The following is a 114,821-nucleotide window of genomic DNA, read 5'->3' on the forward strand; positions in this document are numbered from 1 at the left end:
CCCTTCGCCGTTTTCGGGGGGGCGACCCCCCGAGCCCCCCGGTGTGGGGGCTCCGCCCCCACGCCCCCGGCGCGCGCTGCGCGCGCTTTTTGGGGCTTCGCCCCTTGCCCCCCTCGGGCTTCGCCCTTGCATGCTGGCGCGGGTTTTTGCTCCGCGCCCTGTTCCTCGGTCCTCTGGCTTGTGCTGTTTTCGGGGTTCGGTAATTGCGGGGTTTTTGGTGTCCGTATTTTCGGGGGTTCGTCCGGTGATCAACCGTTACGGATACGTTGCGGTCGGTGCGGGGTGGCCTGCCTAGACTGGGCGGTGCGTGCGGGGGGATTTGCATTCTTGCTCATCCGATGGGAGTGGGATGTCGGAGGATCCCTCTGGTCGGCGGGACGCGAGGGTCCAGGAATTCACCGCCGTCTGCGGGCTTCTGCTGACCCTTCTCACGCTCTATGAGGGGCCGCTTCTGAGAATGCCGTGGTGGGGGCAGGCGCTCGTCATCCTCGGCATCGTGGTGCTCGGGATCGTGATCGTCGCCGTCGCCACCTCCTCCGGGGGCGCGCCGGGGATCTGGCCGAGAGTGAAGGCCGCCATCGGGCGCGCCGTCGAGGTCGCGCGGTGGGCGTGGGGGCTCGTGCGGCTCGGGGCGGCGGGGATCGCGGCGGCCGCCGTCGTCATCCTGGGGATCATGTTCGTGCCGCCGCTGTGGTCGGCGGCCACGTCCGGCGGGGCCTGCGGCGAACCCATCGACCTGCGGGTCGTCACGGACGCCGAGAACGTCGGGCCGCTCACCGCGGCGGCGCGCCGGTACATGGCGGACAGGTCCGGCGGCGGCTGCCGGGCGGTCACCGTCGACGTCACCGGGGACGCGCCGGCCGAGCAGGTCGAGAAGGGCTTCTCGCACGGCTGGACGAGCCCCGGCACCGGCCTGAACGACGACGACTGCTCGTCGCGGCCCGCGCGGGCGACGCTGCTCGGCGCGCAGCCGGACGTCTGGATACCCGCCGGCTCGATCGTCGCGCGGGGCGTGCGGGACTACCTCGAAGGGCTGAGCACGTGCTCGGGGAAGGTGAGCCCCGTGCTGGCGCGAGCCGACCTCGACCTGCAGGGATCCGTCGCCTCGTCGCCTCTGGTCGTCGGCGTCTTCTCCAGGTCGGACCAGCCGGGCCTGGTCGCCGACGGCGGGAAGCGGAAGCTGGCGCCGCTGCTGGACGCGTTCTACAAGGACGGGCTGGTCCGCTCCCTCGCTCGTCCCTCCCCGGACGCCTCCTCGTCCGGGCTGCTGGCGACCCCGCTGCTGTACCAGGCCATGCCGGATTCCCGCGGCGATCCGGCGAAGGTGGAGGAGGCCCTCGCCCAGACCGAGGCGCCCGCCGGTGACGCGGTCTCGATGCTCTGCGAGCTGCGGAAGGGCGCTCCGGCCCCGCCCGACGGCATGGCCGTCATCGTGCCGGAGAGCGTCCTCGCCAGATACGACCACGGCGACGCGCTGGGAGGCACCGGATGCCCCAGCGGGGCGCCGCCCCAGCAGTGGCGGCTCTTCCCCTACTACGCCGATGACCTTCCGGTTCTCGACTACCCCTTCGTGCACGTCCGCTGGCAAGGCCAGGACACCGGCCGGCGCGACCGGGCGGTGGCGGACTTCCGCACGTGGCTCCAGCAGGACGCGCTGACGCGGGAAGGGCTCCGAACCCCGGCGGGCGCGCTGACCGGTGACGACCACGCGGTGCGGGATCTTCGGAACGGAGGCCATCCCGTTCCCGAGAGCGTGCCGCCCCGTCCACCGGCCGGCGGCCAAGACTGCACCGGGTCGCTGGAGGAGCTGCTGGGCTGCTACCACGGCGCCCGGCCGCCGCTTCCGCTGAGCGTGATGCTCGACGTCTCCGGCTCCATGGCGAACCCGTCGGGGCCCCAGAGCGACCCGCGCCTCGGGTTCGCGCAGGCGCTGGCGCTGCGCATCATGGACGGCGTCCGGCCGAGCGCCCCGACGTCGCTGTTCCTGTTCTCGCGCCCGCCGAGGGCACCTCTCGGGTACCGGATGCCGAACGGCGGGCTGGCCGCCGCCGCGGGCGGCGAGTCGGACCGTTCCGACGTGGAGACCGCCGTCCAGCGGGCCACCACGAACGGCTGGGACCTGCCGCTCACGTCGGCCGTCGACCAGGCCGCCGCGCACCTGCCGCTCGGCCGGCAGACGCTGGTGGTGGTGACCGACGGGCAGGCCGCGTCCACCAACCCCGGCGCCGGCGGCCAGGCCGCCGCGCTCGCCCGGCGGCTCAAGAAGGACTACCCCGACATGGACCTGCTGATCGCGCTCACCGCCTCGTCGGACTGCCGCGCCGAACCCGTCGCCTCGATCGCCGCCGCCTTCGGCCCGGACTCGTGCATGTCCGGGGACACCGTCGACGCGCTCACGAGTCTCGTGATGGCCCGGATCTACCGGAGCGACGGCTGATGGCCGCGCCGCGCAGGCGCATCGTCGCGTCCGTCGTGGCGTTCGCCGTGACGCTGGTGCTGCTGCAGGGGATCCGGTGGTCGCTGGCGTACCACCCGCTGTTCCACGGCTGCGGCGAGCACCGCGGCCTGACGATCGCCGCGGACGTCGACGTCAGCCCGGACTTCCAGCGCCGCGCCCTCGTCGAGAAGTGGAACGGCCTGCACCCGAACGAGCCGGCGACCCTGATCGAGGTGGCGCGGTCGACGGACACCACGCGCAGCCAGATCGCCGCGGCCCTGGAGTCGGGGAGCTGCGCCTACGACGTGCTGCTCGTCGACGTGGCGTGGCTGCCGGAGTACGCGCGGCGGGGCTTCCTGGCGCCGGTGCGGAACGCCTGGATGGACGGCCCGTCCGACTTCCTCCCGTCGACCATGAGGACGGGCCAGTGGAAGGGCGAGCAGTACGCGGTGCCGTGGTTCACCGACGCCGGCCTGCTGTACGTGCGGAAGGGCACGAAGCCCCCCGGCTCCTTCGACGAGCTGCTCAAGGACGGGTACGCGACGCAGCTGGCGGACTACGAGGGGCTCACCGCGAACGCGCTGGAGGCCATCTGGAACTCCACGGGGGAGCTGGTCCTCAGCGACGCCGTCGACAAGGTGGACGTGCGGACCGCCCAGGTCGTCCTGACCGGCCTCGACCACCTCGCGCAGGGCGGGCCCGCCCTGGCCGCGTCCCGGGACTCCATGGAGGACGGCTCCCTCAAGGCGTTCGCCTCGGGGCAGGCGACGCTCATGCGCAACTGGCCGTACGCCTTCAGGGCGCTCACCGCCGACCCGCGCGTCGGGAACGGCTTCGACGTCCGGCCCCTGCCGTCCCGGGGCTACACGGTGCTCGGCGGCTGGGACCTCGCGGTGTCCGCGCGCTCCAGGCACCAGGCCGAGGCGGGCGAGCTGATCCGTTTCCTGACCCGCAGGGACTCGCAGCACACCCTGTTCGTGTGCGGCGGGTTCACACCGACGCGGAGCTCGGTGTTCGACGACAGGAACCCGTGCGGCGACGAGAAGTACAGTTCGGGCGAGCTGCCACCGGCCGACCGTTTCGCGCAGTTCGCCGGCACGCTCAAGACGGCGCTGTTCCAGGCGCGGCCCCGCCCCGTCACGCCGTACTACGCGCAGTTCAGCGAGTCCTTCCGCGGCTGCGTGGAGCAGGTGCTCGACGCCCACGCCGTTCCCCCGCGGGCCCGGGAGCCGAGCGCCGCGACGCTCGCGAAGGTGCTCACCGCCGCGCTGAAGGGCGAGCACAGCAGCTGCTAGCGCGCGTTGTTGATGATCTCCGCCAGGCGGGCCGGGTGGGAGAGGAACGCGGAGTGGCTGGAGGGGAGTTCGCGTGCGTGGGCGGCGCGGGTGCTCAGCGTTCGCTGGACGCCCACGGCGGTCGCGCGGTCCTGCGTGCAGACGACGTAGGTGGAGGGGATCGCCTTCCAGGCGACGGCGTTCGGTGACTGCTGCGTGAAGGGCGGGGCCATGGGGCGGAGGTGGCGCGCGGCCTCTCGGGGGTCGGGGCAGTCGTGGAAGAGGACGTGCTCGGCGCGGTCGGGCTTGAAGGCGAGCAGGCCGTCCTCCGTGACGTCGCAGTCGATCTCCGGGTTGACGTTGGGCTCGTCGCCGGCCCGGGCGCCGAAGCCCATGAGGGTCTCGCCCTCGTCGGCGTTGTAGGCGGCGACGTAGACGAGGTGGCGCACGGCGGGGTGGCCGGCGGCGGCTTCGGTCGCGGGGATGCCGCCGTAGGAGTGGGCGACGAGGGTGACGCCGGTGTGGGCGTCCAGGACCTCCCTGATCGCGCGGGCGTCGTCGTGCATGTCGCCGTGGGCGGGGCCGCAGCTGGGCAGGTCGACCGCGACGGCCGGGGCGTCCAGGCGAGGCGTCACCTCCCCCCAGTACCAGGGGGCTGTGCCAGGCTCCGTGCACCAGGACGTACGTCATGGCCGGTCCTCTCCTCGGCTGCGATACATCGTAGGACGATCTGGCGGGGGCGTCTCAGGGCTGCGGGGAGGCGGACATAACCTGGGCGTATGCGGAAAGTGGTGGCGGGTGCGCTCGATGTCTGCTGCGTGCTCGTGTTCGTGGCGATCGGGCGCAGCTCGCATGACGAGGCGGCCAGTGTGACGGGGTTCCTGAACACCGCCTGGCCGTTCCTGGCGGGCCTCGCGGCCGGGTGGGCCGTGCTGCGGGCGTGGCGGCGGCGGCCCGACGCGGTGGTGCCGGTGGGGATCGGGGTCTGGCTGTCGACGGTCGCGGTGGGGATGGTGCTGCGGGTGGTCTCGGGGCAGGGGATCGCGTTCACGTTCGTGCTGGTCGCGCTCGTGTTCCTGGGGCTGGTGCTGCTCGGATGGCGGGGCGTCGCGCGGGGTGCGGTGGCGCTCCGGGGTGACAAACCCGAGCGTGTCTGAGTTGTTGGATCTCTCCAAATGACCGGGCGGTCTGTTTGCCGGTCGGGCCGGTTGACGCCGGGCGCGCGGTGCTGGTGAAGTTACCCGCGAGTCACGTGGGTGACCGAGCAAGCATGTCGAAGGGGACACGATGGCATCAGCGCTGCGGGACTGGCTGGACAAGCCGAACACCGGACGCGGCGTCCACCTGGCGGCCGACGACGGCGGCTGGGACTTCCGCGGCTACGGTGAGCTGGCCTCCGCCGCGCGCCGCACGGCCGGAGCGCTGATCGAGGAGGGCGTCCGCCCGGGCGACGTGGTCTGCCTGATCCTGCCCACGGACTTCACCTGCATCGAGACCTACTTCGGCGTGTGGGCCGCGGGCGCCACGGTCTGCCTGATCACCCCGCCCCTGTTCCAGGACGGCGACGACTACGTCGCGCACGTGGCCGCGATCCTGCGGCAGGCGAAGCCGGTGCTGGTGGCCGCGTCCACGGACCTGGCGGACTACGCGGGACGGGCGATGGCGCAGGCCGGCCTTCCCGGCGAGCCCTGGCTGCCGCGGCAGGCGGCGGCCGAGGCCGAGGTGCAGCCCGCCGGGGAGCTGGCGCTGCTGCAGTTCACCTCGGGGTCCAGCGGCGCGCCGCGCGGCGTCATGGTGACCTGGGACAACCTGGAGGCCAACAGCGAGCTGATCGCCCGGTCGGCGGGTTTCGAGGACGACGACGTCGTCGCGTCGTGGCTGCCGCTCTACCACGACATGGGGCTGATCGGCTGCTTCCTCACGCCGATCGCCCGGCAGGGGATGCTGCGGCTGATGCGCCCTGACCACTTCATCCGCGACCCCGCACGCTGGATCCGCTGCTTCGCCGAGGCCCAGCACACGGCGGCGCCGCCGTTCGCGTACGCCTACTGCGCGCGGCGGGTGAAGCCGGAGCAGCTGGAGGGCCTGGACCTGTCCGGCTGGAAGATGGCGCTGATCGGCGCGGAGCCCATCGACCCGCACTCGCTCGAGGTGTTCGCCCAGCTGCTGGAGCCGTTCGGCTTCTCGCGGACGGCGTTCCGCCCGGCGTACGGGATGGCGGAGACGACGCTGCTCGTCACGATGGACAAGGAGCTGCGCGACCCGCTGGCCGTCCGGCCCGACCGGGAGTCCCTGTCGTTCGGGAAGCCCGTGCGGATCCTGGAGCAGCACTCGCTCGGGCGGCGGTCGGTCGGCGCGAAGGCGGGCTGGATCGTCGGCTGCGGGACGCCCGAGGAGGACGTGCCCGTCCGGATCGTCGACGACGAGGGCCGGGCGATGCCGGAGGACGTGCTCGGCGAGATCGTCGTGGGCGGCGCCTCGGCGTGCCCGGGCTACTTCGCGGGCGCCGAGGCCAAGTCGACGCGGTTCATCGACGGCGAGGTCTACACGGGCGACGCGGGCTTCTTCCACGAGGGCCAGCTGTTCGTGCTGGGGCGGATGGGCGACAGCATCAAGGTGCGCGGCCGGTCCGTCTACGTGGAGGACCTCGAATCCAAGATCGCCGAGGTGTCCGGGCTCGGCAAGGGCCGCATCGTGGTCGTCGGGGTGCCGGGCGCCGGGCAGAAGGGCCTCGCGCTGTTCGCCGAGACGCTGGACGACGCGTGGGTGCCCGAGGTGCGCGAGACGCTGCGCCGCCGGGTCGGCGAGGACGTCGAGGTGACGATCGTGGTCGGCACCGGGCTGATCCAGCGCACCTCCAGCGGCAAGCCCCGCCGCCGGTACATGTGGGAGCGGCTCAAGGACGGCAGGATGGACGGCGCCCGCGTCGTGGACTGAGCCCGCGCGGCCGGCCGGGAAGGGCGGCGCCGCGAGGTCGTCCTCCGAACGGGGCGTCCAATTGCTAAAGCCGGTGATAACGGACAACATGGGTTGACGCTCTGAGAGGTCGACGATGCCGTCTGTTGCCACGACGCTTTTTCGTGCCGTTCGAGGGGGGACGACCCCCCGCGCCCCCCGGCTCGCTTCGCTCGTTGAATTGGGCTCCCGCCTGGGTTCCACCGCCCAGAACGCCCTCGAGGTCGCCCGTTTCGGCGGCCTCGACACCGAGGAGGACGCCTCCCCGTTCGAGGTGGTGACCGAGCAGCGGGTGTACCGGCTGCGGCACTACTTCCCGCGGGCGGCGGACGGGCCGGTGATGCTGCTCGTCCCGCCGCTGATGATCACCGCCGAGGTGTACGACATCTCCTCGCGGGTCAGCGCGGTGGGGGTGCTCCGGGATCTCGGCGTGGACCCGTGGGTGGTCGACTTCGGCGCGCCCGAGCGCGAGCCCGGCGGGCTGGAGCGGACCGTCACCGACCACGTGGTGGCGGTCAGCGACGCGATCGACCGGGTCCGCGCGATCACCGGCCGGGACGTCCACCTCGCCGGGTACTCGCAGGGCGGCATGTTCGTCTACCAGGCGGCGGCGTACCGGCGCAGCGAGGGCGTGGCGTCGATCGTGACGTTCGGCAGCCCGTCCGACACCAGCGTCGGGCTGCCGTTCGGGCTGCCGAGCTGGATCGCGACGGAGGGCGCCGAGCGGATCCCGGACTGGATGCTCGGCGGGTTCGCGGTGCCGGGCTGGGTGACGCGGCTGGGATTCCAGCTGCTCAGCCCGGTGAAGTCGGTGCGGTCGCGGGCCGAGTTCCTCATGCAGCTGCACGACCGGGAGCGGCTCGCGCCGCGCGAGCGGCAGCGCCGGTTCCTGGAGCGGGAGGGCTGGGTGTCGTGGCCCGGCCCGGCGCTCGCGGAGTTCATCCGGCAGTTCATCCAGCACAACCGGATGCTGACGGGCGGGTTCGTGATCGGCGACCGCCTCGTCACGCTGGCCGACATCACCTGCCCGGTGCTGACGTTCGTCGGCGAGGTCGACGAGATCGCGGCGCCGCCGATGGTGCGCGGGATCCGGCGGGCCGCGCCGCGCGCCCAGGTGTACGAGGCGTGCCTGCGGGCCGGGCACTTCGGGCTCGTGGTGGGCAGCCTCGCGATCTCCCGGACGTGGCCGTCGGTCGCGGCGTGGGTGCGGTGGCGCGAGGGCGACGGGGAGCCGCCGGAGATCGTCGCGCCGGTGACCGGGGACGAGGAGGCGCCGCCGGCGTCCCTTCCCGGCGGGGCCGCGGGCTACGGCCTCCAGCTGGCGATGGGCATCGGGACCAGCGCGGCGCGCTCGGCGTTCCGGACGGCGGCGCGGGCCGTCCAGGGGACGCGGCAGCTGGGCGGGGAGGCCGCGCAGAACCTGCCGCGGCTGGCCCGGCTGGAGCGGATCCACTCCGACACGCGGATGTCGATGGGCCTGCTCCTGGACGAGCAGGCCCGGCGCATGCCCGGCGAGGTGTTCTTCCTCTACCAGGGCCGCGCGCACACCCACGACGCCGCCAAGCGGCGCATCGACGCGATCGTGCGGGGGCTGATCCACATCGGCGTCCGGCACGGGGACGCGGTGGGCGTGCTGATGGGGACGCGGCCGACGGCGCTGGCGCTGGTCGCCGCGCTGAGCCGGCTCGGCGCCGTCGCGGTGCTGCTGCGCCCGGACGGCGACCCGGCGGCGGAGGCCCGGCTGAGCGGGGTCACCCGGGTGATCGCCGACCCCGAGCACGCGGCGCGGGCCGCCCGCCTCGACGGGGTCGAGGGCCACGTGCTCGGCGGCGCCGGACGCGGCGACCGGCCGGGCGGGCGCGGCCCGCTGCCCGACATGGAGCTGATCGACCCGGACGCGGTGGAGCCGCCGCGCTGGTACCGGCCGAACCCGGGACGGGCCGGCGACCTCGCGTTCGTGATCTTCAGCGGGGACGGCGAGCACCTGCGCGCGAACCGGATCACCAACCGGCGGTGGGCGCTGTCGGCGTTCGGCACGGCCTCGTCCGCCGCGCTGTCCCCGGCCGACACCGTCTACAGCATCACGCCGCTGCAGCACCCGTCCGCGCTGCTGATGAGCCTCGGCGGCGCCGTCGCGGGCGGTGCGCGGCTCGCGCTCGCCGGCGGCTACGACCCGGAGACGTTCTGGGACGAGGCGCGCCGCTACGGCGTGACCGTCGCGTCCTACACCTGGACGCTGCTGCGCGACCTGGTGAACGCGCCGCCCGACCCGGCCGAGCGGTACCACGCGGTGCGGCTGTTCATCGGGTCGGGGATGCCGCGCAACCTGTGGCGGCGGGTCGAGGACCGGTTCGCGCCCGCGCGGGTGCTGGAGTTCTACGCCTCGACGGAGGGCGAGGCGGTCCTGGTCAACCTGAGCGGCAAGAAGCCCGGCTCGCTCGGCCGCCCGCTGCCCGGCAGCGCCGAGGTGCGGCCGGCCCGCTACGACCTGGAGAGCGGGCGCCTCGTCCAGGGGCCGGACGGCCTCGGGATCGAGTGCGAGCCCGGCGAGATCGGCATGCTGCTCGCGCGGGTCCGGCCGTCGGCGCTGGGGTCGGCGGCGCGGCCGGTGCGCGGGGTGTTCCGTCCCGAGGACGCGTGGACGATCACCGGGGACCTGTTCCGGCGCGACGCCGACGGCGACTTCTGGCTGGTCGGGCGGGACGCTGAGCTGATTCGCACGGCGGAGGGGATCGTCCCGCCGGGGCCGATCCGCGACGCGCTCGGCGACCTGCCGTACATCGACGTCGTCGCGGTCTACGGCATCCCGGTCGGCGACACCGAGCTCGCCGCCGCGGCGGTGAGCCTGCGCGAGCCCAAGCGGAGCGAGAAGGGCGCGGGGGGCGGTTCCGCCGCGGACGGCGCCGAGCTGAAGCCGGTGGACCTGTCGGAGGCGCTGCTGCGGGTCGAGCCGGGGATGCGGCCGTCGATCGTCCGGGTGGTGGACGAGGTGCCCGTCACGGCGGGGCGGCGGCTGCGGACGGCGCCGCTGCGCGCGGAGGGCGTCCCGGCCGCGGACGGGCGGACGTACTACCGGGACCGGGCGGGCGCGTACCGGCCGCTCACGGAGGCGGCGCGGCGTCGGCTGCTGCGCGCGCCCGCGTCCGGCGGCGTAACTCACGTTCCGTAAGTCTGGACTTACGGGCGTCCGTTGCGTTACAACAAAGCGACAGAAATCGCACTTTTGTTGCACGCCGCCCCGGTCCCCGGCCGGGCGGCGCGTCCGGAGGGTTCATGACGAGCGTGCTCGCGCCGCCGCCCGAGGGCAGCGGACTCAAGGCGGTCCCCGGCGTCCCCGGAATCCCGTACGTCGGCAACACCCTCAGCGTGATGCGCGACCCCATCGGGATGGCCCGGCGCCGCTACGAGGAGTACGGCCCGATCGCGTGGGGCTGGCTGCTCGGCATGCGGACCTGCACCGTCCAGGGGCCGGAGGCCGCCGAGGCCGTCCTGGTCAACCGGGACAAGGCGTTCGCGAACGGCCCCGCCTGGAGCTATTTCATCGGGCCGTTCTTCCACCGCGGCATCATGCTCCTGGACTTCGAGGAGCACCTGCACCACCGCCGGATCATGCAGCAGGCGTTCACCCGGCCCCGGCTGCAGGCGTACATGGAGGCGATGGCGCCCGGCATCGTCCGGGGCGTCGAGGCGTGGGACGCCCGGTCCGGCTTCAAGGTCTACGACCACGTCAAGCAGCTCACCCTCGACCTCGCCACGGACGTCTTCATGGGCGTCGAGCTGGACCGCGCCGAGGCCGACCGGGTCAACGGCGCGTTCATCGACGCCGTCCGCGCCGGCACGGCCTACGTCCGGTTCAACGTCCCCGGCCTGCGCTGGAGCAAGGGCCTGCGGGCCCGCAGGGAGCTGGAGGCGTTCTTCTACCAGCACCTGCCCGCCAAGCGCCGGGACGGCGGCGACGACCTGTTCGCGGCGCTGTGCGAGGCGGAGACCGACGACGGGCAGCGCTTCACCGACGAGGACGTCGTCAACCACATGATCTTCGCGCTGATGGCGGCGCACGACACGACCACCATCACGCTCACCACGATGGCGTACTACCTCGCCAAGTACCCCGAATGGCAGGAGCGGCTGCGCGACGAGACGTTCGCGCTCGCCGGGCGGCTCGGCCGGCCGTCGCTGGAGTACGCGGACCTCGACGAGCTGACCGGCATCGACATGGTGATGAAGGAGTCGCTGCGGATGGTCCCGCCCGTCCCCGCGCTGCCGCGCCGGGTCGTCAAGGACACCTCGATCCTCGGCTACCACATCCCCGCCGGTACGACCGTCGTCGTCCCGATGCTGAGCAACCACCACATGGCCCAGTGGTGGAAGGACCCCGACACGTTCGACCCCGAGCGGTTCTCGCCCGAGCGCCGCGAGGACAAGGCGCACAAGTACGCGTGGTCCCCGTTCGGCGGCGGCGCCCACAAGTGCATCGGCATGTACTTCGCGGGGATGCAGGTGAAGACGATCCTTCACCAGCTGCTCCAGCGGTACCGGTGGAGCGTGCCCGCGCGGTACGAATGGCCGCTGGACACCACGTCGCTGCCGTCCCCGAAGGACGGCCTGCCCGTCCGGCTCGACCGCCTCTGAACGAATGAGCGAAGCGAACCGGGGGGCGTGGGGGGTCGTCCCCCCTCGAAAGGAGCGTCCGCAATGAGCAAGGTCATCGCGATCACCGGCGCGGCGCGCGGCATCGGGCTGGCGACCGCCCGCGCGCTCAGGGCCCGGGGCGCCGCCGTCGTGATCGGCGACGTCGACGAGGCCGCCGTGAAGGAGGCGGGCGAGTCGCTGGGCGTCGCCGCGTTCCCGCTGGACGTGACGGCGCGCGAGTCGTTCGAGGCGTTCCTGGCGAACGCGGAGGACGCGGCCGGGCCGCTGGACGTGCTGGTGAACAACGCCGGGATCATGCCGATCGGGCCCGTCACCGGCGAGAGCGACGCCGACGCCCGCCGCTGCCTGGACGTCAACGTGCACGGCGTCATGCTCGGCACGAAGCTGGCGCTGGGCCGGATGCTGCCGCGCGGGCGCGGCCACGTGATCAACGTGGCGTCCGTCGCCGGGGTGCTGCCGACGCCGGGCCTCGCGCTCTACAACGCCAGCAAGTCCGCGGTCGTGGCGTTCACCGAGGCGGCGCGGCTGGAGGTCCAGGGCAGGGGCGTGCACGTCAGCGCGGTGCTGCCGACGTTCACCAACACCGACCTGATCGCGGGGACGCGCAGCCCGAAGGGGATGCGCAACTGCGAGCCGGAGGAGATCGCCGCCGCCGTCGCCGGGCTGGTCGCCCGCCCGTGCCCGCAGGTCGTCGTCCCGAAGGCGCTGGGCCGCCGGATCAGGTTCGGCGCCCTCCTGCCGGACCGCCTGAGGCAGGCCGTCTCCCGCCGCTACGGGCTCGACACGCTCTTCCTCGACTACGACCCGGAAGCGAGAAAGGGCTACGACGCGAGGATCCGCTCCGCCTCCTGACGGCGGCGGGCGCGGCGGAACGCCCGGCGGGCCTGGGGGAGGTACCGGACGGCCTCGGGGAGCAGCGGCCAGAGCCGGTTGCCGGCGCGGACGGCCGCGGCGAACCGGCGGTACCGGCGCTCGTCGGCCGCGCTCCAGGGCAGCTCCAGCAGCTCGCGCATCCGGGGATGCAGGCCGCCGACCGTGATGAACCGGGCGACCGCGTTCAGCGGCGGCGACACCGCCCGCCACACCGGCTTCGGCACCTTCGGCGGGGCGGGCAGGCCCTTGGTGGCGTAGCCGACGCCGTACCGGGCGGTCTTGTGGGCGACGATCTCCTCGTCGAGCATCCGCTTCCAGTACGCCTGGAACGCCTCCCAGTCGTCCGGCATGGCCCGGTCGCTGACCCCGTACATCCGGAACCAGGTCTTGGACTCGTCGTAGATGCGGCGCTTCTCGTCCTCGCCGAGGGGCCGGACGAACGTCTCGATGCCGTAGAGCATGTTGTCGAGGAAGGTGGCGTGCGCCCAGTAGTAGGTCTCGGGGTCGAGCGCGTGGTAGCGGGATCCGTCGGGCATCGTCCCCTTGATGCCGACGTGGTAGTCGCGGACCCGGCGTCCCGTCTCGGAGGACCGGTCGCCGCCGTAGACGGTGTCGAGGATCGGCCCGGCGGAGCGCTTCAGCCGCGCGAACGTCTCGGAGAAGAACACCGAGTGGTCCAGGACGCCCTGGCCGAGCGCCGGAAGCATGTTCTGCAGCACCGCGGCGCGCGGGCCGACCAGCAGCATCCGGGTGTCGCCGAAGTACCGCCAGGTCAGCGAGCCGGGGCCGAGAGGGGTGGGCGCTGGGTCGGGCATGGACACCGCCGAGGGGGAACGAGGATGGAACAGAACGACAGTAATTGTAGCTGTGTCGCGCAGAATGTCACGGAAGGGGCCCCGAGGGCGGTTAAGGTGCGTCCATGACCACGGACGCGACCTCGCTGACCGGTGCCCGGCCGTCTGAGCGCGGCGACGGCGGGCTGCTCGCCCGGCTGTCCGATCCCGCCGCCGACGGCGACGACCTGGACGCCCGGATCCTGGACGCCGCGCTCGGCGAGTTCGAGACCTACGGGCTGCGCAGGGTCAGCGTCGAGGACGTCGCGAAGCGGGCCGGCGTCGCGCGCACCACCATCTACCGGCGGTTCACCAACAAGGAGCAGCTGCTCCAGGCGGTGATCCTGCGCGAGTGCCGCCGCTTCCTGACCGGCATCGCTCGCGCCACCGAGGGCCTGGCGTCCCCCGAGGACGCGGTGGTCGAGGGCTTCGTGGCCGGGTTGCGGAGTGCCCGCACGCACCCGCTGATGACGCGGGTCCTGCAGAGCGAGCCGGAGGCGTTCCTCCCGCAGCTCAGCATGAACGGCGGCGCGGTCATGATCGCCGCCCGCGACGTCCTCGCCGACCGGCTGCGGCGCGCCCGCCCGGACCGCGCCGACGAGCACAACGCCGTCGCCGAGGTGCTGCTGCGGGTCGCGGTGTCGCTGCTGCTGGTGCCCGGCGGCGGGCTCGCGCTGGACGACGAGGACGACATCCGCGCGTTCGCCCGCGGCTACCTGACCCGCATGCTGCGGCCGGGGGAGAGCGCCGGCTGAATCGCCCATTCCGCCCGGGGCGGCCGTCCCGTACCCTCTGATTTGTCGAATTTCGTTCTAGAATCGGAGGCGGGCCATGGCGGCGGTCGTTCGGACGGCGTACGGCGAGGTTCGCGGCACCACCCGGGACGGCGTCACCGCCTTCCTCGGCATCCCCTACGCGGCGCCGCCGTTCGGCGAGAACCGGTTCAAGGCGCCGCGGCCGCACGAGCCCTGGGACGGCGTCCGCGACGCCACCGAGTTCGGGCCCACCGTGCCCAAGCCCGGCTACCCGCGCCCCTACGACCGGCTGCTGCCCGACCCGGTCATCCCGGGCGACGACTGCCTCAACCTGAACGTCTGGACGCCTGAGCCCGGCGGTTCCGGGCTGCCGGTCATGGTGTGGATCCACGGCGGGGCGTTCCGCAACGGGTCCGGCGCCGTCGACGTCTACGACGGCCGCAACTTCGCCCGCGACGGCGTCGTCTGCGTCAGCATCAACTACCGGCTCGGCGTCGAGGGCTTCGCGCACCTTCCCGGCGCCCCGGCCAACCGCGGGCTGCTCGACCAGATCTTCGCGCTGGAATGGGTCCGCGACAACATCGCCGGGTTCGGCGGCGATCCGGCCCGCGTCACGGTGTTCGGCGAGTCCGCGGGCGCGATGAGCGTCAGCACCCTGCTCTCCCTCGACCTCGGCCTGTTCCACCGCGCGATCGCGCAGAGCGGCGCCGGCTCCATCGCGCAGGACCCGGCGGACGCCCTGCTCGTCACCAAGGAGATGGCCGCGCGGCTCGGCGTCGAACCGACCGCCGAGGGGTTCGCCGCGCTCGACCCGGCCGCGATCCTGCCCGTCCAGTCCGCCGTCGCCGCCGAGGTCACCGCGGTGCCCGACCCCGGCCGCTGGGGCGCCACCACCGCCGCCGGCGGCATGTCCCTCACCCCCGTGCTGGACGGCGAGTTGCTGTCCCGGCGGCCCGAGGACGCGGTCGGCGCCGGCGCCGGGCGCGACGTGGACCTGCTCACCGGCTACACCTCCGAGGAGTTCCGGCTGTTCCTGATGCCGACCGGGATCGCCGCCGCCCTCACCGACGACCTGGTGTTCGCCGCGGCCGCCGGGATGGGCGTGCCGCCGGGGGTCGCGGCCGCCTACCGGGACCGGCACCCCGGCGTCCCGTCCGGCGAGCTGATGGCGACGATCATCACCGACAGCCTGTTCCGGATCCCCGCGAACCGGCTCGCCGAGCGGCACGCCGCGTCCGGCGGCACCGGCGGCACCTGGATGTACGAGTTCGGCTGGCGGTCCCCGAACCACGACCTCGGCGCCTGCCACGCCCTCGAACTCGGCTTCGTCTTCGACAACCTCACCGCCGAGCCCGACGGCCTCGCGGGCCCGAACCCGCCGCAGGAGCTGGCCGACCGGATGCACCGCGCCTGGGTCGCGTTCGCCTCCGGCGGCGACCCCGGCTGGGACCGGTTCGAGCCGTCCGGACGCGCGGTGAAGCTCTTCGGCCACCCGGCCGACGAGATCGTCCACGACCCCCGCGGCGACGACCGGAAACTCTGGGCCTAGAGGCGGGCGGTGATGTGCTCGGCGATCGCCAGGGACGACGTCGCGGCGGGGGAGGGGGCGTTGCGGACGGTCACCACCGGGCCGACGCGGCCGATGCGGAAGTCGTCCACCAGCGAGCCGTCCGGGTCCACCGCCTGGGCGCGGACGCCCGCGGGGGCGGCGACGACGTCGTCCGCGGTCAGCTCGGGGACGAACCCGCGCGCCTGCGCGACGAACGCCCGCTTGACCGCCGATCCGTACAGCTCCTTGGCCCCGGTCCGCCAGTGCCGCCGCGCGAGATGCCGGAAGCCGGGGAAGCGCAGCGTCTCCCACAGGTCGGCGGGCCGGACGTCGCGGCGCCGGTAGCCCTCCCGCGCCAGCGCCAGGACGGCGTTGGGGCCGACGTCGACGCCGCCGTCCACGCGGCGGGTGAAGTGGACGCCGAGGAACGGGTACCGGGGGTCCGGCACAGGGTAGATCAGCCCGCGCACCAGGCCCGTCCGGGACGGGACGAGCCGGTAGTACTCGCCCCGGAACGGGACGATCGCGGGCTCCGCGGAGTCGCCCGCCAGCCGGGCCACCCGGTCCGACTGGAGGCCGGCGCACACGATCAGCAGGTCGAACACCAGCTCCTCGCCGGCCGAGCCCACCCGGACGCGGTCGCCCGCCCGGCCAAGCCGGACCACCTCGAAGCCCAGCCGGACCTCGCCGCCGCCGGCGGTGACGTCGTCCGCGAACGCGCGCGCCACCGCCGGGAAGTCGACGATGGCGGTGGTGGGCGAGTGCAGTGCCGCGACGCCGGCGGCGTGCGGCTCGATCTCGCGCAGTTCGGCGCCCGTCAGGCGCCTCAGCCCGGGGACGCCGTTGGCGGTGGCGCGGCGCTCGATCTCCTCCAGCGGGCCCAGTTCCGCCGCGTCCCGCGCCACGACGACCTTGCCGCACTCCTCGTACGGCAGGCCCTTCTCCGCGCAGTACTCCTTCAGCAGCCCGATGCCGCGGCGGCACAGGGCCGCCTTGAGCGACCCCGGCGCGTAGTAGAGGCCCGCGTGGGCGACGCCGCTGTTGTGGCCCGTCTGATGGGCCGCGACGCGGGCCTCCTTGTCCAGGACCGTCACGTGCGCGCCGGGCCGCGTCGCGGTCAGCCGCCGCGCGACGGCCAGTCCCAGGATCCCGGCCCCGACGACACCGATCCGCATCTCCGCCACGGGGCGAATGCTACGGCGTGGCGGACGCCAGGGCGTGCGGGGCCGGGCGGGATCAGCTGCCCAGCCGCTTGCGGCCCTGCGCGCGGACGCGCTTGCGCTGCGACGGGTCGAGCATCAGGTAGCCGGCGAGCGGCGCCCCGAGGACGCCCAGGATGATCAGCGCGCTCAGCCACCACGGGAACACGAACAGGGTCAGGAAGCCGACGACGACTCCACCGATCACTACCTTGGTCTTGGTCGACATCTGGTACCTCCGTTTACGGGCCGCCATCTGTTACAACGGCCGTCCCGCGACCGCTGTTCCACGATATGTCGCGAGTCCGCCCGGAGGCCAGCCGCCGTTTCCGCCCGGCCCTCGGCCAGGCCCGGCCGTCAGCCGGCCGTGCGACCCGTCCGGACGTCAGACCCGGAGGGACAGCTGCCCGCCGCCCAGCGTGCGCAGCACCTCGGCGTGCAGCCGGCCGTTGGTGCACACCACGCTGCCGCCGTCCGGGCCCGGCACCCCCGACAGGTCGGTGAACATCCCGCCCGCCTCCTCCACGATCACCTGGAGGGCGGCGAGGTCCCACAGCGACACCTCCGGCTCGGTGGAGATGTCCACCGCGCCCTCCGCCACCATCATGTGCGACCAGAAGTCCCCGAACGCCCGCGTCCGCCACACCTGCCGCGTCAGGTCGAGGAACTGGGGGAGGCGGCCCTGCTCCTCCCAGCCGCTCAGGCTGGAGAACGACAGCGACGCGTCGGACAGCTCCGTCACGGCCGACACGTTCATCCGGGTCGCGCGGGTCAGGCTGCGGCCCGTCCAGGAGCCGCCGCCGCGCGCCGCCCACCAGCGCCGGTTCAGCGACGGCGCCGACACGACCCCGACCACGATCTCGTCGTTCTCCATCAGCGCGATGAGCGTCGCCCACACCGGGACGCCGCGCACGAAGTTCTTCGTGGCGTCGATCGGGTCGATGATCCAGCACCGGTTGCCGTACCCGGTCCGGCCGTACTCCTCGCCGAGCACCGCGTCCCTCGGCCGGGCCCGCTTCAGCGTGCCGCGGATCTGCTCCTCCACGCTGCGGTCGGCGTCGCTGACCGGCGTCAGGTCCGGCTTGGTCTCGACGCTCAGGTCGAGGGCGCGGAAACGCCTGGTCGTGATGTCGTCGGCCCCGTCCGCCAGCACGTGCGCGAGACGCAGGTCATCGGAATAGCCCGCCACGGCGTGCCACGCTACCGCGATCACGGCCCGCACCGACACACTCACCCCGGGCCGTGACGGCTTTTCGGCCCGCCCCCGAGGCGCGGCGGACCGGTGCCGCGCGCGGGCACCTGGCAGCATGGGCGCATGGCCCACGACCTACCCGGGTGGGTCGCCGAGCTGACCGATCCGCGCCGCGCGCGGACGCTCGACGAGCTCGCCGACCGCCTCGTCCCCCTGGCCGAGCACGCCATCGACGTCTCCCGCAGGCTGCAGGCGCAGCTGAACGAGCTGAACGACCCGTTCAAACGGGAGGCCCTGTACGGGCGGGTCGAGCGGCTGAAGGCCCGGGCCGGCGAGGCGCTGGAGGAGATCACCGCGGAGATCGCCGCGTCCGGCGACGAGCGCCTCGAACGGCTCTGGGCGGACTGGGCGGAGCGCGCCGCGGCCGACGGGCGCGACGCCCGCGAGGAGGAGTTGCGCCGCCGCCTCGACCGCGACGTCGTCCCCGTGCTGTCCCGCAGCCGGCGGGACGTGGCCGAACGGGTCGCCGCGCGGACGTCCGGCGCGCTGGAGGAGGCGACACAGACCCTGCTCACCCGGGTGGAGGAGCTGGCGAGGGCCGTCACCGACCTGATCACCGAGGTGCTGCCGCTGGCCCGCGAGGGCCTGGAACTCGCCAACCGCGTCTCCGGCCTGTCCGCGCGGGCCCGCAAGGCCGGGCGCGGCCCGATCCCCGAGGAGCTGAAGGACGCCGGCGCCGGGACGGCCCGCGCGTTCGACGAGGCCGTCGCGCGGCTGGAACTGGAGTGGGCCGCGCTCGGTGCCCGGTCCGCGAGCGTGCGGGCCGCGCTGCGCGCCGCCGAGGAGAGCGCGTTCAGCCACGTCACCGAGGAGATGACGCGGTGCGTGGAGGAGCTGGCGCCCGAGCACGTCCGGGCCCTGAACGAGGCGGAGGCGCGGGCCCGCGCCCTGTTCGGCGACCCCGCTGAGGACCGGCCGGCCACGTGACCCCCGGGCCCGCCGGCCGCGCCGCGCGGCCGGCCGGCCCGGCCCCGCATGCGCCGGTTCAGCCGGAGGAGCGGAAGGTCGCGAGGAACGTCTCGTACACCGGGACGGTCGCGTCCCAGTGGGCCTGGTCGGCGGCCAGGATCACCTGGTAGAGCGCGCCGTCGAACCGGAAGACGCGCACCCGCGCCCGGCCGGCCGTGCCGTTCTTGGTGAACGTGAACTCGGTCTCCGCCGCGTCCTGGCCCTGGTACGGCACCTTCCGGTGGAAGTACACCTGCTTGTAGTCGGTGTAACCGGAGTCCTTCATCGCCGCCGCGAGCGCGTCCCCGGGGTCGTCGGTGTCGAAGGGGCCGGGCTTCACCCGCGCCACGGCCACGCCGCGTGTCGCGCCCTTGTCCGGCGCGCTGAAGGTGACGTCGTCGCCGGACCCGTCGGCCGTCCAGCCGTCGGGCACGGCCGCTACGAACGCCGACCCCTCGTACCGGTGGTAGCCCGGCGGGATGCCGGAGCCCGCGCTCGGTGACGGACGGGCGCTCTGCGTGCCGTGCGGCCCGCCGTTCCCCCCGCCGCCGTCGACGAAGACCGCGAACACCACGGCCGCCGCGACCAGCGCGACCGCGAAGATCCCGGCCGGGACGATCAGCTCCCACCGCCGCCGCCCGGACCCGGGCGCCGGCGGCTCGGGAAGCGGCGGCGTGCCCGGGTGCGGACCGGGGGACGGCGGCACGGGGCCGGGCGGCGGTCCGGGCGGCCGCGTCCCTTCGCCGCCCTGGCCCAGGGTGGCGTTGAGCCCTCGCGGCTCCGGGTTCGGCAGCGGGCCGGGCGGATTCGGGCCTGGCGGAGCCGGGCCTGAGGGATGCGGGCCGGGAGCGGGCGCCGCCGCGGCCGCGCGCAGCAGCCGCTCGGCCTCGTCGTAGCCGAGGCGGTCGTGCGGGTCGCGGCGCAGCAGTCCGTGCAGGACCGGTTCCAGCGGCCCGGCGCGGCGCGGCGGGTCCGGGTCCTCCCGGAGCAGCGCCCCCATCAGGGCGTAGATGTCGGGGCGCTCGTACGGGCGGCGGCCCTCGACCGCCGCGTACAGCGTGGCGCCCAGCGACCACAGGTCGGACACCGCGGTGGCGTCCTCGCGGCGCGCCTGCTCGGGCGACAGGTAGGCGGGGGAGCCGACGATCGCGCCGGTCTGCGTGAGCGTGTCGTCGCCGGCGATGGTGGCGACGCCGAAGTCGGTGAGCACCGCCCGCTCGCCGGTGAGCAGGACGTTCGCCGGCTTGACGTCCCGGTGCACCACGCCCTCGGCGTGCGCCGCCCGGAGCGCGCTCAGCAGGTCCAGCCCGATCCGCGCCACCCGGTCCGGGGCGAGCGGGCCCTCCCGCCTGATCACCGCGTCCAGGGCGGGCGCCCGCACCAGCCGCATCACGATCCAGGGACGGCCGTCCTCCCTGACGACGTCGTGGACCGTGACGATGCCGGGATGGTCGAGCTGCGCCGCCGACCGCGCCTCCCGCATCGTCCGCGCGTACACGTGCTCGGCCTGCGTCCGGTCCAGGCCGCGCGGCGGGGACACCTCCTTGATCGCCACCTCGCGGCGCAGCACCGTGTCGCGGGCGCGCCAGACCACGCCCATCCCGCCCCGGCCGAGCTCCTCCAGGAGCTCGTAGCGGCCCTCGTCGATCGTGCGCGGCATGCAGGCGACGATACCGACGTACCACCCGGAGTGAGGCGCCGTTCCCGCCCGGTCCGCGGGCCCTCGGCTACTCCGGCTCGCCCTCCCGGCTGGCGAGCAGCCGGCGCAGCGAGTCCAGCCGGGCCCGGCTGGCGTGCCCGTCCTCGACCCATCCGTCCAGGCCGCAGGACTCCTGCAGGTGGTCGCAGAGCGGCGGGCAGCGCTCCGCCGCGCCCTCCGCCAGGTCCTCGAAGGCGTTGATCACGTTCTCCGGTTCGACGTGCGCCAGCCCGAAGCTGCGCACCCCCGGGGTGTCGATGATCCAGCCGTCGCCGCCGGGCAGCTCCAGCGCGATCGCCGACGAGGACGTGTGCCGTCCCCGCCCGGTCACCGCGTTCACCTGGCTGACGGCCCGCTCCGCGTCCGGGACCAGCGCGTTGACCAGCGTCGACTTGCCGACGCCCGAGTGCCCGACGAGCACGCTCGTGCGGCCGGACAGGTGCCCGCGCAGGTCGTCCAGGTCGCCGCCGCGCCGCGTCACCACGTACGGGACGCCGAGCGGCGCGTACTCGGCGACGAGGCCGTCGGGGTCGGCGAGGTCGGCCTTGGTGAGGCAGAGCAGCGGGTCCATCCCGGCGTCGTAGCCGGCGACGAGCTGCCGGTCGATCATCCGGGGCCGCGGCTCCGGGTCGGCCAGCGCCGTCACGATCACCAGCTGGTCGGCGTTCGCGACGATGATCCGCTCGAACGGGTCGCTGTCGTCGGCGGTGCGGCGCAGCGACGACGCCCGCGGCTCCACCCGGACGATCCGGGCGAGGGTGTCCGGCGCGCCGGACACGTCCCCGACCAGCGCGACCCGGTCGCCGACCACCACGCCCTTGCGGCCGAGCTCGCGGGCGCGCATCGCGGTGACGGGCCGCTCGCCGCTCGTCCCGGCGTCCACCAGGCAGCGGTACCGGCCGCGGTCCACCGCCGTCACGAACCCGGTGGAGGCGTCCTCGTGCGCCGGGCGGCGGCGGGTGCGCGGCCGCGACCCGCGGCGCCCGGGCCGCACCCGGACGTCGTCCTCGTCGTAGTCCTGTACTCGTCGTGCCAGTGGTCCGGTCTCCGTTCTTCGGCCGGCGCCGCTCTCACGCGGACGCCAGCATCGACCCCCACAGCTCCGTGAAGCCTGGAAGTGTCTTGCCCACCGTGGCGGGATTCTCCACCTCGACGCCCGGGACGGCCAGCCCCAGCACCGCCGCCGCCATCACCATCCGGTGGTCGTCGTAGGTGCTGAAGACGCCGCCGTGCAGCGGGCGCGGCCGGATCTCCAGGCCGTCCGGCAGCTCCCGGACGTCCCCGCCGAGCCCGTTGATCTCCGTCACGAGCGCCGCCAGCCGGTCGGTCTCGTGGCCGCGCAGGTGCGCGATCCCGGTCAGCCGGGACGGGCCGTCGGCCAGCGCGGCGAGCGCCGCCAGCACCGGGGTCAGCTCGCCGACGTCGTGGAGGTCGGCCTCCAGCCCGCCGAACCCGCCGGTCCCGCGGACGGTCAGGCCGCCGGGGCCGGGCGTCACCTCCGCGCCCATCCGGGCGAGGAGATCGCGCAGCGCGTCACCGGGCTGGGTGGTGTCCGACGGCCAGTCCGGCACGGTCACGCGCCCGCCGGTGACGAGCGCGGCGGCGAGGAACTGGGCGGCGTTCGACAGGTCGGGCTCGATCACCCACTCGCCGCCGCGGACGGGGCCCGGCGCGACCCGCCAGACGTCGGTGTCCGTCTCGACCGTCACGCCGCGGTCGCGGAGCATCCGGACGGTCATCGCCAGGTGCGGCGCGGACGGCACCGGCGGCCCCTCGTGCCGGACCTCCACGCCCTTGCCGAACCGCGGCGCGGCCAGCAGCAGCCCGGACACCAGCTGCGACGACCCGGACGCGTCGATCGTGACCGGCCCTCCGTCGACCGCGCCGGTCCCGTGCACGGTGAAGGGCAGCGCGCCGCGCCCGCCGTCGTCGATGGCGACGCCGAGCGCGCGCAGCGCGGTGATGATCGGGCCCATCGGCCGCTTGCGGGCGTAGGGGTCGCCGTCGATGGAGACGTCGCCCGCGGCGAGCGCCGCGACGGGCGGGACGAACCGCATCACCGTCCCGGCGAGCCCGGTATCCACCCGCGCCGGCCCGCGCAGCTCCTGCGGGACGGTCTGCCAGTCGGCGTCCGCCTGGGGGGACGATTCCCCAGACCCCTCGGCAACCGCCTTCGAATCCTCCCCGATGCTCGCGCCCAGCGCGCGCAGCGCGTCCGCCATGAGCTCGGTGTCGCGGCTGTGCAGCGGCCGGGTGATGCACACCGGGTCCTCGGCGAGCGCCGCGAGGATCAGCGCCCGGTTCGTCATCGACTTGGAGCCGGGCAGCCGGACCGTGGCGTCGACCGGGCCGCCGGCGACCGGGGCGTTCCAGTGCGGAGAGGGCATGACCCAAGGTTATCGGGCGGCCGAGGGGGCGGTGCGAACGGTTTCCCGGCGGGTCAGAGCGGGATGGTCAGCAGCGTCCCGCCGCCGTCCACCACGACCTGGAAGCGGCTGATCTCGGTGCGCGACAGCGCGGTCGCGCCCTGCATCGCGAGCGGCTTCGGCGACCCGGGGACGCCGTAGCCGGGCTCGGGAACGCGCCAGCCGCCGACGACCGACCGCGCCCCCGACGCCGACACCGCCTCGAGACGGCACCTCAGCGGGCCCTTCACGTGGGTCAGCTCGAACGTCACCTGCGTGCCCCACTTCTTGTCCACCAGGCCCACGGTGCCGGACGCGCCGGACCGCGCGTCCGTCGCCTGGTGCCGCTCGCCGACGATCGCCTGGGGTTGCGGCTGCGGCCGCGGCTTCGCTCCGTCATCGCCGCCCAGCGTCGTCCCGACGCCCACCCCGATCGCCACCAGCGCCGCTGCCGCCGCCGCGCCCGCCGCGTACGCGGCGCGCCGCGTCCGCCGGTCCCGCGCCTGCCGGCGCCGGACCATGTCGATCACCGGCGCGGGCGGCCTCGCGGGTTCTCCCGGGGGTTCGGCCTCCGCCGGATCGATCCCGGAGAGCGCCTCGGCCACCGCGCCCATCTCCCGCAACTCGGCCTGGCAGAGGCCGCAGCCCCGCAGATGCTCCTCGAAGGCCCGCCGATCGCCGGCTTCGAGGAGCCCGAGCGCGTAGGCGCCGACATCGGTGTGCTCGACCTGGGAACTCACGAGGTCACCCCCCTCTCCTCCAAGGCGACGCGCAGCGCGCGGAGCGCGTAGTACACCCGGGACTTCACCGTCCCCACCGGGATCCCGAGGTGCTCGGCCGCCTGGTTCACCGTCCGGTCGCGCAGGACCGTCTCGGTCAGCGCCTGCCGGTGCGCGGGCGACAGCGAGGCCAGCGCCTCGGTCACCACGACCTTGCGCAGCAGGGCGTCCATCTCGTCCGCCATCGGGAGGTTCTCCAGGGGGGCGTCGCCGACCTCGGGCGGCCGGACGTCGCGGTGCCGACGGTCGTCGATCACGATACGCCGCGCCACGGTGGCCAGCCAGGGCATCAGCGAGGCCGAGCGGACGTCCAGCCGGTCCGCGCTCCGCCACGCCCGGATCATCGTCTCCTGCGCGACGTCCTCCGCCCACTGCCGGTCGCCGCCGGTCAGCCGCAGCACGAACGACATCAGCGGCCTCTGGTACTCCCGGTACAGCTCCGCCACCAGCTCCTCGCCGGCCGGCGCGGGGGGCGGTCCGCCGCCCGGACCCGGCCTGCGGAGCAGGCTCCGCAGGCCGCCGGTCCGGCGGGTCGATCCGGGTGCTGCCATGGCCGGGCGTCTCCGTGTCGGTCGAAGGACCCAGGTAGCGGGCGGTCACCAGGCAGTACGCGGGCGACCCGGCGCGCGGTTCAACGGATTTGAGGCCGCGTTAAGGCTCGCTTCGGGAAACCGGCGCCCGGCCGGCTCCCCGCGCGGGCCCTGGCACGGCCGGGTCCGGTGCGTCCGGGCTCAGCGCGTCCGGGGGGCGCGGGCTCAGTGCTTGACGGCCTGCAGCACCCTGCCGGCCTGCACCGCCGTGCCGGTCCCGACCGTCCGGCCCGCCTTCGCGGCCTTGGCCGCCTGCGTCGCGGTGCTCGCCTTGACCGACTTGCCGGCCTTCGCGGCGCGCGCGGCCTGCGCGGCGGTCTGCGCCTTCACCGTCCTGCCGGCCTGGGACGCCATGCCCTGCGCCTTCCCGGCCCTGCCGACGGCCTTGCCGCCCAGCAGCCCGAGCCTGCCGCCCTTCTTGGACGCCTTGCCGAGCTTCAGCCCGCCCAGCAGCGCGCCGCCTCGGCCGGAGGCCCTCCCGGACGCCCTGCCGAGCCTCATCCCGAACGCGGCACCGCCGCCGCGGCCCGCCTTCGCCGCCTTCGCGGCCTGCGTCGCCGCGCCCGCCTTGAGGGACTTGCCGGCCTGCGCCATCATCCCGGACGCCTTGCCGGACGCCTTCCCGGCCTTGGCGGACGCCTTGCCGAGCTTGGCGCCGAGCACGGCACCACCACCGCCGCCGGTCTTCGCCGCCCGCCTGGCTGCCTTCCGGCCGCCCTCGGCGCGGGCCACCCGGACCTGCCGGGCCGCCTCGCGGCGGGCCTCCCGCAGCGTCACGGCGGCCTCCCGGCGCATCGCCTTGGCCTCGGCGCCCGTCCTGATCTGGGACTCGCGCGCGGCGCGGCGCAGCTCGGCGAGGTGCGGGGGACGGCGCGGCTCGGTCGCCGAGATCAGCAGCGCGCCGAACAGCGCGGCGTTCTTCAGCAGGTGGGAGCGCTCCTCGGCGCGGCGGTCCGGGTCGTCCTCGGTCCAGTAGCGGTGCTCGGTCGCCAGCGCGGGCACCATCTGCGCGGCGAGCAGCAGCGTCGTCAGCCGCCGGAACTTGCCCATGACCAGCAGCGCGCCGGTCCCGACGCTGATCGCGCCCTCGATCCGGACGAGGGTCTCGGGGTCCTTCGGCATCCAGTCGATCCGGTCGGCGATCGGTTTCACCGACGGCCCGACCTGCTCGGCGCGCGGGCGCGGATCGCGGACCGCCTCCAGACCGGTCATGATGAACGGGGCCGCCACCAGGGGGCGGGCCAGGGTCTCGATGGGTCGCATGACCCGCTACATGCCCGCCACGATGCGCCTCAAGCGCGGCAGGATGGGGACCATGTGCGGTCGATATGCCACCACCCGCGCGCGTCAGGAGCTGCTGGACGAGTTCCAGGTGCAGGTCGACGCGGCCGGCGGGGAGATCCAGCCCGACTACAACGTCGCCCCGACGAAGCAGGTCCCGGCGGTCCTCAGCCGGCGGCCGAAGGACGCCCCCGAGGACGAGGAGGCGGTGCGGCAGCTCCGGACGCTGCGCTGGGGCCTCGTCCCGTCCTGGGCGAAGGACCTGTCGATCGGCTCCCGCATGATCAACGCGCGGGTCGAGACCGTCCACGAGAAGCCGTCGTACCGCCGCGCGTTCGCCAGGAGGCGCTGCCTGCTGCCCGCCGACGGCTACTTCGAGTGGTACGCGCTCGAGGACTCCGACGACCCGGCGGACGGCGAGAAGAAGGCCAAGAGGAAGCCGCGGAAGCAGCCGTTCTTCATCCGCCCCAAGGACGGCGGGGTCATGGCGATGGCGGGGCTCTACGAACTGTGGAAGCCGCGCGACGAGGAGGACGCCGACTGGCTGTGGACGTGCACGGTGATCACCACCGACGCGCCCGACGACCTCGGCCGGATCCACGACCGGATGCCGATGATCGTCCGGCCCGACCAGTGGGACGCCTGGCTCGACCCCGAGCTGACCGATCCCGACGGGGTGCGCCGCCTGCTCGTTCCCGCGATGGCCGGCACGATGGACGCCTATCCCGTGTCGAAAGCGGTCAACAGCGTGAAAAACAACGGGCCGGAACTCATAGAACCGTCCAGCGATGGGGATAGTTCGGACAACCATTCCGGCGCGCTGTTCTGACCGCCGTCGCCCGGCCCCTCCCGGGTTCCGGCGGCCCGAACCGAGCCCCCCTGCGCCGGAGGGCTTTGCCCGGAGACCCCCACCGGGAGGAGTTCGGACCTCGTGGACGCAGCCGCAGCCCGTTCCCGACTGGAGGCGATGGTCGAGGATCTGGATCGTTCCATCGCCATTCTGCGAGGGGAGAGCCCGGAGCGAGAGCATTCCCCGGCGGACGCCGGCTCCGGCCTTTCCGACCGCGATCGGGTCGAGGCCGCGCTCGACTCCCTCCGCCGGCACCGCGCCGCCGTCCAGGCCGCCCTCGACCGCCTCGCCGCCGGTTCCTACGGCCGGTGCGTGGGCTGCGGCGACGCGGTCCCCGAAGGGCGCCTGGAGGCCCGCCCCGACGCCGCCAGGTGCGTGCGGTGCCAGACCCGGTACGACCGCCGCGGACGGTAGGGAACGGGCCTCAGGGGCCGTTCTAGAGGCGCCTGGCGCTCGCCAGGAGGTGGAAGCCCAGGGACTCGTCCCCCGGCGGGGCGTTCAGCTCGGTCCGGACGAGGCGCGGCAGCGCGTCCGGCGACGAGGACAGCACGTGCTCCACCGTCGACGGGGACAGCGCCGTGCGCGGCCTGATCCAGGAGACCTCCAGCCCGACCTCGGCGAGCAGCTCGCGGAGCTGGTCGGCGCCGAAGCAGCGGGTGATCGTCCCGTCCGGCCACGGCACCAGGACGACCTCCGCGCTCGGCACGTCCGACAGGTGCGCCCAGTGGCTCTGCTCGGCCAGCAGCGCCATCCCGAGCGTCAGCGAGTCGACGCACAGCAGCACGCGCCCGCCGGGCCGCAGCACCCGCGCGATCTCCGCGATGGTCTCCTCGGTGGCCAGGTGCCGCGACAGCACCCGGTTCTCGGCGAGGACCGCGTCCATGGACGCGCCGCCGAGGAAGGCGAGCGAGCCCGAGTCCCCGAGGACCTTGGTCGTCGCGGGGCCCGGTCCGGAGACCCCGTCCCCGGCCGCCCCCGCCGCGATGGCCCCCGCCGTGCGGCGCTCCAGCAGCGGGTCGCGGACCTCGACGACCGTGTGGCCGGCCTCCGCGGCGCGCTCGGCGCAGCGCCCGTGATCGCCGGAGATGTCGAGGACGCGCGACGGCCTGCGCGGCAGCCAGCGCGCCAGCTGCGCGTCGGCCACCGCCCAATAGAACCTCCAGTAGCGCGCCAAGGCGTCGCCCTCCGTGGGGGAGTCGCGCAGGCTGGCGATGGTGGGCTCGGGAGGTCGCGCCGGCACCGGTAGCAACGATTTGCTCCTGTTCTCGCCGTGTATGTCAGTTCTTTCCCCGTCAGGGCCCGGTCATCACCCTCCGTGCAGGCCGGGCGGGGTGACCCGGTCCGCTCGGGGACGTCCGGAACCTTTTCCGCGCGCGGCTCCCGGTCGGGGAATCGGCGGGCGCGTCCCGGCGTTGCACCGTCTCATAACCGTCCGCACGCGTGGTGCGGCACGACCGGACGGACCGCACCGCCCGCGCTCGCGGGCGAGGCGATGGATCAGCACACAGCGGAGGTGCAGGCCGATGACCACAGTCGTTGCCGATTACCCGCGCGGCGCGGGGGTAGTGTCCCCGCCCGGCGGCGCGCGCGCCCCCAAGGGCGTGATGAGGCAGCGCGGCCCGATATCGTCTGTGGGATACGACGCCACCGGGCCGGCCAAGGCCAAGGGCGCCACAGTCAAGGGGGTGGGTCAGGTACCGGGCACCACGGAGACCGTTGAGCAGCGCCAGGAGCGGTTCCAGCGCGACGTGCTCCCGTTCTTGGACCAGCTGTACTCGGCCGCGCTGCGCATGACGCGCAACCCGGCGGACGCCGAGGATCTCGTACAGGAGACCTTCGCCAAGGCGTTCGCGTCCTTCCACCAGTTCAAGGAAGGCACCAACCTCAAGGCGTGGCTGTACCGCATCCTGACCAACACGTTCATCAACTCCTACCGCAAGAGGCAGCGCCAGCCGCAGCAGTCCGCGACCGAGGAGATCGAGGACTGGCAGCTCGCGCGCGCCGAGTCGCACACCTCCAGCGGCCTCAAGTCCGCCGAGGCGGAGGCGCTGGAGCACCTGCCCGACTCGGACGTGAAGCGGGCGCTGCAGGAACTGCCCGAGGAGTTCCGCATCGCCGTCTACCTCGCCGACGTCGAGGGCTTCGCCTACAAGGAGATCGCCGACATCATGGGCACGCCCATCGGCACGGTGATGTCGCGGCTGCACCGGGGTCGCCGGCAGCTGCGCGGGATGCTGGAGGACTACGCTCAGGACCGCGGGCTGACGCGCGCCACCGGGGGGCCGGCATGAGCCGGGGACGCGCCGGAAGCGCGGAGCGGAGCGACATGCCGGACACCGCAGCCGGGCGCGGCGCGGTGAGCGAGAGGGGTGCGTGAGCCATGAGCTGTGGCGACCACCACGAGACGCCCTGCGAAGAGGTCCTCGCGCGCGTCTACACCTACCTTGACGGCGAGCTCGACCAGGGCGGCTGCGGCGAGGTGCGCGAGCACCTCGACGAGTGCGGGCCCTGCCTGCGCGAGTACGGCCTGGAAGAGGCCGTCAAGAAGATCGTGAACAAGTCCTGCGGGTGCGAGCAGGCCCCGGCCGAGCTGCGCTCGAAGGTGCTCGGCCGGATCGAGGAGATCTGCGGCGAGATCAAGGCGTCCGGCGGCGTCGCCTCCGGCGGCACCGGCGCCTCCGAGTCCGCCTGACCGGCGCGTCCGACCCCGGCTGACCGGCGCTTCCGGGCCCGCATGACCGGCGGCCGGAGGCGCGCCTGATCAGGAGCGCCGCGGCTGGGTATCGTGCTGGGGTGCTCGCTCTCGTCACCGGCGCGGCCGGATTCATCGGGTCCCATCTCGTCGACCGGCTCCTCGCCGACGGCCACGAGGTCGTCGGCGTGGACGACCTGTCGTCGGGGGCCAACCAGAACCCGGCGATCGAGCTGTGGCGGATGGACGTGGCAGACCCGGCGCTCGCCGAGCGGATCGCGGCGCGCCGCCCCGAGGTCGTCTGCCATCTGGCGGCGCAGGTGAGCGTCCGCGCGAGCGTGGCCGACCCGCTGCACGACGCGCGCGTCAACGCGCTCGGCACGGCCAACGTGCTGGAGGCGGCGCGCGCGGCGGGCAGCCGCAAGGTCGTGTTCACCTCCAGCTGCGCCGTCTACGGGGTGCCGGACGCGCTGCCCGTCCCGCCGGACGCGCCGCTGCGCCCCGCGTCGCCGTACGCGGCGTCGAAGGTGACCGGCGAGGTGTACGCCGGGATGTACAAGGCGCTGCACGGCCTCGACTACACGACGCTGACGCTGGCGAACGTGTACGGGCCGCGGCAGACGCCGGAGGGCGAGGCGGGCGTGATCTCGATCTTCACCGACGCGCTGCTGGCGGGCCGTCCCACGAAGGTGTTCGGGGACGGCGGGCAGACCCGCGACTACGTGTACGTCCTGGACGTGGTGGACGCGTTCGCCCGCGCGACGGGCGAGGCGGGCGGCGGCGGCCGCTTCAACGTCGGGACGGGCCTGCAGACGACCGACCGGGACCTCCACGCGCTCGTGGCGGCCGCGGTGGGCGCGCCGGACGAGCCGGAGTTCGCGCCGCCGCGCCTCGGGGACCTGCCCGCGATGGCGGTGGACCCGGGACCGACGCGGGAGGCGCTGGGCTGGGAGCCGCGGGTGAGCCTCGCGGACGGCCTCGCCGAGACGGCCGCCTGGGCGCGCGGCCGCACCGCCTGACCGGCCGCGCCGCCTGACCGGCCGGCCCCCGCGACCGGCGGCGGCCCGGTGCCGGAGAGCCGTGGAATGCGGCTTGGTGCCATTGATAGGTTGATTCTGACCGGTTTAAGAATGCCATTCGCAGATGCACGTGCATTGAGATTGTGCAGCGGCATTGTGCGGGCACGCTGAGTACATTAACCCCGGGAATTGATCACTTAAAGTGACAGTTGCTTCACGCTTTGCTCACGATTCCCGGCATGCCTGTGTGACCTGGGCAGTTCGCGTTAGGCTGGGGCCGAAATCAGCGACGGGAACGCGGTGCACGCCCCCGAATTCGGGGTATGTGCTGGGCCTGGGAGACCGGGGCCGGGCGGTTCCGGCGGGCCGGCGCGGCGCGCCGGCCGGACCCGGTCGACGGGGGGAGGCGGAAGCCATGCTCGAGTGCGGCAATCCGGCCGGACGAGGCCGGTGCCAGGACGCCACGGGATCGTCGCTGATGATGCCCGAGGGCGTTTCCTGGGTCTAGTGCCGGCAGGCACGGTCGATCCCGGCGGCGGCCCGCTCGTTCGTCACTCCCTAAGGGGCGGCAATGCGTGGACTACCTCTCGCTGCCTGGGCGTACGTGTGCGGGGTGGTCGCGCTCGCGGCCGCGGTGATCGCCACGTCGTCCTTCACGGGGGTCGACTGGACGAAACTGGCCGTGCTGGCCCTGCTCTTCCTCATCTGCGACTCGGCGCCCGCCCGGCTGAACGTCGAGCGGGCCCGCGTCTCGCTGAGCTTCGCCGCCAGCCTGGCCGGGGTCGTGCTCCTCGGCCCGGCCGGCGCGGCCCTGCTCGGCCTCAGCGCCCTGGTCACCGGGCAGCGGTTCTTCGCGCCCGAGAAGCGCGCCTTCAACGGCGCGCAGTTCGCGCTCAGCGGCTTCTGCGCCGGCACGGTCTTCGACCTGCTCGGCGGTGACCGCTTCCATCCCGAGCAGTCCCGCTGGGTGGAGAACGTGATCGGCCCGTTCCTCGGCGCGCTCGTCACCTTCGTCCTGGTCAACCTGCTGCTGATGGCCGGGGTGCTGCTGCTGTCCCGGCAGGCCGCGCCGCGCGAGCTGCTGCACGAGAGCGGCCAGCTCGCCGTCGGCTGCCTCGGCTACGGCATGGTCGGGCTGCTGATCGCCGGGCTGTGGCCGCGGATCGGCGCCTTCGCCGCCGTGCTGGTGCTGCTGCCGCTGTTCATCGCCCGGTGGGCGATGGACCAGGCGTACGCGCAGCAGCAGGCGCACGCCGCCACCCTCGCCGCGCTCTGCCAGGCCGTCGAGACCAAGGACTTCTACACCCGCGGCCACTCCGAGCGGGTCTCCCGCGGCTCGGTGATGATCGCGCAGGAGATCGGGATGCGCGCCGACCGGGTCGAGGCGATCCGGTACGCGGGGATGCTGCACGACGTCGGCAAGCTCGGCGTCCCGACGAAGGTGCTGCAGAAGTCCGGCTCGCTCACCGAGGAGGAGTTCGCCGCGATCCAGCTGCACCCGATGCGCGGGCTGGAGATCGTCCGCGAGATCGGGTTCCTGGACGAGGCGCTCGCCGGGATCATGCACCACCACGAGAAGGTGAACGGCCGCGGCTACCCGATGGGCCTGGCCGGCGACGAGATCCCCGAGTTCGCCCGGGTCATCTCCGTCGCGGACGCGTTCGACTCGATGACCTCCACCCGCTCCTACCGGGCGGCCCGCACCGTGGCGGAGGCCGTCGCGGAGCTGCGCCGCGGCATGGGCGACCACTTCGACCCGGCGATGGTCGAGGCGTTCCTGCGCGCGCTGGACCGGGAGGGCTGGGAGCCGCCGCGGCCCGTCGTGCTGCCGGACGACGACGTCGTCGAGACCACCCAGCAGGACCATGACGACCCGAGCGCCCCCCTGCGGGTCGCCGGAGACGAAGCACGGCGGTGACGGGACCTCCCATGAGCAGCACCCAGATCCGGGCCCGCCGCGAGCGGGCCGCGTGGCAGACCATCGACTCCGGCCAGCTGCTGCTGATCGCGACCGCCGGGCTGTTCGTCGTCGTCGCGATCGCCGAGGTCGCCGCGTCCGGGCTCCGGCAGCCCAACGTCGCGATCATCTTCGGCGTGCTGATCGCGCTCGGCGAGCTGTTCCGGATGGTGATGCCCGGCAACCGGGAGGTCGCGCCGATCGCCAGCGCCGGCGCGATGGGCTACGCGCTGCTGGTCGGCATCGGCCCCGAGGGCGCCCCGCCGGACGCGCCGCTCGGCGTCGTCCCCGCCGAGCACTCGCCGCTGCAGGTCGTCGCGGTGACATCCGTCGGGATGCTGGTCGGCTCGCTGCCGCACATCCTGGTCGGCCGGTCGCCGCGCCCGGACGCGATGGCGCGCCGGCTGTTCACCGTCGCGGTCGTGGCGCTGTGCTTCCGGCCGATGCTGTCGCTCGGGCTGCCCTGGCAGCTGCTGCTCGCGGTGATGGGCCTGGTCGTCGTGCTGTCCTGCTTCACCGACGTGCTGATCGCCGCGATGATCCGGGCGGAGGCGGTGCGGGCCCGGTTCGGGATCGCGCTGCGCGACGAGCTCGACGCGAAGATGGCGCTGTGCGCGGCGACGAGCGCCACCGCGATGCTGATCGCGGTGGCCACCACCGCGATGGGCGAGGCCGCGCTGCTGATCTTCACGGTGCCGATCCTCGTCACCCAGTTCGCGTTCCGCCGGTACGCGGGGATCCGCGCGACGTACCTGCAGACCGTCCGGGCCCTCTCGCGGGTCACCGAGGTCGGCGGGTACGTCGAGACCGGGCACTCGCGGCGGGTGTCGCGGCTGTCGGTCGCGATGGGCCGCGAGCTCGGCATGTCCGAGGAGGAGCTGCTGGAGCTGGAGTACGCGGCGCTGATGCACGACATCGGGCAGCTGTCGCTCGGCGACCCGATCCCCGGCGGCGCGACCGTGCTCGCCTCGCCCGCCGAGCAGCGCCGCATCGCCGAGCTCGGCGCCGAGGTCATCAAGCAGACCGGCGTGCTGGACCGCGTCGCGCACATCGTCCAGCTGTCGTCGCACCCGTACCGGACGGGACCGGAGACGCTCGCGGGCCCCGGGGAGGCCGAGCGGCCCGCCCCCGCGCCGCCGCTGGCCGGGCGCATCATCAAGGTCGCGAACGCCTATGACGACCTGGTGGGCGACTCCGCCGACCGGGACCGCGGCGCCGCCGTGCTGGAGCGGCTCCGGCTGGACTCGGCGGCCGAGTACGACCCGACCGTCGTGGAGGCGCTCAGCCGCGTCGTCGACCGCCGCCCCCGCCCCTGACCAGGGGTCTCCCGCCCGCTCGCGGGTGCGGGGCCGGTCGTTCATCGGACGTACGGGCGGACGCGGCCCGGTGCGGGCGCTAGGGTCGGCGGGGGCAGGACCGCCGGAGCCGCCGGCGGCAGGAGATCTCCGAGGAGGAGTCCGCGCGTGTTCGAGTCCGTGCTGGTGGCGAACCGGGGCGAGATCGCCGGCCGGGTCGTGCGCACCGCGCAGGCCATGGGCCTGAAGGCGATCGCGGTGTACTCCGAGGCCGACGCCGACCTGCCCTACGTCGCCGAGGCGGACGAGGCGGTGCTGATCGGCCCGGCCGACCCGGCGCGCGGCTACCTGAACGCGGCGGCCGTCCTGGAGGCCGCGCACCGCACGAACGCGCAGGCCGTCCACCCCGGCTACGGGTTCCTCGCCGAGAGCGCCGCGTTCGCGCGGGCGGTCGCCGAGCGGGACCTGGTCTGGGTCGGGCCGCCGCCGCTCGTGGTCGCCCGGATGGGCGACAAGATCAACGCCCGGAACCTGATGAAGGAGGCGGGCGTCCCGGTCTCGCCCGGCGCGTGGGAGCCCGTCCCGGACACGGCGACCGCGCTGGAGGAGGCCGAGCGGATCGGCTACCCGGTGCTGGTGAAGCCCGCCGCCGGCGGGGGCGGCGCCGGGCTCGGCGCCGCGTACGACGAGGCGTCGCTGCGCGCCGCGTTCGAGGCGGCCCATGCCGCCGCCCGGGGGCTGTTCGGGCACGGCGACGTCCTGCTGGAGCGGTACATCGAGGGCGCCCGGCACGTCGAGGTGCAGATCCTCGGCCTCGCGGACGGCACCGTCGTGGCGCTGGGGGAGCGGGAGAGCTCCGTCCAGCGCCGGTTCCAGAAGGTCGTCGAGGAGAGCCCGTCGCCCGGGGTCGCCCCGGCGCTGCGGGAGCGGATGCTCGCCGCGGCGGTCCGCGCGGGGGAGGCCGTCGGGTACCGGGGCGCCGGGACCGTCGAGTTCCTGGTCGACCCGGTCGCGCAGGAGTTCGCCTTCCTGGAGATGACGACCCGGCTCCAGGTGGAGCATCCGGTGACCGAGATGGTCACCGGCATCGACCTGGTCGAGCAGCAGTTCCGGATCGCGGCCGGCGAGCGGGTCGCGCCGGCCGGCGCCGCGCCCGGCGGCCACGCGATCGAGTTCCGCGTCCACGCCGAGGACCCGCGGGACTTCCGACCCGCCACCGGCGAGATCAAGGTGTGGGAGGAGCCGGTCGGCGACGGCATCCGCATCGACGCGGGCTACCACGAGGGCAACACCGTCACCCACCACTACGACTCGCTGCTGGCCAAGCTCTGCGTGCACGGCGAGGACCGCGCGCACGCGCTGGCCCGGGCCCGCGCCGCGCTGGGCGCGTTCCGCATCGAGGGCGTCGCGACGAACCTGCCGTTCCTGGCCGAGCTGCTCGACCACCGCGAGTTCATCGACGGCACGTACGACACCGGCGTGGTGGCGCGCATGCGCATCCGCTGAGGCGCACCGCAGCGAGGGCCCGGGACGGGGTCACTCCGCTGGACGCGGCGCGGCGGAGTCCGCCCTGGCCAGGAGAGTCCGGAAGCGCTGGGGCGTGTCCGCGCCGCCCGCCGCGAGGACGGTCCCGGCGGCGTCGGTGACGACCGCGTACGGCGGCCACGGGATGCGGTTCGCGTCGTACACGTCCGGGTCGGTCACCAGCGGCAGGCCGACGCCCTGCTCGTCGAGGTGGCGGCGGACGTCCGCCTCGTCGGCCGCGCTCACCAGCACCACGTGCCGCTCGGACGCGGCGGCGAAGACGGGCAGCATCGACCGGCACGTCCCGCACGCCGGGGACACCAGCGCGAAGACCGTGGGCTCGCCGATCGGCGTGTTCAGCGCGAAGGGCGTTCCCGGGCGCGGACCCGGGGGCGGCGGCGCGTCCGGCTCCGGCGTGCCGGAACGTACTCGCGGCACCGCCGCCAGCAGGCCCAGCCAGACCACCGCGAGGGCGGGCTGCACCGGCGAGAACGCGGCGGGCCCCGCGACGGCCGCCATGACGGCCAGCACCAGGAGCATCGCCGTCCGCGTCACCGACCGGGCGCCGACGGGCGCCGGGCGGCGCGCCGACCCGAAGCAGCCGCAGTCGATGTCCATGCCGCGGCGCAGCACCGACGCCATCGCGCCGAGGAACACCGCGAACAGCGCCGCCGCCAGCACCGCGCCCCACCGCCGGGCGGCGGGCACGGCCAGCAGCACGGCGGCACCGGCCTCGGCGGCCAGCACCGCGACGGCGGCCGCCGCGGTGAGCCGCCGCGGCAGGACCCGGTAGGCGGCGATCGCCGCCGCGAAGCCCGGCACGTCGCGGACCTTGCCGCCGGCCGCGACCAGCAGCACCGCGATCAGCGCCGGCCACGCCGACGCCAGGACCGTCACGCGACCTCCTGCGGATCGGTCCGCAGCGCCGGCGCCGGGCCGGCCCGGAACGCCGACGCCTGGAGCCGGTACAGGTCGGCGTACCCGCCGCCCGCCGCGAGCAGGTCGTCGTGCGTGCCGCTCTCGGCGACGCGGCCGTGGTCCAGCACGTAGATGCGGTCGGCGAAGCGGACGCTCGCCAGCCGGTGGGTGATCAGCACGACCGTCCGCCCGTCCGCGTGCCGCCGGATCCGCTCGAACAGGGCGTGCTCGGCGCGGGCGTCCAGCGCCGACGTCGGCTCGTCGAAGATCACCAGCGCCGCGTCCCGGTAGAAGCCGCGCGCGACGGCGATGCGCTGCCACTGCCCGCCGGACAGGTCGTGGCCGCCGCGGAACCGGCGGTCGAGCAGCGCGTCGTACCCGTCCGGCAGCTCCTCGACCACGCGGTCGGCGCCCGCCGCGGCGGTGGCGTCGGCGAGCCGCTCCTCGTCGAGCGGCCGGCCCATCATGATGTTCTCCCGGACGGTGAGCGGCCACCGCGTGTGGTCCTGCGCGATCACCGACACGCGGCGGCGGAGCGCGTCACCGTCCATCGCGGCGAGGTCCGCGCCGTCCCAGCGGATCGTCCCGGTGTCCGGCCGGTACAGGCCCGCGAGCAGCTTGGCGAGGGTCGTCTTGCCGGAGCCGTTCTCGCCGACCAGCGCGATCACCTCGCCGCGCGTCACGGTGACGCTGACGTCCGTGAGCGCCGGCGCGGCCGCGCCCGGGTAGCGGAACGACACCCGGTCGGCGGTGATGCGGCGGAAGTCCCCGGCGGGCGGCGCGGCGCCGTCCGGCGGCGGTGTCCGGTCGGCGGCCAGGACGAGGAAGTTCAGGTAGTCGCCGAAGTACAGGCCCGCCTCGTACAGCTTGTTGAGGCTCTGCATGGACGCCGCGAGCGACGTCTGGCCGGACCTGATCGCCAGCACGGCGGCGCCCGCCACCGACAGCGGGATGACGCCGCCGGCGAGCAGCCCGCCGAGCGCGCCGTACACGGCGACGGTGGCGGCGCCGGTGAGCAGGTCGCCGCCCGCCTTGGCGCCGGCCTGGCGGCGCGCGACGTCCAGCTGGACGTGCTGCTCGAGGTCCGCGACGCGGTCGTACTCGCCGAGCAGGAAGCCGCGCAGGGTGAACGCGCGGACCTCGGCGGCGGGCTGCCGCTCCGCCATCAGGTCCGACAGCATGAACTTGCGCCGCCGCGCCGCCGACAGCCGGTAGAACGCCGCGTACCGCAGCCGCGCGGTGCGCAGCGCCGCCCAGCCCGCGGGGACGGCGGTGACCAGCAGCAGCGGCATCAGCACGGGATGCAGCAGGCCGAGCGCGACGGCGGGCGCGGCCAGCCCGACCGCGCCGGTCAGCACGCTGACCGTCATCTCCACCACGGTGGCGGTGTCGGGCACGCCGTTGTCGCGGGCGCGCCGCATCGCGTTGTGGAACTCGTGGTCGTCGAACGCGGTCAGCTCCACCTGCGTGGACAGCTCGAACAGCCGCCGCTCCGCCTGCCGTTCGACCTGCGGTTTCAGCCGGGCCTGCGCCCATCCGGCGGCGGCGAGCAGCCCGCCGCGCAGCCCCGTCGCCGCGGCCACCAGCGCGAGCGCGGGCAGCGCGGCGCGGATCCGGCCGGGCGTCGGCCCGGCGGCGAAGAGCGAGGCGAGGACGCTGGAGGTGGCCAGCAGCCCGAACGCGGTGAACGCCCCGGCCGCGAGGTTGCCGCCGAGCGCGACCGCCGTGTCGGCCCGGCTCGCCCGCCAGGCCAGCCGCAGCGCCGCCGTGACCAGCGCGGGAAGCCGGCGCAGCATGGCCGGAAGACCGGCCTTCAGGAGTTCCTCGTCGTGGCTTTCCCAATAGTTTATTTCGAGCCCCGACCTGTCGTCGGCAAGGGCCGGGGAGCGGCGGAACACGGAACCAACGTAGATCATCGGGTCGTTCCTGTAAACGCCCGGCCGCCCGGCCGCGCTGGCGTTCCGGTGACAAATGACTTCCTGGACACGGCATTGATCGTCTGCTCATAATGCGTTCCGTTTGCTCGGGGAAACCGGCACCACCGTGCCGCTCCCCCGCCCACCCCGTACGGCCGCCCGAACGGCGGCCAAGGAAGGAGCCCCCCATGTCCGTCCTCGCTCTGGAGCCCCGCGACGCCGGCGTCCTCGACCCGGAAGACCTCGACGTGGACTTCGAGATGGAGCTGCTGGAACTGCTGCACGGCCCGCAGGCGTGCGTGAACACCTGCAAGCGCACGGTGTGCAGCAGCTACCCGTGCTGCCCGTCCATCGTCTGACCCTCCGCTAGCGCACACGGGAAAGGCCATTGGCTCCCACCGGTGGCCTCTTCCTTGTGCACGCCATTGCCGGGGCTGACCGCGATCGAAGGGCAACAATGGAGCCGTCTGTTTTTGAGCGTATTTCCACAATTGCCCACGAGAGTGGTAGGGAAATTCGGTCGGACGACACCTGGGTCAGCGTGCGCGATCCGGCGTTCCCGGCACCCCGGCAGGGATGGAAACTGCACGTCTCCGCGCGTCCCGGCACGCTTGCGGAGACGCTCGACCGCATCCTGCCGCTGCTGCTGGCCACCCCTTGCGACTTCAAGGCGGCCCGCTCGGCGGAGATGCTGCGCGAGCTGAACTCCGGCGACCTCGACGCGGCGTCCGTCGGCAAGGCGGTCACCGTCTACCCGCCGCAGGACGCGGTCGTCCCGCTGGGGCGGGCGCTCGCCCGAGCCCTCGCGGGCATGGCCGGGCCGCGGATCGTCAGCGACCGGCGCGTCCGGCCCGACGCGCCGGTCTACTACCGCTACGCCCCGTTCGCCCCGCAGTACAAGGTGGACGACAACGGCGACTTCGAGCTGGTCGTCGTCGGCCCGGACGGGGAGACCGAACCCGGTGCGGCGGGTGTCGAGTTCACCTGCCCGCCCTGGACCTCCGACCCGTTCCGCCCTTCCGCCCCGGCGGCCGAACAGGCCACGGCCACGGCGACGGGGACGACGGCGGACCCGGCAGCGGCTGCGGCTTCGAGCCCGTCGGCGCCGGACCCGGGCGGCGCGCCGCGCCGGCGGGTCCGCACGGTCGGCGGCCGGTATCGCGTGACGGCCGGCGTGATGCGCGGCCCGCGCGGGAGCGTGTACCGCGCCGTGGACGCCACCGGGCGGCCCGTGATCGTCAAGGAGGCCCGCGCCCACGTCGGCGAGCACCCCGAGGGCTACGACCTGCGGATGTACCTGCGCAACGAGCTGCGCGTCCTCACCGCCCTCACCGGGGTCCGCGGCGTCCCGGAGGCGCTCGACCACTTCCGCCATGGCGAGGACGAGTTCCTCGTCATGAGCGACGCCGGCGCCACCGACCTCAACCGGCACGTGGCCGAGCACGGCGCGCTCGGCGGCCCCGCCCTCGCGGACCTGGCGTCCCGGCTGCTCGAGGTCCTCGACGAGGTGCACGCGCGCGGCGTCGTCGTCCGGGACCTGTCGCCCAAGAACGTGGTGCTCGGCGAGGACGGCGGCTGCACGCTCATCGACTTCGGCACCAGCCGCTACGAGGACCTGCAGATGCCGGGCTGGAGCCGCGGCTTCAGCATCCCCGACCAGCGGACCGGCCGCCCTTCGGAGCCGTCCGACGACCTGTTCTCGCTCGGCGCGACGCTGTTCTTCGCGGCCACCGGGATGAACCCGGTGATCATCGACCCCGATCCGGAGCGCGGCGTCGAGCGGTCGCTGCAGTGCCTGGCCCGGATGTCCCCGGGCGGCGGTGCCGCGGCGCTCGTCCCCCCGCTGCTCAGCCTCGACCCCGCCGTCCGGGAGCGGGCCGCCGCCGAGATCCGCGCCGGGCGGCACGCGGACGTGCCGCCCGCGCCCCCCGCACCGACCCCGCGCCTGACCGGCGACCTGCTCTCGTCCGTCCTCACGCACACCGTCCGCGAGTGCGTCCGGTTCGCCGAGCGGCTCATGGACGAGCCGCCGGACCGCCGGACGAGCCCGCCCGTCACCAACGTCTACGCCGGGTCGGCGGGCGTGGGCATGGAGCTCCTCCAGCATCCCGAGGGCAAGGCGGCGGGCGCCGACCTCGCCCGCTGGACGGCCGGGAACCTGCCCGCCGCGAACCTGCCGGCGTCGCTGTACTTCGGGCTCACCGGGACGGCGGTCTTCCTCACCGCCGCCGGGGTCGCCCTGCCCCGGCCCGTCCGGACCACCGGCGGCGAGCGCGCCGACCAGGCGCACGGCGTCGCCGGCATCGGCGCGGGCCACCTCCTTCTCGACGCGCTCGCCCCCGATCCGGCGAACGCGGAGGTCGCCGCCGAATGCGCGCGGCGGCTGCTGGCGGGCGACGTCGCCGCGCCCGACGCGGCGGTGGCGGTGGAGCAGCCCGGCTCGGGCGTCGCCGTCGACACCGCGTTCGCGCACGGCGACGCGGGCGTGGCCGACTTCCTGCTCGCCTTCCACCGGGCCACCGGCGACCCCGCGGCCGGGGACGCCGCCCGCGAGGCGTTCGACGCCCTCGCCGCGCGGACGTCCGCGCTGCTCGACGAGCTGGAGGGGCCGGCGGCCCGGCCGATGGGGGCGTCCTGGTGCCAGGGGATGTCCGGCGTGGTCAGCGCGCTGCTGCGCGCCGCGGGCGCGTACGGCGAGGCGCGGTACCTCGACCTCGCCGAGCGCGGCGCCCGCGGCTGCCTGGCGATCGCGCCGCGCGCGTGGGTGTCGTCGCAGTGCTGCGGCCTGGCGGGCATGGGCGAGGCGCTCATCGACGTCGCGCTGGCGACCGGGGACGAGGCGTACTGGCGGGGCGCCGAGGAGATCGTCGAGCTGATGCTGGTGCGCAGCGGCGGCGAGCCCGGCCGGCCGGTCTTCCCCGGCAACGACCTCGACACGCAGGCGTTCACATGGGGCACCGGCACGGCGGGCATCCTGTCGTTCCTGCGCCGCCTGGACGCCCGCTCCGGCCCCCGCCTCTGGACGGCGCCCGCCTAGGCCGTGTCTCGAAGTGCGGCCGAGGCCACTTCGAGGCAGGCCCTGGCACCCCGCCGCCCTGGGGCGCCGAGTGTCCGGAGCGGCGACCGTCCGGGCATCCGGCCGTCCGGGGCGCCGGCGGCTGCGGGCGGCTAGAAGGTCAGGGCGTAGGTGAGCAGGCGGAGTCCCGGGATCGGGGACCAGTCCCGGTCGGGAGTGCGGACGAAGCCGAGCCGCTCGTACATGCGGTGCGCGGCCTCCATGTTCGCCTGCGTGGACAGCCGCAGCCCGGTCAGCCCCGCGGCGCGGGCGCGCGCCGCGCACTCGCCGACCAGGGCGCGTCCCGCGCCGGCCCGCCGGGCCTGCGCCAGGACGGCGAGCATGCGGAACTCGGCCTCGTCCGGGCCCGCCAGCTCGGCGTACGGGCTGCCGGGCGGGCAGTAGGCGACGGCGCCCGCGACGTCCCCGCCGACCTCCGCGACGAGCAGCTGCGACTTGGCGGCCCGGTCGGCGGCGTCGCGGAGCTTCCCCACGTAGGACGACTCGGGCGAGACCAGCCCGCCGTGCACGTACACCTCGACGGTCAGCTCGCCGATCAGGTCGTACTCGTGGGGGCGGGCGTCGCGGACGGTGACGTGCTGCATCGGGTGCTTCTCCAGGCGGGAGCCGTCGGGGCGGTCGGTCGCGACCGGGGGGCCGCGACATATCAGGCTAGCCGTATCCCGGAGGGACGCCCGCCCGCCCGGGACGGTCGCGGGCGGGCTAGTCGTTAGCTACTTGACTACTAGCCCGGGAGCCGTGTTGATTGGCGGGTGCCCGTCAGGTGGCGGCCCGCCGAACCCCCAGGAGGCGCCATGCCGGTCCCCCGCTCGATCCTCGGCACGCAGGACATCGGCGACCTGGACCTCGCGGTCGTCGCCGGCGCGTGGCCGGACGACGTCCGCGGCCACTTCGTCGTCAGCACCTCCGACCAGCGCACCCATCCCGTCCACGCGTTCTTCGGCGACGGGATCATCGCGCGGCTGCCGCTCCGCCCGGACGCGGACGGCCGGTTCCGCTGGCGCGCCCGGGTGATCGACACCCCGTCCGTCCGGCTGCGGCGCCGGCGCCCCGAGCTGTTCACCGCCGGGCCCGTCGGCACCAGCTCGCCGTGGGGGTTCGTCAACGCCGCCAACACCGCGCCGCTGCCGTGGGGCGACCGGCTGTTCGCCACCTGGGACGCGGGCCGGCCCGTCGAGGTCGACCCCGTCACGCTGGGGTTCGTCGCCGAGGTCGGCCACCGCGACGACTGGCGGCCCGCCATCGACCAGGCCGTGCTGCCGCTGATCTCCACGTCCGCGCATCCGGTGGTCGACCCCGAGCGCGGCTGCCTGTGGACGGTCAGCCGCGACGTCATGACCGGCGCGGTCGCGGTGATCCGGTACGCGGGGGAGGGCGGCCGGGTCGAGCGCTGGGACGTGGAGGGCGCCGCCCTGCCGCAGGCCACGCACACGATCACGCAGACCCGCGACTGGCTCGTGCTCGCCGACACCGCCTACAAGATCGACACCGACGAGGTGTTCGGCGCGGACCGCACCGTCGCCAACAACCCCGACGGGCCCGTCCTGCTGGTCCGCAAGGACGACCTGCGCCCCGGCGGCGGCACCGTGGCCTGCAAGGAGTTCCGGATCGCCCCCGAGGTCAACCACTTCTACGCGAAGTACGACGACTCCGGCGGCGTGCAGGTCGTCATGGAGCACACGCCCGGCGTCGACATCGGCATGTACCTGCGCGAGGACGACCTCGACGCGTTCTGCCGCCCCGTCGACCCGGCGCTGCGCGGCATGTACTGCCACGGCATGACGCCCGCGCTCACCACCGTCCTGCTGTTCGACCCGGAGACCGGGACGGTGAGCGAGCGCGCCCGCGCCCGCGACCCGGAGCGCTGGTGGCAGGCCGAGCTGTCCGCGATCGACTGGAGCATCGAGGGGCAGACCGCCCCGACCCGGCACCACCTCGTCTACCTGGGCTTCCACCCGGAGGCGATCAACCAGCGGGCGCTGCGCAACTACACCGGCCGCATCGACGCCGACCTGTTCCCGCCGGAGGAGACGCCGGCGGTCCTGGTCAGCCACGACCGCGACGACCTGAGGCCGCTCGCCGAATGGACGTTCGCGCTCGACGACTACCCGACGTCGCCGTCGTTCGTCCCGCGCGGGCGCGGCGGCAGCCGGTACGCGGGCGCGGACCCGGGCGGGCACGACGGCTACCTCGTCGTCGCCGTCCACAACGACGACCGCTTCCGCGTCGAGCTGTTCGACGCCGCCGACGTCGGGCGCGGCCCGCTCGCCGTGCTGGCGCCGCCGCCCGGCACCACCGTCCCGTTCCTCATCCACTCCGCGTGGATGCCGGAGGCCGTCCCGGCGCCCGACCTGGAGCGGCTCGCCTTCGCCGACGACCTGGACGCCCGCCTGGACCAACTACCTCCCGACCTGCAGGCCGTCACCCGCGAGGTGGCCGCCGAACTCTCCCGTTGACCTGTGGCGTGCCGCCCTCATGACGCGCCGCACGAGGGCGACACGGCACAGCTCACCGGGGTTGGAGGTCGGCGCAGGTGTGCTCGTCGGGGAGGAGGGGACGCAGGCGGACGGTGTAGGTCTTGCCGCCGCTGCGCCAGGCGGTGCCGAGATCCGTCGCCGGGACCTTCGCCGGAGCGGCGAGCGTGCAGACGGCGCCCGGGAGCCCCGTGCCCCGGCCCAGCGGCGCCAGCGGCCAGGTGCGGACCGGGCCGTCGGCCACCGCGCCCTCCGACGCGAGCACCGCGATCTTGGACGGCGCGTACGGCCGCGCGCCGGACGCAAGGTCGGCGGCGGGCCACCGGGCCGGATCGAGGCGCGCCTGGAACCGCACCGCGGGATCCGACTGCGTCTCCGGCAAGATGATCTTGGTATGCGCGTCGCCCATGGTGAACTCCAGCACGTTCGCGTCCATGACCTGCCCGGCGCTGACGGTGTGCGAGCGGCCGAGCCCGGCGGCGCGCGCCTCGTGCAGCAGGCGGTCCAGCGCCGCGGGCTTCAGCCGGTACTCGGTGACCCTCTCCCGCGCCGCGACGAGCGCGCGGCCCGTCGAGTAGAGCGAGAAGTCCGGCAGGCCGCCGCCGAGACCGACGATGCCGCCGGTCCTGCGCATCCGCAGGACGAGATGCTCGCCGCGCGCCGCGTCCTTCGTGGCGGACCCGGTGATCGGCAGCGAGTGCGGCGGCTTCTCCACCCCCGAGGCGCCGCCGCAGGCCGCCACCGTGCCCGCGCAGGCGAGCGCGGCGATCAAGCTGGTGCGTGTGTGCGAACCGGCCATGCGTCTTCGACGCGCCGCCGCCCCGCCCGGTTCCCCCGAATACAAATCCGGCGGTGGAAAGACTGTGGACTCTGCGACCGGCCGGCTCCCGCTCCGCACGCTAATGTGCCGGGCGTGAGTGTGCTCGTAGTGACCGGGACCTGTACGGGCGTCGGCAAGACGATCGTCACCGCGGCGCTGGCCGCCGTCGCCGCCGCGCGCGGCGCGTCGGTCGCCGTGGTCAAGCCCGGGCAGACCGGGATGGGCGGCGGCGAGCCCGGCGACCTCGACGAGGTGCGGCGGCTCGCCGGCATCGAGGACGTGCACGAGTCCGCGCGCTTCCCCGACCCGCTGTCGCCCGCCGCCGCGGCCCGCCGCGCCGGAGTCCCGCCCGTCCGGCTGCCCGACGTCGCCAAGCACGTCCAGGAGCTCGCCGCGACCCGCCGGCTCGTGCTGGTGGAGGGCGCGGGCGGCCTGCTCGTCCGCTACGACGAGGAGGGCACCACCATCGCCGACCTCGCCCGCTGGCTCGGCGCCGCGGTCGTCGTGGCGACCCGTCCCGACCTCGGCACGCTCAACCACACCGCGCTCACGCTGGAGGCGATGGCGCACCGCGGCGTGCAGCTCGCCGGCGTGGTCATCGGGGCCTGGCCGGACGACCCGGATCTGGCGATGCGCAGCAACATCCGGGACCTGGAGACCATCGCGGCGCGCCCGCTGTCCGGCGCGCTCCCGGCCGGCGCGTCCGCGCTCGACCCGGCCGAGTTCCTGGTCGCCGCGCACCGCGGCCTGGCCCCGGCGTTCGGCGGCTCGTTCGACGCCGCCGCCTTCCGCGAGGCGCACGCCCCCGCCCCGGAGTGACCCCCGCCCGACTTCGCCGGGGCTGTGTCCCCGAGGGGGACGCACCTCACGGCCCCGGTCGGCTGATCAGGTGTCGCGGCGCAGGCGGGTGATGAACTTGTACCGGTCGCCCCGGTACATGGACTGCGCCCACTCGACGGGCTGGCCCGTCCTGTCGAACGCGTGCCGGGACAGCAGCAGCATCGGCAGGCCGACGTCGACGCCGAGGAGCTGCGCGTCGTGCGGGGTCGCCAGCACCGTCTCGATCGTCTCCTCCGCCTCCGTCAGGTGGACGTCGTAGGCGGTGGCGAGGGTCTCGTACAGGGAGCGGTGCCGGGGCAGCTCGCGGCGCAGGCCCGGGAAGCGGCGGGCCGGGAGGTGCGAGGTGTCGACCGACATCGGCTCCCCGTCGGCGAGCCGGAGCCGGTGGACGCGCAGCACCCGGCCGCCCGGCCGGATGCACAGCAGCGAGGCGAGGCGCTCGTCGGCGCTGACGTAGCCGGCGTCCAGGATGCGGGTCTCGGGGCGCAGCCCGTGGTGCCGCATGTCCTCGGTGTAGGAGACGAGCTGGAGCTCCTGCGACACCTTCGGCTTCGCGACGAACGTGCCCTTGCCCTGGATCCGCTGCAGGCGCCCCTCGACGACGAGTTCGGCGAGGGCCTGCCGGACGGTGGTCCGGGACGTCTCGTACTTCTCCGCCAGCGCCCGCTCAGGAGGCAGCGGGCTGCCGGGCGGCAGCGACTGGATGAGCTCGACGAGGAGTTCTTTGAGCTTGTAGTACTTCGGGATGCGCGGCGCCTGGTTGGTGTGGTGCTTGCCCAGGTCGCCCAGTGCCGCCCGATCGAATCCGCGCTCGAATCCGTCCCCGTGCCGGGGCCCGCCCCTGACCTCCGTCACGGCATCTCCTCACGTTCATCATCGGTTTCCCCCGATGTTATGCGTGAAGACTACGGCCGGTAGAGCGGGCGATCTCCGCCAGGGCCGTCCGCAGCCTTGTGAGGTCGGACTCGTCGACCGTCGCGCGCGCGGTGAGCCGCAGGCACGCCCGGCCCTTCGGGACGGACGGGGGACGGAAGCAGCCGACGCGCAGCCCGTGCTCAGCACAGATTCCGGCGGCGCGCACCGCGTCGCCGGGCTCGCCGAGGAACACCGGGACGACGGCGGCGGCCGGGTCGGCGGTCTCCAGACCGGAACCGGCCGCGAGGTTTGCCATCCGGCGGGCGGTGGCACGCGCCCGGCCGGGCAGGCCCGGGTCGTCCTCCAGCACGTCGAGGGCGGCGAGGGCGGCGCCCGCGGCGGGCGGGTTCAGGCCGGAGTCGAAGATGAACGAGCGGCCGGTGTCCAGCAGCGCCTGGACCACCTCGGGCGCGCCGAGGACGGCGCCGCCCTGCGCGGCCAGCGACTTCGACAGGGTGAGCGTGAGGATCACGTCGGGCTCGCCGGCCAGGCCCGCGGCGTGCGCGGCGCCGCGGCCGCCGTCGCCGACGACGCCGAGCGCGTGCGCCTCGTCGATCACCAGCAGCGCCCCGTGCGCCCGCGCGGCGCGGTGCAGCTCCGCCAGCGGCGCGAGGTCGCCGTCCACGGAGAACACCGCGTCGGTGACGACGATCGCGTGGTCTTCGTCACGTTCGGCGAGGGCCCGCTCGACGGCGCCGGGGTCCCGGTGCGGGACGATCGCCACGCGGGCCCGCGACAGCCGGCACGCGTCCACGATCGAGGCGTGGTTGACCTGGTCGGACACCACCAGCGTGCCGGGCCCCGACAGCGCGGTGACGGCGCCGAGGTTGGCCAGGAAGCCGGAGGAGAACACCAGCCCGGCGGCGCTGCCGGTGAACGCGGCGAGCCGCCGGTCCAGCTCGGCGTGCAGCGCGGTCGTGCCGGTGACCAGCCGGGACCCGGTCGACCCGGTGCCCCACTCGCGCGCGGCGGCGGCCGCGCCCGCCACCAGGCGGGGGTCGCGGGACAGGCCCAGGTAGTCGTTGGACGCGAGGTCGGCCAGGCCGTCGTGGTCGGCGGCGCGGGGGCGCAGCGTCCGCCGCAGGCCCGCCTCGGCGCGCCGGGCGGCGGCGTCCCGGAGCCTGGCGAGGGGGTCGTCGGTCATGCCCGAATCCTGCCAGGTCGGGGGCGGCGGGCACGGCGCCGGGGCACCGGAACGAATGGGCGATGATGGTCGTGTGCCTACCTTGACCGATCTGGTCCGCGACCACACCGACCTCACCGAGACCGATGTGGAGTGGCTGCACGCGCTGGTGTCGGACTGGCAGCTCCTCGCCGACCTGTCGTTCGCGGACCTGCTGCTGTGGGTACCGCTGCGGTCCGGGGCGGAGATCCCGGCCGACGGGCCGCCCGCCCGGGGCGGGCGGCGCGGGGGCGGCACGATCGACACCGGCGCGGCCGTGCAGGGCTGGGTGGCGATCGCGCAGATGCGGCCGACGACCGGCCCCACCGCCTACCCCGAGGACCTGGTCGGCAAGGTCGTCCGGACGGGCCGGCGCGGGCTGATCGACGTGGCGTGGCGGGAGCGGCGGATCGTCCGGGAGGGCGACCCGGAGTGGGGCAGCGGCATCCCGGTCCGGGAGGAGTCGATCCCGGTGCGCCGCGGCGCCAAGGTCCTCGGGGTGATCCAGCGCAGCACCAACCTCAGCTCGGCGCGCACCCCGTCCCGGCTGGAGCTGACCTACCTGCAGAGCGCCAGCGACCTCGCCAAGATGATCTCCGAGGGGCGCTTCCCGGTGCCGGGCGAGGAGCCGAACATGGTCCGCTCGCCGCGCGTCGGCGACGGGCTGATGCGGCTCGACCGCTCCGGCGGCGTCACCTACGCCAGCCCGAACGCCCAGTCCGCCTACCGGCGCCTCGGCCTGCCGTCCGACCTGGTCGGCGAGTCGCTCGGCAAGGTCACCGCCGACCTGTGCGACACCGGCGAGCCGCTGGAGGAGGCGCTCAGCGTGGTCCTCAGCGGGCGGGCGCCGCGCGAGGTGGAGGTCGAGGCGAACGGCTCGGTCATGCAGCTGCGGACGATCCCGCTGGTGGTCGGCGGCACCCGGATCGGCGCGATCGTGCTGTGCCGGGACGTCACCGAGCTGCGCTGGCGCGACCGGGAGCTGATGACCAAGGACGCCACCATCCGGGAGATCCACCACCGGGTGAAGAACAACCTGCAGACCGTCGCGGCGCTGCTGCGGCTGCAGGCGCGGCGGCTGCGGATCCCGGAGGGGCGGGCGGCGCTGGACGAGGCGGTCCGCCGCGTCGGGTCGATCGCGATCGTGCACGAGACCCTCTCGCACACCCCGGACGAGCTGATCGACTTCGACGACATCGCGGACCGGGTGATCATGATGGCGGGGGAGGTGTCCACCCCGGAGACCAAGGTCACCCCGAAGCGCACCGGCAGCTTCGGGGTGCTGCCCGCCGAGGTCGCGACGCCGCTGGCGATGGCGCTCACCGAGCTGCTGCAGAACGCGCTGGAGCACGGCCTCGCCAGCCGGTTCGGCACCCTGGAGGTCGTCGCGCACCGCTACGGCGAGGGCGACCCGCCCCGCGAACCGGCCGGCGTGACGGTCTGGGGCGAGTGGCCCGGCTCCGACGCGCACGACCCGCGCGTCCGGGAGGAGGCGCACGACCGGGACGCGCCCGGCGCGCGCGAGCCCACCGGCCCGCGGCTCGTCACGATCGTCGCCGACGACGGCGTCGGCCTGCCCCCGGACTTCGACGTGGAGAGCAGCAACAGCCTCGGCCTGCAGATCGTCCGCACCCTGATCGTCGGCGAGCTGGGCGGCAGCCTCGACTTCCGCGACCGGCCCGGCGGCGGCACCGAGGTCATCGTCGACGTCCCCCTCGACTACAGCACCCGGCTCCACGGCCCCCGATCGGCCCAGCAGTAGCGGCCCGTCCCCGGGATCCGGCGCCGTGCGGTCCGGCTCGCGGCACCCCGGAGACACCGAGTGCCCGCGGCCTGTCTCCAGGCGGCGGGCACGTCGAGGTGCGGTACGGGCGACGCCGGGGTTTCCGGCCCTGGGGGTTCGGAGGCGGCGCCGCTCGGTGCTGCGAGCGGGGGAGTGGGTCAGAGACCGGCGTTGGCGCGGGCGCGGGCACGGCTGGCGCGGCGCTTGAGGGCGCGGCGCTCGTCCTCGCCCATCCCGCCCCAGACGCCCGAGTCCTGGCCGGACTCCAGCGCCCAGCGCAGGCAGGCGTCGGTGACGTCGCAGCGGCGGCACACCTGCTTGGCCTCTTCGATCTGCAGGATCGCGGGCCCGGTGTTGCCGATCGGGAAGAACAGCTCGGGGTCCACGTCACGGCAGGCAGCGCGGTGGCGCCAGTCCATGCGGTCCACTCCTTCGTCAGGTGGTGTGAGACACTCCACGTTTGTGAACGGTTTCACATGTCGCGAACGCCCGGAGCGGCGGTGGCCGGCGATCCGAGGGTGATTGTTCCGCGGCGCTGCGATCAGGAGGCGGACGACGTTGGGGCCCCTGTCGGCTGGCGCACTTTGAGCGTGTCAGCCGGGCGCGGGCAGACGCAAGACCTTTGAGAAAGGATTCTCAAAGTATGGGTGTCGCATGTGTCACACCAGTGGGTCGGGCGTGTTACTTGGCCCCCGGCATGGCGTGACGGCGGTCTCAGATGAGGATGCGGACCGCCTTCGGCACCGAACGGAACGTCACACTGCGCTGTTCTCCGAGGTAGTCGCCGTCCAGCTGAAAGGCGATCGGACGGTCCGCGCGCAGGGTGACCTCCGTCGCATCGTGCACGTTCACCACGTCGCGTCCCTGCACCGGCCGGTTCCGCACGAGCATCATCTGAGCGAACGCCCCCAGGATGGGGCCCGCGGCCATCGTGCGCATCCCGAACACGTCCAGCCCGCGCGCGAAGTTCGACCTCGGGCTCGGATTCACCGGCAGCCGGCCCATGAAAGTCCACGGCGCGGTATTGGAGACGAACGCGAGGAACAGGCCCGCTTTCGGGGGGCGTCCCGGCACTTCCAGGGTCAGGGCCGGATGGCGCCGATCCGTGCCCGTGAAGAAATGGCGGACCGCGGCCCGCACGTACAGTGACGGATCGGCCTTCGCACCCGCGCCGCGGCGGCGTTCCACCTCCCGGACGACCTCGGCGTCCAGTCCCACGCCCGCGTTGAAGGTGAAATAGCGCTCCACGCCGTCCGGCAGGCACGCCGCGCCCAGCCCGACCGTCCGGTACCGCCCGGCGCGCAGCGCCTCCAGCACCGCCCGCGCCGCACCGACCGGGTCGTTCGGCAGCCCGAGCGCGCGGGCGAACACGTTCGCGCTCCCCGACGGCAGGACCGCGAGCGCGGGCAGGTCCGGGGACGGGCCGTCCGCGAGCAGGCCGTTCACCGTCTCGTTCACGGTGCCGTCGCCGCCGAGCGCGATCACCGCGTCGTAGCCCTTGTCGGCGGCCCGGCGGGCGAGCTCGGTCGCGTGCCCGCGGTGGGCGGTCTCGGCGATCTCGAGGTCGAGATCGCCGGTGAAGGCCCGGACGAGGATCTCGCGGGCCCGCCGGGAGGTCGAGGTCGCCTTGGGGTTGGCGATGAGCATGGCGCGCACGGCGCCAGCGTATCGAGCGTTTCCCGTGCGTTTCCCCACGCATCGGCCGCGGCGGCGGGCGAGTAGGGTTTCGTTGTGACCGATCGTCCCATCACCGTGCGGGCCGCCGCCGCCCTGGAGGGCGCGGAGGGCCTCGGCGCCGTCGCGTTCGGCGCCTACACCGGCGTGGAGACCGCCGCGGGCGCCGCCGTCGACCCGGTGAGCGCGATCGGCGTGACCGTCCTCGCCCTCGCCGGCGGCCTCGGCATGCTCGCCTGCGCCCGCGGCCTGCTGCGCGGCGCCCAGGGCAGCCGCGCCCCCACGGTCCTGACCCAGCTGTTCGCGCTGCCCGTCGCCTGGTCCCTCTGGCAGAGCGACCGGCCCGAGATCGCCGTGCCGATGGGCATCGTCGCGGTGCTCGCGCTGGTCGCGGTGCTGAGCCCGCCGAGCACCGCCTGGCTCGTCCGCGATCACGACGAGGACGAGGAGGAGGACGGCGCCCCGTCCGGCGGCGCGGAGCCCGCGCCCCGCGCCGCGGAGCCGCGCCCCGGGGACGACCGGTCCCTCGGCCGGAAGCTCATGGACCGCCTCAAGGAGCAGCCCGCGAAGGACACGCCCGCCAAGGACGCGCCAGCCAAGGGCACGTCCTCCAAGGGCACGTCCGCGAAGAGCTGACCGGCGGGCGTGGGCCCGGCGGGAAGACCGGTGAACGCCGAGGGGCCCTGGGGACGTGCGTCCCCGGGGCCCCTCGGCGTTCGGCGTCACTCGTCGGCGGTGAGGCCCTCGCGCAGCTGCGCGAGCGTGCGGGCCAGCAGCCGCGACACGTGCATCTGGGAGATGCCCAGCTCCGCGGCGATCTGCGACTGCGTCATGTTGCCGAAGAACCGCAGCAGCAGGATCTTCTTCTCCCGCGCCGGCAGCTTCTCCAGCAGCGGCTTGAGCGACTCGCGGTACTCGACGCCCTCCAGCGACTCGTCGATCATGCCGAGCGAGTCCGCCACGGCGGGCGCGTCCTCGTCGCCGGAGTCGGGCGCGTCGAGGGACACCGTGGAGTAGGCGTTCGCCGACTCCAGGCCCTCCAGCACCTCCTCCTCGCTCATCTGCAGGTGGGCGGCCAGCTCGCTGACCGTCGGCGCCCGGCCCTCGCGCTGGGCGAGGTCGCTGATCGCCTTGGTCAGCGACAGCTTCAGCTCCTGGAGCCGGCGGGGCACCCGCACCGCCCAGCCCTTGTCGCGGAAGTGCCGCTTGATCTCCCCGACGATCGTGGGCGTGGCGTAGGTGGAGAACTCCACGCCGCGCTCCAGATCGAACCGGTCGATCGACTTGATCAGCCCGATGGTGGCGACCTGGATGAGGTCGTCCAGCCACTCGCCGCGGTTGCGGAAGCGGCGGGCCAGGTACTCCACCAGGGGCAGGTGCAGCTCGACGAGCTGGTCGCGGATGCGCTGCCGCTCCGGGTCGCCCTCGGGCAGCTCGGCGAGGCGCTCGAACAGCGCGCGGGCCCGCGCGCGGTCCGGTACGCCGCTCTCGGACCGCTCGTTGCTCGCGCCGGCGATGGTCGTCTTCTCTGTCACGGGGCCCCCGCCGTACCGCGCCGCTTCTGCAGCGTCACGGTCACCCGGTCGTCGGAGCCGATCTGGGCGTCGACCTCGCCGGCCAGCGACGACAGGACGGTCCAGGCGAAGGTGTCCCGGTTGGGCTCCTGCCCGTCCACCGTGATCACCGACACCGAGATGCGCATGGCCTCCCCGGTCAGCTCGAACTCGCACGACAGGTCCGTCCCGGGGACGGCTTGGGAGAGCAGCATCGCGCACGCCTCGTCGACCGCGATGCGCAGGTCTTCTATCTCGTCCAGCGTGAAGTCCAGCCTGGCGGCCAGTCCCGCGGTGGCGGTTCTGAGCACGGACAGGTAGGCGCTCGCGGCGGGCAGCTTCACTGTCACCACGTCGCGCACGGACAACTGTGTACTGGCAGGCATGGCAGCGGTTTCCTCGGTCACGTCACTCCCTCGCAGGATGGTCCCGCTGCTTCCGAAACTACCGCCTGCGGCGCCCACTGCGAGACTCCGGCGCGCAGAGGTTTCGACCGGTTGTCCGAGTATTGACTAGATGACTTGGTCTCTGAGGGGCCCTCCGGCCGCCGGACGGCGGGGCGTTCACGGCCCGGAGCGGCGGCCGGGGAGCGGCGGCAGGAGCGCGCCGGGGTGCGCGATCACCTCGGCGGCCAGGCGGGTTCCGGCCTCCGCGGCGGCGCGCCGATCGTCGCCGGCGAGCCGTGCGGCCAGGTAGGCGCCGTTGAACGCGTCACCCGCCGACGTGGTGTCCACCACGTCGGCGTCCGGGACGGCGGGGACGGCCTCCATCGCGTCGCGGTCGGCGATCACGCAGCCCTGGGCGCCGAGCTTGACCGCGATCTCCGGAACGCCCGCGTCGCGGAGCCGCTCGACGCAGGCCCGCGCGGACGCGTCGCCGTGCACCAGCCGGTCGTCGTCCAGGGACGGCAGCGCGATGGAGGTGTGCGCCAGCACGGCGGCGGCGGCCCCGGCCGCCGCGGCGCGGGAGGGCCAGCCGCTCGGCCGGTGGTTGCCGTCGTAGGCGACCAGCCCGCCGCGCCGCCGGGTCTCCGCCAGCACCTCGGCCAGCCGGGCGCGGGCCGGCTCCTTCATGATCGAGAGGGTGATCCCGGACAGGTAGACCAGGTCGTGGCCGGCGACCGCCTCGTCGATCGCGGCGGGCTGGTCCGGTCCGAACAGGTCGCGGGCGGGCGACTCGCTCCGGTAGTGCTGGAACGTCCGCTCGCCGTGCTCGTCGGTGCGGATCAGGTAGAGCCCGGCGCGGCCGCCGGGGCGCACCCGCGCGTACCTGTCGCCGACGCCGTGGGCGTGCCAGCGCGCGCGCATCTCCGCGCTGTACGGGTCGTCACCGGTGACCGTGACGAACTGCACGTCGAGCGCGTCGGGCGCGGCGCTGCGCGCGAGGTAGGCGGCGGTGTTGAAGACGTCTCCGGCGTAGCCGAGGGCGAGCCGGTCCGGTGTGAGGTGCCGCAGTTCGATCATGCATTCGCCGATGAGGGCGACCCGGGGAACGTTCACGCGCAGCACGATACATCTAGACAACAAGTCATCTGATGACCAGACTTCTGGCCGTGCGCAGAAGATCCCCATGGCGCGGCCTCGCCGCCGGCGTTCTCACCCTGGCCCTGTCCACGACGACCTTCACCGCCCCTGCCCGTGCCGCCGTCACCGCCGCGCAGGCGTGCGGCGGCACCCCGACCCCCGCCTTCCGGAGCTCGGCGCCCGACGCCGGGCTGAACACCCTGTTCACCCGGTACGGCAACGACAACGGCCGCACCGACGACTGGACCGGCGCGGACGGCACGTTCTCCACCACCCTGCCCGGCGGGCGGGTGGCGTTCGTGTTCTCCGACACCTTCCTCGGCAAGGTCGACGCCGACGGCGGCCGGTCGCCGGTGATCGAGGAGGGCGGCACCACCCCGTTCGTCAACAACTCGTTCGTGGTGAAGTCCGGCGACCGGCTCAGCACCGTGCACGGCGGCACCGCCGAGCAGCCGAAGGCCGTGATGCCGCCGCGCGACGGCGAGCACTGGTACTGGGCCGGCGACGCGATCACCGCCGGCGGCCGGGTCCAGGTGACCTACCAGGAGTACGAGCGGTTCGGCCCCGGCATCTGGGACTGGCGCTGGCTCCGCAACGTCGTGGCGAAGTTCCGGCCGGACCGGCTGTCGGAGCCCGCCGGCGTGACCGCGATCCCGTCGTCCAGGGGGATCTCCTGGGCGTCCTGGCTGGAGCGGTCCGGCGGCATGATCTACGTCTACGGCGTCGAGGACCTCGGCGACACCAAGTACATGCACCTGGCCCGCGTCCGCGGCACCGACCTGACCAGGCCATGGGAGTTCTACGCGGGCGACGGCGCCTGGTCGCGGAACGAGGCCGACTCCGCGCGGATCATGAACGGGGTCGCCAACGAGTACAGCGTCAGCCGCATGGGCGGCGCCTACATGCTCATCACCCAGGACACCACCGAGAAGTTCAACACGAACATCGTCGCGTACTTCTCGTGCACGCCGCAGGGACCGTTCACCGGCAAGACCACCGTCTACTCGACCCCCGAGACCGGCGCGAACGGCAGCTACGGCAACCCCAACGTCTTCACCTACAACGCGCACGCCCACCCGGAGCTGAGCCGCCCCGGAAGCCTCGTCATCTCCTACAACGTCAACAGCTTCGTCAACACCGACCACTACAAGGACGTCACCATCTACCGGCCCCGTTTCGTCGACCTGAAGTTCGGCTGACGATGGCCTACCGACGGCATCGCCCGGCCCGCAACTGGGGCGCGCGCCTGCACGAGGTCACCTGGTTCGGGATGCGCGCCGTCGTGCTGGAGAACGAGCTGCTGCGCGTGACCGTCCTGGCGGACAAGGGCGGCGACGTCGCCGAGTTCTGCTACAAGCGGCGCGACATGGACTTCGTCTGGCTCGCGCCCGACGGGATCCGCAACCCGCGCGACGTGGCGGGCGGTGCGAGCGACGACGTGGCGGCGTTCCTCGACCACTACGAGGGCGGCTGGCAGGAGGTGCTGCCCAACGGCGGCGAGCCGAGCACCTACCGCGGCGCGGCGCTGGCGCAGCACGGCGAGGTCGCCGGGCTGCCCTGGGACGTCGAGATCGCGGCCGACGACCCGTCCGAGGTCGCGGTGCGGCTGACCGTCCGGGCGCGGCGCGTGCCGCTGCGCGTGGCGAAGACGTTCCGGCTGGCGTCCGGCGAGGCGGAGCTGCGCGTCGACGAGGAGCTGGCGAACGAGTCGGGGGTCGAGCTGGAGGTGATGTGGGGCCACCACATCGTCTTCGGCGCCCCGTTCCTGCGCCCCGGGCACCGGATCCGGCTGCCGGACGGGGTGGCGGCGGAACCGGAGCTGACCGTCGTCCCCGGGCACGGCGCGCCGAGCGACATCCACTACCTGTCCGGGTTCCGGGACGGCCGCTACGAGATCATCGACCCGGACGCGGGACTCGGCCTGCGGGTCCGCTGGGACGCCGCCGTCCTGCCGGACCTGTGGCTGTGGCGGGAACTGGGCGCCGCCCGCGAGGCGCCCTGGTGGGGCCGCGCGTACGTGGTGGGGCTCGAGCCGTTCGCCGGGCGGCCGACCGAGGGGCTCGCCGAGGCGGTGCGCAACGGGTCGGCGCTCACCCTGAGGCCGCGCGAGACCAGGCCGCTGTGGCTGCGCGCGGCCGTGATCGAGGGGGAGGAAGCGCGATGAGGGCAGGCGGCGGGGAGTTCGCCGGCAAGGTCGCCGTCGTCACCGGAGGGTCGCTCGGCATCGGCCAGGCGGTCGTGCGGCGGCTCGCGGAGGACGGCGCCGCGGTCGTCTTCTGCGGCATCGACGAGGACGGCGTCCGCGCCGCCGAAGCGGAGCTGCGCGGTGGCGGCCTGGACGTGACCGGCGTCGTCGCCGACGTCACCGACGCCGCGCGGATGCAGGGCCTCGTGCGGCGCGCGGTCGACGCGCACGGCGGCCTCGACACCGTCGTCACCTGCGCCGGGATCCAGCGGTACGGGACCGTCGAGGACACCGCCGAGGAGCTGTGGGACGAGGTCCTGGACGTCAACCTCAAGGGCGTCTTCCTGGTCTGCAAGGCGGCCGTCCCGGAGCTGCGGCGGCGCGGCGGCGGCACGATCGTCACGGTGTCGTCGGTCCAGGCGTTCGCGTCGCAGGACCGGGTCGCCGCCTACACCGCGAGCAAGGCCGCGATCAACGGGCTCACCCGGGCGATGGCGCTGGACCACGCCGCCGACGGCATCCGCGCCAACGTCGTGTGCCCCGGCTCCGTCGACACCCCGATGCTGCGCTGGGCCGCCGACCTGTTCCGCGGCGGGACGAGCCAGGACGACCAGGTCGCCGAGTGGGGCCGGGCGCATCCGCTGGGCCGCGTCGCGCGGGCGGAGGAGGTCGCCGAGGTGGTGGCGTTCCTGGCCGGCCCGCGCTCCTCGTTCATCACCGGGGCCGAGCACCGCGTGGACGGCGGCCTGCTCGCCCGCAACCCCGCCGCACTCCCGGAGGTCTGAATGCCCGACGCCCGCGTCTTCTTCGACGGCCTGTCCAGCAGCCCGCGCCTCGACCACCCCGAGTGCGTGGCGGTCCATCCCGACGGGAGCGTCTGGTGCGGCGGGGAGGCCGGCCAGATCTTCCGCGTCGACCCGGCGGGCGGGAGCGTCGAGCAGGTCGCGACGACCCACGGGTTCGTGCTCGGCATCGCGTTCGACGCGTCCGCCTCCCACCTGTACATCTGCGACATCCAGCATCCCGGCGTGTTCCGCCTGGACCTGGCCTCGGGCGTGGTGTCGCTGTTCGCGGACGGCGCGGACGGCCACCGCTTCGCCAACCCCAACTACCCGGTGATCGACGCGGAGGGCCGGATCTACGTCTCCGACAGCCGCCGGATCGACGACCCCGGCCCGGCGGTGTTCCGCTACGTGCCGGACGGCACCGGTGAGGTCTGGGACGAGCGTCCGATGGCGTTCGCGAACGGCCTCGCGCTGGCGCCGGACGGGTCGGCGCTGTACGTCGCCGAGTCGTTCCTGCCCGGGATCACCCGCGTCGAGATCCGGGCGGACGGCACCGCGGGCGGCCGCTCGACGGTCGCCGAGCTGCCCGGCACGGTCCCCGACGGCATCGCGTTCGGCCCGGACGGCCTGCTCTACGTGGGCCTCTACGAGCCCAGCGAGGTGCTGCGGCTGGCCCCGGACGGGCGGCCGGAGACGGTCGTCCGCGATCCCACCGCGCATCTGCTCTGCCACCCGACGAACCTGGCGTTCCGGGGCACCACGGCGTTCGTGGCGAACCTGGGCCGCTGGCACATCAGCGCGTTCGACCTCTAAGCCCCCGGAGGGCCCGCATGCGTCTTCTCGTTCGTGCGGCCGCGGCCTCGACGCTGGCCGCGACCGCCCTTCTCGCCCCCTCGACCACCGCCCACGCCGCCGCTCTGACCTGCGGCGGGACCGCCGCGCCCGCGTTCGGCACGGCGACGCCCGACGCCTCGCTGAACGCGCAGTTCACCTCGTACGGCAACGGCAACGCGCTGCTGGACGACTGGACCGGCGCCGACAGCACCTACTCGGTGAAGCTGCCGGACGGCCGGACGGTGTTCGGCTTCTCCGACACGTTCCTCGGCAAGGTCAACGCCGACGGGTCCCGGCCGATGACGGTCGCCGACGGCGGCACCACACCGTTCGTCAACAACACGTTCGTCGTGCGGTCGGCGGGCGGCGCGCTGACCGCGACCGCGCACGGCGGCACCGCCGCGAACCCGACGGCCCTGCTGCCGCCGCGCGACGCGTCGCACGTCTACTGGGCGGGCGACATGACGATGAACGGCGGCGAGATCCAGCAGCCGTACCGCGAGTACAAGGTCGGGTCCGGGGACCTGGACGTGACCTGGGACGCCAACGTCCTCGCGCGGTTCTCGACGAGCGACCTCACCCGGCCGGCCTCGGTGACCGCGCTGCCGTCCGGCGGCGGCGTCATGTGGGGGTCGGCGCTGCTCCGGGACGGCGGCTACACCTACGTCTACGGCACCGAGGACCTCGGCGCGGACGGCAAGCACATGTACGTCGCGCGGGTCGCGGGCACCGACCTGCGCGGGACGTGGAGCTACCTGGCGGCGGGCGGCACCTGGTCGCCGTCGGAGTCGGCGGCGGTGGAGGTGCTGGGCGGCGTGTCCAACGAGTTCAGCGTGAGCAGGCGCGGGAACTTCTACATCCTGCTCACGCAGGACACCAAGGACGCGTTCAGCGCGCAGATCGACACGTACCTGTCCTGCTCTCCCGCCGGGCCGTTCACCGACGAGAAGACCGTCTACAACACGCCTGAGGGCGGGCCGTTCGGCTCGTACGGCGACCCGGACGTCTACACCTACAACGCGCACGCGCACGCCTCGCTCACGACGGCGGGCAACCTCGTGGTGTCGTACAACGTCAACAGCCTCGACACGACCGCGGGACCGACGAGGGACGTGTACCGCGACGTGAGCATCTACCGCCCGCGCTTCGTCGACGTCCCCGTGACGGGGTGACCCGGTGGATCCCGAACTGTCCGAGGCGCTCGCCGGGATGCCGTACGTGAGCCTCGCCGATCCGGTCGAGGCGCGCGCCGCGATGCGGGACCTGTCGGCCGCGCTGTCGGGCGCACCGGTGGCCGACGCGCGCGTGGACGTCATCGACCGGACGGTCGCCGGAGGCGTGCCCGTGCGCGTCTACCGGCCGCGGCGGCCCGCCGGCCCGGCCCTGGTGTACTTCCACGGCGGCGGCTTCGTCACCGGCGACCCGGGCAACGAGCACCGCCGCTGCCTCGGATTCGCCGCCGAGCTCGGCATCGCGGTGGTGTCGGTGGACTACCGCCTCGCGCCCGAGCATCCGTTCCCCGCGCCGTTCGAGGACGCCTGGGCCGCGACCGCCTGGACGCACGCGCACGCGGGCGGGCTCGGCGCCGACCCCGGCCGGATCGCGGTCGGCGGCGGCAGCGCGGGCGGCGGGCTCGCGGCGGCGGTGGCGCTGCGGGCGCGCGACGAGGGCGGGCCGCCGCTCGCCTTCCAGCTGCTGCTCTACCCGGTGCTCGACGACCGCATGGACACCCCGTCGATGCGGGCCTACACCGAGCCGCCGCTGTTCAACCGGGGCGAGGTCGAGCAGATGTGGCGCCACTACCTCGGCCCGGACCGGGGGACGCCGGGGTGGGAGACGCCCGTGTACGCCGCCCCGGCCCGCGCGCGGGACCTGTCGGGGCTGCCGCCCGCGTACGTGCTGGCGGCCGAGGCCGACCCGCTGCGCGACGAGGACCTCGCCTACGCGCTGCGGATGATCGAGGCCGGGGTGCCGGTCGAGCTGCGGCACGTGCCGGGCGCCTACCACGGCTTCGACGGCGTCCTGTCGGCGGCGGTGGCCCGGCGGGCGCTCGCCGACCAGCACGCGGCGCTGCGGCGGGCGTTCCACCTCGACCCTGGACATCTTGGTACATCAAGTGATTAGATGACTTGACTTCTTCGAGGAGTAACGAGGTACACGAATGTCCAAGGATGTCGCCCGGCCCAGCCTCTCCGACGCGCTCACCGAGCGCGTGCTGGAGCTGATCCGCTCCGGCGGGCTGCGCCCCGGCGACCGGCTGCCCTCGGCGCGGGAGCTGTCCGAGCGCTTCGCGGTGACCACCCCCACGCTCCGCGAGGCGCTCCGCCGGCTGGAGGCCACCGGCGCCGTCCAGATGCGGCACGGCTCCGGCATCTACGTCGGCGCCGACCTGGAACGGGTCGTCATTCCCAACCCCAACGTCCGGCCCCTGCAGGGCGACCAGCTCCTCCAGCTCCTGGACGCCCGGCTGCTCATCGAACCCCCGCTGGCCGCGATGGCCGCCCGCCGCGCCGAACCCGGCGACCTGGAGCGGCTGCGCACCGTCCTGGACCAGGCGGGCCGGCACCTGGAGGGCGAGGACGCCGAGCTGGACGCGGCGAACATGTCCTTCCACCGCGCCGCCGCGCACGCCTCCGGCAACGCCGTGCTCGGCGAGGTCATCGACTCGCTGCTGTCGGTGCACGGCGCCGAGCAGCGGGAGATACTGCGGATCTTCGACGATCGGCGCCGCGACCACGAGGACCACCGGGCCATCCTCGGCGCGATCGAGGCCGGCGACGCCGGCCGCGCCGAGGAGCTGATGCGCGCGCACCTGCGCGACGTCACGAAGGTCATCGCGTCCCGGCTCGCCTGACCCACCGACGACGACCCCCCGACCGCCCCACGACCGACCACCTGTCACCGGCCGTCACCGGCCGCCCGCCCGCGCAGGGCCGGCGGTCCCCTTCGGCGCACCCTCATGCGCCGCGACACCCCACCGTCCGCACACCCCACCACCGTCCGCACACCCCACCGTCCGCACACGCCGGAACACCGGCAGCCGACCTCCAACCACCCCACGAACCAGGGAGGCCCCCATGCCGTCGACGCGCATGCGCACGACCGCCGTCCTCGCGGCGGCCGCGGCGCTGGCCGCGGTCGCGGGCTGCGCCTCGGGCAACGACTCGGGAGGGTCGAAGTCCGGGCTCAGGCTCTACAACGACAAGGGCGCGTGGAAGCCCTTCTTCGAGCAGATGAGCGCGCTGGGCAAGCAGCAGACCGGGCTGGACATGAAGCCCGTCGGGTACACCGACGAGCCCACCTACACCGCGTTCATCAAGTCCTCGTTCCGCACCAAGGTGAAGCCGGACCTGTTCACCTGGCAGACCGGCGGGCGCCTCGAGGAGATCGTCGCGCAGAACCAGGTCGCCGAGACGACGTCGATCTGGCAGGACGCGATCAAGAGCGGCGACCTCACCCAGGACCTCGCCAAGTACTACACGGTCGGCGGCAAGCAGTACTGCGTGCCGCTGAACACCGGGTACTGGGGCATGTTCTACAACAAGAAGATCTTCGCGAAGTACGGTCTCGCACCGCCCACCACCTGGGCCGACCTGATGAAGATCGCCCAGACGCTGAAGGGCGGGGGCCAGGTCCCGTTCAACCAGACCACGCCCACGTCGCTGTTCTCCTTCGCCTGGTTCGAGCAGCTGCTCGCCGGCACGGACCCCGACCTGTACGAGCGGCTGTCCACCGGGCGGGCGTCCTACACCGACCCCGGCGTGGTCAAGGTGATGGAGCAGTGGAAGTCGATGATCGACTCCGGCTACTTCTCGAACCCCGGCGACAAGGCCGACCCCGCCGACCACTTCAAGGCCGGCGACGCCGCCATGGTCATCAGCGGCACCTGGTTCAACACCAGCATGACCCAGCGCGGCCTCAAGCTCGGCACCGACTACGGGTTCTTCCTGATCCCGAACGTCCAGCCGTCCCTGCCGAAGCGGTCGCTGATCTTCGAGAGCGGGCCGCTGTGCTCGCTGCGCAAGGCGCCCGACGCCGCCGCCAGCACCAAGTACCTGAAGTGGTGGGTGACCCCCGGCGCGCAGGAGAAGTGGGCCAACGCGCGCGGCGACGTGTCCGGCAACCCCAAGGTCAAGATCGCCGACCCGGAGCTGGACAAGGTCACCAAGGAGGCCGCGAACGGCGGGAACCGGCTCGTGCTCCGCTACTTCGAGGCGGCGCCGGCGCCCGTCCTGACGGCCGCGCTCAGCGGGTTCGACGGCTTCCTCAGCAAGCCCGGCTCGTACATGGCGGTGCTCAAGGACATCCAGAAGGCCAACGAGGACTACTGGAAGAACCACAAGGCCGGAAGCTGAACCGATGACCGACCAGACGACCGCCGTGCGCGCGAGGACCCCGCACCGCCGCGCGCGCGGCGGGCCCCAGCGCGGCGGGGGAGGCGGGCGCCCGGCGAGCGGGTTCGCGATGCACGGCCGGTTCCGGCACGCCTACCTCACCCCGGCCGTCCTCTTCGTCGCGGTGCTGATCTACCTGCCGTTCCTCTGGACCGCGTACCTCAGCCTGACCAGCTACGACGGGCTCGGATCGCCGAAGTTCACCGGGCTGGACAACTACCGGCGGCTGTTCCAGGACGAGGCGCTGCTCACCTCCGTCCGCAACACGCTGCTGTGGGTCGCCGGCACCACCGTCCTGCCGGTCGGCCTCGGCCTGCTGGTCGCGGTGCTGTCGTACAACATCAAGGGCGGCGCGTGGTACCGGCTGCCGTTCCTCATCCCGTACGCCATGTCGGGCGCCGGCCTCGGCCTCATCTGGGGCTTCATCCTGCAACCCGACGGCATGGCCAACCAGGTGCTGACGTTCCTCGGCATGCCCGGCGGCCACACCGAGTTCCTGCAGGACGGCCCGCGCAACACCCTCGCGATGATCGTGGTGTGGGCGTGGCAGCAGCTCGGCGTCAACATGCTGCTGTTCGTCGTCGGGCTCCAGTCGATCCCGCGCGCGCCGATCGAGGCCGCCCGCATCGACGGCGCGTCGGGATGGCAGCTGTTCCGGCACGTCATCTGGCCGCTGATGCGGCCGCTCACCACCGTGGTGTTCGGGCTGGCGCTGGTCGCGAGCCTGAAGACGTTCGACATCGTCTGGGTGATGACGCAGGGCGGCCCCGGCCGTACCTCCGAGACCCTCGCGGTGACCATGTACCGGCAGGTCTTCGTCGCCGACGAGTACGGCTACGGGTCGGCGATCGCGGTGGCGCTCACCACCGTCACCGGCCTCGCCTCCTACGTCTACCTGCGCCACCAGCTCGCCAGGGAGGGATCCTGATGCGCCGCGCCGTGCTGATCGTCCTCGGCCTGGTGTGGCTGTTCCCGACGTACCTGATCGTCGCGAACGCCGTCCGCCCCGCCGGCGACTACGACCCGTCCGACGCGGTGAAGCCGCCCGGGTCGATGGGCCTGTTCGACAACATCGACGAGGCGTGGAGCCGCACCGACGTCGGCGCCACCCTCGGCAGCACCGCGATCTACAGCCTGGTCGCGCCGGCGCTCGCCGTGCTGTTCGGCGCGCTCGCCGGCTACGCGATCGTGGTGCTGCGCGTCCGGTTCGGCTTCCTCTGGTTCATCGTGATCTTCGCGGGCACGGTCGTGCCGTTCCAGATGCTGCTGGTGCCCCTGTTCGTCGGCTACAGCAAGGTGTCGCTCTACGACAACCAGATGGGCCTCGTGCTGGTCCACACCGCGATCAGCGTGCCGCTCGCCGCGCTGGTGATGCGCAACTTCTTCGGATCGGTCGCCGTCTCGATCTTCGAGGCGGCGCGGCTGGACGGCGCGTCCACCTTCCGCATCTTCTGGCGCATCTACCTGCCGCTGTCGTCGGCCGCGCTGGCCGCGGTGTTCATCCTCGAGTTCACCTACGTCTGGAACGACCTGCTGTTCGGGCTGACGCTGGCGCAGTCCGACAACGTGCGGCCGGTCTGGGCGGAGCTGTCGGCGCTCACCACCGACGTGTACGCCGGGACGCCCGTCCCGGTCGCGCTGGCCGCCGGGCTCGTGGTCTCGCTCCCCACGGTCGTGCTGTTCCTGGCGACCCAGCGGCTGTTCACCCGCGGGCTGACGCTCGCCCAGTTCTGACCCCGGTCACAGTCATTCTGAGAGGACACGGATGACCAGTCGGCTCCTGACGGAGAGCCTCGGTTCCCCGGACTACGACGGAATCCGCGCCGCCCTCCGCCACGACACCTCCGCCGAGGTGCTCGCGGTCCGCGGGCTGTCGGTGCGGGCGGCGGTGCTCCCGCTGTTCAGGCGGGACGCGGCCGGCGCGCTCCGGCAGGCCGTCCGGATCGAGGCGGGCCCCGGGCTGGCGCTGCGGCTCGGCGACGCCGAGGAGCGCACCGACGGTGCGGGCCGGGCCACCCTGCTCGTCCCGGCCGTCGACGCCCCGCGCCGCCTCACCCTGGAGGTGCGGGACGGCGCGGGCCTCGTCGGCGCCGCCCCCCTCGACGTCACCCCGCAGCGCAAGTGGAGCGTCTTCGTCGTCCACCACTCGCACCTGGACATCGGCTACACCGACACCCAGGGCACCGTGCTGCGCCACCACCTGGACTACCTGGACGCGGCGCTGCGGCTGTCCCGGGAGACCGACGGCCGGCCCGACGACGCACGGTTCCGCTGGTCGGTGGAGTCGTCGCTGCCCGCGCTGCGCTGGCTCGCCACCCGCCCGGACGACCAGGTCGCCGAGTTCGTCGACCGGACCCGGAGCGGGAACATCGAGGTCACCGCGTTCCCCATGCAGCTGCACACCGAAGCGTGCTCGACCGACGAGCTGTACCGGCAGCTGCGGTTCGTGGAAGACCTGCGCAGCCGGCACGGCATCGACGTCCGCTCGGCGATGCACACCGACATCCCGGGCGCCGTCGTCGGCGTCGTCGACGCGCTCAACGCGGCGGGCGTCCGCTACCTCGCGGCGGCGCACAACTGGGCGGGACGCTCCGTCCCCTACGTCACCGGCGGCGACAGGCTCGGCCGCCCGTTCCGCTGGCGGGCGCCGAGCGGCCGCGAGCTGCTCGTGTGGTTCACCGACACCCCGCACGGCATGGCCTACATGGAGGGCAACACCGTCGGGCTGGTCGACGGCTACGACCTCGCCGAGGACCTGCTCCCGCGCTACCTGTCCTCGCTCGCCGACCGGCCCTACCCGTACGGGCCGGGCACCTTCGGCTGGTACGCGGCCCCCGGCCAGGTCGGCGCCGACAAGGCCCCCGACGTCCTCGACGCCGTGCACCTGCGGGTCCAGGGCGCGCACGCCGACAACGCCGGCCCGTCGATCATGCCCGCCGACATCGCGCTGCGGTGGAACGCGACCTGGGAGTACCCGCGGCTGCGGATGGCGACCAACGCCGACTTCTTCGAGCACGTCGAGGAGCACCACCACGACCGGCTCCAGGTCCACGAGGGCGACTGGACCGACTGGTGGGCCGACGGGCTCGGCTCCGGCGCCCGCCCGCTCGGCCACGTCCGGCGCGCCCAGAACGTCCTGCGCACCGCCGAGACCCTGCACGCCCTCGCCGGCGCCGAGGCCGAGGGGCTCGACGACGCCTACGACAAGGCCGCCCTGTTCGACGAGCACACCTGGGGCGCCGCCAACCCGTGGGAGGACGCCGAGGAGGGCACCGACTCCGGCGGCCTGCAGTGGACCCGCAAGTCCGCGGTCGGCTACCAGTCCTACGACGACGCCCTCGACCTGCTGCAGGCAGGGGCGCGGCGGTTCGGCGCCACGCTCGGCCCCGCGCCGGACGCGCTCGCCTCGTTCGCCGTCCTGAACCCCGGGTCCGCCGCCCGCACCGACGTCGTCCGCGCCTTCCTGCCGCGCGACGTGGTGCCCGTCGACGTCCCCGTGGCGCTGCTCGACGCCCGCACCGGCGAACCGCTGCCGCACCACGAGGAGGAGGTCGACCCCGACGAGTGGCCGACCCGCCCCATCGGCCGCCACCTGGAGGCCGTCGTCCCGGACGTCCCCGGCATGGGCCGCGTGCGGCTGGACGTCGTGCGCGGCGAGGCCCCCGCGCCCGAACCCGTCGACCTCGGCCGCGACGGGGTGATCGAGAACGAGTACTACCGCGTCACCTACGACCTCGCCGAAGGGCACCTCTCCTCCGTCTTCGACAAGGCCGCCGGACGCGAGCTGGTCAACGCCGACGCCGCCGCCGGGTTCGGCCAGTACGTCTACGACCGGTACGCGACCGCGCCCCACTTCAACCACATGTCCGGGCACATGCTCGTGCACGACAGGACGCTCCTCGGCGACCGCGCCCTCGGCCGGCACGCCGCCGTCGTCAGGTGTGAACGCACGCCCGTGGGAGAACGCCTCATCGTGGAGCTCACCGGAAAGGGCGTCGACTGGATCCGCACGACCCTCGACCTGCACGCGGGCGTGCCGCGCCTCGACCTGCGCTTCCAGCTCGGCAAACAGCCCACGGCGACCAAGGAGGCGGTGTTCTTCGCCTTCCCCTTCGCGGCCGGCGGGCCGCCCGCCGCATGGGAGCTGACCGGCGGCGTCGGCGGCACCGGCGTGCCCAGCGTCCCCGGATCGGCCGAGCACATGCGCCCGATCCGGCACTGGGTCGCGTTCGAGGACCCCGACCTGACCGTGGCGTGGGCGACGCTGGAGGCGCCGCTCGTCCAGTTCGGCTCCATCCACATGCCGTACGCGCCGTTCCCGCCCACCGTCGACGACGAGCCCGCCACCGTCTACTCCTGGGCACTGAACAACATCTGGGACACCAACTTCCCGTCCCAGCAGCAGGGCGAGACCACCTTCCGGTACGCCGTCGCGTCCGCCGCCGGCGGGCTCCCCGGCCGGCGGCTCGGCGCCCTCGCCGCCGCGGGGCTCACCGACCCGTTCGTCGCGACACCGGCGACCGGCGCCGGGACCGCGCCCGCCGCGCCGGCCGAGGCGTTCGCGTCGGTCGACGACCCCGACGTGCAGGTCACCTCGATCGGGCGGCACGGCGCCGACCTCGTCGTCCGGCTCCGCTCGCTCGCCGCCGCACCCGTCGAGACGACGCTGACCGTCCCGGGGATGCGCCGCGCGATCGTCGACTCCGGGCTCGGCCGCGACGCCGCCGAGGCGCCCGTCCGCGACGGCGCCGCGACCGTCCGCCTGCCCGCCTGCGGAATCGCCGCCGTCACGGTGAAGGGGAACTCCGAATGAAGATCACCGGCATCCGGGCCACCACCGTCGCGGTCCCGCTGGAGGCGCCGCTGCTGCACAGCAACGGCGCGCACTGGGGGCGCTTCGTCCGCACGATCGTCGAGGTCGAGGCGGACAACGGCCTGGTCGGGCTGGGCGAGATGGGCGGCGGCGGGCAGAGCGCCGAGGACGCGTTCCGCGCGCTCGCGCCCTACCTGGAGGGGCACGACCCGTTCGAGCTGGAGGCCCTCCGCTTCAAGATCGCCAACCCGACGGCGAGCCTGTACAACAACCGCACCCAGATGCTCGCCGCCATCGAGTTCGCCTGCCTCGACCTGGTCGGCAAGCACCTCGGCGTCCCCGTCCACGACCTGCTCGGCGGACGGGTCCGCGACAGCGTCCCGTTCGCGTCCTACCTCTTCTACCGCTACCCGGGCGCGGACGGCCGGACGCCGGAGGTCCGCACCCCCGAGCAGCTCGTCGCGCACGCCCGCGACCTCAAGGAGCGGCACGGCTTCGCCGTCCACAAGCTGAAGGGCGGCGTCTTCCCGCCCGCCTACGAACTGGAGTGCTACCGGGCGCTCGCCGAGGCGTTCCCCGGCGACCGGCTGCGCTACGACCCCAACGCGGTGCTGAGCCTGGACGAGGGGCTGCGGTTCGCGAAGGCCATCGAGGACCTCGACAACGACTACCTCGAAGACCCCGTCTGGGGCCTCGAAGGGCTGCGGCTCGTCCGCGAGAGGACGCCGACGCCGCTGGCCACCAACACCGTCGTCGTGAACTTCGAGCAGCTCGCCACCAACGTGCTGCACCGGAGCGTGGACGTCGTGCTCCTCGACACCACGTTCTGGGGCGGCATCCGCGCGTGCGTCAAGGCGGCCGGGATCTGCGACACCTTCCAGCTCGGGGTGTCGGTCCACTCGTCGGGGGAGCTCGGCATCCAGCTCGCCACCATGCTGCACCTCGGCGCCGTCCTGCCGAACCTCACCTACGCCGCCGACGCGCACTACCACCACCTCGCCGGCGACGTCATCGAGGGCGGCCCGTTCCGGTACGCGGACGGGCGGATCGCGGTGCCGTCCGGGCCCGGCCTCGGCGTCGCCCTCGACCGCGACAGGGTCGCCGAGTACGCCGAGCTCTACCGCGAGCTCGGCGGCTACCCCTACGACCGCGACCCGGGCCGCCCCGGCTGGTACCCGCTCGTCCCGAACGAGCGGTGGGCCGACCCGGACAAGCCGCTGGTCGCCCTCTAGACCCGGACAAGCCGCTGGTCGCCCTCTAGACCCGGACGAGCCGCTGGTCGCCCTCTAGACCCGGACGAGCCGCTGGTCGCTCTCTAGACCCGGAGGCGCCGCTGGCCCTACTCCAGCCGGGGACGGCGCACGGGGCGGCCTGGCATAGCCTTTTCGTCATGATCCGCCCAGCCGTCCCCGACGACGTCCCCGCGATCCTCCGGCTCATCCGCGACCTGGCCGAGTACGAGCGCGCGCTGCACGAGGTGAAGGCCACCGAGGAGCAGCTGCACGCGATGCTCTTCGGCGACGACCCGCGCGTCCACGCGCTCATCGCCGAGCACGAGGGCAGCGTCGCGGGGTTCGCCGTGTGGTTCCTCACGTTCTCGACGTGGAACGGCACGCACGGCATCTACCTGGAGGACCTGTTCGTCGACCCGGCCGTCCGCGGCCACGGCCACGGCAAGGCACTGCTCACCGAGCTCGCCCGCATCGCGGACGAGCGCGGATACGAACGCGTCGAGTGGGCCGTCCTCGACTGGAACGAGCCCGCGATCGGCTTCTACCGCTCGCTCGGCGCGGGCCCCCAGGACGAGTGGACGACCTACCGCCTCACCGGCGACGCCCTCACCAAGCTGGCCCGCTCCTGACGGAACGACCGAGGCCCGGCCCCCGCGGGGGCCGGGCCTCGGTGCTCAGGCCGGTCAGGCCTGCTTCGTCTCCCAGAAGATCTTGTCGATCTCCGAGATCTTCCCGAGCAGGTCGTCGGCGACCTTCGGGTCCATGCTGCCCTTGGTGCCGGAGGCGCCGGCGAGCTTGGTCGCCTCGTTGAACAGCTGGTGCAGCTGGGGGTACTTCTCGAAGTGCGGCGGCTTGAAGTAGTCGGTCCACAGCACCCACAGGTGGTGCTTGACCAGCTCGGAGCGCTGCTCCTTGATGAGGATCGCGCGGGCGCGGAACTCCGGGTCCTCGTTGGCCGCGTACTTCTCGCAGATCGCCTTGACCGACTCGGCCTCGATCCTGGCCTGCGCCGGGTCGTAGACGCCACACGGCAGGTCGCAGTGCGCGGAGACCGTGGTCTTCGGGCGCAGAAGCTTGAACACCTGCGATTCCCTTCCCTCGTTGCGGATCATGCTCAGGTCACCGACATTACCCTTGTGCCCCGGGGCCCGTCCGGCCAGGGCGCTCGGTATTTCGGCCTAGGACCCGGACCGCGGCGCGACCCGGAACCCTTCCAGCGGGGTTCATGTACCCGTGGCCGCGCGACTATGCGGTCCAGCGCGCGAAAGCGCCGTGCACGAAGGCGAGGAGAGCGATGCGGATGCGCCATCCGGTGGCCTGGACGCTCGGCGGCGCGCTGCTGCTGGCGCTGGCCGGGACGCGCGGGCGGCTGCGGACGGTCGCGGTGGACGGCGACTCGATGCTGCCCGCGCTGGCGCCGGGGGACTGGCTGGTGGTGCTCGCGGGCGTCCGGCCCCGCCCCGGGGACGTCGTCGTCGCGAGGCACCCGGAGCGGGCGGACGTGCTGATCGTCAAGCGGGTGGCGCACCGGTCGGGGGACGGCTGGTGGCTGGAGAGCGACAACCAGCGCGCCCGCGGCCGCCGCGACAGCTGGGACTTCGGTGCCGTCCCGGACGGCCACGTCCTCGGCCGCGTCGTGGCCCGGTACTGGCCGTGGCGGCGCGCGTCCGTCCGTCCGGGGGCCGGTCGGGCCGTGGACGGACGGTAGGAGGCGGCGCGGTCCGCGCTCCGCGGGTGGGGAGCGCGGCCCGGCACGAGGCGCGGTGCGGCGGGCCGGGTCAGATGCGGTTGACGCCCTCGGCGCGGGCCTGCGCGGCGACCGCGGCCGTGACGGCCGGCGCGACCCGGTCGTCGAACGGGTTGGGGATGATGTAGTCGGCGGTGAGGTCGTCGCCGACGATGTCCGCCAGCGCGTTCGCGGCGGCCAGCTTCATGCCCTCGGTGATGGAGTGCGCGCGCACGTCCAGCGCGCCCCGGAAGATGCCGGGGAAGGCGAGCACGTTGTTGATCTGGTTGGGGAAGTCGCTTCGGCCGGTCGCGACGACCTTGGCGTGCCGGCGCGCGACCTCCGGGTGCACCTCGGGGGTGGGGTTGGACAGCGCGAACACGATCGCGCCGTCGGACATGGTGGCGACGCACGACTCGTGGACGGTGCTCCCGGACAGGCCGATGAACACGTCGGCGCCGCGCAGCGCCTCCTCGGTGGAGCCCTTCAGGTGCGACCGGTTGGTGATCGCGGCGATCCGCTGCTTGACGGGGTTGAGGCCGTCGCGGCCCTCGTAGATGAGGCCCTTGCTGTCGGACAGCGCGATGTCGCCGATGCCGGCCTCGATGAGGATCTGCGAGACGGCGATGCCGGACGCGCCGGCGCCGGCCACGACGGCGCGCAGCTCCGACAGCGGCTTGCCGACGAACCGGGCGGCGTTCTTCAGCGCGGCGAGCGCGACGATCGCGGTGCCGTGCTGGTCGTCGTGGAAGACGGGGATGTCGAGGGCCTCGCGGAGCCGGTCCTCGATCTCGAAGCAGCGGGGGGCGCTGATGTCCTCGAGGTTGATGCCGCCGAAGCTCGGCGCCATCCGGATCACGGTGTCGACGATCTCGTCGACACCGGTGCAGCTCAGCGCGATCGGCACGGAGTCGACGTCGGCGAACTCCTTGAACAGCAGCGACTTGCCCTCCATGACGGGCATGGACGCGGCAGGGCCGATGTCGCCGAGGCCGAGGACGGCGGTGCCGTCGGTGACGACGGCGACCACCTTGGACGTCCAGGTGTAGTCGTAGGCGAGTTCGGGGTTGTCGGCGATGGCGGTGCAGACCCGGGCGACGCCGGGCGTGTAGGCGAGGGACAGATCGTCCTTGTTGCGGACCGGGATGGTCGACCGCATCTCCAGCTTGCCGCCGCGGTGCAGCGGGAAGGCCGGATCGTCGTCCAGTGAGAGCGGTTCGGTGGGAATGGGCTCGGCAGCCACAGCGACCCCTGTCAGTGAAAGTTGGCTTTCGGGCGATGCCGCCGCGGTGGTGTGGTCTGGTGGCCGGTCACCTGGTGGACATCTCGCGACGTACGGGGGTCACCCGTTGTCCGATTGTGCCACACGGGGTCCCGCGGATCCGGGGCGCGGGGCGGTGGCGGCCGTCACTGATCGTCACGGACGGTGGGGCGGTCATGGCGTAGAGTGCTGGAACCCGAGGTGGCGGCGGGGGTGCCGGGCTGCCTCGTTGTCCGATTGTGTCGCACCCTTTATCCGCATCGCCCCTGGTGTGCGCCAAAATGTGCACTTGACCTCAGGATCCGTGCGGATCCGATGCGACCTCTGGAGGGGGACCTGTGATCACTGGTTCTCTGCGCCGCCACGCCCTCGCGGCGGGCGCGCTCGTGCTGACAGGCGCCCTCGCCCTGTCGGCCTGCGGTGACGACAACGGTTCCGGTGGCGGCGCCGCCGCGCCGACCAAGTCCGTCGGGGACATCTTCTCCGGCATCACCCAGGACGCCTCGCTGAACGCGAAGCTGCCCGCCGACGTCAAGTCGGCCGGCAAGCTCACCGTCGGGACCGACCCGTCGTACGCGCCCAACGAGTTCTACGACACCGACAACAAGACGCTGATCGGCATGGACCTCGACCTCGGCAAGGCGCTGGGCAAGAAGCTCGGTGTCGAGTTCGCCTTCCAGAAGGCCGGCTTCGACGCGATCATCCCGGGCATCAAGTCCGGCCAGTACCAGCTCGGCATGTCCTCGTTCACCGACAGCAAGGAGCGGGAGAAGACGGTCGACTTCGTCACCTACTTCACCGCCGGCTCCGCGCTGATGGTCAAGAAGGGCAACCCGCAGGGCCTCAAGCCGGACGACCTGTCGCTGTGCGGCAAGAAGGTCGCGGTCGAGAAGGGCACCGTCCAGAACGACGAGGTGTCGTCCACCGTCGACGCGGCGAAGGGCCTCGGCACGCGGACGAAGAAGTGCAAGGACGCCGGCAAGCCCGGTCCGGTCGGCCAGCCGTACCCGGACCAGAACGGCGCGAACCTGGCGCTGAGCAGCGGCCGCGCGGACGCGGTGCTGGCGGACTCGCCCGTCATCGACTACGCGGCGAAGCAGTCCGGCGGCCAGTTCGAGGTGTCCGGCGCGACCTACGACACCGCCCCGTACGGCATCGCGGTCGGCAAGCAGCTCGGCACCACCAAGGACGCGCTCCTCGGCGCGCTGAAGGCGCTGCAGGCCGACGGCACCTACAACAAGATCCTCGACAAGTGGGGCATCACCAGCGGGGCCAACACCTCGCCGCAGATCAACGGCGCCACGAGCTGACCGGATGACTGTCACGGACGAGACGTCGCGCGAGGGTCGGCCCGAGGAGATCCGGGCCGTCCCCGTGCGGCACTGGGGACGCTGGGTCGCCGCTGTGATCATCGCGTACATCGCGGTGTGGGCGGTCTACAGCGTCGTCAACAACCCCAACTTCGGCTGGGACGTCATCGGGCAGAACTTCACCACCACCGCGGTGATGACCGGCATCGGCAAGACGCTGGAGCTGACCGCCATCGCGATGGTGATGGGCGTGGTCGGCGGCGTGCTGCTGGCGATCATGCGGCTGTCGCCGAACCCGCTGATCTCCGGGTCCGCCTGGCTGTACATCTGGGCGTTCCGCGGCACCCCCGTGCTGGTGCAGATCCTGCTGTGGGCGTTCATCAAGGCCCTCGTGCCGGAGCTGTCCATCGGCATCCCGTTCGGCCCGACGTTCGCGCACTTCGACGCGAACTCGCTGATCACCCCGTTCGTCGCGGGCTGCCTCGGGCTGGGGCTGAACGAGGCGGCGTACATGTCGGAGATCGTGCGGGCCGGCATCCTGTCGGTCGACCAGGGCCAGGCGGAGGCGGCGAGCGCGCTCGGCATGAGCCGCGCCAAGACGATGCGGCGGATCGTGCTGCCGCAGGCGATGCGGGTGATCATCCCGCCCACCGGCAACGAGACGATCTCGATGCTGAAGACGTCGTCGCTGGTGTCGGTGATCGCGGTGCCCGAGCTGCTGTACTCGGTGCAGATCATCTACGGCCGGACGTACCAGACGATCCCGCTGCTGCTGCTGGCCAGTATCTGGTACCTGATCATGACGTCGATCCTCACGGTCGGGCAGTTCTACCTGGAGCGCTACTTCGGGCGCGGCACCGCGCAGCGGCAGACGATGCTGGAGCGGCTGTGGAACAACCTGCGCGCCCGGCGGACCGCCCAGCAAGCGGCCGTCGAGGGGAGGGAACGGTGAGCGGAGTCGGACTGGACAAGCCGGGGGCGGAGCCCCCGGAGCCCGTGGACGACGACGGGCCGGCCGGCGCCGCGGCGGGGCAGCCGATGGTTCGGTCCGAGGGCGTCTGCAAGTCCTTCGGCCGGCTGGACGTGCTCAAGGGCATCGACCTGGAGGTCATGCCGGGCGAGGTGATGTGCGTCATCGGGCCGTCCGGGTCCGGCAAGTCGACGTTCCTGCGCTGCATCAACCACCTGGAGAAGATCAACGCCGGGCGGCTGTGGGTGAACGGGCACCTGGTCGGCTACCGGGAGCGCGGCGGCAAGCTGCACGAGCTGCGCGAGAGCGAGGTCGCCGCGCAGCGCCGCGACATCGGCATGGTGTTCCAGCGCTTCAACCTGTTCCCGCACATGACGGCGCTGGAGAACGTCATGGAGGCGCCGGTCCAGGTCCGGCGGATCCCCCGGGCGAAGGCGCGGGAGGCGGCCGTCGCGCTGCTGGAGCGGGTCGGGCTCGCCGACAAGGCCCGCAGCTACCCCTCGCAGCTGTCCGGCGGGCAGCAGCAGCGCGTCGCGATCGCGCGGGCGCTGGCGATGGAACCGGCGCTGATGCTGTTCGACGAGCCGACCTCGGCGCTCGACCCGGAGCTGGTCGGCGAGGTGCTGGAGGTCATGAAGCAGCTCGCGGTGGACGGCATGACGATGATCGTCGTCACCCACGAGATGGGGTTCGCCCGCGAGGTCGGCGACTCGCTCGTCTTCATGGACGGCGGCGTCGTCGTGGAGAAGGGCACGCCCCGCGAGGTGCTCGCGAACCCGCAGCACCGGCGCACGCAGGACTTCCTGTCCAAGGTGCTCTGATCCCGCGCTCCGGGCGGTGGCCCCTGGGCCTCTGAGGCCCGCCCCGGAGCCCGCCGGGTGCGTTCCGGACGGCCCGTCCCCGGTGGGGGCGGGTCGTCCGGCGTGCGGGCCGGGCGGTTAGTGTGCGTTCATGTTCGCTGTCACGGCCACGCAGATCGACGCAGACAATCCGCTGAACGGGCTGACGCTGGGGGAGCGGCCCGATCCCGAGGTGCCGGACGGCTGGACGACCGTCACGGTGAAGGCCACCGCGCTCAACCACCACGACCTGTGGTCGCTGCGCGGCGTAGGGCTCCCCGCCGACCGGCTCCCGATGATCCTCGGCTGCGACGCCGCCGGCGTCGACGAGGACGGCAACGAGGTCATCGTGCACTCGGTGATCGGCGACCCGGAGCGCGGCGGCGGCGACGAGACCCTCGACCCGAAGCGGTCGCTGCTGTCGGAGCGGTACCAGGGGACGCTCGCCGAGAAGGTCGCGGTGCCGCGCCGCAACCTCGTCCGCAAGCCGGCGGAGCTGTCGTTCGAGGAGGCCGCGTGCCTGCCGACGGCGTGGCTGACCGCCTACCGGATGCTGTTCGACAAGGCGGGGCTGCAGCCCGGCGCGACGGTGCTGGTGCAGGGGGCGGGCGGCGGCGTCGCGACCGCCGCGATCGCGCTGGCGTCGGCGGCCGGGTTCCGGGTGTTCGCGACGAGCCGCAGCGAGGCCAAGCGCAAGCGCGCCCTGGAGCTCGGCGCGGACGTCGCCGTGGAGTCCGGCGCGCGGCTGCCGGAGCGGGTCGACGCGGTCATCGAGACCGTCGGCCAGGCGACGTGGTCGCACTCGCTGAAGTCGCTGCGGCCGGGCGGCCGGATCGTGGTGTCCGGCGCCACCAGCGGCCAGGTGCCCCCGGCCGAGCTGAACCGGGTGTTCTTCCTGCAGCTCCAGGTCATCGGGTCCACGATGGGCACCCGGGAGCAGCTCGAGCGGCTCGCGCGGTTCCTGGTGAAGACCGGCACCCGCCCGCTGATCGACCGGACGCTGCCCCTGTCGCAGGCCCGCGACGGTTTCGCCGCGATGGCCGAGGGCGACCTCTTCGGCAAGATCGTCTTCACGCCGTGACCGTGGGGTCGCGGTGAGCCGTCGTCATGCGGCGTCCCATGACGTCGGCTCGCCGCGACCCGGCGAACGGGGCGGTCAGTCGCGGTCGCGGTCGAGGATCTCGGTGCGCAGGCGGTCGCGGGTCTCGTCCAGGAGGGTCTGGACGGCGGCCAGGTCGTCGTCGCTGAGGCGGGACCGCTTCGCGGCCTTCCGGACGTCCTCGACGAACCGGCGCAGCAGGCGCTCCAGCTTCAGGCGGGCGATGTCCTCGCGGCTGCCGGTCGCCGTCTTCCAGGCGTCCTCCCAGTTCTGCCGCCACTCCTCCTTCCACGCCTGCTTCTGCTCGCGCCAGAAGTCCTTCTGCCGCCGCCACTCGTCCTTCTGCCGGTCGGTGGACTCCTTCCACGCCTCCTTGGACGTGGTCTTCCCCTGGTCGCGCATCGTCCGCGCGGCCTGCGTCAGCTCCTCGCGCAGCGACCGGACGGTCTGCCGGACGTCCTGCTGCACACCGCGCGCGAACTCCTGCGCGGACGCGGTGATCTCCTCCTCCAGCTCGGCCAGCTCGTCCATCCGGCGCTCCAGCTCCTCGCGGCCCTTGTCGGTCAGCGAGTACACCTTCTTGCCCTTGACGACCTCGTGGGTGACCAGGCCCTCGGCCTCCAGCCGGGCCAGCCGCGGATAGATCGTCCCGGGTGAGGGCGAGTACACCCCGAGGAACCGGTCCTGCAGGATCCGGATCACCTCGTAGCCGTGCCGCGGGCTCTCCTCCAGCAGCTTCAGCAGGTACAGGCGGAGCCGGCCGTGGCCGAAAACGGGGCTCAACTCACTTCTCCATTCGCGGGGTGCTGATCTCCGGGGCCTCGTCGTCGCGGCCGAGGAGGGTGATCGAGCCGGACACGGAGTTGACCGACAGCCGGCCCGACCCGTCGCCGATCTTGCCGGAGACGGTGGTGGCGACGGCCCGGTCGGTGCGGCCGAGCTCGGGGAAGGACGTCTCGATCCGGCCGGCCGCCGCGTTCAGCGTCACCCGCGCCCCGGCCGACTCGGGGATCCGCAGCGCGACCTCGCCGGAGACCGTGTTGACCTCCACCCGCCCGTCGCCGACCAGGTCGACGTCGGCGGCGATGCGGCCGCTGACGGTGCGGGCGGTGAGCTGCTCGACCACGCCGCCGGCGAGCGCCAGGTCGCCGGAGACGGAGGTGAACGACACCGTGCCGTCCAAGCCCTGCGCCTCGATGTCGCCGGACACCGTGTTGGCGTCGACGGCGCCGGTCACCCCGTCCAGCGTGATGCCGCCGGACGCGCACTTGATGGACGTGCGGGCGGTCAGCCCGGTGATCACCGCGTCGGCGGACACCAGGTTGACGGTGACGGGGCAGTCGTGCGGGACGGTCACCGTGATCGCGGCGCGGGCGTTGCGGGTGCGCAGCCAGCTCAGCACGCCCTCCAGGAGCCGGTCGTGGGTGATCGTCAGCATCCCGGCCTCGTGCGCGATCACCAGCGGCGGCCCCTCGACCTCGCTGACCATGACGGACGGCCGCTCGTCGGAGGCGAGCACGGAGACGGTCCCGGCGATCAGCGTCGTGCGCAGCGTGACCACGCCGTCGAAGTCCAGCGTGGTCGGTTCGTCGATCGTCCAGCGCGGCATCGCCTCATGCCCTTCGTCCGAGGGTTCCTTCCGGTAACACGATATGTCGCGTCACCCAAAAGTCAAGATGTATCGCGAACCCCGGCGCTCCGCTCCGCCGCACCCCCGCACGTCAGTCGTCGTCCTCGTCGTCGAGGCGGGCCAGCCAGGTGGCGAGGCGGTCCACCGGCGTCTCGAACTCGGGGTTCAGATCGACGAACTCGCGGAGCCGCTCGGCCAGCCACGTCAGGCTGACCTCCTCCGCGCCACGGCGCTCGGTGAGCTCCTCGATGCCCCGATCGGTGAAGTACATGTGACTCGTTCCCTCTAACGCAGTCGCTCCGCGTCCCGCCGCCACGGCGGCGGGACGCGGAGCGACACGGCCTGTCCATCAGCTCACAGCGGCGTCAGAACAGCCTGGACAGCAGCGCTTCCTGCTCGGCCTGGTGCAGCTTCGCCGACCCTACGGCGGGCGACGACGACGCCGGGCGCGACACCCGCGACATCCTCAGCCCCTCGATGTGGTGCGGCAGCTTCAGCGCCATGAACGGCCAGGCGCCCATGTTCGCCGGCTCGTCCTGGACGAAGACCACCTCGACGCCGGACGGGTACTTCGCCAGCTCCGCCCTGATCTCGTCGACCGGCGGCGGGTACAGCCGCTCGACCCGCACGACCGCGGTGTCGTTGGCGCCCGCCGCGTCGCGGGCCTTCGCCACGTCGTAGTAGATCTTGCCGGTGGTGAGCAGCACCCGCTTCACGCCCGCCGGGTCCACCGCCGGGTTGGACTCCGGGATGACCGGCTGGAACGCGCCGTCGGTGATCTGCTCGACCGGCGACGTCGCCGCCTTCAGCCGCAGCAGCGACTTCGGCGTGAACACCACGAGCGGCTTGCCCCGGCCGGACAGCACCTGCCAGCGCAGCAGGTGGAAGTAGTTCGCCGGCGTCGTCGGGTAGGCGACCGTCATGTTGTCCTGCGCGCACAGCTGCAGGTACCGCTCGATCCGCGCGGACGAGTGGTCGGGGCCCTGCCCCTCGTAGCCGTGCGGCAGCAGCAGCACCAGGCTGGAGCGCTGGCCCCACTTCTGCTCGCCGGACGAGATGTACTCGTCCACCACCGACTGGGCGCCGTTGGCGAAGTCGCCGAACTGCGCCTCCCACGCGACGAGCGCGTCCGGGCGGGTCATCGAGTAGCCGTACTCGAAGCCCATCGCCGCGTACTCGCTGAGCAGCGAGTCGTGCACGTAGAACTTCGACACGCCCTGCCCGAACTGCTTGAGCGGGGTGTACTCCTCGCCGGTCTTGCGGTCGACGAGCACCGCGTGCCGCTGCCCGAACGTGCCGCGCCGGGTGTCCTGCCCGACGAGCCGGACCGGGTGGCCGTCCATCAGCAGCGAGCCCATCGCCAGCAGCTCGCCGGTCGCCCAGTCGATCGCGTCGTCCTCGATCATCTGCGCGCGGCGCTGCAGGATCGGCTGCAGCCGCGGGTGCGGGGTGAAGCCGTCCGGCAGGCTGACCTGCGTCTCGATGATCCGCTTGACGGTCTCCTGCGGGATCGCCGTGCCGGCCCCGCCGTGGTCGATCGGGATGCGCTCCTCGACGTCCGGCTTGACGACCGAGCCCGGCTCCAGGGGCTTCTTCACGGCCTCGCGGGTCTCGGTGAAGGCCCGCTCCAGCTGCTCCTGGTAGTCGCGCAGCGCCTGCTCGGCCTCCTCGACGGTGATGTCGCCGCGGCCGATCAGCGCCTCGGTGTACAGCTTGCGCACCGAGCGCTTGGCGTCGATCAGGTCGTACATCAGCGGCTGGGTGAACGAGGGGTTCTCGCCCTCGTTGTGGCCCCGGCGCCGGTAGCAGACCATGTCGATGACGACGTCCTTCTTGAACGTCTGCCGGTACTCGAACGCCAGCCGCGCCACCCGCGCGCACGCCTCCGGGTCGTCGCCGTTGACGTGGAAGATCGGCGCCTGGATCATCCGGGCCACGTCGGTGGCGTACACGCTGGACCGCGAGTACTCCGGCGCGGTGGTGAAGCCGACCTGGTTGTTGATGATCACGTGCACGGTGCCGCCGGTGCGGTAGCCGCGCAGCTGCGACAGGTTCAGCGTCTCGGCCACCACGCCCTGCCCGGCGAACGCGGCGTCCCCGTGGATCAGGATCGGCAGCACCGTGAACCCGGCCTCGCCGACGTCCAGCAGGTCCTGCTTGGCGCGGACGACGCCCTCCAGCACCGGGTCGACCGTCTCCAGGTGGGACGGGTTCGCGACCAGCTCGGTGTGGATCTTCGAGCCGTCGTCGGCGACGAAGTCGCCGGACGCGCCCAGGTGGTACTTCACGTCGCCGGAGCCCTGCGCGCTGCGCGGGTCGAGGTTGCCCTCGAACTCGCCGAAGATCTGCCCGTAGGACTTGCCGACGATGTTGGCGAGCACGTTCAGCCGGCCGCGGTGCGCCATCCCGATGACGACCTCGTCCAGGCTGGCCTTCGCCGCCGCGGAGATCACCGAGTCCAGCAGCGGGATGACGGACTCGCCGCCCTCCAGCGAGAACCGCTTCTGCCCGACGAACTTGGTCTGCAGGAACGTCTCGAACGCCTCGGCGCTGTTCAGCCGGCGCAGGACGTGCAGCTGCTCCTCGCGGGACGGCTTGTCGTGCGGGACCTCGACGCGGGCCTGGATCCAGGCGCGCTCCTCCGGGTCCTGGATGTGCATGTACTCGATGCCGACCGTCCGGCAGTACGCCATCCGCAGCACGCCGAGGATGTCGCGCAGCTTCATGGTCGGCTTGCCGCCGAACCCGCCGGTCGCGAACTCGCGCTCCAGGTCCCACAGGGTGAGGCCGTGCTTGAGGATGTCGAGGTCGGGGTGGCGGCGCTGCTTGTACTCCAGCGGGTCGGTGTCGGCCATCAGGTGGCCGCGGACCCGGTAGGCGTGGATCAGCTCGTGCACCCGGGCGATCTTGGCGACGTCGTCCTCGTGGCCGGCGGAGATGTCCTTGACCCAGCGCACCGGCTCGTACGGGATGCGCAGCGCCTCGAAGATCTCGTCGTAGAAGCCGTCCTCGCCGAGCAGCAGCTCGTGGATGCGGCGCAGGAAGTCGCCGGACTGGGCGCCCTGGATGATCCGGTGGTCGTAGGTGGAGGTCAGCGTCATGACCTTGCTGATCCCCATCCGGGCCAGCGTGTCGGTGGACGCCCCGGCGAACTCGGCGGGGTACTCCATCGCGCCGACGCCGATGATGGTGCCCTGCCCGGGCATCAGCCGCGGCACCGAGTGCACCGTTCCGATCGTGCCCGGGTTCGTCAGGCTGATCGTGGTGCCCTGGTAGTCCTCGATGGTCAGCTTGTTGCCGCGCGCCTTGCGGACGATCTCCTCGTACGCGGCCCAGAACTGGCGGAAGTCCAGCGTCTCGGCGGCCTTGATGCTCGGCACGACCAGCTGCCGGGAGCCGTCCGGCTTCTGCAGGTCGATCGCCAGCCCGAAGTTGACGTGCTCGGGCCGGATCAGCACCGGCTTGCCGTCCACCTCGGTGAACGCGGCGTTCATCTCCGGCATCGCCGCGAGCGCCTTGACGATCGCGTAGCCGATCAGGTGCGTGAAGGAGACCTTCCCGCCGCGGCCGCGCTTGAGGTGGTTGTTGATGACGATGCGGTTGTCGATCAGCAGCTTCGCCGGGACGGCGCGCACGCTGGTCGCGGTCGGCACCGCGAGGCTGGCCTCCATGTTGGTGGCCGTCCGCGCGGCGACGCCGCGCAGCCGGACCTCCTCGGCGCCGGCCGGGACCGGCGGCGGCGCCGGCCTGTCCGTCTTCGGCGCCGGCTTGGCGGCCTTGTCGGCCGGCTTGGCGGGGGCCTTCGGCGGCGACACCGGAGGCTGCGGTGTCGGCGGGGCGGCCGCGGTGCCGTTGGCGGCCGCGCCGGCCGCCGTTCCGGTGCTCGTCTGGGGTGCGCCGGGGGACGCGGGGGTCACGGACGCCGACCGGGTGCCCGGCTGGTAGTCCGCGAAGAAGTTCCACCAGGCTTCGTCAACCGAGTTGGGGTCTTCGAGGTACTTCTGGTACAGCTCGTCGACCAGCCACTCGTTGGCACCGAAATCTGTGATCTTTGGGTCGGCACTAGTTTGCGACGACTCTGTCGACACGGCGGAGATCGCCCTCTTCCGCAGCTCGCAGGTGAGATAAGAGACCTATCAAGGCTACTCGCACTTGACCTCTTCCCATGCCAGCGCGTTGCGATTGCACCCCATTCCCCGGGGGCCACAAGGATCTTGCCGAAGCCGAGGCCGCGCCTCCGACAAGATCCGCCGTCCGAAAGGTGACGGAGGTCACCCGGCGGCCGCCCGGTTCAGTGGGTGTGCGGCGGGACGGTGGGGCCCTCGCTGGCCTGGACGAGGACGAAGCCCTGGCCCTGGTAGGCGAGCTGCATGGCCTCGCCGCTGCCGCGGCCGATGAGCGCGCCGGCCTTGAAGGTGCGGTTGACGCCGACCTGCAGGCTGGTGCTCCACGCCACCGCGGACTGGCCGTCGGCGAACGTGGGGGCGCGGCCGCAGTCGAGCATGACCGGGGTGCCGTGCGTGGTGAGCGCCACCCAGCCGGTGCCCTGGAGGGTGGTGTTGAACAGGCCGCCCGCGGCGATGCCGGCGCCCTGGACGCGCTGGATGTCGGACTGGAGGTGCGAGTCGTAGGCGAGGATGTTGGCGCCGTTGACGGTCAGGCCCTCGTTCTCCAGGTAGAAGAGGTGGATGTCGGCGGCGTCGTGCGCGACGAAGAGCAGGCCCTGGCCGCGGACGCGCATCAGCGGGACGCCCTCGCCGGTGACGGCCTTCTTGATGAACTTGCCGATGCCTCCGGCGCCCTCGTAGTCGAAGTCCATCTGGCCCTGGAAGGCGACCATGGAGCCCTGCCGGGCGAGGACGTCCCCGTTGAGGTGGACTCGGAGCATCTTGGAGTTCTGGAGGGCGAAGTGGCCGGGGAGTTGCTGCCCCTGGTCCATGTTTCCGAAGAACTGGCTGCGCATTGTCGGGGGTACTGCCTCTCACGTCGTGATCGTTCTGGAGATCCGCCAGCATAACGACGGGATCCGACCGGTACGACGTGAAGCGAGCGGCGTTCGGTTCCCGGAGGTCAGGCTCCGGTGACGGCCTCCCGGCCGTGCGGGGCCGTCCAGTCGACGAGCGGGCCCTTCGGGACGACCCCGGACGGGTTGATGTTGCGCTGCGTCACGTAGTAGTGCCGCTTGATGTGGTCGAAGTCCGTCGTCCCGCCGAACGCGGGGTTCGAGTAGAGGTCGCGGGCGTAGGCCCACAGGTTCGGATGATCGACGAGGCGGCGCAGGTTGCACTTGAAGTGCGAGTAGTAGACGGCGTCGAAGCGGGCGAGCGTCGGATAGAGGCGGACGTCGGCCTCGGTGATCCGGTCGCCGAACAGGTAGCGGCTGCCCGCGAGCCGCTCCTCCAGCCGGTCGAAGGTGGCGAAGAGGGCGTCGAACGCGTCCTCGTAGGCGTCCTGGGCGGTGGCGAAACCGGCCTTGTAGACGCCGTTGTTGACCGTGTCGTAGACGAGGTCGTTCAGCTCGTCGATCTCCGGGCGCAGCGCCTCCGGGTACAGATCGGGGGCGCCGGGGCGGTGGAGCGCGGTGAACTCCGTCTCCAGCATCGTGGTGATGGTGGGGAAGTCGTTGGTGACGAGCCGTTCCGTCACGGTGTCCCAGATGCAGGGGACGGTGTAGCGGCCCTCGAAGGACGGGTCGCTCGCCAGGTACAGCTCGGAGAGGAACACGGCGCCGGTGACGGGGTCGCGGTCGGGGAACCGCCAGCCGCGCTCGTCCCTGATCGGGTCGACGACGGCCACGGGCAGCGCGTCCTCCAGGCCCAGCAGCCGCCGGACGATCAGCGAGCGGTGCGCCCACGGGCAGGCGTAGGAGACGAACAGCCGGTAGCGGCCCGGCTCCACCGGGTACCCGCTCGAACCGTCGGCGGTGATCCGCTCCGTGAACCGGTTCGGCTGCCGGACGAAGCGGCCCCGCTCGACTTCCTGTGCGGTCATGTCCGGTTCCTTCCGAAAGTCAGCCGTGCGGTGCGACCGTCCGGGGGAGGCGGCCACGACCCTGGAAGGAGAAGGCCGCCGGTCCGCACGCCTTCGCGGTCACCGGCAAGTCGTCCTTCCGGGGGATCCTGGACCACCGGCCCCGCGCATACGATAACCGTCGGTGGCCCGCGCCAAACGGGCACGCACGATCGCATGGCACGCAGCAGGGGCGGCAGCCGGAGGCGGCCCCGGACGGACGAGATGGCGGGGGACCATGCTCGAGACTTTCAACACCCTGGTGGACGGCCTGCCGCCCGGCCTGGTCTACGGGCTGATCGCCGCGCTGGTGTTCGCGGAGGCGGCGCTGTTCGTCGGGTTCGTGTTCCCCGGCGAGACGGCGGTGGTGGTCGGCGGCGTCCTCGCCAGCCAGGGCACGCTCTCGCTGCCGCTCCTGCTGGTCATCGGGGTCGTCGCGGCCGTCGCCGGCGACTCGGTCGGCTACGAGATCGGCAAGAAGTACGGGCCGCGGCTGCTCGACATCCGCGCGGTGTCCAAGCACCGCGCGAAGGTGGAGGGCGCGCAGGACCTGATCCGGCGGCGCGGCGCGGTCGCGGTCTTCATCGGCCGGTTCACCGCGCTGCTGCGGGCGCTGATGCCCGCGCTGGCGGGCAGCTCCCGGCTGCCGTATCCGAAGTTCCTGCTGTTCAACTTCCTCGGCGGGCTGACCTGGGTCGTCACCTTCACGCTCGGCGGCTACTTCGCCGGTGAGGCGTTCGACCGCGCGGCGCAGTGGGCCGGGCGCGGCCTGGCGATCGGGCTCGCGGTGATCGCGGTCGCCGCGATCGTGGTGTGGAGCGTCCGCAAGCACCGCCGGGAGGCCGAGGAGGAGGCCGGGGTCGAGGCCGAGGACGGCGGCGCGGAGTCCCGCGTCGAGCAGACCCTCCCCTAGCCGTCCCGCCCCCGGGTCGCAGGCCGCCGGATCACAGACCGCCCGGGACGGCGGCCTCCATCCGCCCGGTGACCGGCGGAAGGTCCAGGTGGGTGCGGATGCCGGGCTCGGCCGCGCACACGACGGGGACCGAGTTCAGCGCGTGCGCCGCGGCGGCGGAGACCTCGTCGGACACCCACTCGTCGTCGGTCGTCAGGGTGATCGACGGGCGGCCGTGCACCCGCACCGAGTGGCCGGGGTCGCCCCAGTCGGGGATCCGCGCGGCGTCCGCCTTGTGGATCACCTCGACGCTGATCACCGGCCGGCCGCCGGCCAGCCCGCTGAACGTCCAGCGCGCCGCGGCGACCGTGCCGCGCGGGATCCGGCCCGCGGTGATCTCCAGGTCGGTGCCGGCGAGCCGGTAGTCCACGTCCACGTCGATCTCGTCGAGGTCCACGCCGAGCCCGGCGGCGACGAGGTGCAGGCTCTCGGTGTAGAGCGACCGCATCGCGGTGCGGGTGGGGCGCAGCGAGCGCAGGAACGCCTCCTCGTCGCGGCCGAACCCGACCATGTGGTGCACCATCCGCCAGGACGGGTGCCGCGCGAAGTCGGAGCACTCGCGGGAGTAGACGTGGGTGATCCGGCGCGACAGCCGGGACAGCGCCAGCGGCATCACGTCCGCCATGAACCCGGTGTTGAAGCCGGTCCCGTGCACCGACGAGCCGCCCCGCTTGCACGCCTGCTCCAGCTCGTTCACCAGGGAGGGGCCGTGGGCCCGCGGGTAGACCAGGCCGTTCATGGAGATCACGTTCTTGCCGGAGGCCAGCAGCGCGCAGACGGTGTCGAGGTCGGCGAGCGGGTCGCCGGCGCGTCCGGGCGCGTAGACGACGCAGTCGGCGTCCAGCGCGAGGATGGCGGCGAGGTCGCGGGTGGCGGTGACGCCGGTGGGGGCGCGGCCGCAGAGCAGGCCCGCGTCGGCGCCGTCCTTGGCGGGGGTGTGCACCCAGACGCCGGCGAGTTCCAGGCCGGGGCGGTCGAGCACGCCGCGGATCACGGCGCGGCCGAGCGTGCCGGTCGCCCACTGCACGACGCGGTACGGGCGGGGGGCGCTGGACGCGTCGGCAGGGCTCATCGAGACGGGACCTCCGAAGTCGAGGCGGCACCTGTGCGGACCGGGCCGGGTTGCGCGGGTGGTGTGTGGACACTACGCCGTGCGCCCCAGGAAATGCGGCATTTGCCGCAAGTTTCACTGAAGTCCCATGAAGCCCGGTGCTTGCCCGCGCGGCGCGCCGGGGAGGGAACCGAGGGGGCCGCAGCCGAGCGGGATTCGGTTCAGTGGTACCACTGGGTAACCCCCGGATGATTACCTGGGGGCGTAGTCGGTGCGATGTGAGGAGACAGAGATGTCGGAACTGCGCTACGACGGCCGTGTCGCGGTCGTGACCGGGGCGGGCCACGGCCTCGGCCGCCAGCACGCGCTGGAGCTCGCCGCGCGCGGTGCGAAGGTCGTCGTCAACGACCTCGGCGGCGACCGCTCCGGTGTCGGCGCCTCCGCCGGCCCCGCCCAGGAGGTCGTGGACGAGATCAAGAAGAACGGCGGCGAGGCCGTCGCCAACCCCGACAACGTCGCGACCCCCGAGGGCGCGCAGGCGATCGTGCAGACCGCGCTCGACGCGTTCGGCAAGGTCGACATCGTCATCAACAACGCGGGCATCCTGCGCGACAAGTCGTTCAAGAACATGACCGTCGAGGAGTTCGACGCCGTCATCGCCGTGCACCTGCGCGGCTCGTTCCTGGTCTCCAGCGCCGCCTGGCCGCACCTGCGCGAGAACGGCTACGGCCGCATCGTCAACACCTCGTCGCCCGCCGGCCTGTTCGGCAACTTCGGCCAGGCCAACTACGCCACCGCGAAGATGGGCCTGGTCGGCTTCACCAAGACCCTCGCGCAGGAGGGCGCCAAGTACGACATCAAGGCCAACGCCATCGCGCCGGTCGCCTGGACCCGGATGACCGAGGACCTCCTGCCCGCCGACTTCGCCGACAAGCTCGGCGTCGACCAGGTCACCCCCCTCGTCGCCTTCCTGGTGCACGAGTCCAACCAGGACACCGGCGAGGTCTACACCGTCGGCGGCGGCCGGATCGCCAAGATCTTCGTCGCGGAGGGCCCCGGCTACGGCCAGAAGGAGACCCTCTCCGTCGAGGCCGTCCGCGACAACTGGGCCGCCATCAACGCGAGCGAGCCGCTCGCGGTGTTCAAGAACCCGATGGAGCAGATGGGCCCGCTCATCCAGCAGCTGACCTCCTGAGCCGTTGGACGGGATCAGGCTCGACCGGCGGGACGGGGTGCTCACCATCGCCCTGTCCCGTCCGGAGCGGCTGAACGCCGTCGACGGCGCGCTGACCGAGCGGATGCTGGACGTCCTCAACGAGCTGCCGCGCGACCCGTCCACCCGGGTCGTCGTGCTCACCGGGGACGGCCGCGGCTTCTGCTCCGGCATGGACATCCAGGGCGACCCCGGCCAGGAGACCAAGGAGGGCCGCGTGCAGCGGCTCTACCGCGGCATCGCCCGCGGCGGCGAGGTCACCGCGCGGCTGCGGGAGATCCCGCAGCCGGTGATCGCCGCGCTGCACGGCCCGGTCGCGGGCATGGGCGTCTCCTGGGCGCTGGCCTGCGACCTGCGGGTCGCCGACCCGACCACCCGTTTCGTCGTCCCGTTCGTGAACCTCGGCCTGTCGGCCGGGGACTGCGGGCTGTCCTGGCTGCTGCCGCGCCTCGTCGGCCCGGCGAAGGCCGCGGAGATCACCTACCGGGCGCAGCGCCTCGACGCGGCCCGGGCGGAGGCGCTCGGGCTCGTCACCGAGGTGTGCGCGGAGGGCGGCGACCTCGACGCCGCCCAGGCGCTCGCCGACGAGCTGCTCGCCACGTCCCCGTACGGGCTGAGCCGCACGAAGGAACTGCTCAACATGTCCCTGGACGTCCCCGGCCTGCGCCAGCAGATCGCGGCGGAGACCGGCGTCCAGGCCCTCGCCTTCTTCACCGAGGACCTGGCCGAGGGCATGACCGCCACCATGCAGAAGCGCCCCCCGCGGTTCAGGAACCGCTGAGGGGCGATGACGCGTTCGGGCCGGAGCCTTCCCAGGCTCCGGCCCGACTCGTTCAAGCACCTCGGCCACTGTCACGGGCGGGCACGCGGAGCGAGTGCAGCGAGCGCAGCGGGCCCGCCCGGCGGTTGAGGGGCTGTTTCGCGCGGAGCGCCAGCGGAGCGGGAAACAGCCCCTCAACCGTGACGGGGGTTCCAGGGGGTCGCCCCCTGGGGAAGTCGTCCCCCTGGGTCAATCCGCCAGGGCCAGGGAGAGTGCCTCGACGTAGCGGAGGGCGGCGAGGCGGGCCAGGGCGGGGTGGGCTCCGAGGGGGCCCGCGTACGCGGCGCCGACGGCGGCGGCCGCGGCGGGGACCAGGCGGGTCTCCGGCTCGGGGCCGATGACGTGCGGCGCGAGGGCGACGGACGCGGCGCCGGCGGCGCGCAGCTGCTCGCCGGCGGCCCGCATGGCGGCCTCGTCGGCGAGCGAGGCGGTGAAGACCGGCGCGGCGAGCCGGGACGCGAGCAGCACGCTGGTGACCTCGGCCTGCCGGACGGCGGTGGCGTCGCCGGGGGTGGCGACGATGACGCCGGTGGCGGCGGTCACCATCGTCATCATCCGGATGCGGTCGGCGCGGGCGAGCCCGGCGTCGGCGAGCCGGTCGTGCAGCGCCTCCGCGATGAGGGGATGCGGGCCGAGCGGCTCGGCGGCGACGGTGCGGACCGGGGCGGCCGCGACGGCGGCGCGGACGGCGGCGTCCAGGGCCGGATCGGGCCCGGTGGACATCGGCACCACGACGGCCGCGAGCTCGTCCTGGGGACGGCCGAGGCCGGCGAGGACGGCGTGCAGGTCGCCCTCTCCGCCGTCGAGGTGCCCGACGTAGGCGGGCTGGCCGGTGTGCTCGATCTCCACGAGCCGGGCGAGCTCGGCGGCGATCTCGGTGCCGCCCTGCCGGGCGGGGCCGGGCACGGCCAGAACGAGAGCGGGGGATCCTTGGGGCAGCAGGAAGGACTCGTCGCCGCGATGTCGGCCGCCGCGGGGGGTGCGGCGGCGTCGCGACGGAAGTGCCTCGGATGCCTGGCTTTCGGGACTCACGGCGGGAATGGTAACGCTCCCGGGCGCGGAGGGCGGGCTCCCGCTCCGGCCGAGCGGGCCGGCCGCGCCGTGGCTGCCTGTACTGATCGTCGGTCTCCCTCCCGTGCCGGGCCGCGATCGGCGGGCGAAACAGCAGAGTATGGCCCATCGCCGCCCGGCAACAGGGGGAAATGAAGCAAATGTCCCGATTGTCGATAACCGATTCTGGTTCCGAATACGGACGAAAGGGGGAGAAGGGGTTGCGGAGGCGTGACAGGCCGCCTCTATGATCGGGCCACCCTACGTGCCGGAACGTTCGAGGTGCCATGAGAACCGCACGCACGCGCCCGATCCGGTCCAAGGTCGCCGCGCTCCTTCTCGTTCCGCTCGTCTCGCTGGTCGCGATCTGGGCCTACGCCGCCGAGATCACCGGCCGCGCCGCCCTCGCCCAGCGCAAGTACCACACGCTGAACGAGCAGTTCGCCGCGTCCGGCCAGGGGCTGCTCGTCGAGCTGGGCAAGGAGCGGCAGGCGTCGGTCGTGTACCTGAGCGGCCCGCGCAAGCCGGCGTCGACGCCCGCGGCCCTCACCGCCCAGCGCGCGCGCCTGGACAAGGCCGTGGCCACGTTCCGCCGCACCTCCACCTCCGACGCCGCGCGCGGCGCCACCACGGCCGAGATGCGGTCGCGGGTCTCGGACGTGCTGAAGGCGCTCGGCGGCCTCGGCCAGCTCCGCTCCGCCGTCGACGCCCGCACGATCGACCGGCTGACCGCCGTCAACGACTACAGCAGCATGGTCGACGTGATGCACCGGCTGTACGACAGCCTGATCGTCATCAACGACGCGTCCCTCTACAACTGGACGCTGTCGGACCGCGCCGCCGGGCGCGCGATGGAGCTGCTGCAGCGGGAGAACGCGCTGGTCGCGGGCGCGCTCGTCACGAACGGCCGGATGACCGCAGCCGAGCACCGGACGTTCCTGGAGATGCTCGGCGAGCAGCGCTGGCAGTGGCAGCGGCAGCGGTCGCTGGCCGACCCGAAGGTCTACGCGCGGCTCACCGCTCCGGTGTTCGCCTCGACCCAGTACCACGCGTACAAGGACATCGAGGACCAGATCGCCGCGCACGACCGCGGACCGCTGCCGATCAGCGCCTGGCAGTGGCAGGAGACCGCGCAGCCGCTGGTCCTGTCCGTCAACCAGATGATCCTGGCCAACACCAACGGGGCCGCCGCACGCGCCGACCGGCTGGGCCGCGACGCCTACATCCGGCTCGGCGTCGTCGGCGGCGCCGGACTGCTGGTGATCGCCCTGTCGGTGCTGCTCGCGCTCCGGTTCGGCCGCGGCGTCGTCCGCGAGCTGGTCGGGCTGCGCGGCTCCGCCGAGGAGCTGGCCGACGAGCGGCTGCCGCGGCTGGTCGACCGGCTGCGCCGCAACGAGCCCGTGGACGTCGAGGCGGAGGCGCCCGCGCTGCCGCGCGGCCGCACCAGCGAGGTCAATCGGCTCGCCGAGTCGTTCGCCAAGGTGCAGCGCACCGCGGTGGACGCCGCCGTGGGGCAGGCCGAGCTGCGCGCCGGCGTCGGCCGGATCTTCCTCAACATCGCCCGCCGCAACCAGTCGCTGCTGCACCGCCAGCTGACGATGCTGGACGGGCTGGAGAGCCGCGCCGAGGCCGACGACCTGGAGGCGCTGTTCCGGATCGACCACCTCACCACCCGCATGCGGCGGCACGCCGAGAGCCTGATCATCCTGTCCGGCGCCACCCCGGGCCGCGGCTGGCGGCGCCCGGTGCTCATCGCCGACGTGCTGCGCGCCGCGGTCGCCGAGATCGAGGACTACACCCGCGCGGTCGTGCTGACCGAGTCCGAGGACGGCCTGGTCGGCGCCGCCGTCACCGACGTCGTGCACCTGCTGGCCGAACTGCTGGAGAACGCGGCGTCGTTCTCCCCGCCGAACACCGAGGTGCGGGTGATGGCCGAGCGGGTCGGCAACGGCTTCTGCGTGGAGATCGAGGACCGCGGGCTCGGCGTGAAGCCGGAGACGCTCGCCGAGATCAACCGGCGGCTCGCCGAGCCGCCGGAGTTCGACCTGGTCGACACCGACCGGCTGGGGCTGTTCGTGGTCGCCCGGCTCGCGGCCCGGCACGGCATCGACGTGTCGCTGCACCGCTCCCCGTACGGGGGCGTGACGGCGATCGTGCTGATGCCGCACGAGCTCGTGGTGCCCGCCGACCGGATGGACGAGGAGATCGTCCCGCTGGACGGCGGTCCGGACGCGCCCGCGGCCGGGGTCCCCGCGGTCGAGGCCCCGGCGGACGCCGGAGAGCCCGCGGCGGCCGGCGGCGCGGACGCCCCGTCCCCGCACGGCGCGGGCGGCGAGCCGCGCGGCGCCGAACCCGGCGGGCCGGTCCCCGTGCGGGCGGCGCCGGCCGGCACCGGTCCGACGTTCATGGGCACCCCGTACACCGAGGCCCCGTTCGCCGGGACGCCGCGGCCGGAGGTCGTGACGCGCGCCGAGGTCGTCCCGGACGTCGGGGTGTTCGCGCGCCGGGAGCCCGCGTCCGGCGATGCGCCCGAGCGGCCCGGCCCGCGGCGGCCCGGCACGGCGTGGCCGGAGCCCGTGCCGCTGCGCGAGGCGCCGCCCGTGCTGCCGCAGCTCGCCGGCCCGGCGACCCCGTGGGGCGACCCCGAGGACCAGGAGCCCGCCCCGCCGTTCCGCGGGCCGCGCGGCGGATCCGCGAACCCGTGGTCCGACGACGCCGACCCCGTGCCGGCGTACGCGCCGGACGACCCGACCGGCGCCGACGGCTGGATGCCCGCGCCGGTCTACGCGCCCGGCGTGCGCGCACCCGGCGGCCCGCCGGCGGGCGCCCCCGAGCGGGACGGAGAGCCGGGAACGGAGCGCGGTGCGCATCCGGCCGGTGACACCGCGTGGGACGGCGGGGAGGATCGCGGTACCGTCGTCGGCGGCGAGCGCCCTCGGGGCGCGGAGGGCGGCTCTCCCGCCGGGACGCACGCGGGGCTGCCCCGCAGGGTCCGGCAGGAGAACCTCGCGCCGCAGCTGCGCAAGGAGCCGCCGCCGCCTCCGCCGGTGGCCGGCGGTCCCGCCGCCGGGGTCGCGCGGTCCCCGGAGGAGGCGCGCTCGCTGATGGCCTCGGTACAGCAGGGATGGCGGCGCGGCCGCGCGTCCGATGGGGAGGATGAGGGGACCCGATGATGCACAACACGGTCACCGGCGAGCTCAACTGGCTGCTCAACGACTTCGCCGAGCGCGTCGCGAGCGTGCGGCAGGCGGTGATCCTGTCCCGCGACGGCCTCGCGGTCGCGGCGTCCAACGAGCTCGGCCGCGAGGACGCCGAGCACCTGTCCGCGCTGGCGTCCGGCGTGCAGAGCCTCGCGCGCGGCGCCGGCCGGCACTTCGCGGGCGGCAACGTCCGCCAGACCATCATCGAGATGGACGCGCTGCTGCTGTTCGTCACCGCCGCCGGCGACGGCACCTGCCTGGCGGTGATCGCCGAGGCGGAGGCCGACGCGGGCCTGGTCGCCTACGAGATGGCGGTCCTGGTCAAGCGGGTCGGGCAGCACATGCAGGCCGCCCCGCGGCACGAGCCGGCGGGCGGCGGATTCGGCGGCGGCGGATTCGGCGGCGGCTACGGCGCCGGGGGAGCGGCCCCGCAGGGCCGGTGACCCGGGCGGAGCCCGTCCCGGGGGAGATGTGGGGGTAATGACCGATGAACCCGTCGGCGGAGCGGTGGCTGGACCGGGAGGCCGGCCCGCTCGTCCGCCCCTACGCGCGGACCCGGGGCCGCACCCGTCCCGCGGGTGAGGGCTTCGAACTGATCGCGGTCGTCGCGGCGACCGGCGCGCAGCCGGGCGACCGGCTGCGCTACAGCTCCGACCACGTGCGGATCCTGCGCAGCTGCGCCCGCCCGGTCGCCGTGGTCGACCTGGCCTCGGAGTTCGGGCTGCCGCTCGGGGTCGTCCGGGTGCTGCTCGGCGACCTGCGCGACGAGGGGCTGATCAGGGTGGTGGACTCCGCCGCCCCCGCGGACGGGCGGCCCGGGCGGGGCGTCCTGAGGGAGGTCCTCAATGGCCTACGCGCCCTCTGACCCGGGCCCGGGCCCGGGCGGCGGTCCCGGCGCCGGGCTCGCCGCCCGCCCGCTGGTCACCACCAAGATCCTCATCGCGGGCGGGTTCGGCGCCGGCAAGACCACCCTCGTCGGGTCGATCAGCGAGATCCGGCCGCTGCGCACCGAGGAGCCGCTGACCGACCGCGGCGTCGGCGTGGACGACGTCACCGGCGTGCGGGCCAAGACGACCACGACCGTCGCGATGGACTTCGGCCGCATCACACTCTCCGACCAGCTGCTGCTCTACCTGTTCGGCACGCCCGGCCAGGACCGGTTCTGGTTCATGTGGGACGAGCTGGCCGCCGGCGCGATCGGCGCGGTCGTGCTCGCCGACACCCGCCGGCTGGACGGCTGCTTCCCCGCGATCGACTACTTCGAGCGGCGCCGCCTGCCCTTCGTCGTAGCCGTCAACTGCTTCGACGGGGCGCGGCGGCACGACCCCCGGGACGTCGCGATCGCGCTGGACCTGGACCCCGGCGTCCCGGTGCTGCTGTGCGACGCCCGCCGCCGCGAATCGGCCAAGGAGGTCCTCATCGCGCTGATGGAGCACGTGCTGAGCTGGCCGGACGCCGACGACCCCGGACATGACGCTCGGTCACCTGATCGTCGCCGTCCCGCGACGTAGTAGAGTCCCGCAGACCCCCGTACATCCCGCATCGGGAGGTTCCCCCCGCATGTCGCATCCCCCATCGCCGAAAGCCACCGATGTGAGCATGGTCCACCTGCCGTGATGGCCTCCCGCTTCTCCTCCATCCGGGCGAGGATCACGCTCCTGGTCCTCGTGCCGCTGCTCGCGCTGGCCGCGCTGTGGATGTTCCTCACCGGGATCACCTACGGCGACGCGCACCAGCTGCTGCAGAGCCGCAAGTTCCAGCAGGAGGCGGTGCTGCCCACGCAGCGGCTGATGAACGCGCTGCAGAAGGAGCGCCGGCTGTCGATGGCGGAAGCCGGATCGCCCCGCTCGGTGAACCCCGACGTGCTGCGCACGCAGCGGCAGGTGACCGACGGCGCCGTCAGGGAGCTGCGCAAGGGCTTCGGCGACGGCGCGCTGCGCGGCTCGATCCTGCCCGGCGTCGTCAAGCGGATGGACGACCTGCTGGCCAGGCTCGGCACGCTGGAGACGACCCGCCGCGGCGTCGACGACCGCGCCTCCGGCCGCGCGGACGTGCTGGCCGACTACAGCGGCATCATCGACGCCGGCTTCGCGATCTACAGCGCGACGACGCCCGCGAACGGCACCATCACCGCCGACGCCCGCACGCTCACCTCCGTCGGCCGCGGCCGGGAGTTCCTGTCCCGCGAGGACGCGCTGCTGACCGGCGCGCTCTCCGCCGGGCACCTGAGCGCCGCCGAGCGCGGCGAGTTCGCGCAGCTCGTCGGCGCGCAGCGGATGGCGTACGCGGACAACGTCCCGAACCTGCCGCCCGCCGACCGCGGCCGCTACGAGCGCCTCACCGCCACCCCGCAGTTCACGCAGCTGCGCAAGCTGGAGGACGAGGTCATCCGGGGGACCGACCAGGTCCGGACGGTCTCGAAGAAGAAGCAGGCCCAGGGCCGGACGACGACGGGGACCGGGCAGGGCGCCGCGTCCGGGGCGGGCGCCCGCGGCGGGACCGCCGCGGGGACCTCCCGCGCCGCGCGGGTCCCGGTCGTCGACCCGTCCCAGTGGCGGACGGTCGCCGACGACGCCGACGAGGACCTCTACCGCTTCGAGAACCGCACCCTCGACGACATCACCGGCCGGGCGCAGCACATCGCGGTCGGCGTGTTCGTCCGGCTGGGCGTCGCGGGCGGCCTCGGCCTCGTCGCCGTCGTGCTGTCCGCCATGATCGCGATCCGGGTGTCGCGGCGGCTGCTGCGCGAGTGCCGCACGCTCGCCGGCGCCGTCGTGGACTTCACCCGCAAGCGGCTCCCGCTGCTGGCCGAGCAGGTCCGCGCCGGGCGCCCCGCCGAACCCGAGCCGGAGCCCGCCGTCGACTTCCGCATCCGGGAGATCCGGCAGATCGCCGACTCCTTCGACCGGGCCCGCGAGGCGGTGCTGGTGGCCGCGGCCGGCGAGGTCGCGGCGCGGCGCGGGATCAGCGAGGTGTTCGTCAACCTCGCCCGCCGCAACCAGGCGCTGCTGCACCGCCAGCTCAGCCTGCTCGACACGATGGAGCGCCGCACCGAGGACCCGTCGGAGCTGTCCGACCTGTTCCGCCTCGACCACCTCGCGACCCGCATGCGGCGGCACGCCGAGGGCCTGGTCATCCTCGCCGGCAAGACCGCCGGGCGCGGCTGGCGGCGGCCCGTCCCGCTGGTGGACGTGGTGCGCGGCGCGGTCGCCGAGGTCGAGGACTACCCGCGGGTCCGGGTGCAGCCGCTGCCGCGGATCGCGCTGCTCGGCTCCGCGGTCGCCGACGTCATCCACCTGCTCGCCGAGGTGGTGGAGAACGCCACCACGTTCTCCCCGCCGCAGTCGCCGGTGCGGGTCAGCGGGCACCCGGTCGCCAACGGCTTCGCCATCGAGGTGGAGGACCGCGGCCTCGGCATGACCGAGGAGGCGCTGCGCACCGCGAACGCCCGGCTGGACGACCCGCCGGAGTTCGACCCGTCCGACAGCGCGCAGCTCGGCCTGTTCGTCGTGGCGCGGCTCGCCGAGCGGCACGACATCAAGGTGACGCTGCGGCAGTCGCCGTACGGCGGCACCACCGCGATCGCGCTGATCCCGGGGTCCCTCATCGTGGACACCGCGGAGCAGGAGCCGCCCGCGCGCCGCAACACCGGCCCGATGCGGCTGCCCGCCGCGCCCGCGGGCGCGCTCTCGGCGCCCGCGCGTCCGGCGGTGGAGCAGGGCGGCGTCGTGCGGCTGGTCGCGGAGGCCGAGCCGCTGCGGGGCGGCCTGGTCACGGGCGAGTCCCCGCGGACCGAGCCCGCGAAGGCCGAGCCGACGAAGAGCGAACCTGCGAAGAGCGAGCCGGCGCGGTCCGAGCCCGTCCGGGCGGAACCGGTGCGGGCGGAGTCCGGACGGCCCGAGCGGGGCCGGCCGGAGCAGGCGCGGGACGAGACGTCCAGGCTGACGCCGCTGCCGGAGCGCAGGCGTGCGGGCGCGGACCGGCCCCAGCCCGCACCCGAGCCCGCTCCGGCGGCGGACGCGGAGCCCGCGCCGCCGCCGGCGGACGGCGAGCTTCCCAAGCGCCGCAAGCAGACGCATCTCGCGCCCCAGTTGAAGGAGCGGGTGGACGCCCATCTCGCCGCGCGGGGGCAGGCACCGCCGCCCGCCGCCGCGACGCCGCCCGCGCGGCAGGAGACCGCGCAGGAGCCGCCGCGGCCGGAGCCGTCGATGCCGCTGGCCGCTCCCGTCCCCGCCGACGCGGCCCCGCCCGGGGACGCGGGCGCGCTGCCCGGTGACGGGACCGCTCCACCGGACGACGTCCCGGACGCGGCGCGCTCGCCCGAGAACATGCGGTCGATGATGTCCGCCATGCAGCGCGGGTGGCAGCGCGGCAGGCGGGAGGCGGCCGACGCCGAGGCGCAGGCCCCGCCCGGCCGCGACGACCACCCCAACCGAGGTGACCAGGAGGACGACGCCCCATGACAGAAGCCCAGCACTCCGGCGCGGACGCCGCGGGCGGTGCCGGCGGTGAGCTGAACTGGCTGCTGGACAGCCTCGTGCAGCGGGTCGCCCAGGTGCAGAACGCGGTGGTCCTGTCGAGCGACGGCCTGCGCATGGCGGCCTCCCGCGGTCTCGGCCAGGAGGCCTCGGACCACCTCGCGGCCGTCGCCGCCAGCTTCCAGAGCCTGGCCCGCGGCGCGGGCGAGTCGTTCGGCGGCGGCCCCGTCCGGCAGACCATCGTGGAGATGGAGTCGGCGTTCCTGTTCGTCACCGCGGCCGGGCGCGGCGCGTGCCTCGCGGTGCTCGCCGACGCCGACGCCGACCTCGGCATGATCGCCTACGAGATGGCGATGCTCGTCACGCGGGTCGGCCAGCACCTGTCGGCCAACCCGCGGGTGTCCGCGGCCGAGGGCGGCGTGTGAGGGTGGACGGGACCGAGGGTTCCGGGCCCGAATGGCCGCACCGGCACGCCGCCGGCGCCCAGGGCGGCCCACCGGGGAACGCCCCGGGGAGCGCCCTGAGCGCCCCTGGCGGCGCTCAGGGCGGCGCCGCCGGCGGGGCGGGCGGGACGGCGTGGTTCGACGACGACGCCGGGCCCGTCGTGCGCCCCTACGCGCTCACCGGCGGCCGCACCCACTACGAGGGCGTCGAGTTCGACCTCGTCGCGCTGATCGAGGCCGTCGAGGCGCCGGGCGCCGCGGACGCGAACCCGGCGATTCCGGCATCTCCGTGGTCGCCGGAGCCGGAACATGACATGATCCTGGAGCTTTGCCGCACCCCGTTGTCGGTCGTCGAGATAGCGTCGGATCTGGAACTTCCCCTCGGGGTCGTCCGGGTCCTGCTCGGCGACCTGCTCGACCGTTCGCTGATACAGGTCCGGCGCCCCGCGCCGGTGGCGCAGTTCCCGAGCGAGCGCGTACTCAAGGAAGTGATCGATGGAATCCGTGCGCTCTGACGCGGCCGCCCAGGCGGGCGATTCCGCGCTGACCGTCAAGATCCTCGTGGCCGGTGGCTTCGGAGTCGGCAAGACCACCCTGGTGAGCGCGGTCAGCGAGATCCGTCCGCTGCGCACCGAGGAGGCGCTGACCGAGAAGAGCATCGGCATCGACGACACCACGGCGGTGGCGTCGAAGACGACGACGACCGTGGCGATGGACTTCGGGCGGATCACCCTGCCGAACGGCCTGGTGCTGTTCGTGTTCGGCACGCCCGGCCAGGACCGCTTCTGGTTCATGTGGGACGAGCTGGCCAAGGGCGCGCTCGGCGCGGTGGTGCTGGTCGACACCCGCAGGCTGGCCGACTGCTTCGCCTCGGTCGACTACTTCGAGCGGCGCGGCGTGCCGTTCATCATCGGCGTCAACCGGTTCGACGGCGCCGGGCGGCACAGCCCCGACCAGGTGCGCGACGCCCTCGACCTGTCGCCCGACATCCCGGTGATCGACTGCGACGTCCGCGACCGCGAGGACGCCAAGCGCGTCCTCATCACGCTCGTCGAGCACATCATGCGCACGATGAGCGGCAGCCGCCAGGCCGTCACCTACTGACCCGGCGGGGCGCGCGGGCGCCCCCTCGTGACGTCCTGACCCTGCGGGCGAGCCCCGGACTCCGGTCCGGGGCTTTTTCGTGACCTACTTTGTCCTGCGACTGGAGAAAGTCCGAAAGAGTTGGGTGAAAGGTCTTCTCAGGGCGGCGAAAGCCGGTTACGGTCTCGGCATGAGACCGGGGTCACACGGCCCCGGCATCCCCGACCGGAACCCGAGAGGACGGCGTGATGCGCATGCCGGCTCGTCCGCAGAACGTGCATCAGGCACGCTTGCTGCGGCTGCTGCGCGACGAGGGACCGCGGTCGCGCGCCGAGCTGGGCGACGTCGTCCGGCTGTCGCGCTCGAAGCTGGCCGTCGAGCTGGACCGGCTGGTCGAGCTCGGGCTGGTGGAGGGCGCCGGGCTCGCGGCGTCGCGCGGCGGGCGGCGGTCCGGGATCGTCCGGCTGTCGCCGAGCCTGCGGTTCGTCGCGTTCGACATCGGCGCCACCTCGATCGACGTCGCGGTGACGGACGGGGCCCTCGACGTGCTCGGTCACGTCAGCGAGGCGTGCGACGTCCGGCAGGGCGCGACCGCGGTGCTGGACCGGGCCCTGGACCTGCTCGGCAAGCTGCGCGACGAGGGCCTGATCCCGCGCGTGCACGGCACCGGGATCGGCGTCCCGGGGCCGGTGAGCTTCCGGGACGGGATGCCGGTCGTCCCGCCGATCATGCCGGGCTGGGACCGGTTCCCGGTGCGCGACGCGATCGGCGCCGAGCTCGGCTGCCCCGTCCTGGTCGACAACGACGTGAACCTGATGGCGCTCGGCGAGCTGCACGCGGGCCTCGCGCGGTCGGTGGACGACTTCCTGCTCGTGAAGATCGGCACCGGCATCGGCTGCGGCATCGTCGTGGACGGCGCGATCTACCGGGGCGTCTCGGGCAGCGCGGGCGACATCGGGCACATCCGGATCGACGACGACGGGCCCATGTGCGCGTGCGGCAACGCCGGCTGCCTGGAGGCGTACTTCGGCGGCGCGGCGCTCGCGCGGGACGCGGAGGCGGCGGCGCGCTCGGGGGAGTCGCCGCAGCTCGCGGCGCTGCTGGACAGCCACGGGGAGCTGTCGGGCGAGCACGTCGCGCAGGCCGCGGCGGCCGGCGACCCGGCGTCGGTGCGGATCATCCGGGAGGGCGGCCGGCACGTCGGGCAGGTCCTCGCCGGGCTGGTCAGCTTCTTCAACCCGGGCCTGGTGATCATCGCCGGCGGCGTCGCCGGGCTCGGCCACACCCTGCTCGCGGAGATCCGCAGCGTCGTCTACCGCCGGTCGGCGCCGCTGGCGACCGGCAACCTGCCGATCGTGCTGTCCGAGCTGGCCGGCGCCGCCGGAGTGGTGGGCGGCGCGCGGCTCATCAGCGACCACGTGTTCTCCCCGCCGCCCGACCCGCGTCCCTCCTGACCCGCGCCCCGCCCGCCCCCCGTTCCGCTCGACCCGCGTCCCTCCTGACCCCCCGAGGAGGCCCGATGGGCCCGTCCGAACCCGAACCGCTGCTGCGCATGCGCGGCATCGTCAAGCAGTTCCCCGGCGTCCGCGCGCTGGACGGCGTCGACCTCGACGTCCGGGCCGGAGAGGTGCACTGCCTGCTCGGCCAGAACGGCGCCGGGAAGTCGACGCTCATCAAGGTGCTCGCCGGCGCGCACCAGCCGGACGAGGGCGAGATCGCCTTCGCCGGAAGGCCCGCGCGGCTGGCCGGGCCGACCGCCGCTATGCGGGCCGGCATCGCGACCATCTACCAGGAGCTCGACCTGGTGGACGGGCTGTCGGTCGCCGACAACATCTTCCTCGGCCACGAGCGCGCGACGCTCGGGTTCACCCGGCGCGGCGACGCCGAGCGGGCCGCGCGGGAGCTGCTCGGCCGGCTCGGGCACGGCGAGATCCCGCCGCGCCGCGAGGCGGGCCGGCTGCCCGCGGCGGGCAAGCAGGTCGTCAGCATGGCCCGCGCGCTCTCGCACGACGCGCGGCTCATCGTGATGGACGAGCCGTCCGCCGCCCTCGCGCACGACGAGGTGGCGAACCTGTTCCGCATCATCCGGGAGCTGACCGCGTCCGGCGTCGCCGTCGTCTACATCTCCCACCGGCTGGAGGAGATCCGCGAGATCGGCGACCGGGTGACCGTCCTGAAGGACGGCCGGTCCGTCGCGAACGGCCTTCCCGCGAAGACCACGAGGACCGACCACATCGTGTCGCTGATGACCGGCCGCGACATCGAGTACGTGTTCCCCGAGCGGCCCGCGCCGGACGGCGGCGACGGCGGCGACGGCGGGGACGCCGGCGCGGCCGAGGTGCTGCGGGTCGAGGGGCTCACGCTGCCCGGCGCGTTCGCGGACGTGTCGTTCTCCGTCCGCGCGGGCGAGATCGTCGGCCTGGCCGGGCTCGTCGGATCGGGCCGCTCGGAGATCCTCGAGGCGGTCTACGGGGCGCGGCGCCCGGCGCGCGGGCGGGTCCTCGTGGACGGCCGCCCGGTGCGTCCGGGCGACACGGGCGCGGCGGTGCGGCGCGGGATGGGCATGGCGCCGGAGGAGCGCAAGAGCCAGGCGCTGCTGCTGAACGACTCCGTCGCGGGGAACGTGACGGTCGCCGGACTGCGCCGGTATTCGCGGTTCGGCTGGATGAACCGGCGCCGCGAGCTGGCGGACGTCCGGGAGCAGATCGAGGCGCTCGACATCCGGCCGCCCGATCCGCGCCGTCCGGTGGTGACGCTGTCGGGCGGCAACCAGCAGAAGGTCGTGCTGGCGCGGTGGCTGGCGGGCGCGCGGAACCTGCGGCTGCTGATCCTGGACGAGCCGACCCGCGGCGTGGACGTCGGCGCGCGCGCCGAGCTGTACGCGGTGATCCGCGCCCTGGCGGCGCGCGGGATCGGGGTGCTGCTGGTGTCCAGCGAGGTCCCCGAGGTGCTCGGCCTCGCCGACCGGGTGCTGGTCGTGCGCGAGGGCCGGGTGGTGCACAGCGGCGACGCCGCCGGGCTGGACGAGGCCGCCGTACTCAACATGATCATGGAAGGGAGCGCGCTGTGACCGAGACGGACGCGGGCGTGCGCGGCGCCCCGGCACGCGGAGCGTGGGCGAAGGGGCCGCTTCGGCCGCTGCGGCGCGACGGCGCGGGCCGCGGGGCCGGCGAGTTCCGGCACCTCGGGCTCGTCGCCGCGCTGGCGCTGCTGGCGGTGGTCGGCGTCGTCACCGAGCCCGACAACTTCCCGACCTCCGGCAACCTGGTCGGCATCCTGGCGCTGGCCGCCACCATCGGGGTGATCACGGTCGGCCAGACGTTCGTGATCATCGGCGGGGGGATCGACCTGTCGGTCGGGTCGGTGATGGCGCTCGCGTCGGTGTGGGCGACGACCGTCGCGACGCAGTCGTACGGACCGGCGGTGATGGCGCTGTGCGCGATCCTCGTCGGGACGGGCGCGGGCGTCGTCAGCGGCCTGTTGATCTCCTACGGCCGGATGGTGCCGTTCATCGCGACGCTGGCGATGCTGGTGTCGGCGCGCGGGCTGGCGCAGCGGATGTCGGACCGCAAGACCCAGCTGATCAGGCCGGAGAACGACGCGATCGAGTCGCTGTCCACCACGAAGGTGCTCGGGCTGCCGCTGGTCGTCTACATCTTCGCGGCCGTCGCGGTCGCCGGGTGGGTGCTGCTGAACCGCACCACGTTCGGCCGCCGCACGTTCGCGGTCGGCGGCAACCCGGAGGCGGCGCGGCTCGCCGGCATCGACGTGCGGCGGCACACGCTGCTGCTGTACGCGCTGTCGGGGTTCTGCTGCGGCGTCGCCGCGATCATCATCATGGCCCGCACCACCACGGGCTCCAGCACCCACGGGGACCTGTACGAGCTGGACGCGATCGCCGCCGTGATCATCGGCGGGACGCTGCTGACCGGCGGGCGCGGCACCGTCGCCGGGTCGATCCTCGGCGTGCTGGTGTTCACCGTCATCACGAACCTGTTCATCCTGAACGGCCTGCAGACCAGCGACCAGCTCATCGCCAAGGGCGTGATCATCGGGATCGCGGTGCTGCTGCAGCGCCGCGGCCTGCGCTCGCCCACCTGACCCGCCCCCGGGCCGCTCGCTCCCGACCCGCTCGTCCGGCCCGCTCGCCCGGCCCGCTCGCCCACCTGACTGCCCGCCCCCGCGGCGCGCCCCCCGCCGCCCCACCCCCGGAAACCAGGAGCACGTCATGCGCGACCAGAGCACCCGCCCCACCCGCAGAGGCGTCCTGTTCGGCGGCGCCGCAGTCGCGGCCGGCGCCCTCGCCACCGCCTGCACCAGCAACAACGAGAAGGACGACCCCGCCCCGGCCGCGCAGACCGGCGCGCTCGGCGGCGACAACGACAAGCCCGGCAAGCAGGTGACCATCGGGTTCTCCGCGCCCGCCGCCGACCACGGCTGGACCGCCGCGATCGCCAAGAACGCCGAGGCGCAGGCCAAGAGGTACAAGGACGTGACGTTCAAGCCCGTCCAGCCGACCAATGACATCAACCAGCAGATCTCCGCGGTCGAGTCGCTGATCTCGGAGAAGGTGAACGTGCTGGTGATGCTGCCGAACGACGGCGAGCAGCTCAACCAGGTCGCGCGCAAGGCGATGGACGCCGGCATCCCGGTGATCAACCTGGACCGGGTGTTCCCCGACAAGCTGTCGTACCGGACGTGGATCGGCGGCGACAACTACGGCATGGGCGTGTCCGCCGGCCACTACATCGGGAAGAAGCTCAAGACCAAGGGCGTCTCGAACCCGGTGATCGTGGAGATCCAGGGCATCGCGACGCTGCCGCTGACGCAGGAGCGCAGCAAGGGCTTCGCGGACGCGCTGAAGTCCTACGGGTACTCCGTCACCGCCAAGCAGGACGCGAAGTTCACCGTCGAGACCGGCAACCAGGTCGCGTCCAACCTGCTGCAGGCGCACAAGAAGATCGACGCGCTGTGGAACCACGACGACGACCAGGGCGTCGGCGTGCTCGCCGCGATCAAGCAGTCCGGCCGCAAGGAGTTCTTCATGGTCGGCGGCGCCGGGTCCGCCAACGCCATGCGGGAGATCAAGGCGGGGAACGGGGTGCTGGAGGCGACCGTCACCTACCCGCCGACGATGGCCGCGTCCGCGGTCCGGCTGGCCCGGTTGCTGGCGCAGGGCAAGGGCATGGCCGACCTGGTGGAGCTGGAGCCGCCGCAGTCGGTCACGCTGGCGTCCGAGACCGTCACCCGGGACAACGTGAGCCGCTACCTGCCGCTCGGCTTCGAGTCCTGAGCGGGGGACCGCGCGCCCGCCGGCGACCCCGGCGGGCGCAGTACAGAGAGGTGAGCACATTGACCACCGTCGGAGTCGGGATGGTCGGGCACGCGTTCATGGGGCGCGCCCACTCCCAGGCATGGCGCAGCGTCGGGCCGTTCTTCGGCCCGCCGCTGACCCCGGTGATGGCCGCTCTCGCCGGACGCGACGCCGGGCGGGCCGCCGCGGCCGCCCGCACGCTCGGGTGGGCGTCGTCGGAGGGCGACTGGAAGCAGCTGCTGCGCCGCGACGACGTGCAGATCGTGGACATCTGCACGCCGGGCGACGCGCACGCCGAGATCGCCGTCGCGGCGCTGGACGCGGGCAAGCACGTCCTGTGCGAGAAGCCGCTCGCGAACTCGTCCGCGGAGGCGGAGGCGATGGTCGCGGCCGCCGAGCGCGCGCGAGAGCACGGCATCCGGTCGATGGTCGGGTTCAACTACCGGCGCGTCCCGGCGGTCACGCTCGCCCGCGACCTGGTGGCGGGCGGGCGCATCGGGACCGTCCGGCACGTCCGCGCGCAGTACCTGCAGGACTGGCTGACGGACCCGGAGGCGCCGTTCAGCTGGCGGCTGGACCGTGACAGGGCCGGGACGGGCGCGCTCGGCGACATCGGCGCGCACATCATCGACACCGCGCAGTTCATCACCGGGCACGCGCTCGTCGGGGTGTCGGCGGTGCTGGACACCTTCGTCCGGGAGCGCCCGGTGCCCGGCGGCGGCACCGCTCCGGTCACGGTGGACGACGCGGCGCTGTTCGTCGGCCGCACCGACGGCGGCGCGCTCGCCTCCTTCGAGGCGACCCGGATGGCGACCGGGCGCAAGAACGCGCTCCGGATCGAGGTCAGCGGCTCGACCGGCGCGCTGTCGTTCGACCTGGAGTCGATGAACGAGCTGTGGTTCTACGACGGCACCGAGGACGCCGCGACGGCGGGCTTCCGCCGGATCGTCGTCACCGAACCCGTCCACACCTACGCCCGGCAGTGGTGGCCGCCCGGTCACATGCTGGGGTACGAGCACACCTTCACCCACCAGGCGGCCGACTTTCTCACCGCCATCGCGGACGGCGCGGACCCGAGCCCGTCGTTCGCCGACGGCCTGCGGGTGCAGCGGGTGCTCGACGCGGTCGCCGCGAGCGCGGCGTCCGGCGGCTGGGCCGACGTCGAGGGGAGCTGACATGGCACGACCGATCACGCTGTTCACCGGCCAGTGGGCCGACCTGCCGTTCGAGGAGGTCTGCCGGCTGGCGTCCGGCTGGGGCTACGAGGGCCTGGAGATCGCCTGCTGGGGCGACCACTTCGAGGTCGACAAGGCCCTCGCCGACGACGCCTACGTCCCGCGGAGGCTGGAGACGCTCGCCAAGCACGACCTCAAGGTGTTCGCGATCTCCAACCACCTCGTCGGGCAGGCCGTCTGCGACATCCCGGACGAGCGCCACCAGGCGATCCTGCCGGAGCGGATCTGGGGCGACGGCGAGCCCGAGGGCGTCCGCCGCCGCGCCGCCGAGGAGATCAAGGACACCGCCCGCGCCGCCGCCCGCCTCGGCGTCGGCACCGTCGTGGGCTTCACCGGCTCCTCGATCTGGCACACCGTCGCGATGTTCCCGCCCACCCCCGAGGCGATGGTCGAGCGCGGGTACGCCGACTTCGCCGACCGCTGGAACCCGATCCTGGACGTGTTCGACGAGGTCGGCGTCCGGTTCGCGCACGAGGTCCACCCCAGCGAGATCGCCTACGACTACTGGACGACCGTCCGGACCCTGGAGGCGATCGGGCACCGGCCCGCGTTCGGGCTGAACTTCGACCCGTCGCACTTCGTCTGGCAGGAGCTCGACCCCGTCGGGTTCCTGTTCGACTTCCGCGACCGCATCTACCACGTCGACTGCAAGGACACCAAGGTCCGCACCGGTGACGGGCGGCGCGGGCGGCTCTCGTCGCACCTGCCGTGGGCGGACCTGCGGCGCGGCTGGGACTTCATCTCCACCGGCCGCGGCGACGTCCCCTGGGAGGACGTGTTCCGCGCGCTCAACGCGATCGGCTACGACGGCCCGATCTCGGTCGAGTGGGAGGACGCCGGCATGGACCGCCTCCAGGGCGCCCCCGAGGCGCTGGAGTTCGTCCGGGCGCTGAACGCGATGGAGCCCCCGTCCGCCGCCTTCGACGCCGCCTTCTCCTCCGACTGACGCCGCGTCCCCGCCCGCTCGGCCTGCGGCGCGCCGTCCCTCTGAGGCCACGCATCGGGACGGCGCGCCGCGCCCTTCACCCGGCCGGTACGGCGCCGACCTCGGCGGGCGCGTGGGCCCGGACGAACCGTTCGAGGTCGCCGAGCGGGACGCCCATGGGCGGGACGACGATCAGCCGGTCCACGCCCACCGCCGCGTAGGTGCGGACGGACCCGGCGTCCGGCGGGCGCGGCGGCGAGACCGAGACGTGCAGGGGCCGGTCGCGGCCCGCCTCCCGCTCGGCCGCCCGCAGCAGCGCGACCGCGTCGGCGGCGGCGTGGCGGCCGAGCATCCAGCCGTACCAGCCGTCGGCCTCGCGGGCGGCGCGGCGGAGCGCCGCCGGGCCGTGCCCGCCCATGACCACCGGCACCGGGCGCCGCACGGGACGCGGGTGCGCGTCCACGCCGGCGAAGTCGGCGTGCCGGCCGTGGAAGGCGGGCGCGTCGTCGTACCACAGCGACCGGATGGCGGCGAGATGCTCCTCGGTGCGGGTCCCGCGCTCGCCGGGCGGGACGCCCAGGGCCCGCAGCTCGGGCTCCAGGTAGCCGGCCGCCAGGCCGAAGACCAGCCGCCCGCCGCTCAGCACGTCGACGCTCGCCAGCTGCTTGGCCAGGATCAGCGGGTTGCGCTGCGGCAGGACGATGACGCCCGTGCCGAGCGCGATCCGTTCCGTGGCCGCGGCGAGGTGGGCGAGGGACACGACCGCGTCGAGGAACGGCGCCCGCGGGTCGAGCGGCGAGGGGTCGGTGCGGGGGCTCGGCAGGACGACGTGGTCCCCGGCCCACAGCGAGTCGTATCCGAGCTCCTCGGCCAGGGCGGCGATCCGCGCGGAGGCGCGCGGGTCGGCGCAGGCGTGCAGGTTGAGCCCGTAGAGCCCGAGAGTCAGTGCCATGGCTCAATAGTTGAACTTTTCGATTATCTAGTCAAGCGATGACCGATGGGTTCGATCTTCGAACTGCTATAGCCTGGCGGGATGGCGGAGGAGAGGCCCGTGCGCGGCGGGCTGCCGGCCGGGCTCGCGTCCCTGGCCGGCTTCCAGCTGTCCAAGTGCGGCTGGTGGATGGAGCAGCGGCTGGAGGAGGCCCTCGAACCGCTCGGCCTCCGCGTGCGGCACTTCCTCGTGCTGGCGATGCTCAGCTCGTCCGGCACGCTGTCGCAGCAGGAGATGGCCGGCTACCTGCTGCTCGACCCCACGCTGATGGTCGGGCTGGTGGACGACCTGGAGGAGCGGGGGCTCTGCGAGCGCTCCCGCGACCCGAAGGACCGGCGCCGCCACTCCGTCCGCATCACCGGCGAGGGGCGCGACGTGCACCGGCGCGCGCGTGCGCTGGCCGACGAGGTGGGCGCCGAGGTGTTCGGGCCGCTGTCGCGGGACGAGCTGCGCGCCGTCGCCGGCGCGATCGAGCGGGTGATGGAGCCGTTCTGGACCGAGCAGGCCGTCCGGCCGCGCCGCAGGACGGCCCGCTGACCGCGATCGGCCGGCCGCGGCCGGCGCCGGGCCCGCTCAGCGCTGATCCGGTCAGGGGCGGGCGCGGAAGTCGGCGAAGTCGAAGCCGGGGGACACCACGCAGCTGACCAGGACCTCGTCCGTCCCGGCGGGGCGCGCGGCCTGCCAGACGCCGGGCGGGACGACGGCCTGCGGCACCTCGCCGGCCGCCACGTCGGCGCCCAGCGTGACGGTCTCGGGGTCCGCGGCGGGCTCGTCGCCCGACCCGCCGAGCAGCAGCGCCAGCGGGCCGCCGCGGTGCCACAGCCACATCTCGGCCGAGCGCACCGCGTGCCACATCGACTCCTCGCCCGGCGGCAGCAGGAAGTAGATGCCCGTCGCGGTCGCCCGCTCGCCCGGGTAGCCGGCCGGGGCGAACGACACGTCCGACCGCCACGTCTCCCGGTACCAGCCCCCCTCGGGGTGGGGGAGCAGGTCGAGGGCCTCGGCGGTGGCGGGCCGGTCCAGCAGGGCGACGTGCCGCCCGTCCGGCCCGCGCCGGACGTACCGGACGGTGGCCGCCGCCGACTTGTCGACCACCCCGCGCGGCGGCCGCAGCCCCGGCTCCGGATCCAGCGTCACCGCGACGAGCTGGCCGGCGTCGCCGCCGTACACGTCGTCGGCGATGGCGAGGAGATCGGGCTCGGAGTCGGGCGCCCACACGGCGCCCGCGTCGGACAGGACGAACCGGGGCCCGGGCTGGTCCCGCCAGCCGTCGAGCGTCGTCAGAAGCAGCACCGTCCCAGGCTAGTGCCGCCCGGAAAAGCCGTATGGGCGTCGGGGGGAGTGGTGGCAGCATGGGCGTCCGGTGTCCACGAGCGGCGGAGGCGAGATGCGCCAGGTCTTCGGAATCTCACAGCCCATTCCGGACGAGAGCTTTCGAGGACCCCACCGCCCATGCCCACGCTCAACCTCGGCATCCTCGCGCACGTCGACGCGGGAAAGACCAGCCTGACCGAACGGCTGCTGTTCGACACCGGCGCGATCGCCCGGCTCGGCAGCGTCGACGCCGGCGACACCCGGACCGACCGCGGCGACCTGGAACGCGCGCGCGGCATCACGATCCGGTCGGCCGTCGCGCCGTTCCGGCTCGGCGCGCTGCGCGTCAACCTGATCGACACCCCCGGGCACGCCGACTTCGCCGCCGAGGTCGAGCGGGCCCTCGGCGTGCTCGACGGCGCCGTCCTGGTGCTGTCGGCCGTCGAAGGCGTGCAGGCGCGGACCCGGGTGCTGCTGCGGGCGCTGCGCGCGCTCGCGCTGCCCACCCTGATCTTCGTGAACAAGATCGACCGCGCCGGCGCCGACCCGGACGCGGTGCTCGCCGCGCTCGGCCGCCGGCCGGGCGTCCAGCCCGTCCCGCTGAACCGGGTGCGGGACGGGCGGGCCGTGCCCTGCCCGCCGCCGGTCGAGATCCTCGCGGACGGCGACGACGCCCTGCTCGCCGACTACGTGGACGGCCGCGCCACCCCGCCGGACGCCGTGCGGGCGTCGCTGCGCGCGCAGACCGCCGCCGGGACCGTCCAGCCGCTGTACTTCGGCTCCGCGACGACCGGCGCGGGCGTCGCCGACCTGCTCGGCGGGATCGCGTCCCTGCTGCCTCCCGCCGGGCCCGGCGACGGTGAGACGCGCGGCACCGTGTTCGCCGTGGAGCGCACCGCGTCGGGTGAGCGCCTCTCCCACCTGCGGCTGTTCTCCGGCGAGCTGCGCCCGCGCCAGACCGTCGCGTTCGCGGGCGGACGCGGCGGGCGCATCACCGGGCTGGACGTCGCCGGCGCCCCCGGCGAGCCGCTGACCGCCGGGAACATCGCCGCCGTCCGGGGCCTCGCCGCCGCCCGCGTCGGCGACCGGATCGGCCCGCCCGTCCGGGACGTCCCGCCGTTCCCGCCGCCGTCGCTGGAGACCGTCGTCCGCGCCCGCCGCCCCGCCGACGCGGGACGGCTGCGCGCAGCGCTCCTCGACCTCGCCGACGAGGACCCGCTGATCCGCGCCCGGCCCGCCCCGTCCGGAGCGACGTCGGTGCTGCTGTACGGGGAGGTGCAGAAGGAGGTCATCGCGGCGCGGCTGCTCGCCGAGGCCGGTGTCGAGGCCGTCTTCGAGGAGAGCCGCACCGTCTACGCCGAGCGCCCGGCCGGCACCGGCGAGGCCGCCGAGGAGATGGACTGGCGGCGCCGCGTGCCCGACTTCTGGGCGAGCGTCGGGCTGCGCGTCGAACCCGCGCCGCGCGGCTCGGGCAACGCGTTCCGCCGCGACACCGAGCCGGGCGCGCTGCCGCACGCCTTCGACCGCGCGATCGAGGAGACCGTCCACCGCACCCTGGAGCAGGGCCTTCACGGCTGGCCGGTGACCGACTGCGCCGTGGTGCTGACCCGGTCGGGGTTCGCCGGTCCGGTCAGCACCGCCGCCGACTTCCGCGGCCTGACGCCGCTGATCCTCATGGCGGCCCTCGCGCGCGCGGGCACCCGCGTGTACGAGCCGTGCCACGCGTTCGAGGCGGAGGTGCCCGGCGACGCGCTCAGCCCCGTCCTCGCCGCGCTCGGCACCCTCGGCGCCGCGGCCGTCGAGCCCGCGCCCGGACCCGGCGGCTGGACGATCAAGGGCGAGATCCCCGCAGGGCGCGCGCGGGAGGCGGAGGCGGCGCTGCCCGCGCTCACCCGGGGCGAGGGCACCTGGTGGTCCGAGCCGTCCGGCGAGCGCCCGGTCACCGGCGCGCCGCCCTCGCGCCCCCGCACCGGCGGCGACCCCCTCGACCGCGCCGCCTACCTCCGCCACCTCGGCCGCTGACCGCCCGGAATCACACCGCCCCGGAGCACGGCGGCCCGATCAGCCCGCCCCGATCACCCCGCTCCGGTCACACCGTGAGGACGATCTTGCCGGACACCCGTCCCGTCTCGCCCCGCTCGTGCGCCTTCGCGGCGTCCTCCAGCGGGAGCACCGTGTCGATCTCGGCTCGCAGCCGCCCGGACCCCGCCAGCTCGGCGATCTGCGTCATGGCGTGGAAGTCGGGCTCGACGAGCAGCGTCTCGAAGCGGACGCCGCGCTCGGCGGCCTGCTCCGCCATCGAGGCCGGCTGGGCGCGCCCGGCGATCGTCACCAGCACGCCTCCGGGCCGCATGGTGCGCAGCGAGCGCGGCGCGTAGTCGCCGCCGATCGTGTCGAGCACCACGTCCACGTCCTGCGCGGCCTCGGCGAAGTCGGCGTTCCGGTAGTCGATCGCCTCGTCCACGCCGATGTCGCGCAGGAAATCGTGCTTCGGCGCGCTCGCCGTCCCGATGACGTGCGCGCCCCTCGCCTTGGCGATCTGCACCGCGAGGTGCCCGACCCCGCCCGCCGCCGCGTGGACGAGGACGCGCTGCCCCTCCCGGACGTCCGCCGTGTCCACCAGCGCCTGCCACGCCGTCAGCGCGGCCAGCGGCAGCGCGCCCGCCTGCACGTGGTCGATCCCGGCCGGCTTGCGCACGAACGTCCGCGACGGCGCCACGACGTACTCGGCGTGCGAGCCCACGCCGTGCGGGTAGCGGAGCATGCCGAACACCTCGTCGCCCGGCTTGTGGATCGTCACCCCGAACCCGACCTCCTCCACCACGCCGGACACGTCCCAGCCCAGCGTGAACGGCGGGTCCGGAAGGAAGATCTTCAGCGCCCGGTGCTTCCAGTCGGTCGGGTTCACCCCGGCGGCCCGCACCCGGACCAGCACCTCGGTGGGCCCGGGTTCCGGCCGCTCGACCTCGACCAGCTTCAGCACCTCGGGCCCGCCCAGGACGTCCTGCCTGATCGCCCGCATCCGCTCCAACATGGCGTTACTCCTCTTCTCGGTTGCGACGCACTCACTCTGCCCGGCCGTCGCCGCTGCAAAAAGTGGCGAGATCGCCAACAACTGAAAGGATCTGGCCACCACCCCGCCGGCCGTGCACGACCGGCGGCCGACCGGTGCCCGTCCGGGACGTCGTCAGTCCATCTCGGACAGGCGGACGGGGTCGAAGCTGATCGGGAACGGCGCGTCCAGCGTCACCGTCTCGCCGGAGCGCGCCCTGCCCGCGACCTCGTACCGGCCGCCGGCCAGCTCCAGCAGCGTGATCGACGGGCGGGGCTCCAGGTCGACGATCCAGTAGTGCGGGATGCCGGTCGCCGCGTACTCCTCGACCTTGCGGACGCGGTCGATCTGCTCGTTCACCGTGCGGGGCGTCACGACCTCGGCGACCAGCATCAGGTCGGGGCCGTAGTAGGTGCGGGTCTGCCGCTCCAGCGCGGCGCGCGCCACGTCGCGGGCGACGGCGAACACGTCCGGCTTGCGGACGCCGGCCGGGGTCGTGACGTCCTGCGGCGCGCCCGCGACGTGGACGTCCGCGTCGGCCTGCCGCGCCGCGTCCTTCAGGATCGCCTTCAGCGCGTCGGCCGCGTGGTCGTGCCACAGGTCGCCCGGCAGCTCGTTCAGCCAGCCGTCGGCCAGCTCGTAGCGCCGGCCCTCCTCGGGCATCGCGTCCAGGTCGTACAGCGTGTACGGGCCGTGCGCACGCCCCGCTGTCCCGCCCATGACCGTCCCCCCTCAATCAACGGGCTGATCCGAATCTACCGGCCGGACGCCCGCGAGTCCGGCACCCATGATCGCGAGTCGATCCCGGGAAATCTCTCGCAAACCGAGCGAGATCGAGTTAAGATACATCGCGACTCTGCTTGACCCTCCACCCGCCGGAGGGTCCAGGCTGCGGGGAGAACCGCCGCGAAGGAGATGTGAGATGACCGTCGAGCAGCGAAAGGGCCTGCGCGCCTCGGACGGCGACCGCGACCGGGTCCTCGTCCGGCTGCACACCGCCTACGCCGAAGGCCGGCTCACCGAGGCCGAGCTGGACGAGCGCATCGACCACGCCCTCGCCGCCCGGACCCAGGCCGACCTGGCCGAGGTCTCCTCCGACCTGCCGGACGCGCAGGCCGCAGTCGCCCCCGCCGAGCGCGGCCCCGCCGGGCGCTTCCAGATGGCCTACAAGAGCACCGTCCGCCGCACCGGCCGCTGGCGCCTCCCCGAGAGGTACACCACCGTCGTCTACAAGGGGCATTCCCTGCTCGACCTGCGGGCCGCCGAACTCGACGGGCCCGTCACCACGATCCGCGTCCTCGCCTACAAGTCGACGGTCGAGGTGATCGTCCCGCCGGGCGTCCGGGTGGAGAGCGGCGGAATGGGGGTCTCCGCGGACCTGCACGGCGCCCCGGGGCCCGACGCCCCGGTCGTCCACATCCAGGGATTCGCCTACAAGGGGGAGATCGTGGCGAAAGATCGGATCTGTCCGGCCTGAGGTGATAGAACGCTCCAGCGGCCTGATCGGCCGCCGTTCGCGCCGATGTCCCGACAGGGACCGGCGCGGCGCGGTTTCATAGTGTCCCCAGGACCGCGAAGGAGCATGTGTGACGGCGAGGACCCCGGAGCGGAACGGCACCCCGTCCCCGGCCGGTGCGGAGCCCCCTGCCGACGGCCGGCCGGCCGGATCGCGCGCGGTCCGGCGCCGCCTGACGTTCGGCGTCTCCGCCGACCTCGCCGACCTTCCGGCGGCCCTGTCGCCCTGGCAGCGCGCCTACGAGGCGTGGCGCGCCGCCGGCATCCGCTGGGGGCACGGGGCGCCGCCCCGCAAGCGCGCCGCCGCCCCGGATCCCGCCGCCACTGACGCCGCCACTGACGCCGCCACGGACGCTGGGACGGACGCCGGCACGGAGCCCGCAGCCACGGAGCCCGTCGAGCCCGCGAGCCGTAACGCCATCCGCGCGGACGCCCCGCCCGCCGCAGCGCGCCCCACCCGGCCCGCGAAGACCCGGCCCGCAAAGACCGGTAACGCGAAGAACGAGAACGCGAAGGCACAGAAGCCGGCGTCCGCCGGGGCGCCGGCGAAGGGCGGTGACGCCGGGTCGGTCGTCGCGGCGGCCACGGCCCCGGCGACGGCGCCCGCGCAGACGGACGCCGCCGAGGCCCCCGCGGCCGAGGACGAGCCCGCCGCGCGCACCCCGGAGCCGCGGCCGGAGACCGAAGAGACCGCGCCGAGCCGGGGGACGCGGCGGCTGCGCGTCGCCGTCGCGGGCGCCGCCGGGCTGGTGGTCGTCGCGGGCGGCGCGCTGTTCGCGCTCGACCAGGGCGGCGGCCCGAAGAAGCCGCGGCCGCCCGCCGCCGTCCCGGCGGGCGCGCTGTTCGGAACCGACCCGGCGGCCACGACGGACGGCCTCGTCCAGGACCTCGCCGTGGTCACCGCGTCCGGGCGGAAGGTCGTCGCCGCCGGGACGGAGGGCGACGGCACGCCGGGACGGGAGCGCGCGCGGTTCCTGGTGTCCGCGGACGGCGGGCACGCGTGGAAGGCGGCGAAGGTGCGCGGCGCGGACGGCTCGGAGCCGCCCGCCGGGGAGCGCCCGCGGCTGGTCGCGGCCGGGGCCGGGAGATGGGCGGCGCTCGGGCAGTCGCCCGCGGGCACGGTCGTCTGGCTGAGCGGCGGCGGCATGACCTGGACGCGGCACCTCGACACGGCCGCGTTCAAGCCGGGCGACCAGGTGAACGCGCTGGTCGCGACCGCGCACGGGTTCGTCGCGGTGGGCGCGGCGGGAGGCCGGGCGGTCGTGTGGAGCACCGCCGACGGCCGGGCGTGGCAGCGCGTCGACGGGCTGCAAGCCGGAATCACCGGGCTGGACCGGGTCGCCGCGTCCGGCGGCGTGCTCGTGACGCACGGGACGTTCACCCGGAAGGTGACGCGTAAGAAGGGCAAGAAGACGGTCACACGGACGGTGCGGGGCGACGGCCTGTGGCGGTCCGCGGACGGCGGCCGCACCTGGACGGCGGTGGCCGTCCCGCAGGCGCAGGGGTCGCTGGGCGCGACGATCGGCCTGGTCGCCGGCCCGGGCGGGTTCGCGACCGTGCGCGAGGGGCAGCGGACGACGGGCCGCAAGAAGCACCGGCGGACGACGCGGTTCGGGGTGCTGTTCACCTCCCCGGACGGCCAGAGGTGGCAGGCCGCGGGCCGGATCTCCGTGCCGGGGTACGGCGGCGTCGAGCGGTTCGGCGGTTCCGCGGCGGGGTTCGGCGTCCTGGTGAAGGGCGCCAGGGGACGGCGCACCGTGCTGCGCAGCGCCGACGGGCGCACCTGGCAGCCGTCCGGGACGGTGGCGGAGCCGGTGCGCAGCAGCGGCCTGGCGGTCGCGGCCGGCGGCGCGGTCACGGTCGCGGGGCGGCAGGACGACGACGCGTACCTGTCCGGCGTGAACCTGGCGGCGGTGCCCGGCGCGGTGCACACCGAGCTGGCGATCCGGTCCCTCGCCGCCGGGCCGGGCCGGGCGGTCGCGGTCGGCAGCACGAACGGCGGCGCGGCGGTCTGGAGTTCGCCGGACGGCCGGGGCTGGACGCGCGGCCGGGCACCGGCGGCCGCCGGGCGGCTGTCGGACGTGGCGTTCGGCGGGCAGGGCTGGCTCGCGGTCGGCCGCGCGGACGGCGCGCGGCCCGGCGCCCTGGCGATGACGTCGCGGGACGGTGCGGTCTGGGAGCGCGCGAGGGTGCCCGCGGGCCCGCTCGCCGCGGTCGCGTCCGGCTCCGCCGGGTACGTGGCGGTCGGCGGCGGCTCCGTGTGGCGGTCGCCGGACCTCAGGACATGGAAGCGCGCGGCGGTCGCCGGCAACCTCGTCGACGTGGAGTCGACCGGCTCCGGCTACGTGGCGGTCGGCGGGCGCGGCGGGAAACCGGCGGCCTGGACGTCGCCGGACGGTGCGAAGTGGACGCCCACGGCCGCGGTGCCGCCGGGCGCCGCCCCGCTCTCGCAGGTCGCGGCGCGCGGGAACGCGCTGGTCGCGGCGGGTGCGGGCGGGAGCCTGCTGGTGTCGCCGGACGCGGGCCGGACGTGGGCGCTGCGCACGCCGCCGGGCGCGCGGCAGGTGACCGCGGCGGCCGCGACCCCGAAGGGTTTCGTGGTGGCGGTCGCGACCGCGCCGGGCGGCGCGGCCGTGTTCGGTTCACCGGACGGGACCGCGTGGCGGCGGGTGCCCGCGCGGGGGCTCGGCGGCCGGGCCGAGCGGCGCCTCACCGCGATGACGCCGGCGGGCGCCACGGTCCTGGCCACCGGCACCGGCGTCCGCGACGGCGCCGAGACGCCGCTGCTCTGGCGGGCGCCCGTGCCGGCGACCGGTGCCGTGCAGGGAGCGAAACCCTAGTCGCGTGCAGGGGGCGGAGCCGTGTGCGGGAGGGCGGGGTGCCGGCGGCGGGTCAGCCGTTGCAGCCGCAGGAGCAGCCCTTCGGGCACGAGCATCCGCCGCCATGTCCGCAACTGCAGTCTTTTTTCGTCATGAGTGGAACGTAGCCCTTTGGGCGTTTTGGGGTCTATGGCCCGGGCGGTACGGGGACCTGTCGCCGGGGTGGGGGCACGGGCCGTCCGACGGCGGGGGGACGCGCGGACGGCCCGTGCCGGTTCCGGGGCGGTGCCTGCCTGAGGGCGGTGCCCGCCCGGGGGCGCCCCCAGGCAGGCGTGGATGTGTCACGCGTGGATGTGCAGGTCCACGCCCAGCAGGATGAGGAACCACAGGAACACGGCCAGCAGCGCGCTGCCGACCTGGCGCAGCAGCGGGACGTCGATGTAGCCGCGGTCCCAGGCGATGAACACGCCGATGATGAGATAGATGAGGCCGACCAGGCTGATGTGGTGCGACCGATATCGGAACGCCATGGGGGACGTCTCCTCCCGGAGGGGGTGTGACGATCGGTCGGTGCCCTGCCCCTCGCGAGAGAAACACCGTCGGGTTTCCGGATCGCCCACTGACGGTTTTTTCGGTACCGCCGGAAATGGGAGACCCTGATCGCTTCCGGGGCGCGGTCACTTCCCGGGCGCGATCACTCTTCCCGGCCGGTCACTTCCCGGGCAGGTCGATGCGCACCACGGTCGGGTCGTGGTCCCCGGCGCGCGCCGCGAACTCCGACGCGCGGTGCACGACGTCGAACCGGT

At 73.9% G+C, this 114,821-nt stretch carries 101 protein-coding genes and 1 pseudogene (1 of these 102 running past the window's edge); 63 read left to right on the plus strand and 39 right to left on the minus strand.

What is annotated here, in order from left to right; genetic code table 11:
- Positions 1–349 precede the first annotated feature (349 nt).
- Both J4557_RS25895 and J4557_RS25900 read left to right on the plus strand, forming a co-directional pair.
- Positions 350–2,437: a substrate-binding domain-containing protein gene (locus J4557_RS25895; protein ID WP_208269343.1), complete on the plus strand. Its 2,088-nt coding sequence runs from the start codon at positions 350–352 to the stop codon at positions 2,435–2,437.
- The gene (locus J4557_RS25900; protein WP_208269344.1) at positions 2,437–3,732 is read left to right on the plus strand and encodes an extracellular solute-binding protein; all 1,296 of its coding nucleotides are present in this window, start codon (positions 2,437–2,439) and stop codon (positions 3,730–3,732) included. The genes J4557_RS25895 and J4557_RS25900 overlap by 1 nt, the downstream gene beginning before the upstream one ends.
- Here the strand turns inward: J4557_RS25900 and J4557_RS25905 are convergent.
- Positions 3,729–4,361: pseudogene (locus tag J4557_RS25905) on the minus strand (alpha/beta fold hydrolase); the annotation flags it as partial. The gene J4557_RS25900 and the pseudogene J4557_RS25905 sit on opposite strands and share 4 nt — an antisense overlap.
- 129 nt (positions 4,362–4,490) lie before the next feature.
- Between J4557_RS25905 and J4557_RS25910 the strand changes: the two are divergent.
- The 5 genes from J4557_RS25910 to J4557_RS25930 all read left to right on the plus strand — a co-directional run bounded on the left by J4557_RS25910 (position 4,491) and on the right by J4557_RS25930 (position 12,171).
- Positions 4,491–4,868, plus strand: a complete 378-nt coding sequence (locus J4557_RS25910; RefSeq protein ID WP_208269346.1) for a DUF3054 domain-containing protein — start codon at positions 4,491–4,493, stop codon at positions 4,866–4,868.
- Between the two features lie 130 nt (positions 4,869–4,998).
- A complete protein-coding gene (locus J4557_RS25915; protein ID WP_208269347.1) occupies positions 4,999–6,648 on the plus strand; it encodes an AMP-binding protein in 1,650 nt (549 codons plus the stop codon).
- Between the two features lie 199 nt (positions 6,649–6,847).
- Positions 6,848–9,835: an AMP-binding protein gene (locus J4557_RS25920; RefSeq protein WP_243776366.1), complete on the plus strand. Its 2,988-nt coding sequence runs from the start codon at positions 6,848–6,850 to the stop codon at positions 9,833–9,835.
- Positions 9,836–9,939: 104 nt separating this feature from the next.
- The gene (locus J4557_RS25925) at positions 9,940–11,298 is read left to right on the plus strand and encodes a cytochrome P450 (protein WP_208269348.1); all 1,359 of its coding nucleotides are present in this window, start codon (positions 9,940–9,942) and stop codon (positions 11,296–11,298) included.
- A 63-nt stretch (positions 11,299–11,361) separates the two neighbouring features.
- On the plus strand, positions 11,362–12,171 hold the full coding sequence (locus tag J4557_RS25930) for an SDR family oxidoreductase (protein ID WP_208269349.1): 810 nt from the start codon (positions 11,362–11,364) through the stop codon (positions 12,169–12,171).
- On the opposite strand, the gene J4557_RS25935 is transcribed toward J4557_RS25930, so the two are convergent.
- Entirely contained in the window at positions 12,141–13,007 is an 867-nt protein-coding gene (locus J4557_RS25935) for an oxygenase MpaB family protein (protein WP_208269350.1), read from the minus strand. The two genes, J4557_RS25930 and J4557_RS25935, sit on opposite strands and share 31 nt — an antisense overlap.
- Before the next feature lie 104 nt (positions 13,008–13,111).
- Between J4557_RS25935 and J4557_RS25940 the strand changes: the two genes are divergently transcribed.
- Together J4557_RS25940 and J4557_RS25945 are read left to right on the plus strand one after the other, a co-directional pair.
- Positions 13,112–13,780: a TetR/AcrR family transcriptional regulator gene (locus J4557_RS25940; protein WP_208269351.1), complete on the plus strand. Its 669-nt coding sequence runs from the start codon at positions 13,112–13,114 to the stop codon at positions 13,778–13,780.
- A gap of 76 nt (positions 13,781–13,856) precedes the next feature.
- Complete coding sequence (locus J4557_RS25945; RefSeq protein WP_208269352.1) at positions 13,857–15,329, plus strand: carboxylesterase/lipase family protein; 1,473 nt, start codon at positions 13,857–13,859, stop codon at positions 15,327–15,329.
- Here the strand turns inward: J4557_RS25945 and lhgD are convergent.
- The 3 genes from lhgD to hisN all read right to left on the minus strand — a co-directional run bounded on the left by lhgD (position 15,326) and on the right by hisN (position 17,717).
- Positions 15,326–16,504, minus strand: a complete 1,179-nt coding sequence (gene lhgD / locus J4557_RS25950; protein ID WP_208269497.1) for an L-2-hydroxyglutarate dehydrogenase — start codon at positions 16,502–16,504, stop codon at positions 15,326–15,328. The genes J4557_RS25945 and lhgD overlap by 4 nt on opposite strands.
- Positions 16,505–16,565: 61 nt before the next feature.
- On the minus strand, positions 16,566–16,757 hold the full coding sequence (locus J4557_RS25955; RefSeq protein WP_151541353.1) for a tail-anchor membrane protein: 192 nt from the start codon (positions 16,755–16,757) through the stop codon (positions 16,566–16,568).
- Positions 16,758–16,913: 156 nt separating this feature from the next.
- Complete coding sequence (hisN, locus tag J4557_RS25960) at positions 16,914–17,717, minus strand: histidinol-phosphatase (RefSeq protein ID WP_208269353.1); 804 nt, start codon at positions 17,715–17,717, stop codon at positions 16,914–16,916.
- Between the two features lie 126 nt (positions 17,718–17,843).
- On the opposite strand from hisN, the gene J4557_RS25965 reads away from it, so the two are divergent.
- Positions 17,844–18,707: a hypothetical protein gene (locus J4557_RS25965; RefSeq protein ID WP_208269354.1), complete on the plus strand. Its 864-nt coding sequence runs from the start codon at positions 17,844–17,846 to the stop codon at positions 18,705–18,707.
- A 58-nt stretch (positions 18,708–18,765) separates the two neighbouring features.
- Here J4557_RS25965 and J4557_RS49875 read toward each other — a convergent pair whose 3' ends face one another.
- The 6 genes from J4557_RS49875 to J4557_RS25995 form a co-directional block, all read right to left on the minus strand.
- On the minus strand, positions 18,766–20,388 hold the full coding sequence (locus J4557_RS49875) for a serine/threonine-protein kinase (RefSeq protein ID WP_243776367.1): 1,623 nt from the start codon (positions 20,386–20,388) through the stop codon (positions 18,766–18,768).
- A 67-nt stretch (positions 20,389–20,455) separates the two neighbouring features.
- Entirely contained in the window at positions 20,456–21,421 is a 966-nt protein-coding gene (gene rsgA, locus J4557_RS25975) for a ribosome small subunit-dependent GTPase A (RefSeq protein ID WP_307800212.1), read from the minus strand.
- A 76-nt stretch (positions 21,422–21,497) separates the two neighbouring features.
- Positions 21,498–22,814, minus strand: a complete 1,317-nt coding sequence (gene aroA / locus J4557_RS25980; protein ID WP_208269355.1) for a 3-phosphoshikimate 1-carboxyvinyltransferase — start codon at positions 22,812–22,814, stop codon at positions 21,498–21,500.
- Positions 22,815–22,867: 53 nt separating this feature from the next.
- Complete coding sequence (locus tag J4557_RS49880) at positions 22,868–23,572, minus strand: anti-sigma factor family protein (RefSeq protein WP_243776368.1); 705 nt, start codon at positions 23,570–23,572, stop codon at positions 22,868–22,870.
- Complete coding sequence (locus J4557_RS25990; RefSeq protein WP_243776369.1) at positions 23,569–24,162, minus strand: sigma-70 family RNA polymerase sigma factor; 594 nt, start codon at positions 24,160–24,162, stop codon at positions 23,569–23,571. Before J4557_RS25990 ends, J4557_RS49880 begins: the two co-directional genes overlap by 4 nt.
- A 204-nt stretch (positions 24,163–24,366) precedes the next feature.
- Positions 24,367–25,464, minus strand: coding sequence for a DoxX family protein (locus J4557_RS25995; protein ID WP_208269356.1), 1,098 nt, complete (start codon positions 25,462–25,464; stop codon positions 24,367–24,369).
- 52 nt (positions 25,465–25,516) lie between these two features.
- Here J4557_RS25995 and J4557_RS26000 point away from each other — a divergent pair, with 52 nt between their 5' ends.
- Together J4557_RS26000 and J4557_RS26005 are read left to right on the plus strand one after the other, a co-directional pair.
- Complete coding sequence (locus J4557_RS26000) at positions 25,517–26,311, plus strand: SOS response-associated peptidase (protein ID WP_208269357.1); 795 nt, start codon at positions 25,517–25,519, stop codon at positions 26,309–26,311.
- Positions 26,312–26,413: 102 nt separating this feature from the next.
- Positions 26,414–26,746, plus strand: coding sequence for a TraR/DksA family transcriptional regulator (locus J4557_RS26005; RefSeq protein ID WP_208269358.1), 333 nt, complete (start codon positions 26,414–26,416; stop codon positions 26,744–26,746).
- A 22-nt stretch (positions 26,747–26,768) separates the two neighbouring features.
- Here the strand turns inward: J4557_RS26005 and J4557_RS26010 are convergent, their stop codons facing one another.
- Positions 26,769–27,572 (minus strand): class I SAM-dependent methyltransferase, encoded by an 804-nt coding sequence (locus tag J4557_RS26010; RefSeq protein ID WP_208269359.1) that lies wholly within the window; start codon positions 27,570–27,572, stop codon positions 26,769–26,771.
- A gap of 445 nt (positions 27,573–28,017) precedes the next feature.
- Here J4557_RS26010 and J4557_RS26015 point away from each other — a divergent pair, with 445 nt between their 5' ends.
- From J4557_RS26015 to J4557_RS26040, 6 genes are all read left to right on the plus strand, one after another.
- Complete coding sequence (locus J4557_RS26015; RefSeq protein ID WP_151541343.1) at positions 28,018–28,623, plus strand: sigma-70 family RNA polymerase sigma factor; 606 nt, start codon at positions 28,018–28,020, stop codon at positions 28,621–28,623.
- 89 nt (positions 28,624–28,712) lie between these two features.
- Positions 28,713–29,024, plus strand: coding sequence for a mycothiol system anti-sigma-R factor (rsrA, locus tag J4557_RS26020; RefSeq protein ID WP_208269360.1), 312 nt, complete (start codon positions 28,713–28,715; stop codon positions 29,022–29,024).
- 101 nt (positions 29,025–29,125) lie between these two features.
- Positions 29,126–30,043, plus strand: a complete 918-nt coding sequence (locus J4557_RS26025; RefSeq protein ID WP_208269361.1) for an NAD-dependent epimerase/dehydratase family protein — start codon at positions 29,126–29,128, stop codon at positions 30,041–30,043.
- A gap of 571 nt (positions 30,044–30,614) precedes the next feature.
- On the plus strand, positions 30,615–31,961 hold the full coding sequence (locus tag J4557_RS26030) for an HD-GYP domain-containing protein (protein WP_208269362.1): 1,347 nt from the start codon (positions 30,615–30,617) through the stop codon (positions 31,959–31,961).
- 11 nt (positions 31,962–31,972) lie between these two features.
- Entirely contained in the window at positions 31,973–33,316 is a 1,344-nt protein-coding gene (locus J4557_RS26035) for an HD-GYP domain-containing protein (RefSeq protein ID WP_208269363.1), read from the plus strand.
- 147 nt (positions 33,317–33,463) lie between these two features.
- Positions 33,464–34,801: an acetyl-CoA carboxylase biotin carboxylase subunit gene (locus J4557_RS26040; RefSeq protein ID WP_208269364.1), complete on the plus strand. Its 1,338-nt coding sequence runs from the start codon at positions 33,464–33,466 to the stop codon at positions 34,799–34,801.
- A gap of 30 nt (positions 34,802–34,831) precedes the next feature.
- Here J4557_RS26040 and J4557_RS26045 read toward each other — a convergent pair whose 3' ends face one another.
- A complete protein-coding gene (locus J4557_RS26045) occupies positions 34,832–35,716 on the minus strand; it encodes a TlpA family protein disulfide reductase (RefSeq protein WP_208269365.1) in 885 nt (294 codons plus the stop codon).
- Positions 35,713–37,653 carry an ABC transporter ATP-binding protein gene (locus J4557_RS26050; protein WP_208269366.1) on the minus strand — a complete coding sequence of 647 codons (1,941 nt, stop codon included), beginning with the start codon at positions 37,651–37,653 and terminating at the stop codon, positions 35,713–35,715. Before J4557_RS26050 ends, J4557_RS26045 begins: the two co-directional genes overlap by 4 nt.
- Positions 37,654–37,841: 188 nt before the next feature.
- Between J4557_RS26050 and J4557_RS26055 the strand changes: the two genes are divergently transcribed.
- Positions 37,842–38,012: a hypothetical protein gene (locus J4557_RS26055; protein ID WP_192808868.1), complete on the plus strand. Its 171-nt coding sequence runs from the start codon at positions 37,842–37,844 to the stop codon at positions 38,010–38,012.
- Between the two features lie 98 nt (positions 38,013–38,110).
- Positions 38,111–40,690, plus strand: coding sequence for a class IV lanthionine synthetase LanL (gene lanL / locus J4557_RS26060; RefSeq protein ID WP_243776371.1), 2,580 nt, complete (start codon positions 38,111–38,113; stop codon positions 40,688–40,690).
- A 131-nt stretch (positions 40,691–40,821) separates the two neighbouring features.
- Here the strand turns inward: lanL and J4557_RS26065 are convergent, their stop codons facing one another.
- Positions 40,822–41,313, minus strand: coding sequence for a GNAT family N-acetyltransferase (locus tag J4557_RS26065; RefSeq protein WP_208269368.1), 492 nt, complete (start codon positions 41,311–41,313; stop codon positions 40,822–40,824).
- A gap of 210 nt (positions 41,314–41,523) precedes the next feature.
- On the opposite strand from J4557_RS26065, the gene J4557_RS26070 reads away from it, so the two are divergent.
- Positions 41,524–43,185: a carotenoid oxygenase family protein gene (locus J4557_RS26070; protein ID WP_208269369.1), complete on the plus strand. Its 1,662-nt coding sequence runs from the start codon at positions 41,524–41,526 to the stop codon at positions 43,183–43,185.
- 52 nt (positions 43,186–43,237) lie between these two features.
- On the opposite strand, the gene J4557_RS26075 is transcribed toward J4557_RS26070, so the two are convergent.
- A complete protein-coding gene (locus tag J4557_RS26075) occupies positions 43,238–43,975 on the minus strand; it encodes a hypothetical protein (protein ID WP_208269370.1) in 738 nt (245 codons plus the stop codon).
- 141 nt (positions 43,976–44,116) lie between these two features.
- Between J4557_RS26075 and bioD the strand changes: the two genes are divergently transcribed.
- Positions 44,117–44,842: a dethiobiotin synthase gene (bioD, locus tag J4557_RS26080; protein WP_208269371.1), complete on the plus strand. Its 726-nt coding sequence runs from the start codon at positions 44,117–44,119 to the stop codon at positions 44,840–44,842.
- 66 nt (positions 44,843–44,908) lie between these two features.
- On the opposite strand, the gene J4557_RS26085 is transcribed toward bioD, so the two are convergent.
- Together J4557_RS26085 and J4557_RS26090 are read right to left on the minus strand one after the other, a co-directional pair.
- A complete protein-coding gene (locus J4557_RS26085; protein ID WP_307800213.1) occupies positions 44,909–45,718 on the minus strand; it encodes a GntR family transcriptional regulator in 810 nt (269 codons plus the stop codon).
- A gap of 37 nt (positions 45,719–45,755) precedes the next feature.
- Positions 45,756–46,922: an 8-amino-7-oxononanoate synthase gene (locus J4557_RS26090; RefSeq protein ID WP_208269372.1), complete on the minus strand. Its 1,167-nt coding sequence runs from the start codon at positions 46,920–46,922 to the stop codon at positions 45,756–45,758.
- Positions 46,923–46,995: 73 nt separating this feature from the next.
- Here J4557_RS26090 and J4557_RS26095 point away from each other — a divergent pair, with 73 nt between their 5' ends.
- Complete coding sequence (locus tag J4557_RS26095) at positions 46,996–48,702, plus strand: GAF domain-containing sensor histidine kinase (RefSeq protein WP_208269373.1); 1,707 nt, start codon at positions 46,996–46,998, stop codon at positions 48,700–48,702.
- Positions 48,703–48,881: 179 nt separating this feature from the next.
- On the opposite strand, the gene J4557_RS26100 is transcribed toward J4557_RS26095, so the two are convergent.
- Both J4557_RS26100 and J4557_RS26105 read right to left on the minus strand, forming a co-directional pair.
- The gene (locus tag J4557_RS26100) at positions 48,882–49,142 is read right to left on the minus strand and encodes a WhiB family transcriptional regulator (RefSeq protein WP_151541468.1); all 261 of its coding nucleotides are present in this window, start codon (positions 49,140–49,142) and stop codon (positions 48,882–48,884) included.
- 295 nt (positions 49,143–49,437) lie between these two features.
- Positions 49,438–50,379, minus strand: a complete 942-nt coding sequence (locus J4557_RS26105; RefSeq protein WP_208269374.1) for a diacylglycerol/lipid kinase family protein — start codon at positions 50,377–50,379, stop codon at positions 49,438–49,440.
- A gap of 75 nt (positions 50,380–50,454) precedes the next feature.
- Here J4557_RS26105 and J4557_RS26110 point away from each other — a divergent pair, with 75 nt between their 5' ends.
- On the plus strand, positions 50,455–51,033 hold the full coding sequence (locus tag J4557_RS26110) for a hypothetical protein (RefSeq protein WP_208269375.1): 579 nt from the start codon (positions 50,455–50,457) through the stop codon (positions 51,031–51,033).
- 86 nt (positions 51,034–51,119) lie between these two features.
- Here J4557_RS26110 and J4557_RS26115 read toward each other — a convergent pair whose 3' ends face one another.
- The 3 genes from J4557_RS26115 to J4557_RS26125 all read right to left on the minus strand — a co-directional run bounded on the left by J4557_RS26115 (position 51,120) and on the right by J4557_RS26125 (position 53,449).
- Positions 51,120–51,932, minus strand: coding sequence for an RNA polymerase sigma factor SigF (locus J4557_RS26115; protein WP_190852562.1), 813 nt, complete (start codon positions 51,930–51,932; stop codon positions 51,120–51,122).
- The gene (locus J4557_RS26120) at positions 51,929–52,357 is read right to left on the minus strand and encodes an ATP-binding protein (RefSeq protein WP_151598884.1); all 429 of its coding nucleotides are present in this window, start codon (positions 52,355–52,357) and stop codon (positions 51,929–51,931) included. The genes J4557_RS26115 and J4557_RS26120 overlap by 4 nt, the downstream gene beginning before the upstream one ends.
- A 156-nt stretch (positions 52,358–52,513) precedes the next feature.
- Positions 52,514–53,449, minus strand: a complete 936-nt coding sequence (locus tag J4557_RS26125) for a sugar kinase (protein WP_208269376.1) — start codon at positions 53,447–53,449, stop codon at positions 52,514–52,516.
- Positions 53,450–53,502: 53 nt separating this feature from the next.
- Between J4557_RS26125 and J4557_RS26130 the strand changes: the two genes are divergently transcribed.
- From J4557_RS26130 to J4557_RS26190, 13 genes are all read left to right on the plus strand, one after another.
- Positions 53,503–54,672, plus strand: coding sequence for a DUF5005 domain-containing protein (locus tag J4557_RS26130; protein WP_307800214.1), 1,170 nt, complete (start codon positions 53,503–53,505; stop codon positions 54,670–54,672).
- A 2-nt stretch (positions 54,673–54,674) separates the two neighbouring features.
- Positions 54,675–55,637, plus strand: a complete 963-nt coding sequence (locus J4557_RS26135) for a DUF4432 family protein (protein ID WP_208269378.1) — start codon at positions 54,675–54,677, stop codon at positions 55,635–55,637.
- Complete coding sequence (locus J4557_RS26140) at positions 55,634–56,443, plus strand: SDR family NAD(P)-dependent oxidoreductase (protein WP_208269379.1); 810 nt, start codon at positions 55,634–55,636, stop codon at positions 56,441–56,443. The genes J4557_RS26135 and J4557_RS26140 overlap by 4 nt, the downstream gene beginning before the upstream one ends.
- Entirely contained in the window at positions 56,444–57,256 is an 813-nt protein-coding gene (locus tag J4557_RS26145; RefSeq protein ID WP_208269380.1) for an SMP-30/gluconolactonase/LRE family protein, read from the plus strand. It abuts the gene before it with no gap.
- Between the two features lie 17 nt (positions 57,257–57,273).
- Positions 57,274–58,449, plus strand: coding sequence for a DUF5005 domain-containing protein (locus J4557_RS26150; protein ID WP_208269381.1), 1,176 nt, complete (start codon positions 57,274–57,276; stop codon positions 58,447–58,449).
- Between the two features lie 4 nt (positions 58,450–58,453).
- Positions 58,454–59,401: an alpha/beta hydrolase gene (locus J4557_RS26155; RefSeq protein ID WP_307800215.1), complete on the plus strand. Its 948-nt coding sequence runs from the start codon at positions 58,454–58,456 to the stop codon at positions 59,399–59,401.
- A gap of 37 nt (positions 59,402–59,438) precedes the next feature.
- Positions 59,439–60,131, plus strand: a complete 693-nt coding sequence (locus J4557_RS26160) for a FadR/GntR family transcriptional regulator (protein WP_208269382.1) — start codon at positions 59,439–59,441, stop codon at positions 60,129–60,131.
- A 223-nt stretch (positions 60,132–60,354) separates the two neighbouring features.
- Positions 60,355–61,632 carry an ABC transporter substrate-binding protein gene (locus J4557_RS26165; protein WP_208269383.1) on the plus strand — a complete coding sequence of 426 codons (1,278 nt, stop codon included), beginning with the start codon at positions 60,355–60,357 and terminating at the stop codon, positions 61,630–61,632.
- A gap of 4 nt (positions 61,633–61,636) precedes the next feature.
- On the plus strand, positions 61,637–62,599 hold the full coding sequence (locus tag J4557_RS26170; RefSeq protein ID WP_243776372.1) for a carbohydrate ABC transporter permease: 963 nt from the start codon (positions 61,637–61,639) through the stop codon (positions 62,597–62,599).
- The gene (locus tag J4557_RS26175) at positions 62,599–63,405 is read left to right on the plus strand and encodes a carbohydrate ABC transporter permease (protein WP_208269384.1); all 807 of its coding nucleotides are present in this window, start codon (positions 62,599–62,601) and stop codon (positions 63,403–63,405) included. Before J4557_RS26170 ends, J4557_RS26175 begins: the two co-directional genes overlap by 1 nt.
- A gap of 31 nt (positions 63,406–63,436) precedes the next feature.
- A complete protein-coding gene (locus tag J4557_RS26180; protein WP_208269385.1) occupies positions 63,437–66,484 on the plus strand; it encodes a glycoside hydrolase family 38 N-terminal domain-containing protein in 3,048 nt (1,015 codons plus the stop codon).
- Entirely contained in the window at positions 66,481–67,716 is a 1,236-nt protein-coding gene (locus tag J4557_RS26185; protein ID WP_208269386.1) for an enolase C-terminal domain-like protein, read from the plus strand. The genes J4557_RS26180 and J4557_RS26185 overlap by 4 nt, the downstream gene beginning before the upstream one ends.
- 158 nt (positions 67,717–67,874) lie before the next feature.
- A complete protein-coding gene (locus J4557_RS26190; RefSeq protein ID WP_208269387.1) occupies positions 67,875–68,345 on the plus strand; it encodes a GNAT family N-acetyltransferase in 471 nt (156 codons plus the stop codon).
- 54 nt (positions 68,346–68,399) lie between these two features.
- On the opposite strand, the gene sodN is transcribed toward J4557_RS26190, so the two are convergent.
- On the minus strand, positions 68,400–68,798 hold the full coding sequence (gene sodN / locus J4557_RS26195) for a superoxide dismutase, Ni (protein ID WP_264159737.1): 399 nt from the start codon (positions 68,796–68,798) through the stop codon (positions 68,400–68,402).
- Between the two features lie 212 nt (positions 68,799–69,010).
- Between sodN and sodX the strand changes: the two genes are divergently transcribed.
- Positions 69,011–69,424, plus strand: coding sequence for a nickel-type superoxide dismutase maturation protease (gene sodX, locus J4557_RS26200; protein WP_243776373.1), 414 nt, complete (start codon positions 69,011–69,013; stop codon positions 69,422–69,424).
- A gap of 70 nt (positions 69,425–69,494) precedes the next feature.
- Here sodX and J4557_RS26205 read toward each other — a convergent pair whose 3' ends face one another.
- Positions 69,495–70,685: an NAD(P)-dependent malic enzyme gene (locus J4557_RS26205; RefSeq protein WP_208269388.1), complete on the minus strand. Its 1,191-nt coding sequence runs from the start codon at positions 70,683–70,685 to the stop codon at positions 69,495–69,497.
- A gap of 356 nt (positions 70,686–71,041) precedes the next feature.
- Between J4557_RS26205 and J4557_RS26210 the strand changes: the two genes are divergently transcribed.
- The 4 genes from J4557_RS26210 (at position 71,042) to J4557_RS26225 (ending at position 74,903) form a co-directional block, all read left to right on the plus strand.
- A complete protein-coding gene (locus tag J4557_RS26210) occupies positions 71,042–72,013 on the plus strand; it encodes an ABC transporter substrate-binding protein (RefSeq protein WP_208269389.1) in 972 nt (323 codons plus the stop codon).
- Between the two features lie 4 nt (positions 72,014–72,017).
- Complete coding sequence (locus J4557_RS26215) at positions 72,018–72,965, plus strand: amino acid ABC transporter permease (RefSeq protein WP_208269390.1); 948 nt, start codon at positions 72,018–72,020, stop codon at positions 72,963–72,965.
- Positions 72,966–73,051: 86 nt separating this feature from the next.
- Positions 73,052–73,804, plus strand: a complete 753-nt coding sequence (locus tag J4557_RS26220) for an amino acid ABC transporter ATP-binding protein (protein WP_208269505.1) — start codon at positions 73,052–73,054, stop codon at positions 73,802–73,804.
- A gap of 130 nt (positions 73,805–73,934) precedes the next feature.
- Positions 73,935–74,903 (plus strand): zinc-binding dehydrogenase, encoded by a 969-nt coding sequence (locus J4557_RS26225; RefSeq protein ID WP_208269391.1) that lies wholly within the window; start codon positions 73,935–73,937, stop codon positions 74,901–74,903.
- Between the two features lie 75 nt (positions 74,904–74,978).
- On the opposite strand, the gene J4557_RS26230 is transcribed toward J4557_RS26225, so the two are convergent.
- The 6 genes from J4557_RS26230 to J4557_RS26255 all read right to left on the minus strand — a co-directional run bounded on the left by J4557_RS26230 (position 74,979) and on the right by J4557_RS26255 (position 82,542).
- On the minus strand, positions 74,979–75,704 hold the full coding sequence (locus J4557_RS26230; protein WP_208269392.1) for a PadR family transcriptional regulator: 726 nt from the start codon (positions 75,702–75,704) through the stop codon (positions 74,979–74,981).
- Position 75,705: 1 nt separating this feature from the next.
- Positions 75,706–76,530, minus strand: a complete 825-nt coding sequence (locus J4557_RS26235) for a DUF4097 family beta strand repeat-containing protein (protein ID WP_208269393.1) — start codon at positions 76,528–76,530, stop codon at positions 75,706–75,708.
- 112 nt (positions 76,531–76,642) lie between these two features.
- Positions 76,643–76,822 carry a DUF6104 family protein gene (locus tag J4557_RS26240; protein WP_208241248.1) on the minus strand — a complete coding sequence of 60 codons (180 nt, stop codon included), beginning with the start codon at positions 76,820–76,822 and terminating at the stop codon, positions 76,643–76,645.
- 94 nt (positions 76,823–76,916) lie between these two features.
- Entirely contained in the window at positions 76,917–80,639 is a 3,723-nt protein-coding gene (locus J4557_RS26245) for a multifunctional oxoglutarate decarboxylase/oxoglutarate dehydrogenase thiamine pyrophosphate-binding subunit/dihydrolipoyllysine-residue succinyltransferase subunit (RefSeq protein WP_208269394.1), read from the minus strand.
- Positions 80,640–80,842: 203 nt separating this feature from the next.
- Entirely contained in the window at positions 80,843–81,514 is a 672-nt protein-coding gene (locus tag J4557_RS26250; RefSeq protein WP_208269395.1) for an AIM24 family protein, read from the minus strand.
- Positions 81,515–81,621: 107 nt separating this feature from the next.
- On the minus strand, positions 81,622–82,542 hold the full coding sequence (locus J4557_RS26255) for a glutathione S-transferase family protein (protein ID WP_208269396.1): 921 nt from the start codon (positions 82,540–82,542) through the stop codon (positions 81,622–81,624).
- Between the two features lie 256 nt (positions 82,543–82,798).
- Here J4557_RS26255 and J4557_RS26260 point away from each other — a divergent pair, with 256 nt between their 5' ends.
- Positions 82,799–83,473 (plus strand): DedA family protein, encoded by a 675-nt coding sequence (locus J4557_RS26260; RefSeq protein WP_208269397.1) that lies wholly within the window; start codon positions 82,799–82,801, stop codon positions 83,471–83,473.
- Between the two features lie 31 nt (positions 83,474–83,504).
- Here J4557_RS26260 and J4557_RS26265 read toward each other — a convergent pair whose 3' ends face one another.
- Positions 83,505–84,584, minus strand: coding sequence for an NAD(P)H-dependent amine dehydrogenase family protein (locus tag J4557_RS26265; protein ID WP_208269398.1), 1,080 nt, complete (start codon positions 84,582–84,584; stop codon positions 83,505–83,507).
- Between the two features lie 271 nt (positions 84,585–84,855).
- On the opposite strand from J4557_RS26265, the gene J4557_RS26270 reads away from it, so the two are divergent.
- Positions 84,856–85,758, plus strand: coding sequence for an SDR family oxidoreductase (locus J4557_RS26270; RefSeq protein WP_208269399.1), 903 nt, complete (start codon positions 84,856–84,858; stop codon positions 85,756–85,758).
- A gap of 4 nt (positions 85,759–85,762) precedes the next feature.
- Positions 85,763–86,557 carry an enoyl-CoA hydratase/isomerase family protein gene (locus tag J4557_RS26275; RefSeq protein WP_208269400.1) on the plus strand — a complete coding sequence of 265 codons (795 nt, stop codon included), beginning with the start codon at positions 85,763–85,765 and terminating at the stop codon, positions 86,555–86,557.
- Between the two features lie 228 nt (positions 86,558–86,785).
- Here the strand turns inward: J4557_RS26275 and J4557_RS26280 are convergent, their stop codons facing one another.
- A complete protein-coding gene (locus J4557_RS26280; RefSeq protein WP_307800217.1) occupies positions 86,786–87,502 on the minus strand; it encodes a sirohydrochlorin chelatase family protein in 717 nt (238 codons plus the stop codon).
- A 431-nt stretch (positions 87,503–87,933) separates the two neighbouring features.
- Between J4557_RS26280 and J4557_RS26285 the strand changes: the two genes are divergently transcribed.
- From J4557_RS26285 to J4557_RS26350, 14 genes are all read left to right on the plus strand, one after another.
- On the plus strand, positions 87,934–90,819 hold the full coding sequence (locus tag J4557_RS26285; protein WP_208269402.1) for a sensor histidine kinase: 2,886 nt from the start codon (positions 87,934–87,936) through the stop codon (positions 90,817–90,819).
- The gene (locus J4557_RS26290; protein WP_372442531.1) at positions 90,819–91,289 is read left to right on the plus strand and encodes a roadblock/LC7 domain-containing protein; all 471 of its coding nucleotides are present in this window, start codon (positions 90,819–90,821) and stop codon (positions 91,287–91,289) included. Before J4557_RS26285 ends, J4557_RS26290 begins: the two co-directional genes overlap by 1 nt.
- Positions 91,290–91,333: 44 nt before the next feature.
- The gene (locus J4557_RS26295) at positions 91,334–91,711 is read left to right on the plus strand and encodes a DUF742 domain-containing protein (RefSeq protein WP_208269404.1); all 378 of its coding nucleotides are present in this window, start codon (positions 91,334–91,336) and stop codon (positions 91,709–91,711) included.
- Entirely contained in the window at positions 91,692–92,357 is a 666-nt protein-coding gene (locus J4557_RS26300) for a GTP-binding protein (protein WP_208269405.1), read from the plus strand. Before J4557_RS26295 ends, J4557_RS26300 begins: the two co-directional genes overlap by 20 nt.
- A 105-nt stretch (positions 92,358–92,462) precedes the next feature.
- Positions 92,463–95,309, plus strand: coding sequence for a sensor histidine kinase (locus tag J4557_RS26305; protein ID WP_208269506.1), 2,847 nt, complete (start codon positions 92,463–92,465; stop codon positions 95,307–95,309).
- Entirely contained in the window at positions 95,306–95,749 is a 444-nt protein-coding gene (locus tag J4557_RS26310) for a roadblock/LC7 domain-containing protein (protein WP_208269406.1), read from the plus strand. The genes J4557_RS26305 and J4557_RS26310 overlap by 4 nt, the downstream gene beginning before the upstream one ends.
- A gap of 2 nt (positions 95,750–95,751) precedes the next feature.
- Positions 95,752–96,282, plus strand: coding sequence for a DUF742 domain-containing protein (locus J4557_RS26315; protein ID WP_307800218.1), 531 nt, complete (start codon positions 95,752–95,754; stop codon positions 96,280–96,282).
- Positions 96,263–96,871: a GTP-binding protein gene (locus J4557_RS26320; protein WP_208269407.1), complete on the plus strand. Its 609-nt coding sequence runs from the start codon at positions 96,263–96,265 to the stop codon at positions 96,869–96,871. The genes J4557_RS26315 and J4557_RS26320 overlap by 20 nt, the downstream gene beginning before the upstream one ends.
- A 227-nt stretch (positions 96,872–97,098) precedes the next feature.
- Complete coding sequence (locus J4557_RS26325) at positions 97,099–98,304, plus strand: ROK family transcriptional regulator (protein ID WP_208269408.1); 1,206 nt, start codon at positions 97,099–97,101, stop codon at positions 98,302–98,304.
- Positions 98,305–98,369: 65 nt separating this feature from the next.
- Positions 98,370–99,920: a sugar ABC transporter ATP-binding protein gene (locus J4557_RS26330; protein WP_208269409.1), complete on the plus strand. Its 1,551-nt coding sequence runs from the start codon at positions 98,370–98,372 to the stop codon at positions 99,918–99,920.
- The gene (locus J4557_RS26335; RefSeq protein ID WP_208269410.1) at positions 99,917–100,951 is read left to right on the plus strand and encodes an ABC transporter permease; all 1,035 of its coding nucleotides are present in this window, start codon (positions 99,917–99,919) and stop codon (positions 100,949–100,951) included. The genes J4557_RS26330 and J4557_RS26335 overlap by 4 nt, the downstream gene beginning before the upstream one ends.
- 127 nt (positions 100,952–101,078) lie before the next feature.
- Complete coding sequence (locus J4557_RS26340) at positions 101,079–102,143, plus strand: ABC transporter substrate-binding protein (protein WP_208269411.1); 1,065 nt, start codon at positions 101,079–101,081, stop codon at positions 102,141–102,143.
- A 50-nt stretch (positions 102,144–102,193) separates the two neighbouring features.
- Positions 102,194–103,339 (plus strand): Gfo/Idh/MocA family protein, encoded by a 1,146-nt coding sequence (locus J4557_RS26345; protein WP_307800219.1) that lies wholly within the window; start codon positions 102,194–102,196, stop codon positions 103,337–103,339.
- Position 103,340: 1 nt separating this feature from the next.
- On the plus strand, positions 103,341–104,345 hold the full coding sequence (locus tag J4557_RS26350) for a sugar phosphate isomerase/epimerase family protein (protein ID WP_208269412.1): 1,005 nt from the start codon (positions 103,341–103,343) through the stop codon (positions 104,343–104,345).
- A gap of 76 nt (positions 104,346–104,421) precedes the next feature.
- Here the strand turns inward: J4557_RS26350 and J4557_RS26355 are convergent, their stop codons facing one another.
- Positions 104,422–105,276, minus strand: coding sequence for a TIGR03619 family F420-dependent LLM class oxidoreductase (locus J4557_RS26355; protein ID WP_208269413.1), 855 nt, complete (start codon positions 105,274–105,276; stop codon positions 104,422–104,424).
- A gap of 81 nt (positions 105,277–105,357) precedes the next feature.
- On the opposite strand from J4557_RS26355, the gene J4557_RS26360 reads away from it, so the two are divergent.
- On the plus strand, positions 105,358–105,852 hold the full coding sequence (locus J4557_RS26360) for a MarR family winged helix-turn-helix transcriptional regulator (protein ID WP_208269414.1): 495 nt from the start codon (positions 105,358–105,360) through the stop codon (positions 105,850–105,852).
- Positions 105,853–105,903: 51 nt separating this feature from the next.
- Here J4557_RS26360 and J4557_RS26365 read toward each other — a convergent pair whose 3' ends face one another.
- Positions 105,904–106,608, minus strand: coding sequence for a cupin domain-containing protein (locus J4557_RS26365; RefSeq protein WP_307800220.1), 705 nt, complete (start codon positions 106,606–106,608; stop codon positions 105,904–105,906).
- Between the two features lie 159 nt (positions 106,609–106,767).
- On the opposite strand from J4557_RS26365, the gene J4557_RS26370 reads away from it, so the two are divergent.
- A complete protein-coding gene (locus tag J4557_RS26370; RefSeq protein WP_208269415.1) occupies positions 106,768–108,651 on the plus strand; it encodes a GTP-binding protein in 1,884 nt (627 codons plus the stop codon).
- A 67-nt stretch (positions 108,652–108,718) separates the two neighbouring features.
- Here the strand turns inward: J4557_RS26370 and J4557_RS26375 are convergent, their stop codons facing one another.
- Positions 108,719–109,651 (minus strand): NADP-dependent oxidoreductase, encoded by a 933-nt coding sequence (locus J4557_RS26375; protein ID WP_208269510.1) that lies wholly within the window; start codon positions 109,649–109,651, stop codon positions 108,719–108,721.
- Positions 109,652–109,816: 165 nt separating this feature from the next.
- Positions 109,817–110,401, minus strand: a complete 585-nt coding sequence (locus tag J4557_RS26380) for a Uma2 family endonuclease (protein WP_208269416.1) — start codon at positions 110,399–110,401, stop codon at positions 109,817–109,819.
- A 202-nt stretch (positions 110,402–110,603) separates the two neighbouring features.
- On the opposite strand from J4557_RS26380, the gene J4557_RS26385 reads away from it, so the two are divergent.
- Positions 110,604–111,158 (plus strand): DUF1707 SHOCT-like domain-containing protein, encoded by a 555-nt coding sequence (locus tag J4557_RS26385; protein ID WP_208269417.1) that lies wholly within the window; start codon positions 110,604–110,606, stop codon positions 111,156–111,158.
- Between the two features lie 109 nt (positions 111,159–111,267).
- Positions 111,268–114,036, plus strand: a complete 2,769-nt coding sequence (locus J4557_RS26390) for a hypothetical protein (RefSeq protein WP_208269418.1) — start codon at positions 111,268–111,270, stop codon at positions 114,034–114,036.
- Positions 114,037–114,356: 320 nt separating this feature from the next.
- Here J4557_RS26390 and J4557_RS26395 read toward each other — a convergent pair whose 3' ends face one another.
- Both J4557_RS26395 and J4557_RS26400 read right to left on the minus strand, forming a co-directional pair.
- Positions 114,357–114,545, minus strand: coding sequence for a hypothetical protein (locus J4557_RS26395; RefSeq protein WP_208269419.1), 189 nt, complete (start codon positions 114,543–114,545; stop codon positions 114,357–114,359).
- A gap of 181 nt (positions 114,546–114,726) precedes the next feature.
- Positions 114,727–114,821, minus strand: partial view of a DUF8508 domain-containing protein gene (locus J4557_RS26400; protein WP_307800221.1) — the final stretch only. Its footprint extends 1,795 nt past the window's final position; 95 of the gene's 1,890 nt are visible here — the last part of the coding sequence; its start codon lies off the right edge, out of view; the stop codon is at positions 114,727–114,729.

Source organism: Actinomadura nitritigenes, from assembly GCF_017573545.1.
In the GTDB taxonomy this organism is placed as follows: Bacteria; Actinomycetota; Actinomycetes; order Streptosporangiales; family Streptosporangiaceae; genus Spirillospora; species Spirillospora nitritigenes.

Bases quoted from the DNA above. Each gene is read 5' to 3' on its own strand.
- J4557_RS25895 (WP_208269343.1), top strand. From the start codon at position 350: ATGTCGGAGGATCCCTCTGGTCGGCGGGACGCGAGGGTCCAGGAATTC.
- J4557_RS25900 (WP_208269344.1), top strand. From the start codon at position 2,437: ATGGCCGCGCCGCGCAGGCGCATCGTCGCGTCCGTCGTGGCGTTCGCC.
- J4557_RS25910 (WP_208269346.1), top strand. From the start codon at position 4,491: ATGCGGAAAGTGGTGGCGGGTGCGCTCGATGTCTGCTGCGTGCTCGTG.
- J4557_RS25915 (WP_208269347.1), top strand. From the start codon at position 4,999: ATGGCATCAGCGCTGCGGGACTGGCTGGACAAGCCGAACACCGGACGC.
- J4557_RS25925 (WP_208269348.1), top strand. From the start codon at position 9,940: ATGACGAGCGTGCTCGCGCCGCCGCCCGAGGGCAGCGGACTCAAGGCG.
- J4557_RS25930 (WP_208269349.1), top strand. From the start codon at position 11,362: ATGAGCAAGGTCATCGCGATCACCGGCGCGGCGCGCGGCATCGGGCTG.
- J4557_RS25935 (WP_208269350.1), bottom strand. From the start codon at position 13,007: ATGCCCGACCCAGCGCCCACCCCTCTCGGCCCCGGCTCGCTGACCTGG.
- J4557_RS25940 (WP_208269351.1), top strand. From the start codon at position 13,112: ATGACCACGGACGCGACCTCGCTGACCGGTGCCCGGCCGTCTGAGCGC.
- J4557_RS25945 (WP_208269352.1), top strand. From the start codon at position 13,857: ATGGCGGCGGTCGTTCGGACGGCGTACGGCGAGGTTCGCGGCACCACC.
- lhgD (WP_208269497.1), bottom strand. From the start codon at position 16,504: ATGCGGATCGGTGTCGTCGGGGCCGGGATCCTGGGACTGGCCGTCGCG.
- J4557_RS25955 (WP_151541353.1), bottom strand. From the start codon at position 16,757: ATGTCGACCAAGACCAAGGTAGTGATCGGTGGAGTCGTCGTCGGCTTC.
- J4557_RS25965 (WP_208269354.1), top strand. From the start codon at position 17,844: ATGGCCCACGACCTACCCGGGTGGGTCGCCGAGCTGACCGATCCGCGC.
- J4557_RS49875 (WP_243776367.1), bottom strand. From the start codon at position 20,388: ATGCCGCGCACGATCGACGAGGGCCGCTACGAGCTCCTGGAGGAGCTC.
- aroA (WP_208269355.1), bottom strand. From the start codon at position 22,814: ATGCCCTCTCCGCACTGGAACGCCCCGGTCGCCGGCGGCCCGGTCGAC.
- J4557_RS25990 (WP_243776369.1), bottom strand. From the start codon at position 24,162: ATGGCAGCACCCGGATCGACCCGCCGGACCGGCGGCCTGCGGAGCCTG.
- J4557_RS25995 (WP_208269356.1), bottom strand. From the start codon at position 25,464: ATGCGACCCATCGAGACCCTGGCCCGCCCCCTGGTGGCGGCCCCGTTC.
- J4557_RS26000 (WP_208269357.1), top strand. From the start codon at position 25,517: ATGTGCGGTCGATATGCCACCACCCGCGCGCGTCAGGAGCTGCTGGAC.
- rsrA (WP_208269360.1), top strand. From the start codon at position 28,713: ATGAGCTGTGGCGACCACCACGAGACGCCCTGCGAAGAGGTCCTCGCG.
- J4557_RS26030 (WP_208269362.1), top strand. From the start codon at position 30,615: ATGCGTGGACTACCTCTCGCTGCCTGGGCGTACGTGTGCGGGGTGGTC.
- J4557_RS26035 (WP_208269363.1), top strand. From the start codon at position 31,973: ATGAGCAGCACCCAGATCCGGGCCCGCCGCGAGCGGGCCGCGTGGCAG.
- J4557_RS26050 (WP_208269366.1), bottom strand. From the start codon at position 37,653: ATGATCTACGTTGGTTCCGTGTTCCGCCGCTCCCCGGCCCTTGCCGAC.
- J4557_RS26055 (WP_192808868.1), top strand. From the start codon at position 37,842: ATGTCCGTCCTCGCTCTGGAGCCCCGCGACGCCGGCGTCCTCGACCCG.
- lanL (WP_243776371.1), top strand. From the start codon at position 38,111: ATGGAGCCGTCTGTTTTTGAGCGTATTTCCACAATTGCCCACGAGAGT.
- J4557_RS26065 (WP_208269368.1), bottom strand. From the start codon at position 41,313: ATGCAGCACGTCACCGTCCGCGACGCCCGCCCCCACGAGTACGACCTG.
- J4557_RS26070 (WP_208269369.1), top strand. From the start codon at position 41,524: ATGCCGGTCCCCCGCTCGATCCTCGGCACGCAGGACATCGGCGACCTG.
- J4557_RS26090 (WP_208269372.1), bottom strand. From the start codon at position 46,922: ATGACCGACGACCCCCTCGCCAGGCTCCGGGACGCCGCCGCCCGGCGC.
- J4557_RS26100 (WP_151541468.1), bottom strand. From the start codon at position 49,142: ATGGACTGGCGCCACCGCGCTGCCTGCCGTGACGTGGACCCCGAGCTG.
- J4557_RS26135 (WP_208269378.1), top strand. From the start codon at position 54,675: ATGGCCTACCGACGGCATCGCCCGGCCCGCAACTGGGGCGCGCGCCTG.
- J4557_RS26140 (WP_208269379.1), top strand. From the start codon at position 55,634: ATGAGGGCAGGCGGCGGGGAGTTCGCCGGCAAGGTCGCCGTCGTCACC.
- J4557_RS26145 (WP_208269380.1), top strand. From the start codon at position 56,444: ATGCCCGACGCCCGCGTCTTCTTCGACGGCCTGTCCAGCAGCCCGCGC.
- J4557_RS26150 (WP_208269381.1), top strand. From the start codon at position 57,274: ATGCGTCTTCTCGTTCGTGCGGCCGCGGCCTCGACGCTGGCCGCGACC.
- J4557_RS26160 (WP_208269382.1), top strand. From the start codon at position 59,439: ATGTCCAAGGATGTCGCCCGGCCCAGCCTCTCCGACGCGCTCACCGAG.
- J4557_RS26165 (WP_208269383.1), top strand. From the start codon at position 60,355: ATGCCGTCGACGCGCATGCGCACGACCGCCGTCCTCGCGGCGGCCGCG.
- J4557_RS26170 (WP_243776372.1), top strand. From the start codon at position 61,637: ATGACCGACCAGACGACCGCCGTGCGCGCGAGGACCCCGCACCGCCGC.
- J4557_RS26175 (WP_208269384.1), top strand. From the start codon at position 62,599: ATGCGCCGCGCCGTGCTGATCGTCCTCGGCCTGGTGTGGCTGTTCCCG.
- J4557_RS26180 (WP_208269385.1), top strand. From the start codon at position 63,437: ATGACCAGTCGGCTCCTGACGGAGAGCCTCGGTTCCCCGGACTACGAC.
- J4557_RS26185 (WP_208269386.1), top strand. From the start codon at position 66,481: ATGAAGATCACCGGCATCCGGGCCACCACCGTCGCGGTCCCGCTGGAG.
- J4557_RS26190 (WP_208269387.1), top strand. From the start codon at position 67,875: ATGATCCGCCCAGCCGTCCCCGACGACGTCCCCGCGATCCTCCGGCTC.
- sodX (WP_243776373.1), top strand. From the start codon at position 69,011: ATGCGGATGCGCCATCCGGTGGCCTGGACGCTCGGCGGCGCGCTGCTG.
- J4557_RS26215 (WP_208269390.1), top strand. From the start codon at position 72,018: ATGACTGTCACGGACGAGACGTCGCGCGAGGGTCGGCCCGAGGAGATC.
- J4557_RS26220 (WP_208269505.1), top strand. From the start codon at position 73,052: ATGGTTCGGTCCGAGGGCGTCTGCAAGTCCTTCGGCCGGCTGGACGTG.
- J4557_RS26225 (WP_208269391.1), top strand. From the start codon at position 73,935: ATGTTCGCTGTCACGGCCACGCAGATCGACGCAGACAATCCGCTGAAC.
- J4557_RS26235 (WP_208269393.1), bottom strand. From the start codon at position 76,530: ATGCCGCGCTGGACGATCGACGAACCGACCACGCTGGACTTCGACGGC.
- J4557_RS26240 (WP_208241248.1), bottom strand. From the start codon at position 76,822: ATGTACTTCACCGATCGGGGCATCGAGGAGCTCACCGAGCGCCGTGGC.
- J4557_RS26250 (WP_208269395.1), bottom strand. From the start codon at position 81,514: ATGCGCAGCCAGTTCTTCGGAAACATGGACCAGGGGCAGCAACTCCCC.
- J4557_RS26255 (WP_208269396.1), bottom strand. From the start codon at position 82,542: ATGACCGCACAGGAAGTCGAGCGGGGCCGCTTCGTCCGGCAGCCGAAC.
- J4557_RS26260 (WP_208269397.1), top strand. From the start codon at position 82,799: ATGCTCGAGACTTTCAACACCCTGGTGGACGGCCTGCCGCCCGGCCTG.
- J4557_RS26265 (WP_208269398.1), bottom strand. From the start codon at position 84,584: ATGAGCCCTGCCGACGCGTCCAGCGCCCCCCGCCCGTACCGCGTCGTG.
- J4557_RS26270 (WP_208269399.1), top strand. From the start codon at position 84,856: ATGTCGGAACTGCGCTACGACGGCCGTGTCGCGGTCGTGACCGGGGCG.
- J4557_RS26285 (WP_208269402.1), top strand. From the start codon at position 87,934: ATGAGAACCGCACGCACGCGCCCGATCCGGTCCAAGGTCGCCGCGCTC.
- J4557_RS26290 (WP_372442531.1), top strand. From the start codon at position 90,819: ATGCACAACACGGTCACCGGCGAGCTCAACTGGCTGCTCAACGACTTC.
- J4557_RS26295 (WP_208269404.1), top strand. From the start codon at position 91,334: ATGAACCCGTCGGCGGAGCGGTGGCTGGACCGGGAGGCCGGCCCGCTC.
- J4557_RS26300 (WP_208269405.1), top strand. From the start codon at position 91,692: ATGGCCTACGCGCCCTCTGACCCGGGCCCGGGCCCGGGCGGCGGTCCC.
- J4557_RS26305 (WP_208269506.1), top strand. From the start codon at position 92,463: ATGGCCTCCCGCTTCTCCTCCATCCGGGCGAGGATCACGCTCCTGGTC.
- J4557_RS26310 (WP_208269406.1), top strand. From the start codon at position 95,306: ATGACAGAAGCCCAGCACTCCGGCGCGGACGCCGCGGGCGGTGCCGGC.
- J4557_RS26320 (WP_208269407.1), top strand. From the start codon at position 96,263: ATGGAATCCGTGCGCTCTGACGCGGCCGCCCAGGCGGGCGATTCCGCG.
- J4557_RS26325 (WP_208269408.1), top strand. From the start codon at position 97,099: ATGCGCATGCCGGCTCGTCCGCAGAACGTGCATCAGGCACGCTTGCTG.
- J4557_RS26330 (WP_208269409.1), top strand. From the start codon at position 98,370: ATGGGCCCGTCCGAACCCGAACCGCTGCTGCGCATGCGCGGCATCGTC.
- J4557_RS26340 (WP_208269411.1), top strand. From the start codon at position 101,079: ATGCGCGACCAGAGCACCCGCCCCACCCGCAGAGGCGTCCTGTTCGGC.
- J4557_RS26350 (WP_208269412.1), top strand. From the start codon at position 103,341: ATGGCACGACCGATCACGCTGTTCACCGGCCAGTGGGCCGACCTGCCG.
- J4557_RS26355 (WP_208269413.1), bottom strand. From the start codon at position 105,276: ATGGCACTGACTCTCGGGCTCTACGGGCTCAACCTGCACGCCTGCGCC.
- J4557_RS26360 (WP_208269414.1), top strand. From the start codon at position 105,358: ATGGCGGAGGAGAGGCCCGTGCGCGGCGGGCTGCCGGCCGGGCTCGCG.
- J4557_RS26370 (WP_208269415.1), top strand. From the start codon at position 106,768: ATGCCCACGCTCAACCTCGGCATCCTCGCGCACGTCGACGCGGGAAAG.
- J4557_RS26375 (WP_208269510.1), bottom strand. From the start codon at position 109,651: ATGCGGGCGATCAGGCAGGACGTCCTGGGCGGGCCCGAGGTGCTGAAG.
- J4557_RS26380 (WP_208269416.1), bottom strand. From the start codon at position 110,401: ATGGGCGGGACAGCGGGGCGTGCGCACGGCCCGTACACGCTGTACGAC.
- J4557_RS26385 (WP_208269417.1), top strand. From the start codon at position 110,604: ATGACCGTCGAGCAGCGAAAGGGCCTGCGCGCCTCGGACGGCGACCGC.
- J4557_RS26395 (WP_208269419.1), bottom strand. From the start codon at position 114,545: ATGGCGTTCCGATATCGGTCGCACCACATCAGCCTGGTCGGCCTCATC.